The sequence below is a fragment of the Candidatus Bathyarchaeota archaeon genome (assembly GCA_026014725.1).
Classification (GTDB): domain Archaea; phylum Thermoproteota; class Bathyarchaeia; order Bathyarchaeales; family Bathycorpusculaceae; genus Bathycorpusculum.
Genome location: JAOZHV010000026.1, coordinates 1 through 115,343, shown reverse-complemented (window position 1 = coordinate 115,343; position 115,343 = coordinate 1). Strand labels below are relative to the sequence as shown.

Sequence of the window (115,343 nt, the reverse complement as noted above, 5' to 3'; positions counted from 1 at the left end):
GCCGATGAGCTCCTTGCCCTTAAATGAACGTTTTATCTCAATTTTTCGCTCTTGCTCTTTAAGTTTTTCAGCGGCTTCTTGACTAACTATCCATTTCTCACCGTTCACAGACGCTTCAACATAAGTGGCGTCAGGGTTAATCCACATGTTAGTTATTCCATAGATTGTTTCAGGACGGAAAGTTGCCGCCGGCAAAAATGTTTTCTCATCAAGCTTATACTTGATTAGCGTATACTCTTCAGGCGTTACGCCTTCACCGACTTGACGGTCATGGTCGCCAGTTGGGCTTTGGTCTTTGGGGCACCAAACCACAGGATGCGTTCCACGAGTCACATAGCCTTTTTCTTTGAGGTTCTTGTACTGCCACTCAATAAACTTCTGATAAGTCGGCATTACCGTGGTGAATTCACGCCGCCAATCCACTGAGAAACCGATGCTTTTTGCTACTAATCTGCCCTCGTTAGTGTAATACTGAGCCATATACAATGGATCAACAAACTTTTCAAGCTCCGCCTCTGGCACGCCGTCAACCTCTCGAAGCACTTTGATGTAGGCTTCGTCGCCTCTGGCAACACGTTGACTGGCACCCAACAATGGCTGTCCTGTCCAATGCCAACCCCACGGCCAAAGAACATTGTAACCCTGCATTCGCTTGAACCGCGCATAAGCGTCTACACGGGAAGCAGTGAACGCATGTCCAACGTGCAAAGGCCCGTTCATGTAGGGATAAGGAAAAGTCACCATTATTTTCTGTCTTTTTGGGTCTGGGTCAGCTTCGAAAATGTGTGCGGCTTCCCATTTGGCTTGCCATTTTTGCTCCATTTGATTGGTTTGGCTCATGAAACCTTTTGATTAAAGCCTAAGCTATTAAGAGTTTTGCTTTTCACTTAAGAGGCGGAATTACGAAATGATTGGTTTTTTAAGCAATAACCATCATAAAAGTAATCATGACATCAAATACATTAATGATTATATCTGAGCTTCAGCGAAGAAGCAAAAAAGGACTTGATTATGCCAAACAAACGATGCGGCAAGAAAGTATACGAGACCAAACTATACATGATGCCCTCGAACACTATCTTGAGAATTGGAATGACTATACCCATTCAGGCTTGTTTTCATTGGCATGCGAAGCGGTTGGAGGCAACTTGGATGCTGCTGTACCTGTTCAAGCAAGCCTTTCTATGATTGCTGCCGCCTTTGATCTCCATGACGACATAATTGACAAGTCCAGTACAAAAAACGGGAAAACCACAGTCTATGGCAAATTTGGTGCCGAAACAACGCTTCTTTTGGGCAACGCTTTCATTTTAGAAGGCTTTGCTCTTCTTGGAAACGCAATGCTGAACCTTAAAACAGAAAAATTAGGTGAATTATTTCGCATCGTTAAAAACAGCTTGTTTGACATTGGTAACGCGCATGCCTTGGAGTTGAGCCTTCGTGGAAACGCTGAGGTGGATGCTGACCAATACTGGAATATTATTAACGATAAAGCGGCTAGCATAGATGCGGATATGCGTATCGGCGCAATTATCGGCGGCGGAACAGAAAAAGAAGTGCAAGCACTAGCGAGATACGGTCGTATTATTGGAATACTGACTATCTTAAGAGAAGAATTCATTGACATCTTCGAAATAGACGAATTAACCCAACGAAGCAACGTGAAAAGCTTACCCATACCAATCTTGTTAGCTCTAAATGACCCGGCCACAAAAATCCAGATAAACCAACTTCTTTCCAAAAATGTGCTGACAAGTGAGGATGTAGACAACCTTTTAGATCTGCTTTACTCAACCAAAGAAATCACTCAAACAAAGATCAAAATGAGTAGCTTGCTCACCGAAGCAATTGCTATAGCATCACAGCTACAAAATCAAAAGAATATAATAATAACTATACAACTAAATGAACTAGCCAATTCTCTACTTGAAGACCTTTAAGGTTTTTATGGTGGAAGGGCACGGATTGGAGTGTTTCTCTTCATTTTCCTCTCTCCTCTTGTATCTTTGTTCTACTGTTCTACACAACTACTATTTAAGTTTTTGCAGGTTTTCAATTTTGAAGCTTTTTAACTTTTCGTTAAACAATAATGCTTTATTCTAGAAGCGCTGAAATATCGAATATGAAAGTGCAATCGCCTGTCAATTTCAGCTGGAAGAAAGCTTGGAAAGAGTTCGCTCCAGCTTTTGTTGTGGTTGTTAATACGCTTGTATGGTATATTATTAGTTATGTTATTCTCAACAGTATTATTGGAGAAAGCGCGCCGGAGTTACAGGGACTATTTTTCTTAGTTTACTACATTGCCATTGCTCTTTCAGCCATAATTGGGGCTTATATTTTGCCCCGTGCAGAACGGCTCGGGCTAGCTTTATGGATGTTATTTGGGGCTCTTGTGTCTTCATTAATGATTTTTATTCAATCAAGTAATGAATTAGTTACTTTGATAATCTTAGTGTTGTTAGGCGTATCGGTAGGAAGCGGGCTTCCATCAGCTTTGGCCTATTTTGCCAATAGAACTGCCATAGAGAAACGGGGTCTTTTGGGCGGCATAATATGGAGCGCAATTGGCTTCATTATTTTGCTGCTACTTGTCGTGGTAGGTATCTTCGGGGTCACTCTTGGTTTGTTAACGCTTGTTGCTTGGCGATTATCAGGATTTGTTTTGTTTTTACTCCTTGACAGAAAACAGGCTATTTCAAGTGGTCACGCTACCCCGAGTTACCGCAATATCTTAAAGAGGAGAGATGTTTTACTGTATTTATTACCTTGGTTAATGTTTTCTATTGTAAATTTCATTGAAACACCACTTTTGGATAATATTATGGGACAAGAATTGACCACAACCCTTGGTCTAATTGAGTTTGTAATCTTGGGAATTTTTGCTATTATCGGTGGCTTTATGGCGGATGCTTTTGGAAGGAAAAGGGTCGTTATTACTGGTTTTGTTTTACTGGGGATTAATTATGCTTTGCTCTCTGTATTCTCTGGGAACCCAATATCTTGGTATGTATATACCTTTCTTGATGGTGTGACATGGGGTATGTTCGCTGTTGTATTTTTCATGGCTGTGTGGGGTGACTTGGCTATGGATTCAAGAAAAGAGAAGTACTATGTCTTGGGTGGTCTGCCTTATCTTTTGTCAGGCTTACTGCCCATATTAGTCCAGCCTTATGTGGTGTCAGTAGAGCCGAGTATGGCATTTTCACTGGCTAGTTTCTTTTTGTTCATTGCAGTTTTGCCCCTAATTTATGCTCCTGAAACTTTACCTGAAAAACATGTGAAAGAGCGAGATTTGAAAAACTATATCGAGAAAGCAAAGAAGATGGTTGAAAAAAACAAAAAAACAAGTGAAAATGAAGATAGTTCGGAATCAAAATCAGATGATCAAACAGAGAATAATAGTGAAGAATATGATAAAGCTAAGAAGTTGGCAGAACAATACTATTAAACAAGGGTACATTTGATTTAGATTCATGTTCTTCCACGTGATAGTGACAAGTGAATGCAATCTGCAGTGCCGCTACTGCTTTGGCGAGAGCCTCGACGATTTCGACGAGAACTTTGGTGAAGATATAGAAGTCGATTATGACTTGCCCCGCAAAATCGCCTATAAACTTGAGGAGTTAGATAGCTTTTGTCGCCAGGATGCAGACTGCGTTTTAACGTTTTATGGTGGAGAACCTTTGCTTGAGGCTGATAAACTCAGGCAAATTATGGACAAAATTACGCCTAAGCATTTTATGATTCAGACAAACGGTTTGCTCCTTGACAAGTTAGAGCCAAAATACACTAATAGTTTCCACACAATACTGGTTTCTATCGACGGTGAAGAAGACTTAACAGACTACTACCGTGGAAAGGGCACTTTTCGCAAAGTTATAAACAACCTAAAACTAATCAAGGAGAATGGTTTTAATGGTGAATTGATTGCTCGCATGACCGCGATGGAGCAAACTGACATCGAAAAGCAAGTCAAGTGGCTACTGAATAATGACGAGTTTTCCTTTTCTTCAGTGCATTGGCAGCTTAACGCGGGATTCTGGGGCAACGATTTTCCGAGACGCAATTTTGAAGAATGGACAAAAACCAGTTACGTTCCTGGAGTTAAACGGCTTACGAAATTTTGGGTTGATAAAATGGAGGAGGGTGTAGTTTTAAAGCTCTACCCATTGCTTGGTATTGCGGAGTCACTTTTGCATGAAGAGAAAAATTGTCTAATGCGGTGCGGCGCAGGCTGGATAAATTATGCAATCCAAACGGATGGTAACATTATTCCATGTCCAACCATGTGGGGGATGAAGAAATACTATTTAGGACACATAAGTAGCCAACATCCGCTTAAGCTTAAGCAACTTTTTGTTAGTCAAAAACCGTGCATCCAATGCCAATCTCTCAGCGTTTGCGGCGGCAGATGCCTATATACAAACATAACAAAACGGTGGAGTGACGATGCCTACCGCAATGTTTGTTATACAGTAGAACAGCTTATTGTGGCGGTAAGAGCCAAGATTCCAAAAATCCAACAGCTAATTAAAAATGGAAAACTAAACATTAAAAATTTTGATTATTTGAAATACAACGGCTGCGAAATCATACCATAAAAGCATCAGATTTTTTTGTAAACAACATCCTTTTCTCTAACCGGCTGCGTTACTTTCAAGCCTATGCTTTGCCCACCTTGAGCTCTTTGAATGGCTTTGCGGTCAATCTGCATTGAATCAACAGTTTGCTCAAAATCGGTCATTGGCCCCTTAATCAGAATGTGGTCGCCGACTGAAAGGGGCAATGTTAGTTCTACCACTGCGACATTTATTTTTGAGAAGAAATGTGTGATTAATCCTATCTCGATTATGTCCTCTTCAGTCAACATATACACGCTCAATTCAATTAACGAATATTAAGATTAATAAAATTTTTGTTTTACAATGTAACGTAACTTTTATCCATCGTCTCTTTTTTTAATGTTCAAAACGTTTTCATCTAAGTAGTGCGTAACGGTCACCAGCCAGAAGTTGCGTCGTCACCCGTTTGGTCTAGCGCCTTCTTCTCTTGCTCACCAACATCAGGCGGAATATTTACTCGCTTATCTTGTTCCTCAATAATCTCCCGCTTCTTTCGTCTCTGTTCAATCGTAAATTGTCCTCTCTCCTTTTCTTTTGAAAAAGCATTCACCCCCAAAATCATTTTAAAAAGAAGTCATCTAAAAATGGGAGTTATTTTTTCAGCCTAACTTTAACGGACCACTCAAGTTTATCAGTCAGAGCGGATGCATCCTCGTTAATGTTATTGCTTTTCAGGTAGTCAGAAAGCATTTGCTCAACCTTATCCCACACTTCTTCAGTGTCGAGTTCATCAACAAGCAACCTCCCAACATTCTCGCAGATTTCCATTCCCTGCTTGTCACTTATACTTACTGTTTCCATACTTTCACCCTACTACATAAGTAGAAATTTTCCGTATTAACATAAGTGACTGCGTGCATGCAACAACAAAACGGACAAACCAACCGACGAACTTTTCAACACAGTGCTTGCCTTTGAAGTCCCACCAATGCAAAAAATTTCTTTAAAAAATGTAAGGTGGACTTATTTGTTTGCAGTTCTAACTTGAGCCAGACTCTTTATCTGGTGGGACAAATACTGCTGCTGCAACTGTCGTTGTCCACAAACCGTTCTTCTCTCCTGCCGCTGACTGTGTTATGTTAGCTGTTTTGATGATTAAGCCTGTAGTTTTGAAGAGCTGTTTACGCTCATCCCATGCAGTTTCTGGGTCAAATTGTATACCCATGGTTGTAGCAAGCATAGTTGCCGCCAAATCCTCAGCGTAGTCACCTGCTGTTTCATCTGTCTGTCCATAAGAGTGATGCTCGCTTAGGTATCCGTATTGGTTTTTGCCCGACGGAATCGCCACGCCGATGGATGACGCGACAAGACGATGCGGTTCATTGGTTGCATTGCGCGCGATGACGACGAAGGTAATTTCTCCAGGTCTTACCATCTTTAAGCCCTTTTCACGTGTAATTTGTTCGCATCCAGGTGGTACGATGCTGGATACGCTGACGAGGTTACAATGTTGGATGCCTGCATCTCTGAGGGCTAATTCGAAAGATTGAAGCTGCTCTTTGTGTTTTCCCACGCCTTTTGTTAGAAAAAAGTATTTCGGTATCATTTCATTTCGGAAAATATGGATTACAGAATGCATTTATTAGGCTTTTGTTTTAAGAATTAGTATTATCCAACAGTAAAGCTACACTTGAGGCAGTTTGCTATGGCTCCGCGTCAGAGCGTGTTTAAAGATGAGTCGAAGCTTGACATCAACTACATTCCACAGAAGCTGCCTCACCGAGAAAGAGAACATCGCTTACTAACCGAATTCTTCAGCTTCATTTTGCGTTGCCCAGAGCGGATGGCTCAACGTGTCATCATAACTGGTGATGTGGGCACAGGAAAAACAGCCCTAGCACAACATTTCGGCGCAACGCTCACTTCCGAAGCCAACAAGCGAAGCATAAAATTCCATTATCTTCACGTTAACTGCAGAGAATACCGGGGAAGCCTTGGCCAAATTCTGTACCAAGCAGTTGCACTTTTTCAGCCGAATTATCCAGCGCGCGGTTTTTCTCCTGAAGAAATTCAGTCCTCACTTCTGAAGGTTTTAGATGAAGAGGGTGTTCAAATGATTTTGGCGCTTGACGAATTTGACAGTGTTATTGAGAAGGAGGGTTCGGATGCTGTCTATAAGTTGACGAGGTTGCAGGAGATGCGCGTGGGAAAGCCTCAGCGGTTGTCGTTTATTTTTATTATGCGTGACCTCAAAGCTTTAGAGCAACTGGATGAAAGCGCTAAGAGCACTCTGCAACGTAGCATCATACAGCTTGAGCGTTATGTCAAAGGTGAGCTTGTTGATATCCTCAGTGACCGTGCGGGGATGGCTTTTGAGTTGGGCGCAGTGTCTGAGGACGTGGTTTTATTGATTGCAGAATTAGCTTTTACAGAAACAGGTAATGCACGTTTTGGGATTGAACTTTTGTGGCGCGCTGGAAAATATGCTGATGCACAAGATGCGGGAATAGTAGAGCCTGAATGCGTACGGATGGCTGTTTCGAATATTATTCCAGGATTACGGCGTAGCGAGTTGGCATCGCTTGGGTTACATGAGAAGCTGTTTTTGCTTGCGGTTGCACGTTATTTTAAGGAAAATGAAGAGGCATATGTTTCACTCTCTGAGGTTGAGCGGGATTACGCGGTTGTTTGTGAAGAGTTTAATGAGACCCCGAATAGTCATACGCAACTTTGGAAGTATATTCAGTACCTTTCGTCGCTTGGTATTATAAAAACTGAGGTGGCAAGTAGTGATATGCGTGGGCGGTCTACACGTCTTTTTCTCCCAAGAATTCCTGCTGCGGAGTTGGAAAGGGAGTTGTGCGCGAGTTTAGAGGTTGAAAAGGGAGGAGGGTTATTGCGTGGAGCTTGAGGAGGTTTTTTCTTCCAAATCGCGTGTGAAGATTCTGAAGTTAATATATGGTTTGGGTTCGTTAAATGTTTCGGATGTTGCGCGGCGGCTTGGGTTGAATTATGCTTCGACTGCTGAACACCTTCGGGTTTTAGAGGCTGAGGGAATTTTGCAGGTACGTACATACGGACGTGTTAGAATGTATCGTTTTTCTGAGGGTTCGCTTAAGGGGCGGGCGGTTGCGGATTTGATCGAGGCTTGGGAAGCGCAATAGATATTGTTTGTTTGGTTTCCTTGCTGTTTGTGGTTGTGCCACAAGCGTTAAGATGTGAGTCATTAACAAGATGCCACTTCCAAACATTTTATGCTTGAGAAACAGTCAATAGCATCCTACTCTCTATAGGATTCAACATAGAACCACTAATAGCATCCAAATATGCTTGGGGTTAGTGTGTGATTTGGTAGTTTGGTTCTTTTTGGTTGTTTTTGGGTATGGTGATTTCGAATCTTGCGCCTTGTGTGTAGGTTCCTGTTTCTTTGATTTGCCAGCCGTAGGTGTCGAGGGTTTTCTTGGTGAGGTAGAGTCCTAGTCCTGTGCCTTGTCCTGTTCCTTTTTTGAAGAGGGTTTGTTTTATTTCGGGTGTGATGCCTTTGCCGTCGTCTTGGTAGATAAGTGTTAGTTGATCTGGTTGTACTGCATAGGTTAGGGTGATTTGTGTGGTTTTTTTGCCGTATTTTAGCGTGTTATCGATTAGATTGTAGAATAGTTCTTTTAACAGTGAGTCAGCGTAGACCTTGAGGTTTTGGCAGTGGTTTGTTATTTTTAGGTTACTTGCGTTTGGGAAGAGTTCGAGTACTTCATTGAATATGTCTGCTACATTGAGGTAGTCTGGTTCTTGCTGGTGAAATAGTTCATAGTCTTTTGAAAATTGCAGCATCCTTTTGATTTCGTTGCATGCATGTTCTGCTTGTGTTAAGTGTTCAATTTTTCCGCTTTTTTTTGCCATGTAGATGCAGCTGTTTATGGTTGTTAGTTTGTTTGCGATGTCGTGTCTGACTAGTCCGCTTACAACCAGCAGTTTTTCGTTTGAGATTTTGAGTCTTTTTTGGGCTTCTTGAAGTTTTTCTTCACTTTTGATGCGTTGAGTTATGTCACGGATGATGTCGATGAAACCTATGGCTTTGGCGTTGTGGAATATTGGTGTGCATGTTACTTCTACTGGGAATGTTGAGCCTGCTTTGTTGAAGATTGTGAATGTGTCGCTCCAGCCTTCGCCTGTTTTTAAGCCGTTCAAAGATTTTTCAGTGACGCGTTCTCTATCGCTGGGAGCGATGAATTCTATAACGTGTCTTCCGATTATTTCGTTTTTGTTTGTGCTCCCCCACATTTTTAAGATGGCTTGGTTAATGTATAAGATTTTGCCATCAACGTTTCCGATGACGATGCCATCTATGGACATTTCTGTGGCGAGGGCAAAAAGGTTTTGGTCTTCGATAGGCACCTGTAGCATTTATGTTCACTTCATCTGAAAACTTCTTTTTTCTATTCACTTTCTTTCTTTTATATCTTTTTTTGATAAGCAATCGATAGAACATGTTGGGGCTTGGATTTAACTTGCCTGATGTTGAATCATTTGCGTATTGCTGGGGGCAGTTGAGCGCTGAATCCTAAAAAGCAATAAATTTTTCGTTCTGCCTTATTTTTGTTGGTAGCGTTGAAATGTCAGATCCTCACCAAGAGGCGCTCAAACGCCAAGAACATCGGCAAAGGCAACTTGAAGAATTAATGCAACGCCAAGAAAGTCAGAGCCGACGTGACGAGCACTTAAAAGTTCAGCAGGAATGGTTAAGCAAGCAGTAAGTCAAAGAAACGCTTCTCGTTACTCGTTAACGGTGAATACGTGAGTTGTTAGGCTATTTTTTAGTGTGTAGTGTTTGGGAAAGCAATTTAGGTCTTTTTTTGACTTTTAGGTCTGGGGCTTTGGAATTAAGCTGTGTTTTTTCTATAGCCCCCTATTATATAGGCGCCATGTTGCAGAAGGTTTGTTGCTCTGCCATAGAGCCTATCCCCCCTATAAAAAACATTTGAATGCGGTGTACAGTGCGGTTTTACTACGACCATCAAGGCGCTGGCTGATGTATTCTTGGCAGTTTTTACCACGACCAACCCCTAAAAGGCAATGGCTTTCCGTAATGGTCGTAGTAGCGTATGGTCGCAGTAAACCGACATGCTAATGGCTTGGAAAAGCGCCAATAGAGCCTACCCCTCTATGGTTTCAACATAGAGTTTCTAATAGGCTCCAAATATGCCCGACTGCATTTAAAGAAACTGCTTGCGCCAAAACAACTCCAGCCCCAAAGCCACCGAAAGCTCTAAATCCTCTCACAGCGGTGTTTTTCCCTCAGCAAACCACCATCGTGGGCCGGTAGATCAGTCGGGTATGATCGCCGCGTTCGCAACGCGGAAGCCGCGGGTTCAAATCCCGCTCGGTCCACTTTTACGTCCGCTCGCCCCCTTTTTGAATCACCTAACCATACGATTTAAGGCACTATTATGCAACCATGCTTTATGCCAAAACAAAAGACATTCTCTTAGTCAAACACCAACTTGGGCATAAACACATTGAACATACGCTAATCTATACTCATCTTATAAATTTTGCAAGGGATGATTTTATTTGTCGATGCTTTTCAAGCGCTGCTTCGCTTTCTCCGAAAGAATGCCCAAGCCAAAGACCGAGCAAAAATCAATGCCCCAAAAACGATTCAGCCTTTCCTCATCGGTCAAAGAAGCCTCTTCCTCAGCCTCTATTAGGCAAAAAAGTAATTGACAGGGAGTCGGTTAGGGGGAGGCGGTGCTGGTGTAGGTTGTGTTGTCAGGAATCAGATAGTTGCCTTCCTGTTCATGTTGACTAAAATATTTAGTTACGCGTTCGCCTCTTGGGGTGTTTTTGTAAACGATTCTGTTATCTACGTTTAATTTTTTGACAAAATTTTGCTTTTCAAGAAAAGTCAAAGCGTGCCTTAACGCCTGATTGCCCACATTAATTTTCTGTTCAATGTCAGCTAGTCTTGTTAACTCTTGTTTTTCTAGCGACCGCAGGATTTCCACGTACAGTTCTAACTTTGTTTTGGGGTTCTTCACCTGTCCTCCCTACAGCATAAAACCATTTTTGACTCTAAATGATTGTGTGTGTGATATTACCAAAATACACAATCCGCCGCGGCATTGAAATATGCAGCGTGGAAGCACTCAGTTTAGTTCACTGCACTTAAATTAGCTTCGAAACGCCCATTTTTCCCCTTCAGTGTATTTCTGTTGCTCTCATTAACACTGAAATTCAAAGTCTGGACCCACGCTGTCTTCTCAGAGAGAGGAAGAAAAAATAAATGCAAACAAAAATCCCTGCAATAACCGTATTAGCAATTATTTTAATCAGTTTGGCACTGACACTAACAGCATACTCAGCAACAAATGTAAGTATAAACATAAACTCATCAGGACTAATCACAACAACATCTACCCCTTCCTCAAGCTTAGGCGTGTACTCTGACAGCGCATGCACAGTTCCCTTAACAGCACTAGATTGGGGCTCACTATCACCAGGCGGAACCGTAACAAAAAATGTATACCTCAAAAACACGCAAGGCACAGCAACATTAACACTTGGCATGACAACAAGCAACTGGAACCCAACAAGCGCCAATGGCCCTATAACAGTAACATGGAACAAACAAGGAACCACACTAGCACCCGGGCAATCCACAGCAGCAACACTTACATTAACGGTATCCTCAAGCATCAGCGGAATAACATCATTCAACGTCCAAATAGCCATCACAGGAACAGCATAAAAACAACACCAATCCATTTTCCCGCAAAAAGAAAAAGCACATTTTTTAATATTAGCGCTTGCAAGCTTAACTTCTCAAAACAAGCAAAATCGGCTTCACCAAAAGCAAAACCCGATTCACAAACCACTAAAACTACATTCTCAAAAACCGTTAAATCACTTTTCTATCTTACGTGCGCTCACTCGATAAAAACAAGGGGCGCATCAAACTGGTCAGAAGATCAATACTTGAACAAATCTTCAAAGAAATGATGAACATGAGAAAGCGACTTGACGATATAGAAAAAAGCTTTTCAAACCTAAACCCGCCACAAATCCAAATTCCCGAAAGCGAACTCATAAGCCTGCCAGACCACCTAAGAAAAACCTACGTTGTGGTGGCAGCAAAGGGAGAATGCGATGCTGTGCAAGTGTCAAACTTGACGGGAAGGTGCAGAGCAATAGAGAGCAACTATTTAAATCAACTGTCGCGAATGGGATGGCTGAAAAAACGTCGCATCTCAAAAGCAGTACATTTCCGCCCAAAAATAATTAAAACAAACAATTAACCCTGTAAAACGCTAAAATAAAATAGCGACCGCTACACTTTGAAAGAAAACATAAAAAACAAATTAAAAAAAAGCAAACTTTCAAAAAAAAGCATATAAGGAACGATTATAAAAAATGATCGAGTCAAGCTACCATTTGTGACAACTGTTCCTTAAAAATTGCCCGGACTTCTCCAACAACACCTTCAACATCAACCCCAACATCAAGGCGACCAACACAAGCATTGAGCTCTTCAAAATTAACTTTAAAGTTTGTTTCATCACCTAACTTTTGCAGTAAGCCCTCAAGAAAACCACATTCTTTCACAACATTTTTGTCGCCCACAATTTTTCCCAAGAAAACATCATTAAGAGCAAAATAAGCATCAACCAAAGCCATTGCATCCTTAAAGTTCGGATGAACATCTGAAAAATCATCCGCTACCTTCAAACCATCAAAGTACCCACGAATCAACTTTAAAACAACAAAACCTTCCTTAGCAACCTTCTTAGACGACTGCAAAGCTATTGAATCAGACATCAAAGATAAATCTAAGGAAAGCGGATGTAAATTTTGGGTCTCGAAATTCCAACTTTTACCCACAGGGCTCCATTGAGCCTCAATTGGAGACCAATCAATCTTTTTCACATGCAATCCCCTCAAAACATCAAAAACCGCATCAACAACAGGCAAGACAGCGCCAACCATCATCGCAAGTTCAACACCCCTAAGACGAGAAGCTTCTTTTTCCTGCAATACTTTCTGATTCTCGTCGATGAGCAACCGAACTTTATCACGGAGCTCACTGAAAGATTCAAAGCTATTCTTCTTGAAAAAAATGTTTGTAACCCCATTCCAAGTTATGCTTAGCTCATTCCAATAACTCTCCACACTGCCTATCTCATCAATCGGTATCTCTCTTACCACAATCACCTTCTTCTTGAACAAACCCTTGACGTTGAAGAACTTTAAAACGCCGTTGGAAATCTCAAAATCAGAAACAGCAAAGACTCTTCTAGGCAGAAGCGACTCTGGGTTATCTTTACTTTGTTCCATCAACTATCATATCCCGCATTTTATCACGTAAACTGCTACATGATTTAGCGTTACTCATTAAAAAAATGTTGGTAACACCATTATGTGTAACACTTAATTCATTATCATGACTATCTATGGCGGTTATCCCAGCAACAAGTATCTCCTTAACTATAACTCGCCGTTTTTTCACAAATCCCTGAGTAGCAAAGAACCTAAGAATGTTATCAGCAAGCTCGTATTCAGTTACAGCTATAACCCTTTTCAAAAACAAGGCTTTCCTTGCTTGATATTCACGCAAAACCCCTAACGTAGCAAAAACAGCAATTACAAAAAGAAGACTCAATGTAATGGGCGTAAGGCCTAGACCCCAAGGTGTATAGTAAAGCATCAAACCCACTATTGGAGTAACTGCTAAACTTAAGCCTAAACTTAATACTATACGTTCAATTGAGTCTAAAGTTAAGGAGCTCGTTTTTAAAGGCACACTTATCGGATAAAGAGTCTTGATTAACGAATACCCAGGTAAATACAAAACAAAGAGAAGCCCAAAAAAGTTACGTATATAACTTAAAGGGAAAAAGTTTTCAGGAATCATAAAAATTGAAAAGGTTGCAACTATTAAAAGACTAATCGTCAACCAAAACCATGTTCCTCTAAAGGAGAAAACGTATTCATTGAGAGCCTGCGGAAATAATAATTCAGCAAATTCAATTTTTTTCTCATCTTCCAATTTTTGGATTACAGTAACAATCTTTTCTTCTGCAACACCAGTCTCTTTGGAGACAAGATATACTAGTTGCCTCATCGTATCTGGTTTCTGATCATTAACAATCCTTAAGATTGCTTTACTAAGTCTGTCAGCATCATTTTTTTCGGTTTCAGTCAAGTCAACCAAGCTTACCTAAATCAGCGCTTTTAATTTTACTTGATATCTTATCAATCGGTAAGTGTCAATAGCTCGCTTTTGACATTTAAATCTCTTAATAGCTTTGCAATTTCTTCTTTGTAAACCGAGTTTGCAATAAAAACATAATCAGGTTTATAGGTTACCAAGAAATCAGGCGCCATTATTTTTTGTGCTGTACCTGGAAGGAACTTCCCTTGTTTGCTTGGGTTTATATCAATTACGTACTTGATTCTATCATCCTTGAATATGTTTAGAAGTGTGACCCCCCTTGCTCCTGCACCCCACATAACTATTCGCTTACCTTGATCTAGCAGATGCTTGATATTGCGAGTAGCGTTTGTCATCAGCATTTTTGTTTTAATACCAAATTCTGATGTTGCTTTTTCTATAGGTTCTAACTCATGATTTTTATCAAATTTTGGAAACAAGTCTTTATTCAACGAAGCAACGACGCTTAATGAACTAGAGAAAACACCTGTTTCCTCTCGAATATCTATTATATTATAGCCACAAGAGGTAAAGAGAAGTAATAGAGCTGAACTGGTAAAATAAGACGGATGTTCATATATTACGTCGGTGAAATCACCCTCATGAAATGCTTTAATAATATGTGGTACAGAAATATAGAAAATGGTCTCAGAGTTCTTCCCTATCCTTTCTTTTAATATATTTAGAAAGTGCCTTGGTGAATTTGCGTGTTCAAGTTCATGGTAGGAGAAAACAAAGTCTACTGGCTCATTGTTAGCTCTGCCTGAATCGCTATCCTCAGTTAAACTATTATAATCAACAGGTATGATATCTTTTTTAGAGCCTTCTAAAGAATTGATGAAAGAAGTATCGAATTTTATCCCCTTATTTGAACCCAAAGAACAGAAAAAGGATAAAAAATCAACCTTACCAACTGTCGCTTCCATAACAGTTTTACCATGCAAATTATACTTATCAATTAAACTTTGAACTTTATTTTTCGCAAAATACTGAAACAAATGGGAGTGATAAAGTGAATTGTCATATTGGCCTATATACTGATTTTTTTCAGGTTGTAAGGTGTAGTTGGCAATAAACGTACAAGAAGGGCAATATCCTAATGTTAAATCGCCCTTGGGGCAATTGATGGCTTCCTCTCTGGTTTGCCAAAGGAGATTGCAATTACAAGGGATATTGTGCATTTCAAAAAAGATTATCGATTTGTCTTCTCCGCATAATGGACAAGGTTTGGATGCTTTTGTGCCAATAGAAACCATTTTTTCGCTTCCATTTAACTTTAAAATGGTGAAACGAGTATATAGCTCTCAGTGAGTCTTTCAAAGGCAAGTGAACTAAGTCGTCAACCGAGACCGCTTTTGGTATGGCAATAATATTATCCTGAGCAATTAACCAGTTAAGGGCTATTTGAGCTTTAGTTTTTCCATATTCTTTGCTAGTTAATTTCAAAATATTATTTATTAAGTACGTATCGATTAAAAAGCTCATAATCTTGAAAGAAACATTCCAAAAACTCGCCGTTTGATAAATCGCCTAACGTTTGCCAACGTGGATGAGGAAAAAGACGGGTAATTTGAGACCTATGCTCTTGCAACGCCAACCGTTTGAGGCTAATCACATCACCAACATAGACCGAAAAGCGGAAATCCACTATTAAATGAAAACTTGAAAAAAACATATGCTTTAGACAGCCTAAAGCGTCTTTGGCTTGAAATTGAACCCAAGGAAAATGATAATAAAGCCAGACAGGATATTCTGATACAATCACTCTTTTTTTATAGTTTTTCAAAGCTAATGAAACTATTCTATGAGTGGCAAAATGATCATTTGTTATTGGTTCTTTCTCATGAGGGATAAAGATTTCATCAGGTTGTGACTCTTTAAGAATCAATTGAACTTTTTTAACAGCGTCATTAATATCTCGACATAAATCACTATCTCGGTAACCGAGAAAAATAAGGTTACTTTCACTCACCTCAAGTTTCTTACCTGCAGCGATTGCCTCCTGAGCACGGATAAGCCCAAGCTTTTCAGAAGAAATTATGTGTGAGTGAGAATTTGCTCCATCAGTCATAAAAACTATCTTAACTTGGGAACCTGCTCTAATTTGCTTTAAAATAGTTCCACCACAACCAAGCGTCTCATCATCAGGATGAGGAGCAAAGACTACTATACATTTTTTGATAGACTCTATATTATTATTTCTCGTACGGTTGCTTAGTATAAGCTTGTATAACTTTAGTAGTCTAAATCGAAGAATATTCATATACAACATCCAAGTTAACAAACTTATAATATACAAATAGTCTATAACGTTTAATTATCAAACTTTGTTAAAGACTCGTAAATTTGAGAGACATCATTTGCAATCTTTTCCCAAGAAAATAGCTTTACAGCACGCTTTCGTGCTGCTTCACTCATCCTAATTCTCATTTTACCGTCTGAAAAAATATCTAAAATAGCTTTAGCAAGAGCGCCCGAATCACCGGATTCAACCAATAATCCAGTTTTTCCTTGCTCAACTACTTCTGGAATTCCACCAACGTCGGTAGCTACCACAGGCAATCCGCAGGCCATAGCTTCAATTAAGCCCATACCAAACGCTTCACTAAAGGAAGGAAGAACGAACAGGTCAGAATTCTGATAATATGAAATTAAATTCTCATGAGGAATAACACCGTGGAAAGTAACATTATTTGTAAGATTAAGCTCCAAAATTCTTTCTTGCAGGTAATCTAGATAACCTGACCGTCCCTTAGCATGAAACGATAGTAGCTCTTTTACTTTTGGTTCCTCACTCAGATTAATAAAATATTCAGGTAACCACATTACTTTTGAACCAATAACATTTAGATGTGTTTCGGGAAATATCTCAACCACTCGAGCTAAAGCTTCGATAAGAACATGCAAACCTTTTTCTGGTGTCACCCTGCTAACATACAAAATTCTTTTAGACGCAAGTTTATTTTCTAAAGGTTTGAAGAGTTTTATATTAACCCCATTATTAATCGTTTGACATTTGATACTAAACTGAGGAAAGCATTTAACGATTTTCTTAGTTACATGATCGCTACATCCAATTATAAAATCAACTTGCTTAAGCCTATTAGTCATTGTTTTTCTATCGAGTTGAGTCAACAATTCACTGTGCATTGATAAAACGATTTTAGTCTTAGGATTTATCATTTTTATAAAAGGTATCAGTTGGGTTTCTTCAGCAATTTGAACTATGTTGCATTTTTCAACTTTAATGCTTTTGGCCGTTCGGAGAGCATAAACAAAATCATTAAAAAGAGATAAATAAAATGGCTTTCTGGAAAAAACTTGTGTAAATTTTGTTATTTGTTTTGCAACTACTGAAATAAAATATCTTGTTAAATAATCAAACCTACTAGAAATATGATGATGCTTAACCAGTCCGTCTAAACTCATCTCAACCTGATTGCTTCCCCGTTGAGAGTAAACATGCACAATATATTTTTGAGATAACTGTTTTGATAAGTTACAATGGATAATAGCTACTGAAGCGGTTGGTGAAACAGTAGATGAAATAGTATCTGTGCCTACAATAGCAACTATATGTTTGTTGTCATTTCTTGAAATAGCAATCACTCACCTAATACAACATTTTTTGTTTAAAGGAAAAGTGTTATCAAACAGTGGCTTAACTACTTAGTACGCTTTAAAATTGGACTCCGATAAATGATTAAAAGACCAGCTTATGGCAATGGAACCCTTCTGCATATTGTCCGCGAGAATTACATTCAATTCCACGAACTCTTAGAAGCGCCTTAAACGAGTCGGCAGTAAACCAATTTTTTTCAGTTTGAGATTTAAAAAATTGGAGAATATGATTAATTTTCAGACTTGCTTGTGATTCATTAAGATGAACATACAGATTAGGGGTTCTTAAATCACCCTCATACTTGGGAACTTCATACTCTAGAATTAAATGATTACGAAAGGTGTTCCAAGTAAGCTCAGATATCAAGCGGTGATCTTGATGTGCATCTTTCTGGTAATGGGTAAATATCAAATCAGGAGAAAGCTCCTTTTTGAGGAGCTCAAAATCATCTTTAATTGAGGCACCAATATAAGGAAAATACGACTCACGAAAATTGCCTATAATAATTCTTTTTGACAAACCTTTCAATAAACATTCTGCGCTTGCATTGGCCTCTTTTTGTCTCTGTTTATTGCCGCTAAAAACAACCCAGTAAAAGTCAGAATCAGGTATTTCTTCGATTAACCTAAGAAGAGTACCTCCACAACCGATTTCAATATCGTCAGGATGGGCACCTAAGCAAAGGATTTTTGGTTTCTCTGGAAGATTAAAATTAATAGTCAACAAACACTTTTACCTAACCTTGGCTTTTTGTTAACCATACTTGCCATTTAGCATTACCATTTCCAGCCCACTCATCAAGTTGCTGTTTATCTTTATAATTATCCATATTTGCCCAAAAACCATCATAATTATATGCTACAAGTTCTTTTTTCGCTATGAGTCGTTTAAATGGTTCATCAACCAGATCCTCACCGTTGCCTATGTAATCGAATATTTGATTTTTAAAAATAAAATATCCACCGTTTATTCGTATATCAGAACTTACTAGAGGCGTTATGTTTGAAACTAAACCGTTTTTTCTTGATGTTATTGCATGATATGAATGAAAAGGCTTTACTGTTAAAAGGCAACCTATTTTATTTTTTTTGATGAAATATTCTATGTATTTTGGTAGATTTAGATCAGTTAACCCATCGCTATAATTAGCTAGAAACATATCCTGGCCATCAAGATGTTTTTGTACCGCTTTTAATCTTTGACCGATATTTGAATATAAACCAGTATCTACAAAAGTTATTCTCCAATTATCAGTATTCTTTTCAATTAACTTGCGATCTCTACCACCATTTGATAGAACAAAATCACTGGAAAGGCATTCATCATAATCTAGAAAATATCGTTTAATACGCTCCCCTTTGTAGCCTAAACAAAGAATAAAATCATTATGACCAAAGTGAGAATAATACTTCATCATATGCCAAAGTATAGGTTTCTCTCCAACTGGAACTAAAGGTTTAGGAACTAATTCTGTGGTTGGATGCAAACGCATGCCCAAACCACCGCAAAAAAGAACTACTTTCATCCACCAACCCTCTCAATTTGTAATATTTGTTTGTTACTACTCATAAACTTTGACTTCTGGAATGGGAACTATAAATTTAGCACCCCACGCCTTAACATAAGCTAACTGGTTAATTATTTCATCTTTAATATTCCAAGGTAAAATAAAGATGTAATCAGGTTTTGTCTTAGCGATCTTTTCAGGACTGTAAATTGGGATATGGGTTCCTGGCAAGAACTTACCTTGTTTGTAAGGGTTCCGGTCAACAGTATAATCCAAAAAATCTGAACGAATTCCGCAATAATTAAGAAGGGTATTACCTTTACCTGGTGCACCATAACCGGCAATTGTCTTTTTCTCACGCTTTAATCTAATTAGAAAATCTAAAAGATTCCTCTTCGTTGCCCTCACTCTTTCAGAAAACGTAAAATAAATATCCAAACTATCGTAACCTTGCTGTTGCTCTGTTTCTCTTAAATCCAATACCGATTTCTTAACAGGCTTTGAAGAATCTTCGCTATGGCAAGCATAAATACGCAAAGAGCCTCCATGTGTGCTTAGCCTGTCTACATCAAATATAGTTAAACCATGCGCAGCAAAAATTTTTTCGACCGTTAGCAATGAAAAATATGAAAAATGTTCGTGATAAATAGTGTCAAATTGATTTTCCGCAACAAGATTCATTAAGTGAGGAAACTCCATGGTTATCACACCCGACGATTTGAGCAATACCTTCATGCTCTCTACGAATCCGTTGAGGTCCGTTACTTGAGCAAGAACATTATTTCCGATAATCAAATCGGCACTTTGACCTTTCTTAAAAAGAGCATTAGCGATTTCTAAATTGAAGAAATCAACAACTGTAGGAATACCTTTCTTTATTGCTACTTCAGCTACGTTTGCCGCTGGTTCAATCCCTAAGACGGGGACACCATACTTTGCAAAATATTGAAGAAGATAACCATCGTTGCTAGCAACCTCGACAACAAGGCTATCTTTATTAAGAGACAACCTTTTAACAATCATATCAACGTAAGCTTGGGCATGATTTAACCATGCTTCTGAGTAGGATGAAAAATACGCATACTCACAAAAAATTTCTTTGGGAGAAACATATTCTTCCAGTTGGACTAAAAAACATTGATCGCAAACTCTTACATGCAACGGATAGAAAGGTTCCATATGATTTAGTTGCTCTGCTTTTACATAGCTTTCGCAGAGGGGTTGCATCCCCAAATCGACAAATGTATGTTTTAATGGAGCTCCACAGAACCTACAAGCAGGCGAACCAATTTTTTTGATACTTTCCCCTCCAAACGCTATCTGTGTAATTGATCGTTAATTTAATTAGGTAATTCATCCTCTGAAGATTAAGGTTGCGTTCAAGGTAAGTGATATGGAACTATCCCTTAAATGCCCCTTTTTAAGAGAGAGCCATATGTACTGAAAATGTATTACATTTGATTTTTTTTAAAAAAAAAAATGGTCATCCTCTTCAATTTACACATAATTTTCTGGGACATTAAGTAATATGAATTTTTTCATTAACTCCTCAACTTTCTGGGCATCAAAAGAACATAGCTGTCTATTGTCTTTTACGCATATTCCGTCGAGTTCAATCTTTTTTGGCAAATATTCTTCAGAAAATGGATAATGATCACCTAAACAGCATGCTGAGACCGGGCGTTCCAACAAGAATTTGTCATCTTTCTTTTCTACACGATAAATTGGATTTATGATCAGGTTGCTTTTAATGCTCAAGAAATCTTTATCAACATTATCATGGACCTTAAAAAGCGATCCATCATCGGTTGCCATAAGAATTAATCCGTTAGAAGAATTAAGTTCATCTTCGGTATAGTCTTCCAAGAGGTCAAGTTTATTTTTTATTATAAAGTCATGTATTATTTTTCTTTCCGGCATAACTTTGACTTTAATTCCTACATCATTGAAAAGTCGCAAACACGATTTTGGAGTTAATGGATGTCCCTGTCCTAAATTAAAAGTGAGAGAATTATGTACATGCAACAGCAGAAGAAGCCCTTCGGGCACCAGACAACGTTTCATCTCTCGGGCTAATGAAACCCGTGAATCGACATACCCAAACGCATCCGACATTAATATTGAATTAAATATTCCATTATCAAACGGAAGAGGCAAACCAGCATCAAGACAAATAAACTGCGCTTTTGGGGCGAAATATTTTTTTGCATAAAATAGATGTTTAAAAGAGATATCGACCGAACATAATTGTTGAAGATTAATATAATTAGACAACACGAACGAAGCGTGTCCACCACCGCATGCAATATCTAAAACTTTTTCATTCTTTCTCTTAAGTAATGGTAGAAAAGGATAGAGAGACCAAAATGTTTCAGTTGAGAAACGATGTTTCATATAAGCAGGGTATAAATCACCTTTTTTCGTCTCGGTCTCCAAAAGATCAATGAAAGAAATTTGCTGCTTTGAAAAACGTTCATATTTCTTTTTCAAGCGACCCTCTGAAAACTTCTCGGCTAAACTTGAAAGCGCCTTTCCAAAAGAAACGAGTGATTGAGGGGGGAATCGAAGCGAGAGTTTATCTAATCTTTTCAGATAATTACCGATAATAAATCGTTCAGACCATATATATCGTACTGTTGCTTCATTTATTCTTCGTTCTTTGATAAGTTTAATGCAATCATCCAATGAAAACTCTTTAATAAGCAAAATACCCTCAAGAATAGGAAATTTATTGCAATCACATTTTACACACCCATTTATCAGTTCGCTTTCTACCTCAGTAACGGCTTCCTCAATCTCGAAACGGGAACCACAAAAAGGACATTTTAAAAAATTTAAGAAGTCAAATTTCAATGAATCACAGTCCAGCACTATTCAAATCCGTTCTACGCAGTGTATGATCAAGAAGCCCAGACTTTATACTGTTCTCAAGATGCGTTATACGTCGATATCGTGGACCCTCGAATTCTTCAAGAGTTATGCCGACTTTTTTATAAGCCTCATAAAGCTGTTTTGCACCTAAGCGTGCATTCCATTTAGGTTTGAAGCCCTTCAAAGTTTGAGAGATTTTACTAAAATCAACACGATAAGAGCGCTTATCAGGCTCAGCGCTATTAGCAAATTCAACTTTGGAGCCAGGCACGGTATCCTTCACTATTTCTGCAAGTTCTCTAACCCTAAAATTCTCAGCTGTTATCCCAACATTAAAGGCTTGATTATGAATTAAATCACGTGACGCTTCAAGAGTTGCTATAAACGCGCGTGACATATCTTCACAATGGATTATTGGGCGCCATGCCATTCCATCGCTCTTCAGCATTACAGAACCTGTTGTGTAAGCCCACGCAACAAGATTGTTAAGAACTAGATCAAAACGTAACATTGGGGACAAACCGTAAGCTGTTGCTGAACGAAGAAAAGTAGGGCTAAAAGTAGAATCAGCCAACTTTGAAATATCTTGCTCCGAGAGCATTTTAGAGACGCCATAAGGAGTTACAGGGTTAAGCTCGGATTCTTCGGTTACAATATCAGAGCCAGCAGCACCATAAATACTGCAAGATGAAGCAAACACAAAGCGTGAAACCCCAGCTTGCTTAGCAAGCCGAGCCAACCTAACAGAAGCTTGATGATTAATCTGATAAGTCAATTCAGGATTTAGGTTACTAAGAGGGTCATTTGAAAGGGCGGCGAGATTCACAATAGCATCAACTCCTTTCAAATCGGATAAAGTAACATCACGAATATCTTTTGTCATTTGTTTGACATCGCTAAGGATAGCTTGATCTGTTTCTTTACCGAAAATGCATCCCTCGAAGAGACCGCTATCAACTCCTAAAACGTCGAGCCCTGCCGATTTTAGAAGCGGCACCATTACCATACCGACATATCCTTTGTTTCCAGCAACCAAGACAAGCATTTTATAATCACTTTTTTATATTATTTTTGAACCGAAATTTAAGGAGTTATTTGATACCTGCTTTTTGGATGAATTTTTGGCTTACAGGGGCTAAGATTCTTAATATATGTTGATTGGTTATAAGGTTTAAACCTATATCCATCGTTACTAGAACCCAGCCCTCTCTTATCAACCATTTAATTATTTTGACATAACATGTTTGTTTCTCAGACCATTTCATGGGTGATCGTTTAACACTTTTGAAATATTCAGTAAAAACTTTCATATAAGGGAAAACTATCTTTGATCCTTTGTCTTCCAACCAACAGTTTTGTTTTTCTTGAAGGCTTTTATGAGATTTGTTAGTGTAAGCTTGAGGATGCTCTCGTCTAAAGAAAAGTATCTTTGGAATAATATTAAAAGATCCACGAAGACGAAGTTCTGCAAGAAGATTCCTATCTGCACTTATATAACTCCCAAGGAGATTTGTTTGTTTAAGAGCGGACGACCGAATTAATCCAAGGATCAGAAGCCAAGCATAATTTCTCATGCTAATAATGTCAGAAAAATCATTACTCTTTTTTGTTGTAAAGTGAACACCTAATTCGTATAAACCAATTAATTTACCAGTCGTATCAATACGACCAGTTTTAGAATGACATAAAACCATAGATTGATCTTTATCTAATGCTCTGACGCATTCCTCAATAAAGGTTGGAGATAAAACATCGTCATGTGATGCCCATTTGAAATATTCTCCCAATGATAACTGAAAAACTAAGTTATGATTTTTGGCTATCCCCAGATTTTTTTTATTTCGAAAATAACGGATTCTATGATCTCTTAATTGGTATTCTTGGCATATCAATTGAGTTTCATCAGTCGAAGCATTATCTGAAATAATAAGTTCAAAATCCCCGTAAGTCTGGGAAAGAATAGAATCTAAAGCGAACCTAAGGTATTTTCCCCCATTGAAAACTGGCAACCCTATAGTTACTCTAGGTCTATGCTGTGGCAGTACCATCTCTACACATTCCATTAATTGTAAAAATATTTCACTCATTAAAGCAAGAACTTTTGTTATCCATATACAGTTATATACCAAGGAATCAGTTAAATTAAGTTCTTTAAAAAATTATCCAATTGGCTAAAATTATTTTCAAGTGAGAACACACTGCGATTGTTAATAGCGTTGATTTGATATTCACTTAACAAGTTTCTATTAAATAATTTGTTTTTTAAATCAGAGTAATTTCTATATGTAAAACCTATTCTATGTTCTTTTATTATATCCTCGCATCCTTTCAAGTAGCCGCCTGGGATAATAATTGGAATTCCGGCAAGGAGCGCAATCGAAAAACGGCTGGGTATACTATTAGAGAATCTGTTTAAGCTGGAACCACGCCAAAAATCGTATGTAACTAAGCAGGCATCAAATTGTGTTAAGAAAGTTGCAAAAGTTCCATCCGATATTTCGTCATTGGAAAATCTGTTAAAAGTATGAACGTAATTTTTGTTTAAAGAACCATTTACATAAAGAGAAGAGTTATACGCCCTTTCTGATTTGCCTTGAGGCCAACCAGCTTGTTTTAGATCGCAAAAATGAACATGAATTTTATTTTTAGAAACCCTTTCAATTTCGGGCAGGATATCGTCAACATCCATTCCTATAAAAACTATATGCGGTTGACCATCAATCTCTGAGAGAAGTGGTAATCTCTTTTGATAATAGTATTTTTTAGGATAGCATTCCATGAAAACCAAGTTTTTACCATTATTTAAACCGAATTTATTGCTGAAGTAGGCAGCCATTCTTTTAGTAGAAAAAATTCGCCCATCTAGACTATTTATTATGTGCCTGCTGAAAAAATTCTCAGTTTTCTCAGCCCAACCAGTCCTAACTGTGGGGTATGTTAGAAATTCGTACACTATTGGAGTCTGATATCTTTGCAGTAATCCAACCTCAGGAAGACTAAGAGACCCCCAACTTGCATAGACAAGATCTGCCTTTGCGGCGTTAACAAAACTACCAGATAAATCATTTTTAAGATTTAGATTCTTAACAAATTTATAAAAAGCTATTTTTCTATAACTTTCAGGTTTACCTAAAAGAATTTTACCTATACTGTTGCTGTATAAGTTAAATACAGAAATATTACTGTCGGCAATTTTTTCAGGAGATGCCCATTTTGAAGTGTTAATTGCGGTAACTTGATAACCATGTCTAGATAAATAAGGCAGTAAAGCATTGGCTTGTATAGTTAGTTGACCCAGAAATAACAAAGAGACCAATATATTATCACTTACAGATTAAAACGTTTTTCAATGACAAGGTTTTTAGTTTTTTGATAGATCGAGTTTTGCGAAGAATAAACTTTAACACAGTCCTAAAATCATCAGTAAATTCTTGAACAGGTAAAAAGTTGGCATCGCGCAACATTGGAACCAGTACATTATCGGAAATTTTTCGATGAGCTTGGATTTTTTGCCGTTTAGTTAAAATCGATGGCAACGTTCTCAAAAAAGAAATCACTCCAATAATTCCCGTAATTCCACCACCATGTAAAAAGGCTTGAAATGGATAAAAAAATGAGAAAGGTAAAACATGCTTTACCAGTGTCCTTCCTTCTAGGTCTTTTGCCCAAATGGACAACATGTTTCTTCCACCGTAGAAATGAAAAATTGGAGCAACACCCTTGCTGGATCTGAGATTACCTCCATCATGGTAAACTATTCCTTCTGAAGTACATACAACAGCATAACCTCTTAACCATAGTCTAATTCCAAAATCTATATCATCATGTCCTACGAAAAACGCAGAGTCAAAACCTGAAACAATATCCCAAATATCTCGGCGGGTAATTATACATGCACCAACAGGGAACAAAATTAATTCGAAATTGAGCTTTTTTTCAGGCGATTTAAACCAGCTTATGCCATTCACCAAAGTCCCAGCGATTGAAAGCAGATTCGGAGTTTTTATACTCAACATTTTGCACTGAACGGCGCCAATCGTTTGGTAGTTTTCAAGAAGTGAACATGGTGTCCCTAACCAATCAGGATCTACAATAGAGTCGGCGTCAGTAAAGGCGAGGTATTCACAATTTGTTTTAGTTACTGCTAGATTTCTTGCCCCAGCCAAGCCAATATTGCTTTTCAAAGGAATAATCTTCAAGCGCTCATCAGTTGTGTAATCTTGTATCAGTTCAAGACTACGATCAGTAGAAGCATTATCAACTAATACTAATTCTCCGACATTTTTGGAGAGAAGAATACTGTGGATACAAGCTTTTAAGGTTGTATGACAATTGTAGTTAACCACAATAACGGAAACTTGAGGCAAGCTTTTTAGCACCTGTTGAAGCTTGAAATTATAGTTTTTTAAAAATTCTGAAATAGAATAATAAATATTAGACCATCATTACTGACAACATATGAACACTAAATCAGGAATGAGTGATTAGTTCTTACATTTAAACCTATTCTGAGTTTATAGCGAGTATAACCCATGAATGAGTATTGTGAAGAAGCGTCGTATCAATACAGTAAGAGGCAAAACGCAACAATCCCACATCAATGCCTTTCTTGATTTCAGGGTTTACACCTTCGGGTAAAACAGTTTCTGCTAATGAAATATTTTCAGAGACTATCACACCTGTTTTTCCTTTAGACAACCTATATTCCCACAAAGATTTAGCATTACCGAAAGGGACGAGAGCGTTTTCAAAGATACAAAATTGAGAAAAGTGTTTTTTAAACAACACGTTAATCTCTTCAAAAGAAAAACCGTGAGAATTAAGCATCTCATTGTTTGGTGTACCGATAATCATCAAACCGTCCTTACGCGTAATTCTTTTCAATTCACATATTGCTTGTTCTTCCATACCATATTCTTTAATGTGTTCAAGAACCTCATTTGAAATAGAAACATCAAAAAAACCATTCGGAAAGTCTTTTATGTTTGTAATTTCCTGAATTCTGAAATCAGCAAACTCGCCGTAAACCGATTTGGCAAATTTCAGAGCATGCTCAGAAGGGTCTAATCCATAAACAAACTTTGCGCCGCTTTGTTTCAGTATTTTACAACCATAGCCGCTACCACAACCTACGTCGACAACCACTTTATTATTAACGAATTGAGCGGCAAATTTGTAGAACTTGCAATGATTTAAGAAATTATTAATGTCATTTCTTGTCGATTTAATTTTATTTCCATTATTATCAAATGAGAGTCCATCTGGATAAACTCTGACGTAATCTTCTTTGTAATAATGTCGTGTTAACTTTCCAATCGAACGAAAAAATATAATTAAAAGTCTTCGTGTAGCATTCTTCAGATACCGCTTAATTCTCAAGAAGTATTTCCTCCGAAATCTGTTTACTCAATTTGAATTTTTTCGTGTAATTTTCTCTTTATTATTTCTTAAATCAAATATTTGATTATCTATCTACCCACATTTTAGAAAAGCTAATATCTACTTTTAGCCAATTTTAAACATTCTGTCTCTGCATATTTGATTTAAATGCATATAATGTACGAGGAAATTTTCGGTTAATCCAAAAAGATAACGTTTGGTAATGTTTACGTTTAAAATAATCCTTGTCCCAGCTTGATTGCTCTAACACTAGACCGCCTTCGAAATAAACACACATAAAATTTTTAGAGGAAGTATTACAGTAAACCCTTACTAAACTCATTTTTGCAATTTTCTCAGAGGCACTAAGTGTAAGCTCAGCTTTTTCTTTTGAAAGATATTCCAGTAAACCTGAAAAAAAAGCAATATCAAAACTTTCAGTTCTAAAAGGGAGTTTTTCTGGATCGACAACTACGTAGTCATCATGAATACCCAATTTCTTACTAATAACTAAGTAACGTTTTTTTTGTGAAACACCAACACTAAATAATTTTCTTTCCAAACGTCTCTTCATCGAAATTTGCTCAATAGGCAAACAACCTATGTCTATGATTGTTTTTTTATCCATTGAAACTTTTAAGAGTTTTAAAAAAGCTTCAATCACTACCAAATAAAAGTCTGAGCTTAATGTAAAAAACCTTTTTATTGCAACTCTCTTTCCTCCAAGATGCCCTGTTGTTTTATGTATAGTTTTGAATTTGCCCTTATGTTTCTTAATAAGTATTTTTTCTTGTTGTTGAATACTTGACGCTTTTAAGGTTCCGATAGATAAGGAATTGTGTTCAACAAAAAGTGGAAGGACATATACTTTTAGTCCAAGGCTTTGGACCGAAAGACAGTAATCTGCCCCATACAAGTGATAGTTAAAATTTTCATCAAATTGTATTTTTTCAAATACAATTCGTGGAATGATTATTAGTTGCTCATCCAATGTTTGAACTGGCATCGGCATACTTAAAGGTCTACCCCAATACCTTCCCCGATCCAGAATAAAACCAGTCTCCATTCCTGTTGAATCAAGCCCAGCTACACCCGCGGCGCCTAACGCCGGCAGTGCACTCAAAAGACTAAATGCTGTATTTAGCCAATTTTCGCCACAAAGGAAAATATCCTGGTGTACAAACATTATATAATCTCCAGTTGCTTTGTGTCCACCGTAGTTCAAAGCAGAAGGAATCGAGGAAAATTTTTTCTCAGTGTTGTCCACTGCTATTAGTTCGAAGTTTATATTATGCTGTTGCTCGAGACTCTTTATCAAATTTTCCCGCAGAATTTCGTGATTATTGAAACAAATCACGATCGATATTTTTGGTTTTCCCGATGAGATAATTTTCAATTGCCCATTTAACATTGAGTTCCAACCTCACATAAGCTCCTCAATCACGATCTCTAATCTTCAAGCTATTTTGAACTCTTTATTGCTATTTCAGACAAGCCGTTAGTGTACAAAACACTTAGTTGCCCTTCAGAGACAAGTTCATCTAATGTATAGTTATAAATTAAAAAGTCATTTCCAAGACCAACAGTGTAAAATATACCATTATATTCTTTTGGCTCAGGAAAAAGAACGGAGGAAATATCCTCTGGAAACGTTGTTTTAACCTGTGTTGGATCTAAAACTGATGATAAATAAACTCTAATAGGAGCATGTACAAGCATTAGACCTGGAGTCGTCCAGTTATAGTGATTTACAAGGAAGTTTTCAGCATTAGAAACCTCATAAGTTTGGAATGGGATAAACTCACCAATATACGAATTATACGAGGTATGAATAGGCACAAAAACCCAAAGAACCAATAAAACTAAAAATATGCCTTTTATGTAAATCCGGAATTTAGTTTCAAATAAAAAAGCAACTCCCAAACATATAGGTATGAAAAATATAGTGAGAGCTCGCGAGCCCAAGGTATAAAAAATAAAACCCAGAGCCAAATAAGCTAAACCAGAAAGAAGAATAGCTGTGTCAACGACCCTGAACTTCCGCTTAATTACGAGAAAAACGTAACTAAATAAACAAATTGCAATAGTCACAATTGTAACTGTTCTTGAAATATTCTGAGCCAATATATCAAACGGGATTATAATCGGTTTTAAAGTTGTTTCAACAATTACACCGTATTCTGGAGACGAGTTTACCAAAAGCCCAAGATTAAATTTAATCCAATTCCAAGAAGTAAACGAGAGCTGTGTTACCAAATAAATGGTTAGGGTCATTAAGGAGAGCTTTGCATATTGTTTGCTTCTACCGATGATGCTCCGAAGAATCAGATAAAAAATGAAAAATAAACTCACAAAAAAATGGGTAAATGATATACAAAAAAATAGTACAAGTATTATTAATAAAGCAGGAGCACTCTTTTTTTGGAGTTCAAACATAAACAAAAGAAAAGTTAACGCGAGAGCAAATGAAAAAGGAACACTCTGATAATTCAGGAACCAATACATTGAAATAAAAAAGGAAATTACGGCAAAAAACGCACCATTTTTAAAGTATTTGGAAGCATAAATATACAAAGTCATTGATAGCAAAACACCGATTATAGCGTAGAACAAAAATTCGAAGCCAATAACATTTAATCCACTTAAAGAAGTTACAGTGCCAGCCAGAAGAAAATAAGATGGCCATTGATAATAATAATGAGATATGTAAGAAGCATCCAATTTGTTTGTATTTAAAAAATATTCAGTTAGCCCTCTGAAAAATTGTGAATCGGCGGTAGGCATCGAGGAGTAAAAGAAAGAGATTGAATATATTGTCAGGATTACTGCAATTGACACAAGGCATTTGAAAGAGTGATTTTTCGAAAATACTCCTAGTACGTACAGAGATCCTAATATTAATGGAAGACTAAGCCAATAAAAAAAGGATATGTGATTAAAAACAAAATCTCCAGGATAATCAATTGATAACGGATAGCTTTCAAACCATGAATAAATCAAAAAAGCTATGCCGACTAAAAGTGGTAAAACTGCTAGTTTGTTTTTTTTCAACAGCGCCACCTTATGAGAAACTGCAAAGGAAAAAAGAATACTATGAGTATTTAATATAAAAACGCAAAAACACTAAGGATTAATGTATAGTTCTGCATCAGCGAACCAAACGGCGCTAGCCGTACTGTGTTGTATCCAAGGGGCACCTTGAAGCCACAGCACAAACATAGTAACTATGCCAACATTGCCGGCTGAATCAGTTGCAGTCGCAGGAACAATAATATCTATTGTTTTTTGCTGCCACGCTCCACCATTGCTATCACAAACGTACATTTTTGAAAAATCTCCGCCATAATAATTATACCAGAAAGCATCGGCAGGCAACATCGTAAATACGCCATTAACATAACCATAAAAATCTATGCCGATTCGCGCTCCACACTGAGGATAACCCAGAGTAGACGAATTAGTCAGGACTCTCATCCAACACTTTGCGACAATATGGTCCCCAGGATTTACAGTGTACCATTTACCATCAACTTCCCTTGCCACGTTTACATCAAGAGAAGTGTGAGGTTCAAGGCGTATGCTTGGCTTTCCAGCCGTTCTAACGACATTATAATCGAGAAATATGATTTGTGGACCATTTCCATATGTTAATTCAAAATCGTTGGGAATGCGTGCCAAGTTAGTTGCGGAAGGAGTGGGTGTTGGAGTAGGGGTTGGAGTTGGAATAACGATAGTGCCGGTAGAATTTATTTGAACTTGGGCAGAGAACTGGGCATTCGCAGGTGAGAGGAAAATCGGGTAATTTGCTAGCATCATAAGTAAGAGAACAACATATGCCTTTTTATGGCGCCCCGCTATCGCAATCCTTATGATACCATACAACCCCCTTTTACAAATGGGTGTTGATATATATAAATCTTCAGTGAATTACATGTTGAAATACTTAACATTCACACAAAGGTGTATCATAAAGTGCATAAATATCTTTCTAAATCTTCCGAAACCTTAGCCCACGTGTATTTCTGCTTTACTAAATTTCTTCCAATTTGCCCAGAGATTTTCAGCACTTCCTTGTTTAAATAAGCTTTTTCTATGCCCTCTGCCAAGTCTTTTGGATGGACAGATGAAACATATATTCCGCAGTTAGCTGTACCAATCACGGTCCGATGAGCAGGAATATCCGTCAGAACAACCACTTTTTCCATAGCCAAATACTCAAAGAGTTTAAGCGGACTTTGGAAACGCCAATATGGATGATTGGGTAAAGGAATAATACCGACATCACACATGCTAATGAACTCGGGAACTTTGGATGGAGCAACCGGTTTCGAAATAATAACATGCTTTTCAAGGTGCTCGTTTTGAACAGCCAATTCTAAGCTACCTAACGAAGGCCCAGAACCCAAAAGAAACAAAAGAATGTCAGGATATTTTGGAATTAATAATTTCAGGGATTGTATTGTCTCTATTAATGCCCTAGTAGGAGTGAATACTCCATGGTACAAAATAATAAATCTATTTTTAAGACCTAACTTTCTTCTCAGGGCATCGCCTTTAAATGCAAGTGGATCAAAAAGAGACTCAGATACTCCCGACGTCCAAACACCAATCTTGTCAGGATCAAGACCATAATCATTGCAGATTTCATGCTTCATTAACGGAGTGATAATTGTAATTCCATCAAACAAACGTTTAGCAATCAGAATCGAACAAGAAAACCAAAACTTTTTGAGATAGCCACGGACTCCATGAGTCTCTACCGGAGTACTTCGCACATCCAAAACTAGTTTTGTTTTGGTAAATTTACAAAGACCAAGAACTACAAAACTGCTCAAAATATGCATATCAGGGTCATAGATAACGAATTTTATCTTTTTTGCAAGCAGATAAAAAGGAAGCAAGATAGATTGTAATACTGTGAAAATTGCTATAGAAATAAGCGGAAAATATCTTATAGGTATAACTGTGATCCTTATAGACGGTTTTTTATTCCCATATTTATTCTTATAGGGTAATCTTGTTCGAATCGCCATCAGCGAGACTTTATTTCCTAATTTCACGAGATTTTCAAGAATATTTTCAAAAGCTGTTTTATGAAGATCTGAATCCATCATTGTAAAGCTTAACCATAGTACTGAAAGCTTATAAGAGATATTTTCTTTGCTCACAGTAAAAAATCACTACTTTATTTTCTAACAGTTAACATTTTTATTGCTTTCAAATATCTCTCGATATATGCTTCAGGCGAGTAGTTCTTTTTGTAAACAGACTTAATTTTTTCAACAGGGTAAGCTTGCCTTGAGAAAGACAATAAAATTGTTTTAAGTTGATCGTTATCATTAAAGATCAATATCTTGTCAACTTTCCTCACAATCTCGGGTAACCCTCCTTTGTTAGAAGCTATCACAGGAGTACCAACAGAAAGTGCTTCCAACGCTACTAGCGGAGCATTCTCAGGCCAAATTGACGGAACTATCAACGCCAAAGCATTCGAATATAAAGAATAAAGCTGATGATAGTTAACAAAACCTAAGAAATGTACTCTATCACCAAGGGAGTTCTTTTCAATGTAATTCCGAACAATTGTTTCAAGGCTCCCGCCTCCAACGATTAACAAACTTGCCTTTAAATCATTTTTAATCGTTTTGAAAACATCCAGAAGCGATAGAATCCCTTTGTGTTCTTCAAGCATTCCAACAAAAAGAAAGTAGTTTGAAAAGTCTGTTTTAGGAATATTCTCCGGCGGTTTTGGGGCAAAATTAGGAAGAGTACAACTATTGAGATGAACTTCCTGCAAAAGCCTTTTCCGAACGTAATCACTGGGGGATATTAAGAGATCTATGTTGAAAATAATCTGCTTAAAATCGTTAGTTCGACGCCAAAATTGAGGAAAACGTTTCCAAGACAAAGCACATGAATAACATTGTTTTCGAACGCAGTGAGTCAGATTATTTCTAACAAGGTTGTTCATCTGGCAAATAAGCCAATAATCATGTGCAGTATAAAGGGAGAGATAATTTCCTTTTTTTTTCATTATAGAATAACCTAAAAGCGAGATATTATGATAATGGACAATTTCTGGGCGCTCTCTCAGGATTACCTGGTCAAACTTTCTTTCAACCGAAAAACAATGCCCAAATACATAAGCAAGAGCAGGATCTTTTTGGTGCGGTATTGATTCAACTCTATGTACGTGAAGATTATTATTTTCAAGTGGTTCCTTTACATGAAATGAATTGCTTCGCTTAACTCGATAAGCGTCTATACTATGTATAACATGAATTTCATGACCTATTCTAGCAAGCTCTTCAGCAAGATATTTGACATGAGTAGCATCTCCACCCAAGTGATATGGTGGATAAAAACTTGTACATAAAAGAAACTTTAAGGTTTCTATATTATGATTTCTCCTGCGCCATTAGATACTGAAACTGTTCACTTGAATTGGATTTATAATCGTCAATCTTGTCCGAGATATTCAAACGTAAATTAGATGAATATATCCTCCTAATCTGGTCGGTAATTAAATCCCAGTTATAATAGGCATTAATGCGGTTTATTGCTTTCCGGCCCGCAAGATCAACTAAAGTAGGAGTAGCCAGAAGTAACTGTAGTTTTTGCCTTAAGTCTTCAATATTTCCATGCCTAAAAAAGAACCCAGAGTCACCTATGGTTTCCATGTTTTCAGGGATATTACTAACTAAGGTACACTTTCCAAAGGACATTGCAGTAAGTAAGGCAGGAGACGTGCCTTCAAGGTCTGAAGGCGTAACGTAAAGGTAAGCGCCAGCATAGAGATTCTCACATTCTCTTCCATACACATTGCCTAGAAACACAGTATTTTTGCCCGAAATTTTTTTGAGGTACAATTCATATTCTTTACCATATGGGTCAGCTCCAACGATGACTAAAGTATAGTCGGTTTTAATTTTTTTAAAAGCCTCAACCAAGTAATGAACCCCTTTCTCTTTCACCAACCTACCGACAAAAAGTACATACTTTCTTTCTACCAATCCTCTTTTAATAAGGTTGGCAATATCAGGTTTCCTTAGATTAACGTTTGCCCCATAAGGAACATATGTTGGTCTTTCACCGAGATTTCGTTGATACCAATGTTGAACGACCTTTGAGTCAACTATTGTTGTATTAGGGAAATAACAAGCAAACCTAGCTGTTATGAGTAAAATCTTTCGAATCACCCAAGGATAGCTTGATCTTTTCCAAACCATTCCGTCCAAGGTCAGGACAGTTTTAATTGACATCATTCTAGTTGCTATAGTAAAGGGCCATGCATCAGAGCCAAAAAAATGAGCAATATGTACCTTTCTTCGCATTAAATCTATCGTAGAAATTAGCGAACGGAATGGAAAGTCTAGAAATTTATTGTTAAGACAAGGAACAAAGATAAGTTTAACTCCTTTGTAAACTTTAGCTCTCGGTTTCGAGCCTCTATAACCACAATACACTATTATTTCATGCCCTTGTTTAGCTAGCCTAGTAGCAACTTCTTCTACGCAGGTTTCAAACCCACCGTAGCGCGCAGGGATTCCCATGGTTCCTAAGAAGGCTATTCGCAAAATATCACGACATATTGTTTGAGTAAAATCAATGCTTGGTGCCTTTATCTGGGTAAAGCCTAAATCATTATTAGCAAATAGATGAACCCTCGGATTATTTCCAAGAGCTATTTATGTAATCTTTGAGGGCGTCATCCCATTTTCTAGTTGAATCCATACCAAGAAGCTGAAGCTTATAATTTCTAGACATCTCGGATCTCGCTCGTGCAGCTGGCAAGGGAAAATATGCAGAACTTACTGCCTCAACAGTAACGTCCGTCCGCCCAAAAATTTCAACTATTTTTTTAGCTACATCGAACCTTGAACAATACCCTTTATTTGTGCAGTGATAAAGACCAAAGTAATCGGTTTCAATAAGGTCTGCTAGGCATTTGGAAAAATCTACGGTGTAAGTGGGGCTGCCAATCTTATCATTCACAGCTTTCAGAGTTTTGCCATTATCCATTTGCCGAATCATTTTGCCTATGAATTTTTTGTCCCTTTCAGGACCACCCCCAACCATCCAGCCTGCTCGAACGATATAATATCGGTTTAATAGGCTCTGGACAATCTTCTCACCCTCAAGTTTGCTCTGACCATAAATGTTTATTGGGTTAGGAGTATCAAATTCGGTATATGGCTCTATCTTATCCCCGTAAAACACCCCTATAGTGCTAATATAAACCATTATGACATTATATTTTTGGCAAACAATACTTACATTTTGAGTCCCGATGGTATTAGTTAGAAAAGCATGGTCGGGCTCAATTTCGCATTTATCAACATCTGTTTCTGCTGCGAGGTGCATAACAATATCAGGTTTGACGGATCTGACCATTTCTTCTACTTGTTTAAAACTTCGGACATCAAGGAATTTCGTTTCATTCGTTGGCGCAAGATCTGTCGCAAACACTTCATGCTTTCTCTTCATCAAGGTTGGGCATAAAGCACTCCCGAGCATTCCAGCGGCTCCAGATAATAATATTTTCGTTTAATTTTCCTCCAGTTCAGTCTTCACTTAATTTTTCATTATTTACGATTTCATAAAATATTAATTAAGAATCAATGAGGTATTTCGGTCCATAGGTTGTTGCTTTTCAAAGTTTCAGAAATAATTCTCTTTAAGATTAAGAGCCCATGTTTCATTTTGAGCTTCTTTTCGCCTAAGCGTGGACGGTAAGCTATTGGAATTTCAATAGTTTCGAATCCTGTTTTTTCAATATAATTATTTAGTTCTACTTCGATGTCAAAATCCTTTGACAGTGGATTCCAGTTTCGTAGAAGATCTGCTCTAATAACCCTTAAGCCAGTTAACGGGTCGTTTAAAGACATGCCTGTTAGTATCGTGTGAGCGGTCGCTATTAACTTGTTACCGATATGAAATATTCCTTTCATACCTGTCAGTGGGAATTCAGAGTTGAATCTGTTACCACAAACCATGCCAATTCTGGGATTTTTCTCCAGTATTTTTATCATTTGAGGGATGTGCTTGGCAGGATAAGTATAATCGGCATCGCTCAACACTATATACTCTACATTAGTGTCCATGCATTTAAGCCCTAAACCTATAGCATCTCCTTTTCCGGTTCCTTCCTGAAAAACCACATCCGCACCTAAATTCTTGGCAACATGAACGGTGTTGTCTCGGCTGTTGCCATCAACCACTAAGATTCGAGGATTATTCAAGTATGCCTTAAGCTCGGTTATGGTGTAAGCTATGCCTTGCTCTTCATTCAACGCCGCGAGAATAATTTGCATAGGTTGTGATGACTTATACAGTGCATCATGATATAGTTCTACTGGGCACCATTCTTTTTCTTGCATGCTTTCCTTTTCCTTTCTCCTTTAACTCAATTAAAGAATCGTTATATATAAGAAACCGCAGAAGTTAATTCTATGTCGATTTTAGAAATAAGCCTACTGTGTCATATTTAGAATTAAATTAACGTACCTATTATGAAATTGAGAAGCATTAGATGTAGAATTATATATCCAGAGTTCCACAAAAAGGCTGTAGTAATAGCCTGTTTTGTTTGTATTCCATGCAGAGATTGTGCTAACTTGAAAATCTTGTTCATTAATAGTAATACCAGACAAGTAAGAGACACCATTGGCGAACACTAAATGATTAACTTTGAATGTTAGAGGTGATTCCCAATATTCATCATTTTTAATAAAAGATTTGAACTCATACAAAACAGGCAGGGAACTTGGCGTTCCAGACTTGGTGTTGGGAAGAGGTTCAGTCTCATTGCGCAACTTGACAAAGCATGTGTAGTAACAAGATGACCCCATATGGTTACCTACACCCAAGTAAATCGAGTAGGTTACACCAGCTTTGACGTTAAACGGAATATCATCAAACATGTGATTAGATCCAAGGATGTAGAGTTCAGAAAACACTTCGCCTTCAGGCGGTTTTACTACTAAACCAATTGTGGGCCAAGAAAACAACAATACACCAATCAAGCCGACGGCAATAAAGATAATGCGGTAATTGTCAAGGTGTATCTTCTGCCACCTCAGGCCTCATATCAAGCAGTTTGCTCATGTAGGAACGTTTGAAGCGTCTCCAAACAAATGCCAGCACTAATGAAAAAACAATGGCACCGACTACGGAAAAGGTCAAAGTTACCCAGAAATTTTCTTGGGATTTAATGAGACTAGTCTCACGCAAAGCAAGCGCACCACTATTAACTTGGTTGGCAATTATGATCGCGCTGTCTACGTTAGGATTAACATTTGCTAAATTGCCACTTCTGTAGTTGTTTTCAGCCGCCGCCAAGTATTCTGCCGCAGTGTTCAACGCAAGCAATAGGTCAGTAACATTTCCCCCTGCTTTTTCTGCAGCCAACACGCTAGCGAAGGCTTGGTTAATATGAACATTAGCGGTTTCAATGTTTGAGAGCTCATCTTTTGCTTGCACGGTTGAGACATAGATGCTTACAATGACGATTAACATGAAGACCATAATAATTGTTCGCAAGCTTTTTTTAATCACCAATTGTGCCGCAACCAAACTTATGTTAAAGCGTTATTGGGAGATAACTTTGTCAGTTCTTTACTCGGGGTATTTAATTGTCCTCATTATTAACAGGGCGACATAATTCGTCTAAAGTTCTTTTGGTGCGCATTATATGACTTAAGCGTTTCTCGAGGTACTTGTTGGTTTTGTAGTAAATCTTATAGTTTGCTAAGAAATCATGCCCTTTACTAGTAAGCATGTAACATTGCCTTTCTTCCTCAAAAGTTATCAATGACGCATCAAGGATTTCTGTAAGGTATTTGGTTAAAACTTTGTAGCTCAAGTTTGCTTTGAACATTATTTGTGTTTTTTTGGCATCTGAGCTAACGACCCCAAGTATGTCAGCTATAATGTCAACTCTTCGCCTATAATTTCCCATAAAAAATCCCTTAATGAAAAGTTAATTCTTTGGTTTATTCACTATTAGGCTATTTATGCAGCCAGCCTCTGCCACCCTTCTTGGGCTGCTGCTTGATAGGTACATCTTTTTGATAGAGGCGCGCGCGTTTCTTTACGACGGGTTTTTGGCGTATTGCGTCTTTGATAAATTTGTTCCATCCGCCAATTTCAGGTAAAGGGGGAATGAATCTTTCGGCGTTTTCTATTTTGTGGCGTTCTAGAATCTCTTTAAAGTTTAAGGCTTTGTAATCTCTTGTTGCATGGATGATTGTTCCTCGGTCAACGTTAAGCATCGAGTAATCATTAACAGCTATGCCTTCGGCCCGAATTTTGTCGTCAACTCTTTCCGCCCAGAGTCTTTTCCATTCTGTTTTGAGCTCGTCAACCAGGGTTTTTTGGTCGATAGTCACGTTTATCATCTCCCCCCCTGGCAGGAGCGGATAAGAACATAAGTAGGAAACACTCTGCACTCCCTTCTCCATTGAACTCCTCAATCGACTCCTCTATCGAATTAGCGCTTATTAAAGAATAGCAGATTAAACAACTATATAAATAATCTAGAAGAAATCCTCTATTTTTCTAACTCATTACGGACAATGTTTTAGATAAATTGCAAAACAAACAAGCTCTATAATAATAAAAAAAGGGTTCTTAAGCGGTGCCAGTTATGGATATTTGAACGCTAAAACTTGTTATGCCAGATATGCTTTGTGAAGTGGTCAGCGTTATCACAGCCGCAGTTGATTGTCCAGGCGTCAGTATAGTGCCCTCTTTGTTCCAAGTAATTGTTATAGGACCATTTGCGCTTGTCGGGTTCCAGTTACTCGTGGTCATACTTAATGTTAAGGAAGTCCCCGTGCCTGTGTTCTTAACGTAGATGGTTCTAGTTATATTGCTACCCGGAGATATTGTGCCCCAATCTATAGCTGACAGGGTAGTTGTGCATCCGCTATCAGAGTATACGCCAAGGTTTGGTGTTACATTTATTGAACCTGTAGACGATAAATTCTTGCTTACCGTGATTGCTCCATAGGTTGTAAGCGTTAAGGCTATTGCCACCAAAACTAGTGCCACTATCGTTGCAGGTAATGTTGGTTTAATCAATCCTTCGCCCCCATGGTATATATGCGTTGTTTGTCTTGACGTATAAGGTGTCGCATGTCTTAATAAACATTTTCCCAAGTACATGGTTAAAATGGAACTGCACAACACTCACATACAAGTGCCTTGTTAACCTTTTAGTGTTTGCATGGCTTTTTGCGCCCATTCACAATCATGCCAAAGCGCTCTACCCACTGCTACCAAATCCACTTCACCAGCCCTCACCAGTTCATCAGCAAACTTTGCATCGGTTATTCCGCCGACCCCAATAACAGGAGCGCTGACAGTCTTCTTGATTCGTACTGCTTGTGGCACAAAATAGCCTTTGATTTGCCGCAACTGCTTAGGTTCACTTCCGCACATGCCGCCTGACACATCAAGGATATCAACTCCTGCTGCTTCCAACTTCACCGCAAACGTGACGACATCTTCGATATGAGTACCCATCGGTGCTAAATCATCAGAACCCAACCTGTAGAGCAAAAGCTTATCATTCAAGCACCTGCGAACTTTCTCAACAACCAGCAACGGAAAACGCATCCTGTTCTCAAGCGAACCACCAAACTCATCGTCACGCTTGTTTATCAAAGGCGAAAAGAACTGATTCAGCAAGTAACCATGCGCACCATGAAGCTCAACCCCGTCAAAACCTGCCTTTACTGCGCGCTCAGCCGCCAAAGCATACTCATCAGCAATACTGTACAATTCAGCTTTTTCCAACGCTCGGGTTTTCCCCGTCTCCGATGGACCTGTAGGCACTGCACCGATGACTTTTTTGTTTGCTACTCCGCCAGCATGGTTAATCTGCACTACAGTGGGAGCACCCACTGCATGGATAGCCGATGCAAGTTTCTCAAACCCTGCTAGGAGCGTGTCGTCGTATATTCCCAACTGTTTTGGACCAATCTTCCCCATTGGTGAAACATACGCATGTTCAACAATGGGCAACCCGAGTGCAGTTGAGCGGCGGACATAGAAGTTGATGAGCCTGTTAGTTACAGCGCCTTCAAAGGAGGCTCTGCCTGACTGCATTGGAGGCATAACTATGCGGTTTCTAAGGGTTATGCCCTTGATAGTTAGGGGGTCGAGGAGTCCTACCAAGAGTGGCACCATTGCCATAAAGGGCTCGGCTGGGCAATATAAGAACTTGCACTACAAAAACTAATAAATTGGGGCTTTTCAGCGTTTTTTAGTTGTTTTTTGGATTATTGCTTGGTTTACTATTGTTTCTTCGCTGATTGCTTTCTGCATTAGGCTCTTCACTGCTTCGTTCATGTTGCCTTTGAAGTAGGGTTTAACGATTTTTTGGATGAATTCTTCGATCAAGAGGGCTGAGAAGTCGTGGATAATCAAGTCTATTTGCATGTCTTCTTCGGTTGCTATTTGGGCTTGTGCCATGTTGATTCACAGTCGAGGTTACGCTATTTTTGTTTAAAATATGGGTGCTCAAGCGACATTGTGAGTTGGGGGAGGGGTGAGTTAAAGTGAGTGCTAATGCTTGCCAGCTAAAACCCATTTAAGTATGTTTAATCTTGATTTCTTACGGATAATATGGAAACTATGCATTTTTTGGGTTGCTCAGGCTTTTATTATGATCATTGGAAGGGGATTTTCTATCCTCAAGCCTTACCTAAAACCAAATGGCTTCAATATTACACCCAGATTTTCAATACGTTAGAAGTCAACAATACTTTCTATCGGTTCCCAAGCGAGAGGTTGCTCTTGGGATGGTACCAGAAAACCCCTGCTGACTTCAGATTCACGCTTAAAGCAAACAGGGCAATAACGCATACGCACAAATTCCACAATACCCAACAACTCACAGCAAACTTTTACCAATTAGCTCACCTTTTAAGAGAAAAACTGCTGTGCGTGCTCTTTCAGCTTCCTCCTTTCGTCCACAAAAGCATGGAGTTGCTCCAACAAATTGCTGAACAAGTAGACCCCAACGTTATCAACGTCGTAGAGTTTAGACATGAGAGCTGGTGGGACAGGGAAGTCTACGACTTCATGGTGGAGAAAGGACTGGTGTTTTGTGCTGTGTCAGCCTCGGGGCTACCTCAAACGCTTGTAAAAACCGCCTCCCAGATTTATGTTCGGTTTCATGGTAAGAATAGTTGGTACAAGCACTTTTACCCTGATGAAGAACTCAAAGAGTGGGCAGAAAAGATAAAGCATCAAAACGCACGGCAAGTATTCTGCTATTTCAACAACGACTTTAACGCTAACGCCCCAAAAAACTGCCTAACCCTAAAAAAACTGTTGAACGAATGAAAAAGGGAACTATGGTCCAGATAAAGCGGCGGAGAGAGCTTCGGAAATCTTTTGCATTTCTTTTGTAACGCTTGACAGTAACTTGATACGATTCTCTAACTTGCGTTTCTGTGCGCTTGTCAAGTTCTTGAATTTTGGCAAGATGTCACTGATAACCGCAACCATGAGTTCGCGATTTTTCTTCTCAATCAAGTTTACTAGTTCAACGTGCCCATCATTATACTGCAATATTAAATGCCCCGTGGGGTCAACATCAGCTTGCACGGCATCACCAACTTCGGCGGGAAGCACTAATTGGTTCACAGGTATGGATGGAGCAAGGGGTTGCATTAATTTTAAGAGAGAAATAAAAAATTGATCAACTATTAGGTTTTCTTCCGAGGTAAGTTCACTTATTTGACCAATGTCGTCTCCTGTACTCTTTAGAGCTGCAACAAGCTCCTCAGCCGACACAGGTTTCTTTTTCTCAGGTTGCCCTGTCGCTTGAGAGCCAGCGGACTTTTGAACCTCTTGTTTTACAACTTCTTGATCCAATGTTGATCAAACTCACGTAGCGTTTGCAACGTAAAAAAACACTTGTATGTCACAGAACTTATGCACAAAGAAGATGTAAAGAAAACAAGCTGTGGAATTATTTTTAAAGAGAAAAAGGAAAGTTTAGTTGCTTGCAGTCTTTTCAAGATAACTATTGAGTAGTTTAGTCCTGCTCTCGATAAGTTCTCTAAGGTCGTTTTGCATCTGCTCTGTCACTTCTGCCATCGTCGTAGCTTCAGTCACCACTGTATTCGAGTTTTTACCCACAGTCTCAGCTTCCGATAGGATTTGTTTAGCTGAATCTTCAACTTTCGTTGCATCGGTAACTACATTCCAAGCAAGTTGCGCCATTTCTTTTGCTTCACTGACAACACCCGCCGTTACCTTTGCCACTTCTTCAGCTGTCGCAGAAACATCTTTAGCTATCGCCGCCATCTCTTCCGAAGCAGCAGTTTGTTCTTCAACTGCTGAAGAGGCCTCTTCTGATGCAGATGAGCTTTCCTCAGCGATGCTGGCTACTTCTTCAATAGTCTTCACAACTACATTTAATGCATCTAGTCCTCGTTCGACTCCATTAGTGAGTTTATTGACTTTACTCGTCATGTCATCCATGATTCTTGTGATAGCTTCAGATTCTTTTATGGCACCTAAGACTACGTTTGCGCCTTCGGCTGCGCCCGCTTGTGACTGCTGAGTAATATTGCTTGTTTGAATGCCTGCTTCTTTAATACCTTTGACCAAATTGATGGCTGATCCAGCTGCTTCCTTAGACTCGCCAGCTAAACCTTTAACAGCATCAGCTACAACAGCAAAACCTCTGCCAGCTTCTCCAGCCCGCGCAGCTTCAATGGCAGCGTTCAATGCCAACATATTAGTTTGACCAGCAATGTCTGAAACAGAGTTAGCCATCTGACCAACCTGCTCAACCGAGTTAACCATTGATGTGACAGCATCAGAAACCCGCGTTATGTTTTCTTTTATATTCTCTATTGCTACGAGTCCCTGTTGGCCTTTCTCGTTTGCTTCTTTTGCCTTCTTCAATGCGTCTTCAGTCACTGCAGAAGCTTCCCTAGCAATCAATCCTGCCTCATCCATAACTTTTTTCAATGCTTCAGTACTTCTCGCAGCGTTTTGAGATAAATCAGCTAGCTTCTGAGCACCTGTTGATACTTGCTGAGAAGCACTGCTAACTTGTTGCATGCCAATTGCCATCTGGTTTGAAACGTTCGCCGCTTCCTTACCCATCTCAACTACTTTAGATGTTGATTGTGTAGCGCCATCTGCACTAGAGGCAACTTTATTGGCGACTTCTTCAACACTCTTTGCACAAGCAGTAACTTTACTTACAATATCGCTGGCTCCTGTTGCTAACTCGGCGACTTTCACAGCGGATTGCTCAGCCTGATAAGCAAGTTCAGCAGCTTTTGCAGCATTCTGGATAATCTCGTCAGCCTTCAGATTAATTTTTTCGGCACCAGCTATCGCATCTCTGAGAATTTCAATGACTTGATTTTTTAACTCCTTGTTTTCTTCTTGTAGCCGTTTATTTTCTTTTTCCAGCCTTTCTATTTCCTTATCCTGATTTACAGTGCGTTTTTCACGTAATTCATCAGTCATTTCGCCAACGTTCCATTAGTGCTATTAACGAATCAATTCCTCGGTTTCTTTATAAGTAAATTATGAAGAGCCTATATGGATTCAAAATTATGGATTTAAAATTAGTTGCATGCCTTCATTATCTCACGGGGTATAAAATCTAAGGGAGCAACCTTATCAACAAAACCCATTTGTGCTGCAACTTTTGGCATACCAAAAACAACACTAGTTTGCTCGTCTTGGGCAATCGTGAACCCGCCATTTTCTTTAATAGCTTTAATTCCCCTAGCACCATCTGATCCCATTCCGGTTAAAACCACGCCGATGCTTTTTGAACCATAAACTTTCGCCATAGACATCATCGTAACATCAGCGGAAGGCCGCACGTAATTAACTGGAGGATCTTCAGTTAAGCGGACCTTTCTTTCTCTAGTAACCACCATATGGAAACCGCCTGGAGCAAGCAACACTCTTTCCGCCACAATGTTGTCGCCGTCTTCAGCTTCCTTTACCCTAAATTTGCAAACATTTTGTAATCGTTCAGCGAAAAGTTTGGTAATACCCCTTGGCATATGTTGTACTATTAACATAGGCGGTATATCCGGCGGAAAAGCTTTTAGAATCTCGGTAACCGCAGGGGGGCCCCCAGTTGAAGCAGCAATCGAAATAATCTTGTCATTATTTTTAGTCGGGAGTAAATCTTCATGAATGACCTGTTTAAGGGGAGATAGGTTAGCTAAAGCAGCAGTTTTGATTTTTGAAATAAGCTCGTCCCTGAGAGCATGCATATTAAGTGATTGCGCAGACGGTTTAGGTACATAATCCACTGCACCAAATTCCAGTGCTGTCAACGTTAGTTGTGCTTCACGTTGTGTTAAAGTACTAATCATTACCACGGGCAATGGATTTGTTTTCATGATTTTTCTAAGGGCGGTTAAACCGCTCATTTTGGGCATTTCAATATCCATGGTAACGACATCAGGATGCAAGCTGGCAATTTTCGAAAGAGCTTCTTCTCCATCACGAGCTGTACCAACAACCGATATCTCGGGGTCAGTTCGAAAGATATCCTCAAGTAGCCTCAACATAAACAAAGAATCATCAACTACAAGCAACCTGATTTGCGCCAAAGTGCATCACATAAAATGTGGAGCGCAGAAAAGAAGAGGGCGCTCTATTGTTTGTTTTGATCCTGAATCTGTATCTTGAAACCTCTACCATTCTCTTTCATGTTTAGGGCGTCTTTGGATATTACCTTGAGGAGGTCAAGCAGGATAATTAAGTCTTTTTCATGCTTGGCAACGCCCGTGACAGCCTCCGATCTATCAATTATCAAACTGTCTGGGTTTGCTTCTATGTCACTTTTCGGCAGTGTTAAAACTTCCATAACTGAGTCAACCATTATTCCTACCGGATGCTTATCTTGAACGATAATCATTATATTTGTGCCCTGACCGTTATCCTCAGCTATACCAAAGCGCTTTCGCAAATCAATAACGGGTATCACTTCTCCTCGAAGATTAGTAACTCCCTTAACGTAAATAGGCGCATAAGGAACAGGAGTTACTCCCTCAAAATTCTTCACTTCACGAACCTGATTAACGTTCACTCCATACATAACATTATCAAGCGTGAAGGTTAGCATCTGAATTTCTTCCCGTGAACCTGCTTGATTGTTAATACTTGCCATCCAGACATTCACCAACGACTCTAATTTGTTATTGCCTATCGCAAAAGGAGTTATAAGTTGATTATGAAAAGGAAGTATGAATTTTAAATCAATGTATTTAAAGTAAGAGGCGTAGAAAAAGTGTTAGACAATGTATCCAGCGCTCTTGGAACTACATGACTGGTTTTTAATCCAATCTTCACTCATAAGGCACCATTTCGCACGGCTACCGTCTATCTGCAACACCATGATTAAATCAAGTTTATCCAGTTTTGCGTACTCCATTAGTATGTTGTAGGTTCCTTGACTTATTTCAATGTCTAAATCCTCAAACTTATTATCAGTCACTCGTTTGGCATGGAATACCGCTTTGATTCTGTCGGCGCCTTCCTGAATTTTAACGTTTACACCGTTAACATAGTAAATTTTATCATTATAACTTAGGATAACATTTCTAGCGTTCTCACTTCTAACTTCTGTATGCTCCACTTCTCCCATTCTCCCCAGAATAATTAACAGATTAGTGAGCAATAAAGATAAGCTTTCGAACTCGTAATATTACAAAATCCGAACATACCAGTATTGGTTTTCACAAATTTTAATTGCAACTAGTCTGGCAAGCTGTTTTTGGTTATGTTTCAAGCGCTTTCTCCGAAGCGTTAACATATACTGCCCCAAATTTGTTGATTAGGTCTTTTTTAGTGTAAACTGAAGCATGTAACCTAAAGAAGTTCCCCATACGCTCAGTTTCAACGCCAATCCCGATGACTATAACACCTTTCCTTAGCAAATCATCAACACATTCTTTCAGCGCCAAGGGCATGTTAGGATAACCATAAGGCCAACCATCAGAAATAACAACCAAAACTCTTTGCTCCTCATACCTCTTTGCCAACATCTTACCCGCAATCTGAACAGCATCAGGAATGAAAGTCAACCCCTCAAACCTCAGTCCGCCAATTCTTGCCCTAACTCGTTTAGAAAAAGCTTCGGTGCTATCTTTTAGAATATAGAGTTTATCACTAAAGCCAAAGAACGTCCAAGAAGTCGGGTCAGTCATCAACTCCCTAGCCGCCTCAGCAACGGCAATCGCTAGGGCACGACCGTACTCACCCTTTACCTGCATACTATTGCTAACATCAAAAAGTAAAGACCAAGCAAAGCTTGGTTTCAAATACTCATCCAAAGTAAAAACGTCAGTCGCAGGCTTATTACTAGCCAACGTTTGAATAACAGCAGCCAAATCAAGTTGACCCATCTCCTGACGCGGGTCCTCATCAAGGTAATTGAATGCTGACCGCATTATGTCAAGAAGTCTTCGATTTGCGCCCTGCACAAAACTCCTAGCCCTAAGGTACTGCGTATAATCTTCAGGCGGAATTGTAACGCCTTTAAACCTAGTCCATTCGACATACGGTTTAATCTTTGCTAGTATTTTTTCTTCCCGTTGCTTTTGGTAATGTTCAGAATTAAATGCCTGTAAAGCCTCAGCATCCTGTTCAGGTCGCCAACACTGGTCTATGCTATCGAATGTTGGTACATTTCCTCCCAACGCCATCAAAGACTGCACAAACAGTCCCTCAAAATCATCGTTTGAGGTTTCGATTTCGCTGTAAATGCTGCAACGTCCGATGCTTTCAGTATGCCTAAAGGATGGTGCTTCAAGAAATGGGCCATAAGGCTCAAGCAAATCCTTGATTTCCTCAACCTTTTGATCAAAGACTTCATTTACGTTTATTGATTCACCAGCTATTGAAGACAAGAACGTATCCTTGAGTGCCGTCAAGGCGTTAAATATTTGGTTTACCGTTTTTTCTTCTTCTGAGCCTGGAGAATCCTTGATTAATCCAACGTTAAATTGAGTAAGTAGAGCAGTCATAACTTTGGTTGCTGTGGTGAAGATTCTCTGTGAAGACTTTATTTTTTGGTAGGCTAACGCGTTTGCATAGGCAATATCAAAGAACCGGTCAGGATACCATGCTTGAATATAAGCTGTGATGTAAGTGTCATTGATTAATGATTTTGCATATGCTTCTATGATAGAGTCCTTTTTGTTTGGAACAATTCGTTCTACGGAAAACGGCGCTAAAGTATGCGTTGTTAAATGCATGACTGAAGCTCTGAATACTCTGCAAGCCTTAGACTTTCCCAGATTATTGTCTGGAAACTTGTAAGCTAAAAAAGAAATATTCCCATCATCTAAAACATGAAAGGCTGGAAGCTTAATCGTGAAACCAAAATTATCACTCTCTAATACAGGCTGAGACAGCGCTGGGTCTTGGAGAATCTTTACTTTGGTATTATCTTTCTGCAGAGAAGATGCCCAAGCATAATCAATAAAACCCAAGGCTTATCCCCAGATACTACTTGTTGAAAACCGCCTCGAGGATTCTGCGTACATCAGCTTGGACTTCCACGTTATCGCTTGTTAAGCCAATTATGGTTTCTTCAGCTGCACCCATCGGTGTATTTCCGTCATAAATCAGAGTTGCCCAGTTAATCAAGTCACCCAAGGAGGGCCCATACGGCAAATCGCCTGCTTTGTACTGCCTTCGCAACTCTGCGCCAGCCTGAATAATCTTATAGGCGGTATCCTGATCAATTTTTGTTCTTTTCTGAAGCATTTCAACTTCATGCGGAGAGATTTTTTCTCCGACGCTAAGAAAATCAAAGTTAATCCACACTGCCATACGACGACGCATGGCAGCGTTCAACGGCTTGGTGCCTGAGAACTCAGCCGTGGCTGGGTTCATGCTGATAATCATGTAGCCATATTTGTGGCGTTCGATAACTTCGCTGTCCTTCTCGTTTAGAACGAGGTGTCCTCTTGTGTCCAAGACAGGGTTAAGCCTAGTGGCAACGTCCTGCTTCATCATGTTGGCTTCGTCAAGGTACATTATGCCGCCTTTTCTTAGCCACTGAGTTAGCAAGCCGTCAACCCAGTTTTCTTTACCCAAACCGATAAATCGTCCTATAAGGTCAAAGCTGCTGGTGCTCAAGCCGCAGTTGACCTCCCAAATCGGCAAGCCTGTCAATTCTGCAACAAGGTAGACGATGTGAGTTTTTCCTGTACCTGAGGGACCGATGAGGCTGCACTGTTTAAAATAGTAAAGGGCACGCACGATACGCTCAACATAATTTAATCCATGATCGAGATATTCAGGCGTATTTTTTGGAATCATGTTGTCGAGGTGGGCGAAGCTATAGTTAGGATGCAAATCGTAGCGTTGAATGTTATATTTGTGGTACAAAGGTGATGTGGACATAGGGCGCTCTTTATCAAGTGAAACTGTTACTTTGAATCTGTCCCGTTTGAGTGACGAAACCTCTTGTATCCTGCTTGCTTGCGCTTTTTCTTTTAGGCCTTGGTGCCCATAGCTCATGTAGTCGTCACCTCAACGGATTATGAATCGTCTCGATTAAATAAATATATCTTATTCATTACTACTCAATATACGATATACATACAGGGACTCAAAAACGCGAGTGATGCCAAAAACAGCCACCTTTGGTCAAATATTTAAAAGGAAAGACCAATTATTTCGAATATTATGTATTGCTACACAATACTTTAATATACAGATGAGGAAATTATCTAAAAAATACAGAGGTAAAAAAGTACTATGGGCGCAGTCATGATAGTTGATGATGCTTCATTCATGCGAGCAGTACTAAAAAAAATAGTCCTACAAGCTGGTCACGAAGTTATAGCTGAGGCTGGCAATGGTGACGACGCAATAAGTCAGTATCAACAGGTGAAGCCTGATCTTGTATTAATGGATATAATTATGCCTCCTGGACCAAAGGCAAAAGATGGCATAGAAGCGCTGAAGCAGATTGTCGCATGCGACCCAGCGGCAAAGGTGATAATGTGCAGTTCGATGGGGCAACAGGCGTTAATAACTGAAGCAATCAAGTCAGGTGCAAAAGATTTCGTGATTAAGCCTTTCCAACCGCAAAAAGTGATTGAAGTACTCACAAAATACTGCTGAGGCAAAATCGTTGCTAACAGACCCAGCAGGCCAAAACGCAAAAGCATCAGACAACATCAAAAATAAAGTGCCCGTCTATCAGTTAGAGCCTATAATAATCGAAGCTAACGAAGCTCTCAAGGTGGAAGAGGTTCGAGTGGACATGGCAGACATGAGGGTTGAAAGCAAACCAGTTGAGCTATTAACGAGTGTGGGGTCATGCGTAGCAATCTGTATGCATGATTCAATACATAAATGTGGGGGGTTAGCTCACATTATGCTTCCAAGTTCTGCCCTAGGGGTACACGAACCTCTTCCATCCAAATTTGCCGATACAGCCGTTCCAGCCCTTGCCGCTCAGATACGACGACTTACAGGCAAGGAGACGCGTCTAACAGCCAAGATAGCTGGAGGCGCTAACATGTTTGCTAATTTAACCGTTAACGAGCTAGACATAGGTAAGAAGAACGTGATAGCCGTGAAGGATGCGTTAGCTAAGCATAGAATAAAGCTAGTGGGCGAAGATGTGGGCGGTTCGCATGGGCGCAGAATCAAGTTCAATGTTGCCTCAGGTGTTACAATAGTCCGACGACATGACGGAGTGGTGAAAAAACTATGAACGAACAGATAAACTTGCCAAAAACAAAAAGTAGTGAAGTTTTCAAGCTTTCCGAAGATAAAGAGCTTGATCTAGCCATTATGTTAGAGTTGGGAAGTATAGGTGCAGGTCATGCTGCTACATCGTTGTCCGATGTTCTTCAGCAACCAATATCTATAGATGTACCAAAAATTCACCTCGTTAAGCCTCATTTGATTCCAAGGTTTTACAATTTGCATGATGTACCAACAACCGCAATCTATCTTCAATTGGTGGATACTTACGGTTGTGATATTTTGTTGATGTTTGAATCAACAGAAGCAAAGAAAATTGCCGCGATGATGACGATGGCGTCTTCAATTGAAGAAGTTGATAAAACAATGGAAATATCAGCTCTACAAGAACTTGCAAATATTCTAATTGGCTCTTTCCTAACAGCCATATCAGATTTCATTGGGGTAGGGCTACTTCCGACAACACCTGAAACGGTGGTGGATGTTTTTGACGCTATTATAGATGGCTTTCTTGTGAAACAGTCTATGTTTTCAGAGAATGCCATGGTTTTTGAGACTCGTTTCAGACGGGAAGGTCAGGATGCTAAGTCGATACTGATGATTTTTCCGAGCCAAGAACTAAAAAATATGCTGGCTGAGAAATCAAAGAAACTCATCTAAGAGGTTATTTGAGGCAGAAAAACGCTTGTTAGAGCAGGCAAAGGCAGAACCGCTTGATGAATTCTGGGAGAAAACAGCTTTCCAGAGAATCAAAACAATGCTTCATGAGAAAGCAGGGTTAGATTGCTCTGGGTATCGAGATGAATATTTGAGAAGACGTTTTGAAATTAGGTTACGTGCTACTGGCGCTAATTCATATGGGAAGTATCTTATTTATTTAAGAAAGAACCCTGATGAGTTAAATAACCTGCTTAATGATTTAACAATCAATTTTACGATGTTTTTTAGAGACATGGATGTTTACAATTATCTAGAACACGTGCTACTTCCAAAACTTTTCCAAACATCTCATAACATCAAAATCTGGAGCGCTGGTTGCGCTACGGGAGAAGAACCTTATTCCTTGGCTATATTGGTTCATAAAGTTCTCAAGCACAGGATACATAATTATTGGGTCACAATTATTGCCTCAGATATTGATAGAGACGCATTAGCTAAAGCTGGAAAGGGCGAATTCCATGAAAAACAACTAAGCAACCTTGACAGTTCTACGCTTAATGAATTCTTCACTAAAAACCAAGATAATTACCTAATAAAGGCTAATCTCAAAAAATTGATTCATTTTGAACAAGTTGATTTAATGACTCCGTCGCTTCACACTAATGTTGACTTAATTTTATGCCGGAATGTTATGATTTATTTTTCAAGGGAGAGCCAACAGAAAATACATATGAACTTTTATAATTCACTAAGAAATGGCGGATACCTAATTACAGGTAAATCGGAAATTCTAACGGGTGAACCAGCGACTAAATTTATATCCGTTGATAATTTGGCGCGCGTTTATCAAAAGGGGTCTGAATTAAAGAATAAAAGTAATATTCTGTTGGTATAGCGAAGCCAGCGTGTGAGTATGCCGAAAGACACACGATGACAAATAACTCTTTTTCTCATCAATAACTAACCATCAGGACTTAAACTGAGATATAGCAGACGCTGAAGTGAAAACCATTGTCGTTTGATAACGAACAATACAGGCAACTATTCATCGATGAAGCAAAAGAGCATATTGAAACGCTCACAAAGTCATTGTTAATTCTGGAAAAAGAGCCTGAAAATCAAGATGTTCTTAACATGCTTTTCAGGTCAGCGCATACGCTCAAGGGCTCGTCAGGCATGATGGGCTTTAAAGATTTTCAAGAACTTACCCATGCCATGGAAGATATCTTCGATGACATGAGAAAGGGCAACCGCCCATCAAGTGAACTCATCAGTGCACTATTGGAGTGTGTAGATGCACTTTCTGACAGGCTAGATAAAATACAAAACCAAGTTGATGGCGAGATTAACGCTAAGGAATTCAAAGCGAAACTGCAATCGATAAAATCTCAATTATGCACCAGCGAATCCAATAATGAAAAAGCTGTTATGCCTCCAGCAATTGAGAAGCAGACCCCCGTGTTGAATGCAAGCGACAAAGAGAAAGAGCAACTAAAAACAACCGACCTGCCAGGTGAGCAGTCTTTTGTAGTTGATTTACGTTTTAGCGATGATTGTGTCTTTAAGACTGTTAGGGCAGGTATGGTTCTAGACAAGATTGCCGAGGTTGCGCAGGTAGTGAAATCTATTCCTGCCAGCGGAGAATTGGATGAGCAAAAGCTTAGTGATGGTTTCCAGATAGTTGTAACAGGCAAGTGTGATGAGAAGTCGCTCAAAGATTGTGCTAAGCAGGTTCTTGAAGTTGAGCAGGTAATCGTTACTCCCTTTAATGGTTCCGCTCCGCCAATAAAAGAAGCGGCTGTCACTTTGCCGCCTGAAAACAATTATATGGTAACAATTGAAAACAAGAGCATAAGCCGAGTAGTCGCTGATACACATTCCGCTCAGACCGTTCGTGTCAAGTTTGACCAGCTTGATAAGCTCATGAATTTGGTCGGCGAGTTGGTTATAAACAAAATAGCCTTACTTCAGGTAACCAGCGATGCTCATGGCGAAGGCTTGAAACGTGTCACTGAGAACATTGACCGCTTGACCGCTGATTTGCAGGACCTTGTGATGCAAGTTCGCATGGTTCCAGTCAGCCAAGTTTTTGATAGATTCCCACGTTTAGTCAGGGATTTGTCTTTGAAAAAGGGTAAGAAAATCGACATAGCTCTTGAGGGCAGGGAAATTGAGATTGACAGAACAGTGCTCGATGAAATTGGTGAGCCCCTAATCCATTTGTTAAGAAACAGCGTTGATCATGGCATAGAAACACCTGAAGAGCGAAAAAGCGCGGGTAAAGTTGAAACAGGTAAAATCTTACTCTCAGCGCAGAGAAATGGTAACCAAGTGATAATTAGTGTTGAAGATGATGGCGCAGGTATAGATCCTGAAAAAATAAAAGCTTCGGCGGTGAAAAAGGGCTTTGCGACTCAAGCCGAACTAGATAAGATGACCAGAGAACAATTGATTAATCTCATATTTTTACCTGGCTTCTCCACGGCAAAAGAAGTAACTGAAACTAGCGGCAGAGGCGTTGGCATGGATGTTGTCAAAACGAAGATTTCTGCGTTAGGAGGCAATGTTCACATTGATAGCCAAATTGGCAAGGGAACAAAAACCACAATTAAGCTGCCTATAACGCTGGCGATTATCCAAGCCATACTAGTTAAAGATACATCACAAACGTTTGCTATTCCCACAAGTCAGGTTTCAGAGATTGTTCGAGTTAAAAATGCAGATGTTAGGTCGCTTGGAAAAAGCAAAGCCATTCTTGTCAGAGATCACGTTATCCCGATGGTGCATCTGCACGAGCTTCTCGGTCTTCCAGGCTCAAACGAAGAGGAACTTGAACTACTCATAACATACCTTGGGGACGAGAATACGAAGATGGGGCTTGTGGTTGATTCAGTCTTGCGGCAACAAGATATACTAGTTAAAACGTTAAATGAATCATTAGCTGGAATCAAAGGCATAAGCGGAGCCACAATACTCGGAGACGGCCAAGTGGTTCTTGTTTTGGATGTGGGGCAATTCTTCAAATTTACAAGAAACAAGTAAAAGCTACTGCAAATGAGGCGAATTTGGAATTTCACCTCTTTTTTTAAGTCTCCACTAGAGAGTAGCCTTACATTAAGGTCAAAAAAGGTTGTTGCTCTGCCATAGACCTATCCCCCTATAAAAAGCTAAAAATCTAGCCGCACTGCTTGTGGCAACCTGCACAACCAGCAAGCAACAGAAAACAAAAGCAAAAACCAAAACACAACCCTCTGCACCAAGCACTGCTTGTTGTTGTAAGAGGGGAGGGGTGTTTACACAACTAAAAAAACAAAATTGATCTGCCGCTACAAGAAACATGAACATTTCAAAATGTGAATTCTGAATTCAGATTTTCAAGTCGTAATCATATTATATATAAATCGTAAGAATTGGCTAACAATACCAAAACTAAAGGAAAAGGTTGAAACCCCCAAATGGAACTCGCACTTGAAAAACGTGAAATATTCAAAGTATATGACGAACACACAGAAGCATGGAAGCTTGTAAAAAAAGACCAATCATATAACAAGCAACTCACAACCATCGAAGAAACACTGTCAAAGTTCGGACTACTCAAAAACGAAATAAAAGTCTACGTCTACCTAGCACGCGCAGGCGAAAAGAAAGCGGGAGAAATCGCGGAAGCAATTTCCCTACACCGCACAGAAACCTACCGCATCCTGAGAGACCTAGAGAAAAGAGGCATAGTATTCTCAATTTTTGAGAAACCACTCAAATTCACCGCTGTCCCATTAGATAAGGCAATTGATTTGCTTGTTGATGCACAAAAAATAAAGATCAAGCTCTTAGAACAAGAAAAAGCAAGCTTAGTAGAACTATGGATGTCCATGCCACAGCCCAAAATTGCAAGCGCAAAGAAAGAACTCTTTCAGATGCTTGAGGGCGAACAGCAAGTTCTCATGAAAGCCAACGAACTGTTAGAAAGAACGCAAGAAGAGTTCCAAATATTCGCTTCAGCTGATTACCTATCACAGCTATATTACAGTGATTTTTCTGATAACCTGAAAAGGCGAGGCAATAAAATCCACGTGGCCCTAATTACCGACAACTCACTTAAAAGTACCTATTTCTTGGGTCAACTGCCATGGCTGAGCGAATCCAACAAAATAATCGACAACCAAAACTTGCCGTGCTTTATGATTTCAGACAACAAAGAAGTACTGATTACTTTCCACGAAAAAGATGCATCAAATGATGACGTAAAGAAGAAGGTTAGAACCGCCGCCATATGGACAAACTACAGCGCCCTAGTAAATACGCTAAAAATGTTGTTCTCTAAACTGACGCAAAAATAAGTCAGCGAACATTTTGTAGCGCCTTGGCAACTGCCTCTTTCCTTTTCTTTTAGCTTAATTGCCTTTTTGACGTAAATTGAAACCAATCACTATTGCTGCAACTAAAAGCAAAAACACCGCACCTACGTAAACGTGAGGCGAAAGCGCCAAGGCATCACTACTTTGAGTAACACTCAAACACACAATATAGAAGTCATAAGTTGCCTTACCAACTAGTTCAGGTTGGTTCTCTGGATTAGCCCATCCGACCATAATGTACTTGTTATCGTCTGCCTCAATGACGCAATACGCTTCTTGAAATGCCGCGTTACCATGAGTGCAACTAAAAATAAGCTGCCCATCATCAGTGATTTTGAAGAGCCAAAAATCCCTCTGGCCTTCACCGAAAGAAAAAGTGAAACCTGCCACCAAATAGTTACCATCCCGTGCGGGTGTAATATAAGCTGGTGAATCAGCGTCCGCACCACTTATCGTTTTATCCCATAGAAGATTGCCGTCCACATCAACTTTGATCAACCATGCATCACTACTGGTTATCAAGCACTGCTTTTCACCGACCACCACATAACCATCAAATACTTTTGCCATTGAATAGCCTTTTTCGCTATCTACACCACCATAAGTTTTATTCCAAACCTCATCACCGTCGGAATTAACTTTTAATAGGTAAAAATCATAATCCCCTGACCCCTCAGTATCTATGTACCCCGTTGCAACATAACCTCCGTCATGCGCTAAAACACCCGCTCTCAAAGAGCTATCTGTAGATTGCCCAAAAGTTTTATTCCAAACAACATCTCCATCAAAATCAAGTTGTACAATCCAAGCAGCTGATCCACTACCCCCATACGAGTATGTTAACCCGAATAATGCAAAACCGTTCTCACCAGCTACACCTGAAAAGAGTTTATCGATTTTTTTTCCACCAAGGGTTTTCTCCCACAACAGATTGCCTTCATCATCGATTCTTGCAACATACCCATTAACGTCTCCTGATAGGAACTGGTTGCCCACCAGCAGAAAACCATTCGTCAAGTTGATAGCACATCTAACTTCAGTTCCGTCACCATTAAGGAACGTTTGGTTCCACAGAACGTTGCCCTCGCCATTGAGCCTCAAAATCCAACCTACTGTACTGTTCGCCATAACAGACATAGAAGAACCCACGACTAAAGAGCCATCCTGAACTGGTAAGGCATAAAAAGCCCGGTCATCAGCTGGTCCTCCGTAAGTTTTTGCCCAAATAACATTTGTAGACGAGACGTTCGAAGCATCATCCAGATGTATTGTACCAGATGTTTGTGCAAAGCTTATACCTACAGCCGATATAATTAGAATCGCCAGCAAAGCAATGGATATTTTCATCATCCTTCTTTGTTTCAATGCACCAAACCTCGATATTTGTTTAAACAACATTATCCTATCCTCACACAGGTGACATTAGCGCTGACCAAAATTCCCCGTTGGTCGTGACAGTATGTAGAAACAAACACATCGTCATTTTCTTGAGCGGTGTCACAAACAAAAGATACAGCATATGTTCCATTACCAAAATTATTAATTGCAGGCGAAGCAACCTCAATCCAATCCACGGTTGATAGTGACCCGTCGTAATCATAAAAAAAGGTAAAGTTTTGAGCGAGCGCAGGTTTGGCTTCGTTGAGTACCTTGACTGTAAGGTTGACTTGTTTTGAATTACCCGTTAGTTGCATATATGTTCCGCTGAAGTTAATCTCTGAGGTTATATTCACAGCATACGCTGAACTTGAAGTCGCTAAGGGGTTAGAAGAGTTGAAAAGAAAAGTTGAATACGCACTTGAGACACCTTGACCGTTTGTTCCCCAAGAAATCCATATACCATTCTGGTATGGTGAGGTGGTTCTAACTTCATAATCCATTGTTAACATGGTTTTATGAGAGTGGGAAGTTACAACTGATTTCAACTCAGCTAAGTCCATAGATAAAACGCTTGAGTCTCCGCCGTTAGTAGCGTTTGCCAAAGCACTAATTAAAGTATTTATTATGCTTTGTTTGTAGGCAGAAAATTGGTTCTCTTCTGCTTGCACGACAGGCGTGTTCTTTTCCGTTTCTATAACATAGAGTGCAGTAGATAGCAAGAGCAACGCTACCAACAAAGCAGTAACAACTAGCACCTGACCAAAATTGTTATGTCTAAAACTACGTTTCCCCATGCCTAATCCACTACCGCTAACTGCAACTGTAAGATGTAGATTTTGTAGTTGCTGTTTTGACTTGCGCAAACATATTGGACTGAAACGATTTGTTCGCTAACTGCGCCGCCGTTACAAATAGGAAATTCGTTCAAAACAGTCATGTCTTTGTCAAACACGGTAAGGTTAAACCATACTGTAAGTGGAAGAGCCGATTCAACGTAGTTCTTAAGTCCACTCCAATCTGTGCTGTCAACCATCAATCCCAATTTTCCGTTACTGTCCAAACTGAGCAGAACATTTTCCGCCGTTGACGATAAATTATCGCTTGACCCTTTCGGGTTTACTTGAGCAGGAACCAACGTTAAACAGGACAATAACAAAATCGATGCGAAGAAGGCTTCTATTACTCGCACTTGTCCCTTCTTATCGTTAATCAGCCTCAATGGATTACATCTCCTAAACTGATGTTAAGTCTATAGAGGACGCCGTTGATGGTTACGACATAACTGAAGATGTTTTGTTCTGAACCTTCAAAGTTAGAGCCAGTGGTAAGAGGAATTTGCGGATAAGCAGTCCATTCTTGGAAATATTCGTCGTCAACGCCGTATACTAAAATTATTAGAGGGCTTTTTTCGATAAGTTTTGGCACTGTAAACTGAGTGCTAGATATGGGAGCCAAGTTTGATTCGGTATTGTAAGACAAGACATAGCCATTTTGAACAGTCACGTTGGGAGATTTCAGCAAACAAGTAACCGTATAATCGCTCATGCTTAAAGTCACAGACGTGTTGTTTGGCGTTGATTGTTTAGTTCCCGTAGCAAAGTTATAGATTGAATAAGCTGTTATCCTATCATCTAAAGGATTTCTCGCAAACAGCACCAAAAGAGCGTGATCAATAGATGCAATGGGAGCCTGAACCGTAATCTCTCCATACCCATTTGAAGCTACACCAGTGGCACTAGTCAAATAGTTGTTTGCAACTACGTAGTATTGAAGACTAGCATCTGTGGGTTTTGAGTTAATATTTGTTGTTATTTGAAAAGTGAACGTAATATCGCTGCCTACGGTATGGTTCTCTATCTGCTCAATACCTATTGAGATGATTTGTGTAACCCCCAAACCGAAGGCGATACTGTTTAGTTTTGCAGAGTTCACCATTTCAGCATAATTAAAAGAGGCATTGTTTTGAGAGTTTAAGCGACTTATTTTATCGATATCCAATTCATAGGGAATTGAGGATTGACTCTGGGCTAAGCCGAAATCTTGAGGAACGGAAGTCCCCGTTCCCCAATCGACTGGCGTGCCAGGATTTGTTGCAATGCGGTCGGCTATGGCTCTTAGATAGCTATCTTTGTTGATGTCTTGTGTACTCGTTATACGAGCGTGCAAGGTTGAGCCAAGGAAAGCCGTTGCAATCAGTGCCGCAGCTACTATGATAGTGCAGGCGAAAAAGGTGTCAAAAGAATCAGAGGGCATCTATAACGTCCCTCCAGAAGGCGGGACTATTGTGAATGCACCCGTTAGAAGACTTTGCGAGATAACCAGCGATAGATAAGCTGTTGTCGCAAGCATGGCTGAGTGTTTGAACCCAGCGCCGAAGTTGCCTTCGCTAATTTTTCCTATGAAAAACCCTGAAATCCAGCATTGTATGATGATGCCTACTGAAAATACTCTTAACTGGTCTTGCATTGCTATTGTGGCAACAGAAGAAAGGTCAGTACTGACAACACCAGTCATCATAGTAGTGGTCAAAGCAACAATCGTGGTCGTAACGGCAATCAATGCACTCCACATGAAAGCCAAAATAATATATGGTTTCAAGAGTGCCCTCCGATTAACCTGCAATTCCCTTTCTTTTTCACTATATTCTGAAAGAATTTCTAATGATTGAATTGAGTTGCCACCAATCTCAAGAGTTTCAACCATCATAGCAAAGTTCACTACCACAAACCAGCTTCGAATTTCCCGACGAATATTTTCAAAAGTTTTCCTTAAGGGTACACCCCACTCGATTTGGCTACGGATTAAATCCAAATATTTAGAGAAAGGCCCGTAATCTTTGCGTTTTGTCGCCTGCACTATACTTTTTTCGGGTGAAAGCCCACTTTTCTGTGACTCAGTAATTTCTCTGATGAAGCTGGGTATAGATTCCTCTGCATTGTAGTTAATTTTTGAAATACGGTAATATTGAATAGCGAGTGGAAGCGAGCCAATCACTAAGCATATCGTTGTGATTTCTGCCAGTCCTATCGGTTTAATCGCCTCCTGTAATGGAGCAACCATCGCAAAAACACCAATTACTACAAATACGGGAACTATGAACACTAATGCTTTCTTGTACAGATCTTTTAGGTCAGGAAAAGGGCTTGACTGCATGTTATGAGCTATTAAAATAAAGAAACCCGACAGTACTGGCATAAAAACAAAGGCAATTATGTAAGACATAACTGGCGAGATAGATATGGATGTGCTCGACAGCAAATCCATAACGCTAGACGAGGAGAAAACCACGAAAAGTATGTAGGTGCACAAAACAACGATAAGCATAACGGAGTAAGCTTCAACCAAAGCAGCAATTCTCTCTATCGAACGGTTCAAAGTAATGTATCTCAATTCAAAAATAGATTTAAGCTGGCTTCTCATGTAATCAACCAGTTTTCCACCGCTTCTTACTGAAGAAACGAAACCGCCTAGAAAATTTCGATAAAGCTTAGAGGGAGTTTTTTCCGAACGCTGATGCATAACTGTTAAGGGATCTTTCCCCAAGACCTCAACTTGCCGCACAATCTCATCTGCTTCTTTTTTGAACATCGGAAGGAAACTGAGTTTGCGCATTTTTTTCCAGCTATCATAAGGTGAAATCCCGCTGGCTGCCATAAGCGTAAAAATCATTACAGCAAAGGGTAATTCGCGTTCAGTTTTCTCTTTCTCTTCGCTTGATGCTCTATGGAGTAAACCGAATATTTTCCCAAGGAACCCACTAGGCTGCTGCTTCACTTGTTAATGCGCCTCGTTTAATTCCTGATTAGTTATTTCGTTTGCTATGTTTAGAGAAGCATTCAACGCTTTGTGAACACTTCTGAAATCGCGCAGGTTTTTTGCCACCATACTCATCAAGATTTGTTTTCTTCTTTCAAACTCTTGATGGACAACACTTATCGGAACATCAAGGTTTTGTGCTATTTTAGAAAACAAATAACTTTGATCTAGGTTTGCTTGAAAAGTGTCTGAGGATAAATTCCAAGTGAACACTTCATGCGCTGCACCAGAACTATCAATCTCTGCAATTTTAACGAATTTTCGGCTTGAAACTTTCTTGTCCAGTGGATTAAAGCTCATATTTCTTACTTGTTTAACGACTATAACGCAGTTCATCAAGGACAAAATGGTTTGCGGAATGTTCATCGGAGGCTGAGTGAGCCTTTTTACTACTGTTTCCACGTCGTCTGCGTGCATAGTGCATAATCCACCGTGACCTGTAGCTAAGGCTTGGAACAGAACGTACGCTTCTTCACCCCTAATTTCGCCTACAAGAATCAACGCGGGTCTATGCCTCACTGCAGACTTGATTAGGTCATAGAGTGTAACTTCTCCTTCACTGTCACCTCCAAAACCTGTCCGCGCAATGGTTGAAACCCAGTTTTCTTGGGGCAGATTTATTTCTTGAACTTCTTCAACGGAAATCATCTTAAAGTCAGGGCGAACAAGACAAGCAATCGCGTTGAGGGCAGTAGTTTTCCCTGCACCTGTAGGACCTACAACCATTACGGACATCTTGTTTTCCATAAGCATCCAAAGGTAAGCTGCGATGGATTCGTCGATTGTTTCATTCATTATCAGGTCGACGATGGTTAAGGGGTCTTCTTTGAATTTTCTAATCGTAAAGCTTGTGCCTGCGGGAGTTGTTTCTTTTCCGAAGGATACTGCAAGCCTGTGTTTTGCCGGAAGAGTCAAGTCAACAATGGGGTGCGCTATGCTTACGTGCTTACCTTGTCTGTGAACAATCCTTGTTATGAAATCGTCTAATTCCTCTTCATCTGAGAATATAATATTGGTTCGTGCGTTAGCATATTTTCTATGATAAATGTAGACTGGCTTGTTTATCCCCAAACAACTAACGTCTTCAATCAAAGGGTCGCATATCAAACCATCGATTCGCCCATACCCGATTAAGTCCTTCTCAAGATAGTACATGATTTTCCGCAAACCCACTTGGCTTGTTCCTTGAAGGGCTTCTTTATGCTCGTCTAGTATGGCTGGAAGTTGCCTGTGAAATGAGGCAACAAGTGTTTCATCGAGCCTTGGAGCTTTGAGCTCGTACTCAAGAATGCTCTTGAGGCGCTTGTAAGCATCTCTTTCGTCCCGTGACATAGGCAACTCATCGACAACATAGAAGTAGCTTCCTTCCGCGTCATCTTGAAAAATCCAAGCGTAAGAGAAAGGAGGATTGAGCGGATAACTTTCAATTTGCGTGTAACCTTCAGGAACCTGATAGCCCTGAATGCCCAAGTACGCTACCAATTCTTCATCTGAAGTTTGCTCTTTTTCTTGAATTTCTTCCTGTTTCTTCTTTCCAAGTTTCACCATATTCATTCACTACTTAAAGTTAAAATTGCAATTTGATTCTCAAAATGGCAACTAAGCAATGCACGACCAGAATTACTGATAAATGTGCCTGACGCTACAACGCTGGCAGGTATGTAAACACATAGCTGGCTTGTTGTAGCATTTGTTCCAAAGCCTGATTCAACCCATGCCCTAGACGAATCGTTTGCTATTCTTATCCAGAATATCTGGTTGCCAATATGCGAAGGGATTTCAAGGTATTGTTTAGCGCTGTAGTTGTTTCCGCTCGTCTGCGAGAGCAGAGTTAAGCTTTGAACTGCTACATACTCATCGATATTAGTTAACTGTTGATTTAGCGCATCATTTTTAATGCCCAACGTTTGAGCACTACACGCAGCTACAATAATTGTACCAACAACAAGTGCAGCAAACAACGAATAAACATAACCTGGAATTATCGATGGCAAGCTAGCGAATCCACCTCGTGATTGAAATGTTGGAGATGACCATCTCTATGTTAATTATTGCGCCTTCTGTATTACTGGAAATAGGGATTGAAACGCTTCCGCTGTCAACATCCAGCGTTGAAGTTATCACCAAGTTTTCAGGCTGATAGTCAACTTGATAGGATTTTGTTGTTAACAGAGTGTTTGTGCACGAAATTTTTAGTGGAAGTCGACCGTGCAAAGCAATAGGGGACGAAGAATTCAGATTAACGATGTATACGCGGATGTTATTGATGGGTCTGCCTTCTTCTAATCCCATCGTTGCATACGTCACTGTTGGACGGAAACGCAGTTGGATTTCAGGGTGCTCAGCGCCGTTTACTATGCACATCTGACTTATCGATGAGCCGCTTTGGTTGGTTATGGTTCGGCTATCGCCTTTCAGGTATAACCCTGTTGCTGCTGAATCAGAATATGGAAATTCATAGGTGACTTTTCCTATTGTCGTGTTAAAGATTGTTTCCGCTATTCCAGAACCGTCATTGACGGTAAGGGTTAGAATGTTACTGGCGGATTGAATGTTTAATAAGCCACCTGAATCTTCCAAGTCAAAAGTGGCTGAGGAACCAGGTTGCCATAAAGTTGAGATAACAGCCTCGTTGAGTGATATTAGGTTTTGTTTGGCGGTAGAAACTTTAAGGGTTTGTCCTTGTGAACTTATTTTCTCAACTGAAAAGTAGTATGTGAACCCAACGATGCCTAATGTAGAAACAAACAGTATTAAAAACGTGAGCGGCAGAGCTAAGGCAGCCCTAGAACGAGCAAGTTTTCTAAAGTGGAAACTATGAGATTTTAGTTTCAATTACATCCGCTCACAGGTAAGCTTAAACAATATAGAAGACTGAAAAATGGATTAAGCCGTTTGTGCGTAAAACAATTTACAGATACCTCGAATCCGAATAAAGGAAAAATTCAATGCCAAATTCGTAAGTACTAAATACTAAAGAAAAAAAGAATTAAAGAAAAGAAGTGGGGGGGTAGTTTTGGGGGATTTCTTTTTAATTTAAGAGCTACCTGAGGGGCTGACTGCTTGTACGTTTGTCTCTTTGTAGTACATTGCTTGCGATGTGAAGATTGTTAGGGCAACGGTCAGTCCGATGTCGTTGATGGTTATGCTGTCTGGTTCATCTATGTAGATGATCATAGTCTCACCTGATTTGAGTGTCAAGTCAGTTGTGGCAGCTGCGAGTGTTTTTCCGGCAACAGTTTGACCACTGATAGTGCCTGTAAGATAGGATAGGTCTTGTGAGACTGAAGAAGTGGTTGTAGCGAAATAGACTCCGTCAGTCCAAGTTTTTTCTTGACCTCGGCATGTGATCTTGTCAAGAACAACATCTCTACCGCCAGTGTTGATTATCATTATAGCTGCTTGAGATGTTGCGCCTGTTGCATCATACCATACGTGTTGTTTGGTTAGGTGTAGGCTTTCTTCTTGAACGCGAGTGCTGGTGACGTTGATGGCAAAGTATGTGACGACTCCTGCGAGTAGCACTGAAACAACGAGAATAATCAGCGTGGTAACGACTGTGCTTAGAGCCAAACGATTTCTTAGTATGTTTCTCATTTTATTTTCACTGAAAAGCAAGTTACCACTTTTGTGGATATGTAAATGTGTGTGTCAAAAAAAAATCCGACAATCAACCAAGAACCATCTCAGTCACAGAACATACGCTTAAAATAACTAATTTACCGCACATCTAAAGGTGCCGCAGGAGATAAAAATGTACAGTTCCAGTCAAAAATCGCCCCATAGGTAACTTCAGGTTTGAGAAAGGCATCAAAAACGTTTAAGGAGATAACGTAAATCCAGATAAATTCAACCAAAGTAGCTAAATAGCAAATATTCACAACATTCTGTATAGTAAAGTCAAAAATGGGACAGTATAGTCTAATTGGTTATCAAGTTCTTAGATACACCAATGAGACTAGAAAAATTGCACAAGGCATTGGTATAGTAAGCATTTGCTAAAGGACAAGCACAGTTTCTGTCTTTAATGTGCTTTCTAATTTCATTAGCTCTTTGTGAGTACCAAATCTTCTTGAAGTCATATTGAGTTTCACGAAGGTTCCCCATTGGTTGGGCGTATCCCAAGATACAGCAAGGCCAGACATCACCAAATGGCGTGATCTGACAAGATGCATATCCTGCATAGCAAGGTATAACTTGCCTGTTTTCCTTTAGCATTTGAGCAGCAAATTGATAATATTCAAGCCGGAAGCTTTGCGTTAACTTAGAAACGTTTTTTTTAGAATTCAAATAATCGGTTCGAATACTTTTTGACAATGCATTTGCAAATCTCGCATAGGTCTTGGCGTCTGGTGTTATGTCATCTTCTATGTTAAAAAGTTCGGTTCTGTGTTCAGCGACTTCGGTTATGTAAGAGTCAGGAGCAAGCCCCTTGGCAAACTCGTATACATCAACCGCGTCAGCGATGTTATGTTTAGAAATAACTGTATGTATGCCTATCTGGAAACGTGGAAACTCTTCTTTGAGACGCCTTACTCGCTCATACGTATCTAAAACTTTTTCAAAGTTTCCAGGGATTCCACGAATTTTCTCATGCTTCTCACCCACTCCATCAAGCGATAGGTTAAGGGTTAGATTTGTATCATAGTTTTTTTCAAGCATTTTTCTAACATTACTTTCAATAACCGATGAGAGCAGACCATTTGACGGAATATTTACGACAGCTGGATGACAGTTTTCGCATAGGAACGCGAATATTTCGACAATATCACGCCGCATAAATGGCTCGCCACCGCTAAGCGTAGCCCAAAAAATTTTTCCTTCAAATTTTTCGAAGGCTTTCTTGAATTCTTCAGCTTTAAATTCTGTAGCCCTTAATTGTTGGTGGTCACTATACTGTCTCCAGATTGCGCATGTCTTGCATTTTGAGTTGCATTGGTTTGTAACGCTGATTGTTAAGTTGATCGGCAGTGGTGGTTTAGTGCCAAAAAGTCTCGATGACTTGTAATTGATAATCCTTGGGGCAAGCGCAAGAGCACTTTGAATCATTAATTCTCCTTTCCTGACACTCCTTTCACTGTCTTACTTTAATTGGTTCAATTTCAGGTATCAACATGACTTCTGGCATATTTTGAAGATTCTTGGTTGATTTAACCATCTGCCATTTAAACGGTAATTTGTGTCTTGCAAAATCCCATTTAGCTGAGATGAAAGCTATTCCCTGAAGCAATATGAAACTTACTGCATATGCTCTGCCTTTTAAACCTCTAAAGGGGCATGCCTCTAAGATATCTTTCCATTTTGGTATTTTCATAGTTGAAATTTTCCTACCAATCAAGAACTCGAGTTGTTTATGACCAATGAAAACCCGTTTCCGCTGGCATATGAAATCGTGCACCGTAGAAGGACCTTTTAAAAGCACTCCCGCTTCGGGGCAATAGGCAACTTTGCATTTCTTCAATTCGGCAAGAGACTGAATATAGGCGTCATCATTTATTATTGCTGGAGGAAGCTCACGAACGATTTTACTCCTGAAAACCATCAATTCTCCACTTATCTTTGGCGTTTCCAAGGAACTTTTATGATGAAGATTCCAGAGTAGGTGAGTGCAAAAGCCCATGAAAGTATTCGGATCATCAACAGGAATAGGTCTGGCGCCCACGATATCGGCATTTTGAGATCTTAGAGTAGATAGTAAACGTTCTAAAGCTCCAGAGCACGGCAGGTTATCGCCACCAGTATAGATCATGTAGTCGTATTTCTCTGATTGTTCAAGGAGTAAGTTTAGCGCTGATGCTTTTCCGTTTCTTTCTTTTTCAGTGATTAGTTGGATTCTTGCGTCTTTCTGAGCATAGTGCTCAATTATTTCGTTGGTCTTATCAATTGAGCCAGAAGAAATTATGCATATGGATTCAATTTCTGGCTGTGAACAATTAACCAAGTTATCTAGTAAGAAGCCTATGTTCTGCTCCTCATTAGAAGCAGCTATTCCGACCATCATGCTAGAAGTAGAAAAAGCGCGCTTAGGTGCCTTTATTTGCAGAAAAGGAAGCTCCTCTTCAGAATTAGCTAGTATAGTTGCCATTTACTTCACCTTGAGAAAATGCCCATCCCTTTTTAGAACTGCAAGATTCTGTTCATTAGATGAAGGTCTCGCATTAGCCTGTTTTATTGCTACACGCAGAGGTTTTATACCGATCCAAAGTGCGTTGGCAATTGCGATTGAGGAAGACAGAAAAGCAGTTTGAAATGTTGAAAATATTCTTACAAAGAAAGCATTCTCTAAAGTTCGTATGAATTCAAGTATCGATTGCCTCGCAAGCTTTGATTTTCCATGTTTTCGCTCGTAAAAAATGATGGGAGCTTCTGCTATTTCGCAACCAACTTTTCTGCACTGCGCGAGCATATCTATTTGAAAAGCATAACCATTGGTTCGAACCTTTGACAAATCGATAGTTCTCAACGCATACGACTCGTAAGCACGAAATCCGCTCGTCGCATCTTTGACGTTTAAGCCCAAGAACATGACTGTTAGGAAGTTTGCCGATTTGCTTATGAGGCGTCTCATGGCGGTCCATTCTTTATCAATTCCGCCGCCGTTTATGTACCGCGACCCAATTGCTACATCATAGCCTTCTTCGATTTTAGAGAGGAGACTCGGTATGTACTCAGGCTTATGGGAGAGATCAGCGTCCATTTCCATTATTACACCTATTGCTGAGTCGTCAAGCAGAAACTTGAAGGCGTCTTTGTAGGCACTTCCTAAGCCAAGTTTTCTAGATCTATGTATAACTGAAATATTCCGATTCTTTTCTGCTAGATTATCAGCTAATTTGCCTGTACCATCGGTGCTGTTATCGTCAACAATTACAAGCCTGAAAGGAACCCTAGCGCTATCAAAAACACTAAATAACCTTTCAACTAGATGCGCAAGAGTTTCTTTTTCGTTAAAAGTTGGAATTGCAACTCCTACTTTCATTGCCGAACACTCAACATTACCAACTGAACAATCAGAGTTCGTAAGACTGCTTTGCGTCATTGATGTCAACTACAGTCTGAATTATTATTAAAAGCCAATAAATGAAATTGCGTGTTATTACTATGACATACAAAGTACGCCGTTCTGTCAGATTTCATCATGTTGTTTCGAGTCGCAGTTTCTCACTGGCTATTTTTTTTAGGGTCTCAAAAGATACATGTTCGATTTTGAGCTCTTGTTCGCTTATAGAGTTTAGGAAGGCTGAAACTTTTTGAGAATACGAGATTCCAATAAAAGGTGTATTAGTGGAATGGGCGAAAATAAAAGAGTGAAAGCGCATTCCGACCAAAAGGTCCAAGCGATTAATTATGCTTTTTACTTGGCTAGGGGTTAAATCGTTCGTGATTACTTTCAAGTCCTTTTTATGTTTAATTCTGGCGATGATTTCTTGTGCAAATAAAAGGTCATTTTCTTCTTTCTTATGGCTAGCTTTAGCCATGGGGATAAAAACAACCTCCATATTCTGTTCTATTAACCAATCAATAAACTTTGAAATTGAGCTAAGAACGATTTTTTCATTTGGTCCACCGATATATCTTAGCGTAAACCCAACAAGTTTCTTGTCAAGGTTAACGTTATGTTCTTGCAGAATTACATTTGAGATATCGCGTGATTCAATCGGCAAATCTGCGGCAGGGTCCATTACAACTTTGATGTTTTTATTAACACCAACTGATTTTAGTTGTCCTTTGGAATCGCTGTCTCTAACAGATATGGTAACATTTGGTCTGTTCATTACAAAAAACAGTGCTAGTTTTACAAAGCGATTAAAAAGTGAGTTAGCCCCAATTGCGTAGAATTGGATATTTTTCTTCATTAAGATACCTATTGCAGACACGGCTAGCGAGTAATAACTAGTCAGGTTTATTGATCCACCAACGTAAGTATCGAAAATTCCGCCTCCTCCCAGCACGATTTTATTTGACATTATTAATGATATGAAGGCTTTGAGTCCTAAAGCGTTTAATGCTTCTACGCGGTGCAATTTTTTTGTTTCAGCTGGATTAAAGGAGAGAACAGTTATGTGGGCATTTGGGGTTTCCTGTCTGAATCGGTGCAACATCACGGAAAGAAATGCTTCGTCGCCAAGGTTTTTCAGCCCATATCCAGCACCGGTAATTACTAAACGTGTAACCGACCCCGTTCAAACCACCAACTGTTGACTAAGTGTTCTTTTGAAAAACATAATAGGTAAGATGGGCCCAATACTTTTTTACAAAATTTGGCAACATTTCTAAAAGCATTAGATTTTTCATTTTGTTTTTAGCATTCGTATCCAGATATTTAATATACTCAGGTATTTTCATTTCATCCATTCTTTTTATGTTAATAATTCGGCGGTGGTTTTCAGAGTTGGAGCCGCCGAAAATTTGTTCTTTTTTGATTATTAGACCTGGCCAAGGTGTCGTTACAAAATAGCCTTTCTCAGAAAACTCGGCACCTTTGAGTTTTCTTTTAAATAAGTTAGTCAGATATTCCTCTTTGCAAAATTGCTCATTTATTATTTCAAAGAAACCTGAGTCTATTTTCTTGTATACTGGGTATACTAATTGTTTGGCATTGTGAATACTTATAAACAAAACATTACTGTAGACCCGCCCAAGTTCACTCACTAGTCCAGGGACCTGATCTTCTCTTATATGCCATAACGAAGAAAGATTCCAAACCAAGTCAAAGCTGTTGTCTTTAAATGGCAGGTTTGACCAATCATCTATTTGTACAAAAGTGGCTGCCTTGCCCATGCCAATTTTTTCCCAAAGTTTTCTTGTCCAAAGTAATCTTTCTGCATCATCATCAGCTACGGTTACGTTTATGCCTTTTTTTGCAAGGTAAACACTGTTTATACCTGAAAAGCCTGTCATTCCAAAAGATGGGCAATCCAAGGCGCTTTGTATCTTGTTATTTTCAATGAATCTATCAAAAAAAGAATGAAGAATTAAACGGTCGTAAAGCGTACCTTGCCCTTCATTGCTATTAAAAAAAAATTGTTTCCAATTTTCTGAGGTGATTCCCATGATTATGCATATCCGTTGTACCAAGTTAGATATTTGCTTTCTAAATTGCTGATTGTATTTTTTGGCTCAAAACGGAGAGTTTGGTATAGGCGGTTAACATTGTAGAACCAACTCTCGTTGATTAGTTTAAAGGTTATTGACCGCTGGGCGTTCAGTTTAGACATCGCTTTTAAAAAAGAGAAAAAAGATGAGGGAATAGTCAAATAGCTAGACTGCGTCGAGGTTTTTATGAAGTTTAGTAAAGTTTTTGCCGCTATTGGTTCCTTATCGCATACGTTAAGAACCCAGTAGGCAAGGTTTTCCTGTTCCACAAGTCTAGCATAAACTTCGGCAAGGGTTTCAACATCAAGCATGTGGAATTGAGGATTGTTGCTTGAAAGTGGATATATTTTTTTCTTTGAAAGATTAAATATTTTGTATAGAAAACCAAAATCGTTGACGCCATACATTATTGAAGGACGAACTATCACAAGAGGCAAATTTGCTTCAGATTTCAGTTTCAGCAGTTCTTGTTCGGCTAACATTTTAGATTTATGATATTTTCCATCGGGGTTGTAAGGTGTTTCCTCATTGGCCGGAGTATTCAGCGGTATTGTTCCATAAACTCCAACTGTGCTTGTGAAGACGAATTTGTTATGGTTTACATTCGCTTTCAGAAAAGCAGACGCCAAGTTTTTAGTCCATCTAACGTTGGTTTCAAAGTAGTCATTCCAAGGAATGCTAGAGTACTCTCTCGCAAGAGCGCCAACATGCACTATTGTCGTAATCCGGCGTTCTTCAATTAACTTTGTTAAATCGCTAACGCTGGATTTCTCTGGATATCCATTTTCCACAACGTTTAAGCGACTTTGTCCAACAAAATCTTGACCTAAAACGTTTGCGAGTTTTTCACTACTTCGCACAAAAGCAAAAACATTGTATCCTTCAGCAATCAATTTTTTTATTGCATAACTACCAGCAAAGCCTGTGCCACCAGTAACGAGAATATTTTGATTATCCAGCCTATGCACTGCAACTACCTCGACTTTGTATATTCAAGGTAATGAATCAGGATGTTTATTTTAAATAAGTGTGTAATACGGTACACAGACAAAGCCATACGGTGTCATGGTGGTATCATACAGAAAAAGGCTGGACTTCCAAGGTCTAAGTTGGACATTTATCTACAGCATCGAATCCCCCCACTTGACCAGCTATTGAACCGCTAATACTGATTTGTACTTCATAATCTCTATATTAATTAAAAAGCAAGAATGAACTCCATTCAAGGAGAAGCTATGATGGAAGAATCTGCATTCACCAATAATCAGCGAGAATGCAATTCACTAAGTTCGAAAGTTGAACTTACAGTAGCTTCCAGCAAGAGAATGTCTGCTTCGAAAAAACTTTGGGAAAACAAGCAGGTTTTACTTTTTGCTTTTTTGTCTTTGGTGTTTACTTTATGGTATGCTGGGCGGTTTATTTTTTCTCCAAGCACCTTCATGATAGGTGTTGGAACCAGCGATGGGTTTCAATCTCTGTCGATTGTTGTTAATAACCTTGGGATTATTAATTCAGGTCATTTACCTTTTGGTACCTTTTGGTTGTTTAATTTTTATGGTGGATCAGTAGCCACTTTTTACAACGTTAGTAATATCCCAAATATTCCGCACACCTCATTTCTCATTTTAAACCTCATTTTAAACGACCCGATTTTTTGGCTGAAAGTTTTTGTTTTAGCTACTTTAGTCGTTTCTCAGGTTTTATCATTCAAATTAGCAGCCTATTATTTCAAAAAAACAGCAATCGCTTGGATATTCTCGGTAGGTTACTCGTTTTGCACGTTCTATTTTTCACATATAAACAATGGGCACATTGGTTTTATATTGGCTGCAGCCTTAATGCCAGGGGTTTTTCTTCTTTTTGAGAAAATGTTCTCTTTTCCCAACAGAAAAAATATGAGTTACGCAACAATTTCCTTAATTTCATTATTCCTCGGTGACTTGCAGGTTACAATCTTTGCCATTTTCTATATTCTGCTGAGAATTGTATACCAATTAATTATTAACCCTTCTTGGGTACAAAGGAACGCTATTTTAAAACGTATAGTGGAATGCGCTATTCTTTTTTCTCTATTCTGCGCACCCTTCTTGATTAGTTTCACCTTAATTCAAAATACTAACGCACTTTCCGTTATGAGCATCCCAGAAAAGTACAATTCACCGCCGTTCCTTTTTTTTATTAGAAATTCCGGTTCTATACCTGATGGATTCATATCACAAATAACATCACTCTACCTTGGGGTATCCCTCTTTGCAATCGCGCTTGTTCCCTTATTCTTACACAAAACCTTCAGGAAAACCCAGTTAAAGACGAATCTCCAAAACTATTTTTTCCACCTGCTTGTTCTAGTTTTTTTCTTTTTTATAGCCATAGGAACACCATTAGCAGAATTAGTAACAACATTATTTGTCAGAGTCCCTTCTAGAACTCAAATTATTGTAATTTTTTCAATCTGCATGTGCGCAGGGTACGGATTGCTCTGTCTATCTGAGTTTCTGCAAAATAAATTCTATTGGTTTAAGTCAACAGGGAAAAAAACAAAATTTTTCAATACTTTATTAATCATCGCGGTAGCCACCATCGTCTTTGCTGACATTACCGTTGGAGTTTCCCCGGGTATATCTCCTCTACCAGAATTAACAGGTGGCCATCAGTTTATTCAAAACCAGTCGGACGATTTTCGTATCCTGAAATACCCTGTGGTCTGGGGGTACACAAATTATGAATCTTCCCTAATCAACCATGAAATAGTAGGAGAATCAGTAATTGCATTAAGGTCTTATCCACCAGCAAGCGAGCTTTATTCGACATTAAACAAAAAGTTTGATACATTAAAGGCAGAACAAGATCCTGGCAATTTCACTTTGCTCGCAACAATTTGCGGCGTCAAATATATTCTGATTGAAACTAATTTCACCAAATCTTCCGAATATATCAGCTATTTTGATAATGCATCCCAATTTTTTGCCACAGTTCATGAAGATGAACATTCAATAGTATATGAAAACCTCTATTTCAAAGGCAACGTTTTCGCACTTAAAGATAATAACCAAAACCTGAGCATAGCAAACCTTACGTTAGAAAATTTTTCTGACCTGCTCCTTGAAGAAAGAATCGATTACAAACAAGACTTTAACAGCATATCCGTATCCGGCAACTTTTCAGAACCTGCATATGTCGTCTTTAGTCAATCTTATAGTCCATTCTGGGTTCGCTCAGATGATAGTTCAACCGCGTTTATGAAGTTTTTAAACGTGACAGCTTTTCGTGTAGAGCGTGGCCCATTTAATGTAAACGCTGTTTTCTCAGTTGCTACTCAAACATTGAATTTATACATCGTTTTTTTTGTGGCACTTATCCTTTTGTGTATGGCAGTGTATGCTGGTTCTAAAGGCAAGAAAAACTTGGTCAGCTATACATTATGTTCATTGACCGTTTTTGGAGTAATAATCACAGTATTGGCATTAATAGGGATTAACGTGGTTCCGAAGAGTTTGAGTCCTTACGGTGTATTTTCAGGAATATTTAACACGGCGATACTTCTATTTGGAGTAAGCATCACTATAGCATCACTTACTTGTTTGCTCTGGGGAAAAATTCTCGGATTCATTGGATTCTTGTTTACTAAAATTGTCGGTAACCTAAACTCACTGCCACCAAAGAGCCGAAAAATACTATTTTTATTAATCGCATGTGGACTGTTAACCATAGTTATTTTTGCATTTTTCTTCTCTGCCTCCCAGACAACCGTTTTTCAGCACCAACCAATCTTTACTGACGATGGGAATTACATGGAAAATCAAGTATTAACTGGCACCCAGTTCTCGCTTAACTATAACAGTACAATATTACTATTATTTGTACTATGCTCGTTTATAGCGCTTGGAATATTCGTTGGTAAACAATTCTACTCTGAACTAAAAAATGGGATGTTGACCACCACATTAATTGAACTACTTGGATTAAGTGGGCTTTCCTTGATTTTGATTTATGCTATCTATAGTGGAGGCTTGTTCTGTGCGTTAGCATTGATGAATAACCAGTTTCTCTGGTTTATGTCATTGATGTTTTCGTTATTGATTATTGTAAATTTGCTTGTTTTGTTCGGTCCAGTAGTTCTAGCACCAGTTTATGTCATTCGTGGCAAGCTTATCACAGCCGAGAAAGTTGCTAGTTTATTTATGAAGGCTTTGTTGATTGTTTCTTTAACATTGATTATTTTATTCAATTTAACTTCGTTTTTGAATGGTGAAGTTTGGTTAAATGATAATATTGCCGGCATATTGTTGATTACATTGTCGCTTTACACCATTACTGTTTTTTCAATAACGAGTGGTAAAAAACTCGATATCTCTACAGAGACCACACAACTGCAAAACTTCTGTGACTCAAAACAAGAAGGAATAAAACATATACATTCAGGGTTCTTGGGCGGCATAATTGGAATCTTCATCGCTGGCCTAATGATGTGGGCAATAACAACAGTAGCACAGAACTACTTCGGCTTGGCTCTCATATTCTGTGGGGCTCTGGGGGGATTAGGGTTTGGCGGAATGACTATTGGCAACAGAAAACTAAGGGGAATAATTGGGTGCTGTTTTGGATTTTTCGCAATCCTTTTTGGATTGATTATGGTATACAATGCACAGATAATTACTGGCTATATGATAACTGCATCAAATGTTTTGATGCCTACATATTTGTGGAATTCTTTTGGTAGTTTCATGGAGAGTCAGTTCTTGAATATAAGTGGTCTGTTCCAATTGTCTTTTGGACTATTTGCAGCGTATTTACTTGCATCGAATGTGTCATTGAGCTTCAAAAAGTAACAATAAAGAAATAACAGAGTTGTGAAGAGGCGCACTCCTTACTTCTTCGCATCAAGTCTACCATGAAGATTGCCAAACTAAGTTTACTGATTAACACTTGCGCTAGCATATCGAAAGTTAATTAAAAAATAAATTAGAATAAAGAAGGGTATTTGACTGGTTTAACTGGAACCAGTGCCCGTAGCGTATGCTTGCACGTTAGCTTCTCTGTAGTACATTGCCTGTGCTGTATATAGTGTAATGCTAACAGTTAGACCAATGTCGTTAATGGTAATGCTGTCTGGGTTAACGATGTATATTAGCATGGTACATCCTGATGGAAGCACCAGATCGTTTTCAGCAACTTCTAGCTTGTAAGAGTCACCACCCATTGTTATCACGTTGTCGTCTGGATTTATTGGGGTTCTTGTAAATGTGCTTATGAATTGGAAGTCAGATGATATCGGGTCTGTAGTAATCTTGTATAGGACGAATTTGCCAGTAACTGCGTCGTTCCATGGAGCTTCCTGTCCTCTAACAGCTAACTTGTCTATTACGATGTCTCTGCCACCAGTGTTAATGACCATGAGTGATCCTATAGTGTAATCTGCAGATCCTGCAGTTGCTGTAGGGTTGTGCCATATGTGTTGCTTTGTTAAGTGCAGACTTTCTTCTTGGACACGAGTGCTGACGACGTTTATTGCGAAGTATGTGACTACGCTAGCCAGCAAAACTGAGATGACGAGGATGATGAGAGTGGTTACGACTGTGCTGAGGGCATACTTGTTTTTCATCAATCTGCGGTAAGAATTATAGTTCATTGTTTCCGTTCACCTCCCCTTTTTAAGGCTCTTTTTTTAGTTTGAGGTTTTTTGTTTGTCATGTGACCTCATCTTTGAAATAGCCATTGGTGTTTTACTTATAAATGTCTTCTGTAGCGAGATTTAATACACGATATACTTCTTTTAACTATTTACAATAAAGTAAGCTCAAAAATCTGAATCAACAATAAACCACTAAAGTTAAACATGCCTGTAACTGTATTGTAAGAACCATGATTCTATGAAGCGCGACTAAAACCAATTTTCAAGTTATAATAAACTCAAAAAACAAGAACCATTTATTTTGAATCAGTTTAGAAAATAAAGATTTACTCTTCATAACTATTATTGTTAACCATGGCGCACTATACAGAGTGATTGTAGGCTGGTAGCCTTGCGCCTAAAAAAGAAGAATCTCCCCCCTAAAAAACTATCAATAATACTTTTAGTAGTCGTCATTAGCCCCCTCTTTTTGGCGCAAGGTTATAGCCTACAATTAACCAATACTTCAGAATACATTAATCATGTACATACCTATGTTGATCCTGAAACCTTGGCAAAGTATGTAATGGTTGATAAACCAATTTTTCCAGTGCTAATAAATGAAAACTCGATACCAATCGGTCAAAATCTAACAGTCACTTGTCCCTTGCAGGAAGGGCACACTTACCATATTTACTGTTATGGAGCATGGGTAGATACCTCTGCGACGGCGAAAACGGATTATGATATCTACGTTTTTAATCCGCAGGGAACGTTAGAGAGCTCTCACACCGAAGCGGCAGGCTTTCCAGAGCATTTACGTACAGCAAACGATGATTTATTTTTCATACCTAAGCAGTCGGGCAACTACTCGTTTGTTATAAAAAATGATCCACGGGAAAGTCAAGGTTCTCAGCAAGCCACTTTTATGATAATTGAAAACTTGGAGTGCAACCAGTGGTTCACTACGTCTATTGAAGGCAAGGATTCCAATAGTTTACCTAGACTTCGTACTGCTTGGGCTTACGAGTTTCTAACTAACAGTTCAAAAGTAGAAGTATACATCAAGGTTCCCCAAACATTAGATATGTATGAGGCTAGGCTCTACCTGATGAATGACGCTAAATCGTTACGCGTGAACTCCTATCCGTTGCCGTGGGAGCCAGGATTATATGGAAACGTTAGCGGTCGCATGGGCGGCTATAACTTTGAGACTGAAGGCTACCGTGGCGTCGTCTATGCCAGCTGTGAATACATGGGGCAGTCAATGTTTCTAAATTATACGTCTAATGTCGCTGGGGCAAAGCTCTATCAGTTGGTGCTTATCGGGGAAGAAGGTGCAGGTGAAGTAGAGTTTATGTTTAAAACCAGTTTTGATGACGCAACCTTGTCACCGCTTGGTTTTCAGTCTAGAGTCACCACTGGTAAACCAACCAATATTGCCTACGTTTATGGCGCTAACGTTTCATTAGAGAAAGCGCAACTATCGTACACCACAAACAAGTCGAACAAAACTGATGTCCTTGAAATGACAATCAGCAATCAAACTTGTAACGCCACGATTCCAGGTCAACTTGCGGGTACGCTGGTGCAGTATCAGATAGTTGCAAATGACGTGTTGATGAATAATCTTACAGCATCAGGTAAGTATTCCGTGAAGGAACAGCCTATTTTGAAAATTGCTTTAGAGAAAGAGAAGATATTTTTGGGAGAAAACATAACGGTTGCAGGAACTCTATTGCCTAACGATAACAAGTCATCAGTTGCAATACAGTTTTTTGCCAGTAATAGTACTCAAAAAGTAGATTGTCCTGTTAGTCGGAACGGGACGTTTACGGGGAGTTTTTGTCCTGATTCTGCAGGTCCTTGGAGTGTTGTCGCAAGTTTTGTTGAGACCCAAACGTTTTGGGGGTCTGATAGTGAACAATTACTGGTGATGGTGGAGGAGCCGCCGATTTACGTGAAGTATCAACTCTATATTATTATTGGGTTGGTTGGTGCGTTGGCGGCTGGTGGAGCGGTTTACTACCTTAAGTTTAGGCACTGATTGTTTGTCTTGTTTGTTTTGGTTGCTTGTTGGTTGTTGGGGTTGTTGCGAGCAGTTGCAGCTATGTGATTGTACGCAAGGTTTGCTTGCTTTGCCGCAGACCCCTATCCCTATAGGGGTAGGTTGCGAGTGCTGATGAAGAAGGGTTAGATTCTTAGGATGGTGTGTTCTGTGTATTTGCCTATTATTTGTGCGAATTGGGTGATTGTTTCTGGCGCGTAGGGCTTGAGTGTTTCAAACCCTTTGTCGAGTGTGTCTTGGGGAACGAATTGTTGAAGTGCATGTATTTTTGAGCCTTTCACCATTTCGCCTATGGAGTTAGCGTCTTGTGCAGTAACAAGGGTTGGAACGACAGTTGTGCGGAATTCGTAAGGCACTTTTCCCATTTTCAAAATTTCCATAGAGCGCATAAGCCCCGTTGTGTCACTTGCTCCTAAGAGCTTGTATTTTTCTCGGCAGGTCTTAACGTCCATTGCCACGTAATCCACGTTTGCTAGGCATTCTTCGAGTATGTCGGGGAAGAAGCCGTTTGTGTCCAACTTGACCATGAAACCTCGTTCCTTGAGCTTTGCTAAGAATTTGGGCAGTTCTTTGTGCATGCATGGTTCGCCGCCTGTTACAACCACGGCATCAACGTATTTTTTGCGTTCCTCAAGAATTTTCAATGCGGCAGCTTCTTGGAGAAATGGGGGTTGGGGGTCAACTGCGATGCGCCAGTTGTGGCAGAATGGGCAACGCAGGTTACAGCCTGGCGTGAATAGCACGGAGGCTACTTTATCGGGGTAATCCACGAGACTTGTTTTTTGTAGTCCACTAAACTTCATCTTTTCGTTTTCACCCTAAACTATAATGGGGGCTGAGGCGACTACGGCTGATTTGTCAAAGGTTTTACGCATGGCAAACTCTGCTTGCTTTCCATCATTCCATTGGTCCACGGGACGCAGATAACCGACTACGCGAGAGTAGACTTCACAGTTGGCTCCGCAAACTGGGCAAGTTTTGTGTTCACCGCTAGTGTAGCCATGATTTGGGCAAATACTGAAAGTCGGCGTCAAAGTAAAGTAGGGCAAGCGCGAGTTCCAGGAAACTTTCTTTATCAGTTCAGCAGCGGATTTCCAAGAGTGTAAGCGTTCGCCTAGGAAAATATGAAACACTGTGCCTCCAGTGTAGAGTGACTGCAAGGTTTCCTGATGCTCTAACGCTTCGAATAAATCACCTGCAAAATCCACCGGCAACTGTGAAGAGTTAGTGTAGAATGGTTCAGCGTGCTCGGAAACAACGCGTTTTTGGTTGGCGAATATGATATCTCTGTAGCGTTTTTTATCTATGCGCGCAAGACGGTAAGATGTGCCTTCGGCTGGAGTGGCTTCAAGGTTGTAGATGCTACCTGTCTCCTCTTGATAATCGGCTAGGCGGTTACGCATGAAAGTTAGGATTTTGACTGCGAAAGCTTGACCGTCACGTGACGCGATGTTTTGGCCAAGAAGGTTTAAGATGGCTTCGTTAACTCCGACTATGCCTATGGTTGAGAAGTGGTTCTTCCAATACTTGCCATAACCTTCTTTAACGTGCCGTAGGTAACGTCTGGAATACGGGTATAGGCCGTTTTCAGTGAATGTTTCGAGCACTTTGCGCTTGATCTCTAAGCTGGATTTTGCAATATCCATTAACGTGCCTAAGCGTTCAAAGAATTCATCCTCGTTCTTGGATAAGTAGCCGATTCTTGGAATGTTGAGTGTTACCACGCCTATGCTGCCTGTCAGTGGGTTGGCACCGAAGAAACCGCCTCCGCGTTTGCGTAGTTCACGGTTGTCTATTCGGAGACGGCAACACATACTGCGTACATCTTCGGGTTTCATGTCGCTGTTGACAAAGTTTGAGAAGTATGGTACACCATACTTTGCGGTAACTTCGAATATTGCTTGCGAAACAGGGGAATCCCAGTTGAAGTCTTTGGTTATGTTGTATGTGGGTATTGGGAAAGTGAAGACTCTGCCCTTTGAGTCGCCTTGTTGCATGACTTCAGCGAAGGCCAAGTTGAACATCTCCATCTCCTTAGTCATGCTGCCGTAGGTGTCTCCTGTGACTTTGCCGTTGTATAGTACAGCTTCGTCTTTCATGAATTCTGGCACGGTTAAGTCAAGGGTAAGATTTGTGAAGGGTGTTTGGAAGCCTACACGAGTGGGTACGTTCATGTTGAAAAAGAATTCCTGTAGCGCCTGTTCGACATCTTTCTGTGACAAGTTGTCGTAGCGTATGAACGGTGCTAGATAAGTGTCAAAATTGCTGAACGCTTGAGCGCCAGCTGCCTCACCTTGCAGAGTGTAGAAGAAGTTTACCACTTGCCCAAGTGCTGTGCGGAAATGTTTTGCTGGCTTGCTCTCAATTTTGCCAGCTACACCGCCGAATCCTGAAAGCAACAGGTCACTGACGTCCCAGCCGACACAGTAAGGTCCGAGCACGCCTAAATCGTGGATGTGCATGTCGCCTGAGAAGTGTGCTTCAGCAATGTTTTGTGGGTAAATCCGTGATATCCAGTATTTCGCTATAACTGTGGATGAGAGGTAATTGTTTAAGCCTTGCAATGAGTAACTCATGTTACTATTTTCTTTTACTCTCCAGTCCTCAACCTCAAGGTACTGGTCTACCATGTCTGAAGAACTCAACAGCGCAGCTAACTCGCGCATGTCATTGTGCTGTTTACGGTAGAGGATGTATGCTTTAGCAGTTTGGGCATGACCGTTTTCGATTAAGCGTTTTTCTACTATGTCTTGGATTTCCTCAACCGTGGGCACGCCATCGTCGCCATATAACCTCTGTAACTCAGCGACGACTTCATCGCTGATGCGTTTGGCTTGTTCCTTATCTTTTCCGCCCACTGCTTTTGCGGCTTTCCAGATTGCGGTTGTTATTCTTTCTTGATCGAAGGGTTCTAATTTAGAGTCACGTTTTAATACAAACTTCATGATTTTTTCACTTCCGAAATTACTCGCCTGAAATCTTCAGGCTCTTCAAACTGCTTGTAAACTGAAGCAAACCGAATGTACGCGATGCGGTCAACTTTCTTTAGGTGTTGCATTATTAAATCGCCGATCTCTCTGGATGCGATTTCCTCGGTGCCTTTGAGCATGAGGTCTTGGCGTACTTGTTCTGCTAATTCGTTGATTTGGCTCATAGTTACTGGACGTTTCTCGCATGCTTTCTGCAAGCCGCGGATTATCTTGTTAACATCAAAGCGTTCTAGTTCGCCGTCTTTCTTTCTAACCATGAGTTCAACTGTTTCTAGATATTCGTAGGTTGTGTAGCGTTTGCCGCAGTTGATGCATTCTTTTCGTCGGCGTGTGGTGTTCTCTGGAGACTCGCGTGTTTCTAATGTTTTGGAATTTTCCGAGTTGCAGTAGGGACATCTCATACTTTATACATACTCATGCCGCGATATAACTGTAGTGTCAACAAGCTTAATCCAAACACTACAGTTAGTGTACTATATAAGCTATTTTCACATCAAACCTGCAATATAACCCATTAACTTAAAACCAACACCATGAAAAATAAACAAAAAAACAAAAATAAAAAAATGCAAAACAGCGCTTGTTTCGTAAAAAGAAACCAATTTAACGCAAATACCACTCATGTTAAAGTTTGCGTAAACGATATAATTAAAATTGAGCATACATCCTTAGTTACCTTCTAATATCACGCACCAAGCACCAAAGTGAAGAAAATGGAGCCGAAAATTGTAAAAGCCAAGTCCTTAAATGAGCACTTCACGCCCGAACGCTGTTTCATAGCTGAAAACTACAGCACCAAAAAAGTGTCAGTTGCACGAGCAAGAGTCAAGGCAGGTGTCACAACCGTAGCGCACCATCTAAGAGATGTTGACGAAATCTATCTTGTTACTAGCGGAAAGGGCAAAGTGATCGTTGGGAACTTGCCATCAGCCGATGTTGAGGCTGGCGATGTTATTGTTATTCCTGCAGGCACTTCTCAAAAGATAACTAACACGGGCAGGACAGACTTGGTGTTTTATTGTATTTGCACTCCGCGTTTTACTGAAGACTGCTATTGTGATGAGGAAGCAGAGAAGCTGTGAAGAGAGCTTTTTTTCGTGATATATCGATAGTGGAAATAGTGATTTATAAGCTGAATTAACATAATAGTACTTGTGAGAAGAAAGGAGAAGGCTTCTTCACAATTACTTTTTTCAAATTTTAGCTTGTTTTTAGGTCATCCATAAACTCGCTTAAATCAACCGTTGATGTGCCGTTCTCGTCTTTGAGCTGTTGCTTAGCAGGCGGATTCTCCACATAGAAAGGTATGCGCTGAGTGAAGCGGTCTTGGAAGGTGGGTTCGAGCGGGTTTTGGTAGAAGACGCCGATTGGGATTTTGTCGCCCCATTCCTGAGCCTTTTCCATACCTGCAACTTTCTTCTTGAAAACTTCACTTTCATCTTTGACGAGTGGGTCAAAGCCTGCTTCTTGTAACTTATATAGTCTTGACTGTGGCTTGCTTGTGGTTGGGTCTGGGCGGTCTTCGCCAGCATACCAAGCTTTCGTGTTAATGTCGTTGTAGACGGGGCAGGGTTGCAAGCAGTCGATGAACGCTAAACCTTTATGCTGTATGGCTTGTTTTATCGTATCTTTCAGGTGCATGACATCAAAAGCGTACGAGCGCGCAACGAAAGTGTAGCCTGCAGTGATTGCAAGCGAAATTGCGTTTAAGCCTTGGTTGATGTTTGGTTTTGGAAGCGACTTTGTCTTCATCCCAAGCTTAAGCGTCGGGGAAGCTTGGCCTTTCGTTAAGCCATAAACCCCATTGTTATAGATTATGTAGGTCATGTCAATGTTTCTTCGTCCTGCACTCACAAAGTGCCCAGCCCCAATTCCAAGACCGTCGCCGTCACCGCCCACACCGATAACTTCCAAGTTCGGATTAGCCACTTTGATGCCCATGGCGAAAGGCAAAAGCCTGCCGTGAAGCGTGTGCACACCGTTAGCTTTAACAAAGTGCGGCGTTTTTCCAGAGTTTCCTATTCCTGAAACAACCACTACGTTGTGTGGTTCAAGGTTTAGTTCTGCCAGCGCCATCTGTAGCGCGCTCAAAATTCCGTAGTCGCCGCAGCCTGGGCACCAGTCAACGTAGACATCGGTTTTGTAATCTGAAGGTTTACGCTCCATTCATCAACACCTGCCTTGATGGCGCTTGGTCAGTTAGGATTAATTTAATGGCGTTGTAGACTTCGGTGGTCATCATAGGTCTGCCTGTGTATTTAAGCACGTAGTAGTTGGGTTTCACGAGTGCTTTTTCAGTGATTATGCTTGCAAGTTGTGCAGTGTAGTTGTCTTCTATGTCTATGACTCTTTTTTTGTTCTGCAACATCTCGCGGATTTGGGCAGAGGGAAGCGGATGAATCATGCGCACTTGAATAAAGCCTAAGCTGTAGCCTTCCTCTTTGAGTTGGTTTAGGGCTTCAATTATTGCGCCTTTAGGTGAACCCCAACTAATCACTGTGTTTTCTGAGTCTTTATCGCCAAAAAAGTTAAGCTTCATCTCCAACGGCACTTCCGCATCTACCAAATCGAGTTTTTTCATGCGTTTCTCCATCATGCGTCGCCTTATGATTGGTTCCTCGTTTATGTTGCCAAACTCGTTGTGTTCGTCGCCTGTGTACCAGTGGACGGCGTTTTTTGTTCCTAAGAAGGCTCTTGGAGAGATGCCTGTTTCTGTGAATTGGAAACGCTTGTATTCTTTGCCTTCGTAATCTTGCTCAGAAACAATCTGCCCTCTATCAATTTTCGTATTGCCATAGTTAAAGACTGGATATGTTTGGGACGAGTTAGCTGAGCCTTTATCTATCAAGTGAATAACTGGCATCTGATACTTTTCCGCTAAATTAAAAACTTCAGCCGCGTCAAAGAAGCATTCCTCTATGTCGCCTGAAGCAAGGATGATTCTTGCGAATTCGCCGTGAGCCGCATGCATTGCAAAGCGCAAGTCCTGTTGGCTGTGCCTTGTAGGCTGCCCAGTTGATGGTCCACCTCGCTGATAAAGCGTGATAACAAGCGGGACTTCGTTGTTGCCTGCCCAGCCTAAGCCTTCAGCCATAAGTGAAAAGCCTGGTCCTGAAGTGCTTGTTGCTGCTCGTGCGCCTGCTAGGCATGCTCCTGAAGCTGAGTTTACTGCGGCGATTTCGTCTTCGGTTTGGAGGACGATTACTGCTTCTTGTCCCTGTTTGGTTTTTATGATTTCGTGGGCTTCTATGTATTCGCTCTCGTCTGCTGCGGGGGTGATGGGGTAGTATGTTTGGACTCTGCATCCGCCAAGGATTTTGCCCATGGCGACAGCTTGGTTTCCAGTTAAGAAAATTCTCGGCTCGTTGGTTTCTTGTTTTTCGAGTTTATGCTTGAAATTGTTAACTTCAAAGTTTTGTTCTGCATAATCATAGGCTGTGTTTACGGCTGTGAGGTTCATGTTGACGATTTTCTCGTGGAAGGTAGCTTTAATGGCGTCTTCAACGAGTTTTCGGTCGTACTTTAGAAGCGCAAAAGATACACCGATAGTTAAGACATTAATCATTTTTGAAAGCGTGCTGATTTTGTCTACGTTGATTTTTTCGCCGACTTGCTTGAGCAAATCAAGGTATGGAACAGTGAAAACCTGAATTTTTCTTTCTTTGGCGTAGTTTAAGAAGTCCCTGATGGTTTCGCCAACCCCATTGTTCTGCATGAATTCTTGGACTTGAGTTTTGTATTCTTGTGAGAAAGTCTTGATGTCCTTTAGAACATTGATGCCCAGCTCGCGTGAATCAACGATTATGCCACCTTCACTCACGACTTCGCCAACATGACGCACAACCGTTTCTGCATCAAAAGCTGCCAGCAAGTTCACATCACTAATATTTGCTAGCGTTGGCTGTTTTGAAACACGCTGGTGAAAGTAGCTGTGCATGGTTTTAATGTTTGAATGGTACTCTCTTCTGCCGAAGACCCACAAGCCGCCGTAACCGCAGGCTCTGCCGAATATGGTGGATGCTGTGTCAACGCCGCTTCCTTGCGGTCCACCTGCCATCCAGTTTAAACTTTCAATTACCATTTTGCCTTCCCATCGCGAAAATTTTTTGTTTGAGTGGCTATCCGCCGCCAGTTGCTTTATCGGTGCCTATGCAACACGTGCATTTCGCTGTTTCGCCGCAGTAAGGGCAAACACATTCACAATCGTCGATAAAGTTTCCGCAGTTTATGCAACGAGGCTGATAGTCTTCTTCGCTCATCCTCTTCGCCTCTGCCACATGTACTTCTTGTTGCTTTGGAGATTTAAGTTTTCGGGAAAACCAAACTTTAAAGAAATTAAAAAGAGATTGAAAGGAAGCGGTTATCTTACGAAGTCGTCGAAGTCCCAGAAGTGCCCTTCCTCTTGCTGCACAATCTCTTCAAACATGCGTCTTGTGGTCGTGTCGCCCCGCTTTAGAGCTTCAGCGATAATCTCTCGGTAAAGTGAGATTGCCTTGCTTTCAAGTGCGTGGTCAAGGAGTAACATGTCGTTTACTGTTTCGCCGACTACTGGAAGTGGGTCTGGGTTTACTGTGGCTTCGCCGTCAACTAGGTATATGCGTTCGCTGATTTTTTCGAGGTGCTGCATTTCTACTAGAAAAATTTCTTTGAGGAGTTTGCTTACAACGTCGGCTTTGTTGGTGTCAGCGATGGCTTCCAGCGGGGTTTTTTTCATTCTTAGTGCTAGCAGGGCAGCTTTTTCATGCTGGTTAGTGTACTGGATGATTCCTGTGATTTCTGCCGCTACAGCCTTGTTTAGCAACGTATAATAGTCGTCGGTGAAGATTTTGCGCCACTCAGGCAAGGGAACCTTGCTTGGTTCTTCTACTTCGTCTTGGAAAGCGGTGTATTCTTGGAATTTGAAGAGATGTTCTTCTTCTTCGCGGTAGATTTTCTCAAACATTTCTCGGGTTTGCCAATCGCCCATTTGCCCCGATGTTTCTATTATTTTTCTGTACAGGTTTAGTGCTTCTTCTTCAGCTTTCATGTCGAGTTTTGCGAATTCGCTTATGCTGTTGCCGATTTCGGGTTTACTGGACTTTGTGGTTGCTTCTCCGCCGAGATAGTATATGCGTTCCATGATGGCTGCGGCATGCTTCATTTCTGTTATCGAAATATCGTGCAATAACTTGCCGATTGCGTCATAGGTTGTTTTGTCTAATAGGATGTTTTCTGGGAGGGTTCGCCGTATGAGTTTTTCCATTTTTGCGTGTTGGAGGAAGTATTGGATTGAAACTTTGAACTCGCGTTCAACCGCTTGGTTTAAGAGGTCAATATATTCTGGTGTTATTTTTACAGCCATAAAAGTTACCTTCTACAGAAAGGAGCAATCCCTAAGATATAAAAGTTTTTTATTGAAAAAAATAGCTTGAGTTTGGAGGCATTATAGTCTATATAGTTTTGTTAGGCAACTGTTAATATTAAAATAGTCTATATTGCAATTAGGTGATAAAGTGGGTGAAACAGCAATGATAGCTGCGACTACGGCATCAACGACAAGTGAATCAAGTTCTTATCGAGTAAAGTTTGATAGAAAAAACTTTCTGGAGCTTGTGCGCATCGCTAAGCCGAAAATTATCTATCGACGGAAAAACATGTACTTCTTTGCCTTCGATGGCTTTGTTATGTACTCCGACCAGTGTGAAAGCAAAGACTTCTCCCAGTACATCATAGATGCTATAGAATTTTCTAATTATCAATGGTCAAAATAGACGCCCATTTTTCTATTTCCTGATTTTAGAATTTTGAGCCTGAAGCCCATTTATTAAAAGCGGTGGGTGTAATTTTGATTATGGGTATCTCGCCTTCTTTCCAGCCGCCTTCCTCAGTTTGATACTCTGGATACTTTTCCTTGAGAAGGTCATGTGCATATCGGTATTCTTCACCATTCCAGAGAATTTCTGCTTCGCCTTGGATGCGGATGCCTTTAAAGTTTGACCAGTTCTTTCGGTCGTAATCGTCAAAAACTAAGGAGACTTGCGGGTTTGCCTCTATCTGTTCTATTTTAGGTGTGTCAGGGTCAGAAGCTATGTAAACGTACACGCCGTCGAAAACAGGCCAGACTGGACGCACTACTGGCTCGCAGTCTTCGGTTGCTGTGGCAAGGCGACCCACGGGTAATTGTTTTATGAATGCTATGTCGGATTTTGACAGTTTTTCTACCATGCTAACAGCCCAACTAAAATGCCTTTGTTCTTTTTGCCTTTAAAGTATTTCTATTCAAGCCTTTACAAGTGATGAAAGCAACTTTTTAGGCGCTCTCTACAACGTTATTTTTAACAGCGTGAACAGAAGTAAACTTGCCCGCCGCCTAAACTTAGCTTTTCAACCATTGTACCGCATACCGTGCAGGCTCTCCCTTTCATGTTTGGTCCCATTGCTGGCGCATAGGTGCCTTGTTTTCCGTAGAGGCCGATGAACTGGTTTTTTCCGCCCAGCTTGATTCTCTGCTCAACCACCAGCTACACCGCATCGTAGAGCGCACGTTTTTCCTTTTCGTTTAAGTCGGAAGCTTTTCGTTTAGGGTGAATTTTGGCTCTGTAAATTATATCTTGGAATGCACTGTTACCCAAACCCACTACGATGGCATCTTTGCCAACAAGCACTGTTTTGATGTTCACGTTTCTGCCTGCAAGGTCTTTTGTGAAGCGTTCAAAAGTGAATTCAGCATCCAGCGGCGAGGCGGTGGCTGAGAAGTCGCGTTTGTAGACGTAGCTGTCTTTGAGTTCCTCATCGGTGAGCGCTTTGATCATGCCCATACCAGTCAACGTGACCGTTAATGCTCAGTCGTCTTTGAAGGAGACTTTTAGGTGAAACTTTGAGGGCGCGCTGTTGCTGTTTGGGTGATAGAGTATTACTCCACCGTATTCAGGAGCCAAAAGCAGGTTAGTGCCGTTATCAAGCTTTACCCTTATGACGTTGCCCCTTGAAACTACCGATTCGATTTTGCCCCCGCGCAATCGGTTAAAGTCTGATGCGTAAATGTTTATGAAGCCTAAATCCTGAAACTTCAAAACATTCCGTAGCTTGCAGTCCGCCACTTCCTTACCTAATAGCTCTTTACTCATCTGCCCAGAAAGAATGTGGGCTTCTGGGAGCTCAATGCTCACGGCTTTTACCCGCGGTTTTTTGATAGGTACTTTTCTATTTCTTTTTCAGCGTTGTCGGCTTTTATGAATATCGGCACGTTCTCCATGCCTGTTGCAATGTAGCTACTCAGTAACCATTCACCGGGCGCGAACTCTAACGTTTTTTCCAGAATGCCTTTGTCAATCATGAAGGTGTCGCTGACCAGCATCCTGTCGTATGGTCGTGGTAGCGTGCCCACAAAATACGTGTGCAACTGCTGGAGCGCGTTAGTGTTTAAGTAAGCGATTCGCTGGGTGGCTATGCAGACGCCGAGCCCATACTTGCGTCCTTGGCGGAGCAGTGTCTCCACGTGACTTGAGCATTTGCCCTCTATGCCGCCTTCTTTGTTGCTGATGAATTCCTGCGCCTCATCAAAAACGACTAAGATGTAGGGTTTCACTGTAAAACGTCTTTTTCGCCTTACAAGTAAGTCTCGGGTTAGGTCAATTGCGAGTTCTTTGATTGTATAAGGGTCTGAGATGGAAATAACCACTAGATTTGTGGTTTTGTCTTCAAGTAACTCGCGGATGCCTTCAACGGTTAATCCCTCACTGGTTTTATCTGAAGCGTTTTCTCGTTTTTTAAATAAGTCCAAAATTTTGTTTCTTGTTGTTGCCCACGCATACAAACCTGCTTTTTCATTGATTTTGTAGCTTTCCATGGCTTCTCGAGCAAGAACATCCAAGTGGGTGACAAATTCCTCTGTGACCTCTTGGTTCTCGCTGAGACCGTTAGCCTCAACGAACTGGCGAATATCGTCGTGAATGGCGTCAATAGCGTTTATGTAGACGGGCTTAGCAGTGGATTCTTTGCGTATATTCTCAAGCTCCTCCATTACTTGGGAATAGGTCGGGATCACCTGCTTGGGCTTAGCATAGTAAGACAGTTTACGCTGAGCCATAATCGCCTGCAAGCCGTCTCTAGTACGTTCGTCTGTCTCATATTCCCGTGGTTTGACGACAGAGTTGTAAAACTGTTCAATCGAATCAATGCGATGCTCCATAATTAGTTTGGCATTCACGTTAGAATCAGCAAGAACATCAAGTAATAGAAACGCATATTCACAGCTTATATCAAAAATAACTGTTTTAGTATTATCAGTGTGAAGCATAATTCGGCGCAACACGTTGGACATGAGGTTGCTTTTTCCGCCGCCTGTAAAAGCGAACACGCCAAAGTGGTAGCGAATCAACTTTTCAAAGTCAACGTAAATGGGAATTTTGGTTTGGCTTGCCTCAAACATCTTTATCGTGCCCAGCCGTGGGTCTAACCGTGCGTCTTCGCAGGATTTTGCTGTGTCTACACCGAGTTGTGCGGCGATTTTTTGGTTGTACATGCGGTTAATCATTTCACTGTTTAAGACAAAGATGGGACTGCCGACCACTGGATAAGAGAAGCCTTTGACGAACTCGAACGTGCAGCCGTTCTTGATGATGAGGTCGTAGTTTATGGGGATGGCGTCGATTTGAATCATCATCGTAGACTTGTCGTCGGTTTGCCAATCCTCCGCAGACTGCTCGATGATTTCAAACTGCATCGGATAGTAGCCATGGTTGCTCAAACCGCTCAAACCGAAGTGTTCAGGCCAGACGCGGCTGATTTCCATGAGCGTGTAGCGTTCAGCGCCCTCGCAGGAAGGCTTAAAGTTCTTAACCGCAAGCAACATGCCCTCTTCGAGGAGCCCCATGAGGTCTTTTTGGTATTCGATTTTGACTCGGCACTGGTAGCGTGCGCTGGTGCCCGTGACTTTTGAGTCTCCGCCGTCGCCGCCAGCGTAACGGGGCATAACCGCAGCTAAGCGTGCGTGAAATTTTCCTTCAAAATCTGTGAAGCATTGGGGGTTAACTGGTTTGTCTTCTGGTTTGTTCAATGTTTGCTCGCCTCTCTCTGAAAGTACTCATGTAAAATATGAACTTACGCAATTTATGATTATTCAAAATCCAGCCAGCCGTCGAATCTGCGATGGCTTTGAACTGGCTATAGTTCCACTTGGCAATCTTGTCAGCCGCAAACAAGGGTTTATTGTGCCCGAAAGCCTCAGGAATATTAGTTGGCGCCATAGCAACGAGCAGGGTCATGACAAGGTTCTGTATCTTGTTGGACACGGACTTGTCTTTGTAGAGCAAAACCTCCACAGGTTCTTTGACGCCATCGCTCTTTTCGTTTAGAAGCGACAGGCAACATGCTTGTTTTTGGTCAAACTCTGCGTAGGCTAGGCGGTCAATCAACAGGACGTTGCTTCGCAGTAACAGGTCAGACTTGGCTTGGCTGAGTTGCACGTAGGTTTTCAAGAAAGCCTTCTCTAAACCAATCTTGTTCTTGATAACACCCAAAACGTAACCTTGCCCCCTGTCCCCGTCGGGCTTCATTGTTCGAAAAGCTGAATCGTACTCTATCATGCTCCACGGCGGCACCATCTCTTGAGGGTTGAAGACGCTTGCTGACTGGAGAATCATGCGGTCAGTGTTCGGAAGCGCTGAGAGAGCCTCTTTCGTTGCTGACGTTTTAAGTAAGCCTTCGTTCTGCATGATGGGAACAAGTTGGCGTTTGAAGTCTCTTGCGGACGTGTCCTTTGTGATGCCGACTAAGAGTATGTGTTTTTTCCAGCATTCTTCCATTAGCATATGCATGGTGAACAATGTTAGAAATGTGATGTCGATGGTTGTTAACCAATGCTCTTTTCCATCTTTGACTATCTTCATGGAGCCAGCGTTTTGTGCTGTGTCTCTTAAGGCGAAGAGTTGGTCGCCGATTTCGACTGTTAACTGTTTGGTTCGGTTCCAGCTGTCAGCATACAAGGGGTTTAACGTGTAATTGCCGTCAGCACATGTGAGAATGCCTTTTTTGACCAAGTTAGTCAGGGTTTTTTGGACCCGTTTAATACGTTTCTCTTCAGTTATTGCCAGTGCTTGGCAGATTTGTGCTTCCGTCAAAGTCTGATGTTGCTCAGCTAGAAATGTGATAGCGTGAAATAGAAAATCCGCGCGTGGAGCAGGTAAACCCAGAGCCTTGTTGTAAACGTGGTGTCTTGCCATGGCTAAATCGTTCGCATCAACCTTCTGGTCGTTGACGCAGTAGCCCACTAGCGCGCTTTTCTCCACCCAAAAACTTGTTTTTCTGCTCTCGTAAAGAAGGCTGGCGCGCTCCGTTGACAAACTCCTATCCAGCAGGAGTACCTGAAAGTTTTGCGTTGGGTCAACGGCAAGTTTGTAGGCTAAGTAGAATTCTGCAAAAGTCATAACTACATTCGCAATCAAAGAATTATTTGCAATTTCTTCATCCGTTGCGGGTTTTGCAGGGTTGTTCTCGCTAGGCTGCTCAGGAGCCGAAAACGAGTGGTCCACATCCAAGATTTCGTTAACGTAAATCGGGATAACGCTGGACATGCCTACGTTCTGCTCAAGCGTCTTAGCGTCATATTCAACCTGCGGTTTAGCCGAGTTGCAGAATTTTACGGTGCCAGTTGCAGCGTAAGCCCCCCCGAAGAACACAACCATATCAAACAGTGGGCGTGAGTACATTGTGCCGTCGATGCCTGCAAAGCGCACCGTGTCTTTGCCGAAGAATTCCTTGGCTGTTTCGCAGGCTTCTTTCGGGTCAAACCCCGTTCTGATGAGCGACGCGAGTAGGTCGTCGCAAGCGCCTTTTAGAACTGAGAAGCGCGCCTCATAATCCGAGACCTGTCTGGTTGCACCTTGCCTTAGGTTGTCGCATGTGCGTTTCATTGCATCGCTAAGTGTCGGCGCAGAAGCCACGGTTATCTCTCCCACAAAGGCAAATGATTGCGCTTGGCGTTAAAAGCATTGTTGACATTAAGCACTAAAAATACAAGTAAAACTTTTGGTTATCGCACTATTGTTTCCCATACTGCGTGGTCGTAGAGTTGGTTAACAAACTTACAGCCCCTATTATTCGGCGGTTGGTAGAAGCACATCTTCTTTGAATCACCGTTGGAGAACCTGAGGCAGCCCCAGCATTGACTAAACATGCGTACCTTGTGCTTTTCTCTAAACAACTTGCACAATTCAACTGCCTTATCAAAGGGAACAGTGATTTCATGCATTTTGCATCAGCAATCAATCAATAGCTGACTTGTTATGGAATTTAAGACTTCTGTATCTCAACTCCATAGCGCTTGTTTTTTGTTTTTGAGCTAGAGCAGGCTTTGTTTTGTTTGAGAATAGCTTTTTTTGATAAGTCTAAAGTATAGGACGATAAGTAATGATGCAACAGTCATTATGGTGACAAATATGATTGATTGTGTGAACGAGTCCAATCTGAAGTTGGATTCTTTTGGGTTTATGCTTGCGGTTTGGGTTGGTGTTGCTGAGGGTGTGCTTGGTGAATTATCAGGTGCCGGCGTAATGTTTGGTGGGAGACTAGGAGGGGTAATGCCGTTGCCAGATTTGGTGTTTATCGTGAAATAGATTATTTGTAGGGAGTCAGCGTATGTAGTGAGTTCTTGAGAACTGGTTGTTACTTGTATTTTTAGGCGGTGAGTGCCTTCGGAGAGTTCTGGCAGCGTTATATTGCCCGTAAAACCTTTCCATTCACTTTCAAAAGGCTTAGAAGAGTATTCGGAGGCGTCTAGGGAGTAGTAGCTCCAGAGGACTTGTGAGTTTATTGTGTAGATTAGTGGCACTTGTTTGCTGTTGTAGGTTGTGTGGTTTAGAGGGGAAATGAGAATCGGTATTGGAGGGATAAAGTTTGTATCTACTATAAAATCAGCGTTATAGATTTGCGTTGTTGTACCGTTAAGGTAATATGCAAATATTGTTAAGGTGTGGTTGTCGTTTGTCAAGTTGTCCAAAGTTTTGAAAAATGAGTAAGTGCAGTAATAAGTGCTGTACTTCTTTGAGCTATTTAGTGTGGCATTGGTTTTGCCGTCAAGGCTATAGGAGAAATTGTTAACTTGCGTGAGGTTTCTTGGCACATTATAGTCAAATTCAAGGGTAACTGTTGGGTTCACATAGACATAGGGCGCAGCATGAACGGGGCTTCCAACAATATGCGGGTAGTCTCTTTCGATAAAGAAATTTGCTTGTACAAACTTGATTGGAGCTAAATATTGCATCAGTAAGAAGAACACTGCCAGAAACACGGTTATCTTTTTCAAAGCCGTTATAGCTCTAATTTCCTCCTTATTTTAGTAAAATAGACACGCAAACCGATGCTTACTGTGGCAACAGTGGCTATGGAAACAATTGCAACTATGGGAAACAAATCAGCACTATCGACAGTATCATGCTGGATTACTTCAGGTTCATCTACCGTGAAAGTTAGTGTATCTGAAGCTCCAAGGTTTCCCACAGTATCGTTAGCATACACCGTTACGTTGTGGACACCAAAAGATAAGTCTCTTAGGACAGCATCGCCATTGATTGTGATGTTTGCTTGGTTGTCTAAACTGTAACCAACCCAGCTTGCGTTTTCATCAATCGTAAAATTGAGTAGCCAATCACCTGTGCCCGTGCTGTTAATTGAGAGGTTGCTAATCTTTGGAGCTGTAGTGTCTATGTAGAAAGTGATTGTTTGACCACTATTAAGAATATATTCGTGATAAAACCAGATGTCATGGTAAAGAATTAGGGTATGTTTGCCTTCAGCTAGGCCATTTAATACTTTTTTGAATTCGAACAAATTAGGATCTGGCTTTAAATCACCGTCGCGTACTCGAATGGGAATCTCGGGGCTGCCGTCAATGCTGTAATAGTAATTATTGTTGTTTTCAGATATTACTCTCAAATCAAGGTTTACATACGTTCGGTTGTATGTTGCATTATTTTGCGGGGAACTGACTCTCCATTCGGGAGAAGCAGTCCAAGGATTGCCTTCTGCTTGTTCAATCAGTAGAAGGGGATATGCAGTTAAAATTGCGAAACAAAAAGCAAGTAATATTTTCATTAAGCTCATAGCTTACCGTTAATTGATAAAAAATTTAATTGATAAAAGCTTTTTCGTAAAGGTTTCTTGACCAGAGAAAGTAAAAGTTTCTTTACTACAATATCTCGATTTTTTAATAAAGTTTTTCAACCCCTATTCAATCTTAATGTTTGATTGATATGCCGACTTTTCAATGCAAAATATGTAAGAAAAAAATAGAAGCTGAGTACGAAACCTGTGACTGCGAGCATTCCCATGGCTGCCACACAGTGAAAAATCCAGAGTGCTGCGGTCAACCCATGCTAGAAATCATAGATGACTAAAACTGTTAGTTGCACTGCATATTTAGTGCATACTCATTTTTTATTCAAGTTCTCTTTGACCCTAAAACTTACCATTTCCTTAATCAAATCAATCGGAAGAGGCTTATCTATCGGAAATTGAACCGCGCCCTTACTTGTTTTAAAAGAGCCTAGTTTATCCTTAAAGGCTATAATGGCGGAAGGAGCGGGATAAAATCCAATATGATTTGCATGCGCTGCGAAATGTACCAAGTTACCATTTAATTTGTAAGTAGGCATCTGATAGCTAATTGCCTCTTTAGCTTGAGGCGCAACTTCTCTTATTGCTTCCCTCAAATCTTCTAAAATTGCTTGAATATTCATGGGAAAAGTGGCTATGTATTCATCTATTGTTTTATAGTCTCGTTTCAACGGTGCTTCCCCAATTTTCTTTATTTAAACTTTCTAATTTAGTTTTATGGGGTTTCCAAGTTGACCAGCCGTGGCTCAAACCAAAAAGACCCTCAGAAAACTTTAATTAAATTACCTCACACTCCAATTGCTGAGACTGCCCCCTTTGGTGTTCAAATTGAACACCCCCAACGAAACATTGTCCTGCGGGATTCCCCAAGCCTGGTATGGGGCAGGCCTGCTAAGTCTGTGGTCGAAAGGCCGCGGGGGTTCAAATCCCCCATCCCGCGCCACATTTTTCGCTTAACTGAGACGTTTTCTACTCGTTGCTATGCACACACAGGCATATTTGTATCCCATTAGGATATTTATGCACAAACCTATAGGAGGAGGGGGTTTGGGCGGGCATATTTGGAGCCTATTAGTGGTTCTATGTTGGAATCTATAGGGGGAGGTGCTAGTGGCGGTTTCTCAAGCCAAAAGCATGTTGAAAGCGGGGTCGAAATCGGTCCCCTATATAGTGGATAGGGGGGTCACGGCAAAGCAACAGAACTTTCGCAACATAGCGCCTATTTGTAGTCTTTATAAGGGGGGCTATAGTTTCCTGCGATTATCCTTATTCTCAAAGTCCTGTACTACCTGCGGCAACCATTCAATAGTCAATGAACTAATAGTGAAACTATGCCTCAGTTAAAAAGCCAACAACCTTCATCCTTTCCATGACTTCTTCGCTGTGAGGAGCAATTTCCATCTGCTCGGTCAGGTCCTGCCCAGCCACATGCCCCAAGTGGTCACCGTCAATCCATTGATAAGAATCCGTCACATCGTACACTTTTCCTTTATAGGCAACGTATGCTGGTTTGCCATCTTTTCCGTTAAAATTCTCCAACTCTTTTTTGGTGAATGTCTTATTCTCCATTTTTTCAAACGCTCCTAATAGTATTGTTTAGCTTGTTGCTTTTAATATATGACTTTGTTTGCGTGAAAGACAAGCTAACCAATAAAATGCGTAACACCATCAAGAATGTACTGAATCGCAATAGCCGCAATAAATAACGCCATAACACGCGCAATAACCAATGAACCAGTTTTACCTAAAAAGCGGTAAATCTTGTTTATGAAACGAAGAATAACCCATGTAATCGATAAGACAATCAGAACTGAGAGAATAGCAATTATTGAACCGTAAGCCTGAAGGTTAAAAATCGTCGTCGTAATAGCGCCTGGACCAACAAGCAATGGTATGGCAATAGGAACCGCGCCTAAACTCTCAGGGGACTCAACCTCCTCCTGTTTAGTCCCTGAAATCAGAATTCTAATTGCAATAATGAGTAACAAAATGCCACCAGCAACCTCAAAACTAAAAATTGACAAACCGAAAAGCGTCAAAATCTCCTGTCCAGTAAATGCAAAAACCAAAAGCAAAACAAAACCGATAAGCGTGGCAGTGTTGAAAACTTTCTTTTTCTGGTCAACATCAATTTTTTCAGTTAACCCAACAAAAATTGGGATATTACCAAACGGGTCTACGATTATGAAAAGAGCTATAGCAGCTTTGGCTAACTCGGCAAAATCCATGCGCTATCCCACCCCAACTACTCAGGGTTGAATGACATAAAAATATAACGGCAAACAAAAAATTGAAATTTAATTATTCAAGGCTTTTTCGCCAGCTAGCAACCCAGCCAAGAAATTCCCCAACTGGTTGCCCACCGTAAGTGCGAAGTCTTTGCCGCAGCTCTGCATTTGCAAGGGCTGCCTTTTGGAAATTTAGCATTTGTTTCTCTCCATCAGTCAAATACAGAAAGCCGTCCACGCCGACTCTTGCACAACGCGTACTGACGGTTAGCAACTCTGCAGGTGTGGGGACATCTTCAGGGTTATCGCCTGGACCGTAAACATAGAAGCTAATGTAGAAAGGCTTTTTGAGCAGTTTTTTGAACGCACGTGCCAGCATTTCCCAATACCAAGGTGTCGCATAGTTCTTGCTGAACATCACAACATTAAACGCGTCAGCATACTTTGCTAAGTCGTCAAAGTCCACGCCGTAACGCTCATAGGAGCTTACGGGGTCAGGTTGGAGACATAAAAATAACTCTTTTTTGACGACATCTCGAATTTGGGCTATGTAATCGTTGACTTCTTTTTTGCGCCACTCCAGCCAGCCTAAGCCGCTTTTTTTCCAGAGTTCTTGGCATCTTGGGCATGTGCAGTGGTCGTGGTCCGCGAAGTATTGGCTGTTTAGCCATATTCCTTGTGATTGCCTGCTCACTTCTTGTATGTATTCTAGCTGTTCTTCGCGGTGTTGCGGTTGTGTGGCACATACGACGTCCCAGTAAATGTTAAAATTGTTGTTTCCAAATTGCGCTGGTCCCAGTGGGGATTGGGAGATCCAGTCGGGGTGGTCTTTTACTGTTTGTTTGTCTGCGAAGACGGCGATGTTGCTGTGCATGTCTGGTCTCGGGGGGATTCTTTCTCCTATTTCGGGTTTGACTCGTAGGACGTGGAAGTCGAAGCCTTTTGGTTTTTGTGGTTGGTATGTGTATGAGCCGAACTTCATGGTTGTGCGCCTTTTAGGGCAAAGAAGTTGATGTTGGGTTATAAGGTTTTGTGCGAAGCGGTTGAATGCACTTGTTTGGTTGTTTGGACCTGTTTTTTTTGTTTATTGTTGTTGAAAGTGAGTCCTTAGTACAACATCAATCGGTGGGTTGTCTGAATCTTTTTTTGGGTCAGGCTTGTTTTTTGTTGTTTGTTGGTTGTGGGGTTGCTACAAGCAGTTGTTTTTGAATTGTTGCTTTAAATTTGTGTATTTGGCGAAAAAGTGTTTTTTCATAGTTTACTGGTCTCTTGGCAAGTGTTGTTTTTTGGACGATTTTTTATTTGTTGGCATCTTTTCGGGGCTTTTTTGGATGATTGTTAGGGCCAATAATTCATTATTGGATTTTTATCCAATTTATTACAAATATATGATTCACATGAGTACATTTTATATATAAGGCTGTAATAATGTGCAGACAAAAATATAATAAGTAAACAAGTGTCAAAGAGGAAAAAAGAAATGGCTTCAGGAGACATAGCTTGGTTAATCACGTCAACAGCACTAGTCATGCTGATGACCCCCGCATTAGGCTTCTTCTACGGCGGTCTAGTCAGAAAGAAAAACTTGGTATCAACAATCGTACAGTGCTTCGTAATCTTCGCAGTAATAAGCCTCGTTTGGACGCTCTGGGGCTACAGCCTAGTCTTTGGAAACAGCATAGGCGGTTTCATAGGCTTCAGCCCAAGCTTACTAGGCATGGGAACGCTGGGAATACACGATGTAAACTCTGCTCTTGCGCCAGCAATCCCTGAACTGCTGTTCTTTGCCTTCCAGCTAAAGTTCGCCGCAATTACGCCAGCACTAATTATCGGTGCGTGCGCAGAAAGAATCCGCTTCAAATCGCTACTCATTTTCATGGTCTTGTGGTCTACGCTAATCTATGTGCCAATTGCTCACTGGGTATGGAACCCTGATGGCTGGCTCAAAGGCTTAGGCTCCATCGACTTCGCAGGAGGCATCGTTGTCCACATATCGGCAGGCATATCTGCCCTCGCCGCAGCACTCGTAGTCGGCAGACGCAAAGATGCAACATGCGCAACCACACAGGACGGCTCGGTTCCATGGAAAGACCACATGAAAAAACTAGACGCACCGCCCCCCTCTTTCAAGCCAACAAACATTCCTTACGTCCTGTTAGGCGCAGCGCTATTGTGGTTTGGCTGGTTTGGATTCAACGCTGGCAGTGCACTAGAAGCAAGCGACCTGGCAGTTTCAGCACTGGTCACAACGAACTTGTCAGCAGCCGCAGCAGCAGTAAGCTGGATGATATCAGACTGGATAATAAAAGGCAAACCATCAGCAGTCGGTGTCGCAGTCGGTGCAGTAGTAGGCTTAGTTGCCATTACGCCTGGGTCAGGTTTCGTTAGCATACCCGCCGCGATAATCATCGGTCTCGCCGCAGGTGTAATCTCAAACTTAGTTGCCAACTGGAGAGCAGGAAGATCGAGAATCGACGACTCACTAGACGTCTTCGCATGCCACGGCGTTGGAGGAATATGGGGGTCAATCGCTACAGGCATATTCGCATCAGCAGCAGTAGGCGGCGCAACAGGGCTAATCTTTGGAAACGTAGACCAGTTCGTCGCTCAGTTGCTGGCAGTTGCAGTGGTGGCACCGTTTTCGTTTGCGGGCTCGTATGTGTTGCTTAAGGCGGTGAACTTGTTCTCTCCGCTCAGAGTTTGCGAGAAAGACGAAGATGCAGGTTTAGACCTAAGTGAACATGGTGAAGAAGCCTATCAGCTAGATTAGACGCTGTTGGCATTCACAATTCCCCTTTTTTGTTTAGCAATCGACAGTTAAATAGCCCAGTAAACCCCATAAGGTTGATTGGGTAGAAAGTTGGCTCTTAAAATGAAACTGTTAGCGCTCGCAATAGTTGTCTTGTTGATTGTAATCAGTTTGGAAACCTTTATGCTTGCTACACAAGAAAGGAGTCCTGTACGGGTTGCATGCGTCGGGGACAGCATAACTCAGGGCACAGGATACCCTGTTGAGTTATGGGGGTTGCTTGGTTCAAATTATGTTGTAGGCGACTTTGGGGTTGGCGGTGCCACGGTTGCTCTCAACTCAGGCAACTCATATTTGGATAGCACGGCATTTCAAGTCGCTAAGGATTTCCAGCCCCACATCGTAATCGTAATGTTAGGAACAAACGATGCCCAACTAAACCTAAACCAAACAAATCAAACATTCATTTCCGACTATACCACGCTAGTCGCAGAAATTAAATCGTTTACAAGCAAACCTGAAGTGTGGATTGTAAAGCCGCCACCTGTGTTCCCAAACGATTCTGACCTTGACCCAGAATCTTTCCGACAAAACATCATTCCAAGCATTAGTCAAGTTGCGAACCAGATGAACTTGCGGCTTATTGATGTTTACACTCCTCTAAGTAGCCATCAGGAGTATTTTTTGGAGGATGGGGTTCATCCGAACGTGGAGGGTGCGCAGGCTATCGCGAACATAATCTTCAACGCGTTGTCTTCGTAATTGGCGCGTGTTTTTTGTTAAATCTTATTAGTGTAAGTGTACCCTTTTTACGGTATGCAGTTGCTAGCAAGGGGAAAGTGTTGAATCAGGAGAGAGGGTGCAATGTTCCTGTTGATGCTATACGAACAACAGCCATCATCCTAGTACTTCTGCTCCACGCTGCCAATGACTTAACGATTCAGCAACTAAATCTGCTGGAAATTTTCCGCTGGTGCACAGTTGACGTTTATCAAAGCGTGGGGCGTCTTGGGGTTCCCCTGTTTTTAATGTTAACTGGTGCGCTTCTGCTTCAACCAAGCAAAGTAAATGAGCCTCTTAGCGTGTTCTTTAAGAAGCGGTTGGCTCGAATCGGTTTGCCTTTCATTTTTTGGGGCGCTGTTTTCTTTGCTTGGGATTTTCTTGTTGAGGGGCAAGCGTTTACTTCAACTGCTGTCATCAATGGAGTGCTTACTGGTCCTTACTACCATTTTTGGTACTTGTATCTGCTTCTTGGGCTTTATCTCGTAACGCCTGCTTTGCGAGTGCTGATGGCTCATGCAAGTGCCAACCTGATAAAATACCTAATAATACTGTGGCTAGTGGGCGCATCTATCCTTCCAGTTAGCCGTTTATTCACATCGTTCTATCTGGCCAATAATGTTTTTACCTTCACGGGTTACGCTGGGTACCTTTTACTTGGCGCATACCTTGTAAATGTAAAACTGAAGCGCTCAACTATCTTGTTTTTCATGGCTCTTGGCGTTGCCTTAACCGCTATTGGCACGTACGTGATAGCAGCCACTATAGGCGGCGTAACAATGTTTTTCTTCCAAGAATACTTCAGCCCAACGCTAATTCTAGCTGCATCAATGCTGTTTCTCTGGTTGAATACAACTCAAACGCCCCAGACTCAAGAGAAAACAGGCGCGGCAGAGCCAGCAAAGAGCGGCCACCCAAAACTCAGAGGGCTACTTTGCCTAATCAGCCAAAACACTCTGCCCATCTTTCTCTTTCACGTAATTATTCTTGAATCGCTCCAAAAAGGCTACTTAGGCATAACCATAAACGGAAACACAATCAACTCCATCGTCGGTGTTCCATTGATGACTGTGATTGTGCTTTTCCTCTCCCTTGCCGTTATTGTTCCGCTCAAAAAAATACCCATCTTAAAGGACTTAATCGGTTAAAAGGGTAATCGTAACCTGCACTCATATGTTGATTATTTCTGTCGAATAATGCCCAAAGGTTTAATCATGTAAACCATTATTTATGTGACGGAAAACATGAATACCAAGACTGTGCTATTAGCACTCGGAATTACTCTCATGATAATTGCAGGTGCCCTCTTTATTCAAGCAGTCGGTATTGGAGAAAAACTCCCAGACTTGCCTATCCGCGTTGCCTGCATAGGTGACAGCATCACCGAAAGCAGCGGCTACTCAAACGAGCTTTGGAGAATGCTTGGCGCAAACTACACAGTCAGCAACTTTGGAGTTGGCGGAACAACAGTTTCGCTTGATAACGATTTTCCATACATGTACCAAACTGCTTTTCAAGAGGCAAAAAAGTTCCAGCCCCACATGGTAATCATAATGCTTGGAACCAACGACGCTAACCCATACGTTCAGCAGTTCAACTCAAGCTTCGTAAACGACTACATTCACCTCATAAGCGCATTTGAGGCACTGGCAAGCAAACCAAAAATATTTCTTGTGAAACCGCCGCCAATCTTTGACAACGGCACAGGCTTGAGCACCCCATACTTCACCTCGCAGGTGCTTCCCCGTATCGAGGAAGTTGCAACCAAAACAAAATTGCCCCTCATCGATGTGTACTCCGCTTTGTTAAATCACCCAGAACGTTTCGGCGACGGCGTGCATCCTGACGAAGAAGGCGGAAGACTAATCGCTGAAGCAATTTTTAAAGGCTTATCTTCCACCATTAGCCATTAACTTGCTATTCAAGCTCATTCTGCCACTGTTCAACTAGAACAAGTGCTTTTCTAGCTTATATCGTAAATTTTATTAGAAAATCAAGCCGATAAACAACTACAAGGTAAAGGTTAAAGGGACCAAAAGTTGCACCCGAAAAGTGGGGATGTAAACCTTCCCGTTGATCTGATCCGAACAGTAGCCATAGTTTTGGTTGTTTTGTTTCATGCCTCAATCGAAGCGACTCCAACTATTGACATAATGTCTCCTCAAGGCGTCCAGATTTGGTGGGCCTCCAACATTTACAACACAATAGCATGCTCAGCTGTATCGTTATTCGTTATTCTAACTGGAGCGCTACTGTTGCAACCAAGTAAATTTGATGAACCACTCAGAGTCTTTTTCAAAAAAAGACTAAACCGAATTGGGTTGCCGGTGATATTTTGGGGCATAATATATTTTGCATGGCGGCACTTCGTTAACGGCGAAACACTGACAGCAAACTCGGTTCTGCGGGGCGTGTTCGCAGGTCCATATTACCACTTTTGGTTTATCTATCTTTTATTAGGCTTGTACCTTCTCACTCCGCTGATACGAATAGTAGTAGCCTGTGCAGAGTGGAAACTAATCAGGTACTTTCTGCTCATCTGGTTTTTAGGCACCGCCATAGTTCCCCTACTTGCTTTGTATGTGCAGATTAGCCCCCAAGTAGTGTGGTTTAAACAAACGGTTTTCGTCTTAACTGGAATGGTTGGCTATTTTGTTTTAGGGGCTTACGTTACGAAGTTGCGGTTGCGTTCTTCAATATTAACGGTAGCTTTGGCTTTAAGCCTCATTTGGACAATGATTGGCACTTACCTTTTGGTCGGCACCATGGGTGAGCAGTACAGCCAATTCTTCTATGACGCCTCAAGCTTTAGCGTCATCATCGCTTCAGTCGCCTTGTTTCTCCTTTTAGCCGCTGTGCCCAACCAAACAATCCAAACCAAGCATCCTCACGCCAGCAGAGTGCTGGAACTAATTAGCCAAAACACCCTCCCGATTTACCTGTTCCACGTTATAGTCCTTGAAACTCTTCAAAAGGGCTTGCTTGGCTTTAGACTAAGCGTAACCACCATAAACCCATTTATAGCAATTCCACTAATCACAGGCGTCACGCTTCTGATTTGTCTGGCAATTATTGCTCCCCTAAAAAGGATTCCTTACGTAAAGAAAATAATCGGTTAAAGACAGCCTTTAGGTGCTGATAGTGTAAAATTATATTACATAAAAAAGACAAAATAGAGTTGAACTGATTTCACGGGCAGGAAGTCAGCTTTGAAAATAGTCAAAGCGCCAATTGACCGCATTCTGCAAACACAAATTAGCAGTCAATTCTCTTTTGGTAAAGACAGCCTCAAAAGATTGCTCAGCGAGAACTATCCGCTTTTGAGCATCCTAATCGGGTTTATGCTGGTTGCCCTCTCCATTGGACCTTACTACAACGGGGACACCGCATGGGAATACGACGCTGTGCTGGGCGTAATCAACTACGGCTTGCCCTACACGAACGGTTTTTACTTAATGGACCAGCCGCCGTTGGGCTTTTACACGCAAGCCGCCTTCATGAAAGCTTTCGGAGTATCAATCAGCAATGGCGTATTCTTGGTAACGTTGTTTGGGCTTGGATGCGTCGCCTTAGTGTACGGCATCGGCAAAGTCATGTACAATAAAACAACAGGGCTTTTTGCGGCTGCATTGTTCGCTTTCAGCCCATGGCACATTATCCTCTCCAGAAGCTTCCTAATCGATGTGCAGTGCCTATTCTTCAGCCTATTTTCCCTATTTGTTGGGATACTTGCTATTCGCAGAAGTTCACTTGGGCTATTTTTTGTTTCAGGAATACTCTTCACGGTAGCCTTCAACACAAAACTCTACGCAGTCTTCACACTTATCCCGTTAATCGTACTGTTTTTGTATAATCGACCAAGCCTAAAGCGCACCCTAAGTTGGCTGGCAGTGTTCTCTGCGCCTGTCTTGTTATTTTATTATTTGTGGTACCAAACAATCTCAGGGCTGGGCGTAACATCTATCTTTGGTCACACAGACTTTATGGTGCATAACGTAAGCACAGTGGTTCCGAGTTTTTGGTTTATCGGCAATTTTCTGACGGCTTATGCGTTGGGCTGGTTTTTCGTAGACGCCGCGATTGTATCAGTGCTTGTTTGTTTATTGCAGAGACGCTTATTTCACAGGTTTCTTGCTTTTGACTTAACATGCGTAGCAGTCATCGTACTTGTTTTAAGTATTGACCTCTATTTGGGTGCTGTATTGAACCTGAAAGCGCCATTTCTTAACGCTATAAAATACAATTATCACACGTTATCCTTTTTTAGCTTCTTGGCAGCCTCACTGGTGACCAAGAGCCTCTCCCTGCTCAAACTAACTAACCCAAAGAGAAAACTGGTCATATCTTTTGTTGCCGCGGCGGGACTTGTGTTAGTGGCGGCGGCGCTCCTCTACAACATGCGTTTTGTCAACCTGTTTTCCACATGGGATTACTTGATTTTCAGGGTTGAACCAACCGTTGACGTAGGCTACTCCCTCTTCACATATACTTTACCTATTCAAGATAACTTTTTGATTGGCATTCAATATGCTGGATTTACGATTGCCCTATCTGGGCTTGCTTGGGCAAGCAGACACAAGATTACACGGGCTCTAAAACGCTTTTCAGGAAACCCGTCAGCGATTAATTAAAAAACTCTTATGTACTTGGTTTAGACATACAACAACGTGATTAACATGCAAAACAGCACAGAAGAAAAAATCAAGCAAGACTTGCTTGTGGAAATTCAAAATTTAGAGCAAAATTACCAAGTCATCCAAGGATTTATCGCAGGAAAAGATTATGATGTGGCGGCTGTCGGCAACAGTGTGCAATCATTCAAAGACAGCCTCAGCCGTGCAAGCGCTTTTGTCTTGGCACTCTACAACCTCAAGGGCAAGCGAGTTAATATTCCGTGGGAAGCACTCTTCACCAGCTTAGACTACGCACTAGCCACCCTGACAACGACGCCAAAGAAAGCCGCCGTACAAGCAATCCTATCAATGGCTAAGCCCCAGATAGAACAGGTGCTGGCGTACTTTTCAGCGCTAAAAGAAGCCCTAAAATAACCGCTCTTATTTCTCCTTTAAATAAGGGGGGCTATAGAAAAAAATAGCATTAGTTAGAATTACCATTCTTTAAATAGAATTAGCGTTTTAAGCCCCGCTATGTTTAAACCATGGTGTTTTCCGTTAATTATAGATAGTGTATGGAAAGAGCAAAAAGGTACACTCCTCAAATCATCTTTGTTTTCTTCATCGCCATGCTCATAGGAATCATGTCTTTAGCGAGCTTTCTGCAGAACTTCCAGCCCAAAGTCTTGTACCCCGAAGAAATCCGAGAGTACCAAGGCGAAAACCTCTCCTCAATCAGCGGTTTCCGAGAAAACTCCATAAAAGGACCACAAAATGTTAGCAAAACAACGTACCGTTTAACCATAACGGGCTTAGTGAACAAAACAGTTGAATACACCTACAGCGAGGTTTTGGGCAAATTCCAGAGATACCAAAAAGTAGTAACCCTGCATTGCGTGGAAGGCTGGTCAGTTAAAATCCTCTGGGAAGGCTTTCTAGTAAAAGACTTGCTGCAGGATGCAGGAGTCGACCCTGACGCGGTGGCAGTAATCTTTCACGCTTACGACGGCTACACAACCGCGCTGCCGCTTGATTACATAACAAACAAAAACATCATCATAGCCTACAAAATGAACGGCATAACACTGCCGCCAGAACGCGGGTTTCCCTTCCAGCTTGTTGCGGAGAGCCAGTATGGCTACAAATGGATAAAATGGATAACACAAATCGAACTAACCGACAACTCAGACTATCTTGGTTACTGGGAAAGCAGAGGATACCCCAACAACGCAACACTCCGATAAACTATAAAATGCTCTTCTTTTTTGTGTGAGCAATTGCTTTTCTTATCAATCGATTAACTTTATATTAAAAAATCACCAACAGCATTTGAGAGCGCGATTGCCATGGAGTACGCCATCGAAACCAGCAACCTAACAAAACGGTACAATTCCTTAACAGCCGTTAACAACCTCAACCTAAAAGTTAAGCGCAACACAATCCATGGCTTTTTAGGCCCAAACGGAGCAGGAAAAACCACCACCATAAAAATTTTGGTGGGCTTGCTTAACGCTACTGAAGGCACAGCGAAGGTTCTGGGGCAAGAAGTACATGTAGACCAAGCAGATACAAAGTTATCAATAGGCTACATGCCGGAACTGCCAAAATTTCCAAAACACCTCAAAGGCGCTGAACTGCTTGATGTTTATGGGCGCATGTACGGGATGAGCCAGCAGGAGCGCAAAGAGCAAATTCCCAAGCTAATCGACATTGTTGGGTTAAAAGGCAGAGAAAACGACCTCATCGGCAAATACAGCAAAGGCATGCAGCAACGCATCGGCATCGCCCAAGCACTCCTTAACAATCCTGAACTGGTCATTTTGGATGAGCCAAGCATTGGTTTAGACCCCGTGGGCATGGTTGAAGTTCGAGAGCTCGTTAAATCGATTTCAAAAGAAGGCATGACCGTTTTTCTTTCCTCGCATTTGCTCTTTGAGGTTGAACAAATCTGCGACCACGTAACCATAATCAACAAAGGTTCAATGCTTGCCTCTGATACGATTCAAAACATTTCAAGCGCCATTTCTGAACCTGCCATGATTCATATCGAATTGGCGGATGTGACCAACGAGGTTATCGCGGCTGTAAAGAAGTTGCCCTTTGTTTCTGGCGTGTGGAAAACTGGAAACACACTTTACATTCAGATAACATCGCATAACGATGTTCGGGCTGAGGTTTCCAAGGAAGTCACAGGTGCTGGCGGAGTAATCGTTGGGATGAGTCAGAAAATCTCTAACTTAGAAGATGTGTTTATTCAGCTTGTAACTAAAGACAAAGGAGGACAAACCCAATGACGACTAAGTCTCAATCCAACAGGGCGCGCCCAAGTTGGTTTAGCCGTTTCTGGGCAATAGTGCGGTATGAAATGCTCTGGAACATCCGTAAAAAACGTTTCATAGGCGCATTGATATTTGCGTTTATTTTTGCAACGTTAGGATTCGCAATCCCATCGTTCTTTGATATTTCCGAAAATCCATACTTCGCCATTACCTTCAGCGCTGGCAATTTAACCTTCGTTCTCTTTGCTGTCGTAACTGCCATGAACAGCATTTCAGGCGAATACGAAAGCGGAACAATAGTTCCCCTGCTAACAAAGCCCGTGTCAAGAACAATGGTTTTTCTTGGCAAACTATTCGCCATCTTCGTAATCATTATCTCTGCTTACGTCGTCATTTACGTCTACTCGATAATAGGCGGCTTAATCGTTTATGGACCACAAAACAATCTGCACCTTGTGCCCTTAGCGTTGATAGGCGACCTGATAGCCACATTCATCTGGGTTTCAATAGTTCTAGCTGCTGGTGCCATTTCAAAGAACTCTTTGCTCGCTTTCTTAATGTCTTTCGGCTTGTTTGTTGCCTTGGCAATCGGTGGAGGACTTGTCTCCCAATTCGCAGGCAATCCTCCAGCATTAAATTACTTCCCGGGAACTGGCGCTTCAGGAACCATGAATATTTCAGGCGGACAGAATGTCACAATCCAAAACGTCACCGTTAACACCTTGGCGTCTGTTTCAACGGGAACCGACAGCATCGGCACAAACATGATAAAATCAGTTTTGTATCCTGATGCAAACGTAAGCTTCTATTCCAGAGATGTCTTTAACTTGACCTCGGTGCCGCAACTGCTTTATACGGAACCGATTTCGCTGATTGCTCTGCGCTCGATTGGAGTTGCTTTTGTTTACATCGCAGTCTTTCTGTTCATCGCGTGGTTTGCGTTTAAGCGCTCGCAGGTACTTGAGTAGCCCTCAAGAACGTTTTCTCTTTTCCATTTCTTTAGCTAACATGATAACGAAGGCTTCAACGCGGTCTTTTGTTCTGCCAAAATCAGCCATCGACGTAATTGTTGTCACAGGCGTTTCAGCGTTTATAGTCATGCGCGTTGTTTTCTCATCCACCGCTTTAGCCTCAACATAGAGAATAGAGCTATAAGACATGAAGCCTGCTTTGGTTTTCAGTTTAGCTCTGTGCGCCTCGTCATCTTTTTCTTCTATTGTCCACTGTAGGGTTTTGACTGCTTTGGGGATTGCCTCCCAAATGCTGTCCAGTGAATAGGATATTTCGAGGTCTTCTTTTTCGCTACGCAGATAAGCCAACGTTCTTACCTTATTGCTAAAGTATGTTTCAATTTTTATTTAAATGTGCAGTTTTATCCGCTAATTCCATACTGCCCTGTGAGCGTATCGCGGAAAATCGTTAACTGCGGTGGGAAGAAAGTGAAGGCAACAAATGCTCCAGCTAAAGCTAACAGAAACGCAAGGGCAATCCAGCCTGACCAGCGCTGCATTTTTCTGTATGTTAAGAGTTTGTAGCTCACCAGTTGCCCTACAATAACAGCAATCACAAAGGAAGCTATGTCAATTGCAAAAAGGCTCTCGCCAGTAAACGCTGTGTAAGAGTAAAATATCGCAGGAATAATCGCAACCATAAGATAAACCCCCACCGTTTTGGCAAGAACAAAATTGTTCACCACCCGCTTCAAAAGCACGAACTCTATTAGCGCAAACAGCACTGTTGGCCAAAATGCCAGCTTAAGATGCTCCCACACGCTTTCATTTACCGCTGAAAATGCTCCAACGACTGGATTGTTTCCTGACAACTCAAAGGTGAAATGAAAAAGACTTCCAAGGATTAGAATAAAAACTATTCCGATTAACTCGTAAGTAAGCACTTTGCCCTTCAGGTCGCCGCTCACCTGTTTGCCAGCCTAACGTCTTAATTTATACATAAACAGCCTAACCGCTAAAACCACCACAATAACTACAATGACTATCTGTGCGGTAAGAACAATATCTGGATAGAGGCTTTGTTTTACTGCTATCCCTGCAAGCGCCCAAATCAACACTAAACTGTAAGCAACATCCTTCCGCGTTACGATAACAGCCACCGCGATTACGGCTGCCACTGCCAAAACAAGTATTGCCCACGTTTGAGGACCCAAGCCAAAACCATCCCAGCTCACGGACACCAGCGCCGCTGAAACGTTGGCGATGGTTGCTATGGTTATCCATCCGAGATATACACTAAACGGCAAACGAACAAGTAAATTCTCTTTTAAGGAAGCCTTTGTTTTTCCAATACCCAAACGCATGTAAATCGTAATCAAGGTTGCCAGAAGCGCAAACATCACAATAACTGACAGAGTAATGTAGTCATACTGCCAGAGGAAGAGCCAAACAACATTAAACAGACTGCTTAAGATGAAAAGAGCACCGATTTGTTTTTGGTACGGCTGGTATTTTTGGCTTGGCAAAACTTGGTAGATAACAAAAGCTCCGAGCAGCAGGTAAATGACTCCCCAAATTGAGAAAACATACCCTGCAGGCGTAACTAGCGTCGGATAAGCGTCTGAGACCACAGCAGTTGTTCTGCCGTTAAGCAGCGCTGTGCTGCCTGCCAAACTATTAACTATAATAGTAATTACATACGCAATGATGTTTCCGAATCGAAGCAAATTAGCCTTCACCAAAAATCCCCAAGATAACTAGAAGCACTTCACAAATAAAAACGTAGATGCCACTCAACCGCGCACTATTAAGTAACCTTGCGCTGAGCCGAACTCAGGTAGGAAGGCAAGCTTTCGATGCACTGAATGTCTCTGCTAATTAAACCCTTCAATTCACTCCAAAACCTAAGATTCACCTTAACTTTCGCCCTTTCCAAATTCTGTTGCAAGCGTTTCGTGCCTTCTCTGCCTCGCCTGTCAAAGTCCAAAAGAAGAATAACTTCTTTTGCTCCAAGCATCTCTATCTCCCGTGTTGCTTCCAAAAAGGATTTTCCGCCGCTCTTCACCGTCAAGATTACGCCGTTAACGCCTAGTTCTTTTAGGGCTTGATTGTCTTTTTTGCCCTCAACAATAACGGGTTTGCCTTTCTCTGAGGCTTCAATTAACTTGTCTATGATTTTTTGGATTCTCTCTTGCTTCTCTTTTTGGTGAGTTGACACGTTAGCTACCTTGTAATCTTTGCCTCACGCACAGTCTCCAAGCAGTCCTTGGCTTCCTTGTTGTTGGCAAAGTAGCGCCTAACAGGCTCCAAAATCTCCGCCAGCCCAACCGCAACGCCGTTTTTGAGGTCCATTGGGTGCAGTTTACCCTCAGCGTAGGTTGATTCAAGCTCTTGGAAACTGCCAAATTCCACATTGCCGCCGAATTTCGCTGGACGCTCGATTCTGAAAGCGTTTTTCTCTCGGAAAATTATGTACTTGCAAGTGTCGAGCACTGGGTTGAATTTGACGGTTTTTTCTGGGCAGAAAGCTTTTCCCATCTTCTGCTTGATTTCCTCTGGTGAATCATAAATGAAAATGCAAGTCTGCGGCTTACTCTTAGACATCTTCGCAGAGGCAACAGCTTCTTTCTCCTGCCCCTCAGGAATCGGCCAAACTTTTGGTTTTTCTAAACCCTGCAACAGGTGGTGATGAACACAAATTGGTTTCCAGCAGCCGATTTTTTCGCCGATTTCTCGGGCAACCATGTTGGCTTTGCGCTGGTCCATGCCTAACTGGCAAATTTTCACTTTCATGTGGAAAATGTCCGCTACTTGCATTGGTGTGTATAGGTAATCTGAGACGTAGTGTGCTTCGCCTTCTTTTCTTCCCGCAATTTCCAAGGTGCGTGTGGTTCGTGCTAAGGTTAGGTTTTTGGCAATTATCACTGTTTTTGCCCAGTAATCAATGTCCTTGTAGAGTTCATCTGAGTAAATGAATTCCACCTTATCCCCTGGAACGCCGAGCGCAAGCCAAGAGTGCCGAAATAGGTCTGCGGCTTTGCGTATGAGCGCTAAATCTCCGCCCAGCTTATTGTTGAGCCAAGCGTGCCAAGTTGCCAAAAAAGCTTTGAAGTGTATGCCTGCCTCGGCGAAGTCTTTCATTTTGTAAGCGCAGATAACGCCTGTTCCCAAATGTGCAAGACCAGAGGGTTCCCAGCCGTTGTAGGCGATTGGGTGTTCTTCCTTTTCTAAGAGGCTTCTTAAGTCCTCTAGTGTAACGACTTCTTCGGTCGGCGGTCTACAGATGAGTTCGATTCTTTTTTCTAAATCCATGTTAACTCAGCTTGTGATTCTCTTTAATGTGTAATGAACTTAAAAATAAATAGGTTAAAGTATTCCCCAACGCTTGTCAGCTTCACTGAATTAAGTTTTTACACTTGAGTGCGCTTGCCTTTTCAGGCGCTCTGCGGTCTCTATATAACTCTTCAGCTCACGATTTTTAAGCACTGACAAAGGTAAAGTTTCAGGCGCATAAGCCAGTGGCAAAACAGCCAAAAAAAGGAACAAACTGGTGAAAGAAAAAATCGCCAAGGTATTTACAGTGAAAGAAATTGCATTACCCAAAGACAGCTCCGTGAAAATTGACAAAAGAAAAGGCAAATAACCAATGGCATAATATTTCTCACTGTTTTTTCCACCTGCAAGGTCGCCCCAAATTGTCATGAGAAAAATAGTGTAAAAAATACCCCAAGCGACTCCATCAACTGCAGTATAGAACCACCAGCCGATAATGTTTTGAGGAAACAACCCAAGACTTGCGTAACCAAGACCTAAAAGAATAAACCCTGCGACAACAAGACGTTTTCGACCGATATAGTCGCCGAAAAAACCGCTAATAACAGCAAATGCGCCCGCTAGAATATTTTCAACAAGCATAGAATAGTCGAACAGGTTTGGAGAAATATCTTTCACTATTGGGAGAGTCAAGTAGTTTACTATAGAAAACATCATCCAAGGCACAAAATATAAAATAAATGTAACGTTTCCAAAGATGCCCCTGTAAGTGATATTCTCCTTCTGCGGTATGCCCTTTTCAACGGGTTTGACCACACAACAAACTATTAACCCAAAAAGTTTGCATACTGCTAAAACAACAGCGTTAAGGGCAATATCGGTTACGCCGAAGGCGCCGAGGAGAATCACGCTGGCAAAAATTGTCAGAAAAGTTACCCCTCCCAAACGTGCTCGGTTTGTTTCATTTGTAACCATGGCAAAGTATGCTAATGTAACAGGCATGCCTAAGCCAAAATAGACGCCCCCAAGAGTAAAGAAAAACAACATGCAGTATAGCCCTGTGATATCTATAACTAGAGGTACCAGCGATAACGGTATGCCCAGTAGTAGCCAAATACGCAGAAAAGAAATGCGATTCTTAAACTTACTTGACACCAGAAAGCCGAAAATAGCCGCAGTTACCGTTCCAAGAATGTACATGCCCCAAACTAGAAGTGCCTGATAGTCTGAGAAACCTGAATTAAGAGTTATTTTAGATAAAAGACGGCCACTATAGAGATACCAGATGAAACTGTTAGCTACAAGAATAACACCTAAAAAGATACCTTTGAATTCTTTTACTGTAACTGAATAGGTCTTGCTTAATTTTGGTTGCATTCAGCTTCCTTGCTACTTAGCTATAATGAAAACTAAGGTCAAAAAGGGAGCTCCTTTCTAAGCTCTTCACTCAAAGAGAGTGGTGAGACGTATGACTTTACCACCACATGCCAACTGAAGTTGGAACAGGCTTGGCTCTAATATTGCGTTTATTACTCAATTAGGCTCACCTCCGCTATCCAATCTAAAACTTCGGTTACATCAAGCCGAGCGTGATATGTTACTCCGCCGCAGTTCTGATTGGTCGCGTATGAATGTATTGCAATAACAATGTTTGTGTCGCCTACTAGGACAGGCCCGCCTGAGTCTCCGTAGGTTATTCCTCCTCTGGCTTTGCCTGGGTTTGCTGAGCATCTGACGAATTCATCACTCCATGCAAAGTTGCCTGAGATTATTTGTGCATAAGCATAATTGCGCGTGATTGATGTTGCAGAAGCGCTTTGCAAGCCGTAGCCTACAAGAGTTACATCACTCTTCTTTGGCAAAGTATCCACGAGTCCTGCAGTTGGCAGTTGAGCATAAGTGCTAACGACACTGGAAGGTACAGGTTTATCAAGAACGATTAACGCTACGTCACGGTGAATAAATCCTGAAAGGCTTCCTTTTTCTGCTATTGAGAAATCAGGGTTAACGTAAGCGGTTCCCTCGTATGATGATGTTACGCCTTCGATTTGGAGTTGACCGTCATTTATACTCCAAGTTATTGGACCTTGGTCAAAGCAGACTATGGCTGAATTCGTTATGCAACTGTGTGCGGTTGTTAGTACGATTGTGGGGGATAGAAGAATGCCGCTGCTGATTGATACAGGGATTTTGTTGCCGTTTGCGTCTATGTTATAGAAGACGACTAAGCCGACGAATGAATGTGTGTTGTCTGGGTGGATGTTTCCTGATAATGCGTAGACTGGAGTAGTTGAAAGTGTTATTGATGCTGTGAGGAAAAGAATCACCATAATCTTTGTTTTTGCTTGCATGGTGCTACCCCTGTATCTTAACGTAATCAATCTCGCAAGATATAAGTATTGCGAATACATATTTGAACTACATATTCTACGTGACAAAAATGACGCCGCCATCCAATATAAACCAAAAAGTTCAAGGAATCCTCTTAAAATATGGCAAAAAAGGGCTCGAAACTGCGAAAAAAACCCTAAATGACACAAAATTTCCCCCGCCAATTCAGGAAATACTATCCTACTTCATAGAAGAAACTTGGCCAAACACGCATCACCCAGCGTTAATTGCCTTATGTTGTCAAGCAGTAAACGGAAACCCCGAACTAACCCATAATTTAAGCGCTACAATAGTTTTGCTTACTGGAGCCGCAGACATGCATGACGACATAATAGACGGGTCAAAGTACAAAAGCCAAAAACAAACAGCTCTCGGCAGATACAACAAAGATTTGGTTCTACTGGCAGGAGACGCGTTACTCTTCAGAGGAATGCTTCTTCTCCATCAGGCATGTGAGGAGTTTTCGCCAAAAAAACAGAAAGCAGTATTTGATTGTGTGGAGCAATCCTTCTTCAAGATAGGTAACGCTATTTCCAGTGAAAGATCTCTAAGGGAAAAACCGCCTGTAGATATAGTCGCCTACCGTAAGGTTATTGAATCTAAAGGTGGAGTAGCTCAAGCCTGTGCTGAAATCGGTGCCATAATAGGCGGCGCAAATCCGCAAGAACTGAATATTTTAAGGCACTATGGGAAAACTTTGGGGGTTCTTATGTCGCTGAAAAATGAATTCATTGACTTGCAGGACCACAACGAATTAGAAAACAGGCTAAAAAACGAGATTTTGCCTTTGCCCCTATTGTATGCGTTTGAAGATGCACCAGCAATGAAGCGGATTATGGCTTTACTGCAAGGGAAATTGACAGAGCAAAAAGCCATGAAAGTAACAGAACTTGTTATGAGAACAGAGCAGGTTCAGAAACTAAAAAAAGAAATGCGTAATATGGCTCTAGCTGAAGAGAAAAATTTGGAGCCTATTAAAATTAATGTTGATGCTTTCAAGTTGCTACTCCAATCATCACTGGAAGGTATCAACTAAAGAAGCGGAAACGTTTTTCGCGGGCTGTTGTCTCCCAACGTAACCTAACACTTAACCTCACAGCTAAGCGTCGCTTTAAGCTTGGTTAAGCTCTCTCGGCGTGGGAAGTTGCGCCCGTGCCCACCGTGTCCCATGTTTGGGTGAACCCGCCATCACAGCTAAGCAAGTTTTCAGACTTGCAGCATCCGTTGGGTCCGTCGTCATGGATTTATCCAGTGGGATAAGAGTATATGATGAAACAGCAAAATTAAGCATTCCCCTCCAAGCTACTTAATAAGGCAATTCCGTACACTTTGTGTCATGGATGTTAGCAGAACCGTTTACTTCGCTGAAAGAGAAGGCTGGCGAAGGTGGTTGGCAGAAAATTACAACAAGGAGAAAGAGATTTGGTTAGTTTTTCCCAAAAAAGCAAGTGGCAAACCCCGCATCCTATACAACGACGCAGTTGAAGAAGCGTTATGTTTTGGATGGATAGACAGCACGGCTAAACGGATTGACGATAGCAGTTACGCTCAAAGGTTTTCTCCCAGAAACCCAAAAACCCCCTATTCTGAAGCTAATAAGCAGCGTTTGCGAAAACTCGTCGGCGAAGGCAAAGTTATGCCCTCAATAGCAACATCCGTAAAAGGCATCCTCAACGAGCAGTTTATCCTCCCAGTTGATATTTTAGAAGCAATAAAAAGCGACAAGAATGCATGGACTAATTTCCAAAAATACTCCCTTGAATACAAAAGAATCCGCATAGGCTACATTGAAGAAGCAAGAAATCGGCCAGACGAATTCAAGAAACGCTTAAACAATTTCATCAGGATGACAGCGAAAAACAAACAGTTTGGCTTTGGAGGCATAGAAAAACACTATTAACAACATACAAGCAATAATAAGAAATAATGACAACGCTCAAAAGACCCGCGAAGCTTGTAGTTGTTATCGCCATATTCGTTATTGTCTTAGCAGTTTTTGCAAGCTTAAACTCTGTTCCCCAAAATCCTCAGGCACCGCCAACAAGAGAAAGCGCCATTCCTGTTGGAGCCATCAAAGTCACCGTGGAAAACGATTTGCACCCACCTATTCTGCATTCTACAGATTGGAACCAGCCAGTACCCTTATCAGAAGCAATCAACACTGCAGGCGCCGAAGATTCAGCCTTCATAATGCCTGATGGCAAAACAATATATTTCTTCTTCACTCCAAACCCAAACATTCCTCCTGAAAAACAGTTGCTCGATGGAGTAACAGGTATTTATGTGGCAAAAAAGCAAGATGGAGTTTGGCTTAACGCTGAAAGAATCATCCTGCAAGATTCTGGAAAGCTGGCTCTTGACGGCGCCGAATTTGTACAAGGAAACATAATGTGGTTTGCTTCTGCCCGCGAAGGCTTTGACGGCATGAATCTTTTTACTGCTGAGTTTAAAGATGGGAAATGGACAAACTGGCAGTACGCAGGCGACAAACTAAACAAGCAATACCAAGTCGGCGAGATGCATATAACCGCCGACGGCAAACAGCTGTACTTTCACTCGGCAAGAGCAGGCGGAAAAGGGCAGTATGATATTTGGGTTACAGAGCTACTGAATGGGGAGTGGCAAGAACCAAAAAACATAGCTGCTGTTAATACGGCTGAACAGGAAGGCTGGCCTTTCATTACGCAAGATGAAAATGAGTTATGGTTTACAAGAACATACATGGGAACTCCAGCGATTTACCGTTCCGTAAAAGTTGATGGGGCGTGGTCTGAGCCGCAACTTATTGTTTCACAATTCGCAGGTGAACCGTCATTGGACAATGCGGGCAACCTGTATTTCACCCACCACTTCTACAACAGTACCTCACAGATGGTTGAAGCAGACATTTACGTTGCCACTAAAAAATAGAACCGTTAGGTGGGGCCGGGGTAGGGATTTGAACCCTAGCGAAAGGCTCCACAGGCCTCTATGCTGCCAAGCTACATCACCCCGGCCGCTTTGTTCGCGGTTTTTTGCTTGGGTGTGTTAGTGTTGTTTGGTTTGTCCTTATTTTTGTTTTCGTTGCTTTTGGGTTTTTTTGTGGTTTGGGCTGGTTATGTTTAATTGTGAGTTTTGGTGTTTGTGTTT

118 protein-coding genes and 3 tRNA genes (1 of these 121 running past the window's edge) are annotated in these 115,343 nt (G+C 40.9%); 34 read left to right on the top strand and 87 right to left on the bottom strand.

Annotated features, from left to right (window positions below; translation table 11 throughout):
- On the bottom strand, nucleotides 1-840 hold the 5' end (the start) of the coding sequence (leuS, locus tag NWE95_04635) for a leucine--tRNA ligase (protein MCW4003183.1). 2,043 nt of this gene lie to the left of the window's left edge; only the first 840 of its 2,883 coding nucleotides appear in the window; the start codon lies at nucleotides 838-840; the stop codon falls past the left edge of the window.
- Nucleotides 841-947: 107 nt separating this feature from the next.
- On the opposite strand from leuS, the gene NWE95_04630 reads away from it, so the two are divergent.
- From NWE95_04630 to NWE95_04620, 3 genes are all read left to right on the top strand, one after another.
- A complete protein-coding gene (locus NWE95_04630) occupies nucleotides 948-1,940 on the top strand; it encodes a polyprenyl synthetase family protein (protein MCW4003182.1) in 993 nt (330 codons plus the stop codon).
- 182 nt (nucleotides 1,941-2,122) lie between these two features.
- On the top strand, nucleotides 2,123-3,448 hold the full coding sequence (locus NWE95_04625; GenBank protein ID MCW4003181.1) for an MFS transporter: 1,326 nt from the start codon (nucleotides 2,123-2,125) through the stop codon (nucleotides 3,446-3,448).
- Nucleotides 3,449-3,485: 37 nt separating this feature from the next.
- Nucleotides 3,486-4,601 (top strand): TIGR04084 family radical SAM/SPASM domain-containing protein, encoded by a 1,116-nt coding sequence (locus tag NWE95_04620; protein ID MCW4003180.1) that lies wholly within the window; start codon nucleotides 3,486-3,488, stop codon nucleotides 4,599-4,601.
- Between the two features lie 5 nt (nucleotides 4,602-4,606).
- Here the strand turns inward: NWE95_04620 and NWE95_04615 are convergent, their stop codons facing one another.
- The 4 genes from NWE95_04615 to NWE95_04600 form a co-directional block, all read right to left on the bottom strand.
- On the bottom strand, nucleotides 4,607-4,870 hold the full coding sequence (locus NWE95_04615; GenBank protein MCW4003179.1) for a translation elongation factor-like protein: 264 nt from the start codon (nucleotides 4,868-4,870) through the stop codon (nucleotides 4,607-4,609).
- A 128-nt stretch (nucleotides 4,871-4,998) separates the two neighbouring features.
- Entirely contained in the window at nucleotides 4,999-5,172 is a 174-nt protein-coding gene (locus NWE95_04610) for a hypothetical protein (GenBank protein MCW4003178.1), read from the bottom strand.
- Between the two features lie 41 nt (nucleotides 5,173-5,213).
- Nucleotides 5,214-5,423, bottom strand: coding sequence for a hypothetical protein (locus tag NWE95_04605; protein ID MCW4003177.1), 210 nt, complete (start codon nucleotides 5,421-5,423; stop codon nucleotides 5,214-5,216).
- A gap of 178 nt (nucleotides 5,424-5,601) precedes the next feature.
- A complete protein-coding gene (locus NWE95_04600; GenBank protein MCW4003176.1) occupies nucleotides 5,602-6,168 on the bottom strand; it encodes an arginine decarboxylase, pyruvoyl-dependent in 567 nt (188 codons plus the stop codon).
- Between the two features lie 99 nt (nucleotides 6,169-6,267).
- On the opposite strand from NWE95_04600, the gene NWE95_04595 reads away from it, so the two are divergent.
- A complete protein-coding gene (locus NWE95_04595; GenBank protein ID MCW4003175.1) occupies nucleotides 6,268-7,473 on the top strand; it encodes an ORC1-type DNA replication protein in 1,206 nt (401 codons plus the stop codon).
- Between the two features lie 25 nt (nucleotides 7,474-7,498).
- Complete coding sequence (locus NWE95_04590) at nucleotides 7,499-7,726, top strand: helix-turn-helix domain-containing protein (GenBank protein ID MCW4003174.1); 228 nt, start codon at nucleotides 7,499-7,501, stop codon at nucleotides 7,724-7,726.
- Between the two features lie 172 nt (nucleotides 7,727-7,898).
- On the opposite strand, the gene NWE95_04585 is transcribed toward NWE95_04590, so the two are convergent.
- Entirely contained in the window at nucleotides 7,899-8,963 is a 1,065-nt protein-coding gene (locus NWE95_04585) for a PAS domain-containing sensor histidine kinase (protein ID MCW4003173.1), read from the bottom strand.
- 209 nt (nucleotides 8,964-9,172) lie between these two features.
- On the opposite strand from NWE95_04585, the gene NWE95_04580 reads away from it, so the two are divergent.
- Together NWE95_04580 and NWE95_04575 are read left to right on the top strand one after the other, a co-directional pair.
- Entirely contained in the window at nucleotides 9,173-9,313 is a 141-nt protein-coding gene (locus NWE95_04580) for a hypothetical protein (protein ID MCW4003172.1), read from the top strand.
- A 559-nt stretch (nucleotides 9,314-9,872) separates the two neighbouring features.
- A tRNA-Ala gene (locus NWE95_04575) sits at nucleotides 9,873-9,947 on the top strand.
- Nucleotides 9,948-10,294: 347 nt separating this feature from the next.
- On the opposite strand, the gene NWE95_04570 is transcribed toward NWE95_04575, so the two are convergent.
- Nucleotides 10,295-10,597 (bottom strand): hypothetical protein, encoded by a 303-nt coding sequence (locus NWE95_04570; protein MCW4003171.1) that lies wholly within the window; start codon nucleotides 10,595-10,597, stop codon nucleotides 10,295-10,297.
- 245 nt (nucleotides 10,598-10,842) lie between these two features.
- On the opposite strand from NWE95_04570, the gene NWE95_04565 reads away from it, so the two are divergent.
- Together NWE95_04565 and NWE95_04560 are read left to right on the top strand one after the other, a co-directional pair.
- Complete coding sequence (locus NWE95_04565; protein ID MCW4003170.1) at nucleotides 10,843-11,307, top strand: hypothetical protein; 465 nt, start codon at nucleotides 10,843-10,845, stop codon at nucleotides 11,305-11,307.
- Nucleotides 11,308-11,563: 256 nt separating this feature from the next.
- Nucleotides 11,564-11,854: a hypothetical protein gene (locus NWE95_04560; GenBank protein MCW4003169.1), complete on the top strand. Its 291-nt coding sequence runs from the start codon at nucleotides 11,564-11,566 to the stop codon at nucleotides 11,852-11,854.
- Between the two features lie 124 nt (nucleotides 11,855-11,978).
- Here the strand turns inward: NWE95_04560 and NWE95_04555 are convergent, their stop codons facing one another.
- The 29 genes from NWE95_04555 to NWE95_04415 all read right to left on the bottom strand — a co-directional run bounded on the left by NWE95_04555 (nucleotide 11,979) and on the right by NWE95_04415 (nucleotide 40,625).
- Complete coding sequence (locus tag NWE95_04555; protein ID MCW4003168.1) at nucleotides 11,979-12,761, bottom strand: hypothetical protein; 783 nt, start codon at nucleotides 12,759-12,761, stop codon at nucleotides 11,979-11,981.
- A 115-nt stretch (nucleotides 12,762-12,876) separates the two neighbouring features.
- Entirely contained in the window at nucleotides 12,877-13,758 is an 882-nt protein-coding gene (locus NWE95_04550) for a DUF1616 domain-containing protein (protein MCW4003167.1), read from the bottom strand.
- A gap of 50 nt (nucleotides 13,759-13,808) precedes the next feature.
- Nucleotides 13,809-15,023 (bottom strand): class I SAM-dependent methyltransferase, encoded by a 1,215-nt coding sequence (locus NWE95_04545; GenBank protein MCW4003166.1) that lies wholly within the window; start codon nucleotides 15,021-15,023, stop codon nucleotides 13,809-13,811.
- Nucleotides 15,024-15,217: 194 nt separating this feature from the next.
- The gene (locus NWE95_04540; GenBank protein MCW4003165.1) at nucleotides 15,218-16,030 is read right to left on the bottom strand and encodes a PIG-L family deacetylase; all 813 of its coding nucleotides are present in this window, start codon (nucleotides 16,028-16,030) and stop codon (nucleotides 15,218-15,220) included.
- A gap of 50 nt (nucleotides 16,031-16,080) precedes the next feature.
- Entirely contained in the window at nucleotides 16,081-17,376 is a 1,296-nt protein-coding gene (locus NWE95_04535) for a glycosyltransferase family 4 protein (GenBank protein ID MCW4003164.1), read from the bottom strand.
- A 94-nt stretch (nucleotides 17,377-17,470) separates the two neighbouring features.
- Nucleotides 17,471-18,115 (bottom strand): PIG-L family deacetylase, encoded by a 645-nt coding sequence (locus NWE95_04530; GenBank protein MCW4003163.1) that lies wholly within the window; start codon nucleotides 18,113-18,115, stop codon nucleotides 17,471-17,473.
- Between the two features lie 10 nt (nucleotides 18,116-18,125).
- The gene (locus tag NWE95_04525) at nucleotides 18,126-18,914 is read right to left on the bottom strand and encodes a sugar phosphate nucleotidyltransferase (GenBank protein ID MCW4003162.1); all 789 of its coding nucleotides are present in this window, start codon (nucleotides 18,912-18,914) and stop codon (nucleotides 18,126-18,128) included.
- A gap of 36 nt (nucleotides 18,915-18,950) precedes the next feature.
- Nucleotides 18,951-20,186, bottom strand: a complete 1,236-nt coding sequence (locus NWE95_04520; protein MCW4003161.1) for a class I SAM-dependent methyltransferase — start codon at nucleotides 20,184-20,186, stop codon at nucleotides 18,951-18,953.
- A 207-nt stretch (nucleotides 20,187-20,393) separates the two neighbouring features.
- Nucleotides 20,394-21,749 (bottom strand): methyltransferase domain-containing protein, encoded by a 1,356-nt coding sequence (locus tag NWE95_04515; GenBank protein ID MCW4003160.1) that lies wholly within the window; start codon nucleotides 21,747-21,749, stop codon nucleotides 20,394-20,396.
- A 4-nt stretch (nucleotides 21,750-21,753) separates the two neighbouring features.
- Nucleotides 21,754-22,812, bottom strand: coding sequence for an SDR family oxidoreductase (locus NWE95_04510; GenBank protein ID MCW4003159.1), 1,059 nt, complete (start codon nucleotides 22,810-22,812; stop codon nucleotides 21,754-21,756).
- A 46-nt stretch (nucleotides 22,813-22,858) separates the two neighbouring features.
- On the bottom strand, nucleotides 22,859-23,854 hold the full coding sequence (locus tag NWE95_04505) for a glycosyltransferase (protein ID MCW4003158.1): 996 nt from the start codon (nucleotides 23,852-23,854) through the stop codon (nucleotides 22,859-22,861).
- Nucleotides 23,855-23,904: 50 nt separating this feature from the next.
- Entirely contained in the window at nucleotides 23,905-25,083 is a 1,179-nt protein-coding gene (locus NWE95_04500; GenBank protein MCW4003157.1) for a hypothetical protein, read from the bottom strand.
- Nucleotides 25,084-25,090: 7 nt separating this feature from the next.
- Nucleotides 25,091-26,134, bottom strand: a complete 1,044-nt coding sequence (locus NWE95_04495) for a glycosyltransferase family 2 protein (protein MCW4003156.1) — start codon at nucleotides 26,132-26,134, stop codon at nucleotides 25,091-25,093.
- 136 nt (nucleotides 26,135-26,270) lie between these two features.
- A complete protein-coding gene (locus NWE95_04490) occupies nucleotides 26,271-27,146 on the bottom strand; it encodes a class I SAM-dependent methyltransferase (GenBank protein ID MCW4003155.1) in 876 nt (291 codons plus the stop codon).
- 136 nt (nucleotides 27,147-27,282) lie between these two features.
- On the bottom strand, nucleotides 27,283-28,557 hold the full coding sequence (locus tag NWE95_04485; protein ID MCW4003154.1) for a glycosyltransferase: 1,275 nt from the start codon (nucleotides 28,555-28,557) through the stop codon (nucleotides 27,283-27,285).
- Between the two features lie 50 nt (nucleotides 28,558-28,607).
- Nucleotides 28,608-30,197: a hypothetical protein gene (locus NWE95_04480; GenBank protein ID MCW4003153.1), complete on the bottom strand. Its 1,590-nt coding sequence runs from the start codon at nucleotides 30,195-30,197 to the stop codon at nucleotides 28,608-28,610.
- Nucleotides 30,198-30,269: 72 nt separating this feature from the next.
- Entirely contained in the window at nucleotides 30,270-30,962 is a 693-nt protein-coding gene (locus NWE95_04475; GenBank protein MCW4003152.1) for a hypothetical protein, read from the bottom strand.
- A gap of 149 nt (nucleotides 30,963-31,111) precedes the next feature.
- Complete coding sequence (locus NWE95_04470) at nucleotides 31,112-32,314, bottom strand: glycosyltransferase family 4 protein (protein MCW4003151.1); 1,203 nt, start codon at nucleotides 32,312-32,314, stop codon at nucleotides 31,112-31,114.
- Between the two features lie 17 nt (nucleotides 32,315-32,331).
- The gene (locus NWE95_04465) at nucleotides 32,332-33,492 is read right to left on the bottom strand and encodes a glycosyltransferase (protein ID MCW4003150.1); all 1,161 of its coding nucleotides are present in this window, start codon (nucleotides 33,490-33,492) and stop codon (nucleotides 32,332-32,334) included.
- Nucleotides 33,493-33,544: 52 nt separating this feature from the next.
- The gene (locus tag NWE95_04460; protein ID MCW4003149.1) at nucleotides 33,545-34,699 is read right to left on the bottom strand and encodes a glycosyltransferase family 4 protein; all 1,155 of its coding nucleotides are present in this window, start codon (nucleotides 34,697-34,699) and stop codon (nucleotides 33,545-33,547) included.
- 118 nt (nucleotides 34,700-34,817) lie between these two features.
- Complete coding sequence (gene rfbD, locus NWE95_04455; GenBank protein ID MCW4003148.1) at nucleotides 34,818-35,687, bottom strand: dTDP-4-dehydrorhamnose reductase; 870 nt, start codon at nucleotides 35,685-35,687, stop codon at nucleotides 34,818-34,820.
- 77 nt (nucleotides 35,688-35,764) lie between these two features.
- A complete protein-coding gene (locus NWE95_04450) occupies nucleotides 35,765-36,526 on the bottom strand; it encodes a glycosyltransferase family 2 protein (protein ID MCW4003147.1) in 762 nt (253 codons plus the stop codon).
- 93 nt (nucleotides 36,527-36,619) lie between these two features.
- Nucleotides 36,620-37,171 carry a DUF1616 domain-containing protein gene (locus tag NWE95_04445; GenBank protein MCW4003146.1) on the bottom strand — a complete coding sequence of 184 codons (552 nt, stop codon included), beginning with the start codon at nucleotides 37,169-37,171 and terminating at the stop codon, nucleotides 36,620-36,622.
- Between the two features lie 31 nt (nucleotides 37,172-37,202).
- Entirely contained in the window at nucleotides 37,203-37,706 is a 504-nt protein-coding gene (locus tag NWE95_04440) for a hypothetical protein (protein ID MCW4003145.1), read from the bottom strand.
- Nucleotides 37,707-37,776: 70 nt separating this feature from the next.
- A complete protein-coding gene (locus NWE95_04435) occupies nucleotides 37,777-38,106 on the bottom strand; it encodes a winged helix-turn-helix domain-containing protein (protein ID MCW4003144.1) in 330 nt (109 codons plus the stop codon).
- Nucleotides 38,107-38,155: 49 nt separating this feature from the next.
- Nucleotides 38,156-38,545, bottom strand: coding sequence for a hypothetical protein (locus NWE95_04430; GenBank protein ID MCW4003143.1), 390 nt, complete (start codon nucleotides 38,543-38,545; stop codon nucleotides 38,156-38,158).
- 232 nt (nucleotides 38,546-38,777) lie between these two features.
- Nucleotides 38,778-39,230 (bottom strand): hypothetical protein, encoded by a 453-nt coding sequence (locus NWE95_04425; GenBank protein ID MCW4003142.1) that lies wholly within the window; start codon nucleotides 39,228-39,230, stop codon nucleotides 38,778-38,780.
- A 126-nt stretch (nucleotides 39,231-39,356) separates the two neighbouring features.
- On the bottom strand, nucleotides 39,357-40,328 hold the full coding sequence (locus NWE95_04420) for an NADH:flavin oxidoreductase (GenBank protein ID MCW4003141.1): 972 nt from the start codon (nucleotides 40,326-40,328) through the stop codon (nucleotides 39,357-39,359).
- 78 nt (nucleotides 40,329-40,406) lie between these two features.
- Entirely contained in the window at nucleotides 40,407-40,625 is a 219-nt protein-coding gene (locus NWE95_04415) for a hypothetical protein (GenBank protein MCW4003140.1), read from the bottom strand.
- A gap of 153 nt (nucleotides 40,626-40,778) precedes the next feature.
- Between NWE95_04415 and NWE95_04410 the strand changes: the two genes are divergently transcribed.
- Nucleotides 40,779-41,501, top strand: a complete 723-nt coding sequence (locus NWE95_04410) for a DUF72 domain-containing protein (GenBank protein ID MCW4003139.1) — start codon at nucleotides 40,779-40,781, stop codon at nucleotides 41,499-41,501.
- 9 nt (nucleotides 41,502-41,510) lie between these two features.
- On the opposite strand, the gene NWE95_04405 is transcribed toward NWE95_04410, so the two are convergent.
- The 7 genes from NWE95_04405 to NWE95_04375 all read right to left on the bottom strand — a co-directional run bounded on the left by NWE95_04405 (nucleotide 41,511) and on the right by NWE95_04375 (nucleotide 48,683).
- Nucleotides 41,511-42,035 carry a hypothetical protein gene (locus NWE95_04405; protein MCW4003138.1) on the bottom strand — a complete coding sequence of 175 codons (525 nt, stop codon included), beginning with the start codon at nucleotides 42,033-42,035 and terminating at the stop codon, nucleotides 41,511-41,513.
- 123 nt (nucleotides 42,036-42,158) lie between these two features.
- Entirely contained in the window at nucleotides 42,159-43,652 is a 1,494-nt protein-coding gene (locus NWE95_04400) for a methyl-accepting chemotaxis protein (GenBank protein MCW4003137.1), read from the bottom strand.
- Nucleotides 43,653-43,753: 101 nt separating this feature from the next.
- Nucleotides 43,754-44,761: a chemotaxis response regulator protein-glutamate methylesterase gene (locus NWE95_04395; GenBank protein ID MCW4003136.1), complete on the bottom strand. Its 1,008-nt coding sequence runs from the start codon at nucleotides 44,759-44,761 to the stop codon at nucleotides 43,754-43,756.
- A 44-nt stretch (nucleotides 44,762-44,805) separates the two neighbouring features.
- Nucleotides 44,806-45,321 carry a chemotaxis protein CheW gene (locus NWE95_04390; protein MCW4003135.1) on the bottom strand — a complete coding sequence of 172 codons (516 nt, stop codon included), beginning with the start codon at nucleotides 45,319-45,321 and terminating at the stop codon, nucleotides 44,806-44,808.
- A 123-nt stretch (nucleotides 45,322-45,444) separates the two neighbouring features.
- Nucleotides 45,445-45,798: a hypothetical protein gene (locus tag NWE95_04385; protein ID MCW4003134.1), complete on the bottom strand. Its 354-nt coding sequence runs from the start codon at nucleotides 45,796-45,798 to the stop codon at nucleotides 45,445-45,447.
- A 133-nt stretch (nucleotides 45,799-45,931) separates the two neighbouring features.
- Complete coding sequence (locus NWE95_04380) at nucleotides 45,932-47,647, bottom strand: hypothetical protein (GenBank protein MCW4003133.1); 1,716 nt, start codon at nucleotides 47,645-47,647, stop codon at nucleotides 45,932-45,934.
- Nucleotides 47,648-47,663: 16 nt separating this feature from the next.
- A complete protein-coding gene (locus tag NWE95_04375) occupies nucleotides 47,664-48,683 on the bottom strand; it encodes a CbbQ/NirQ/NorQ/GpvN family protein (protein MCW4003132.1) in 1,020 nt (339 codons plus the stop codon).
- A gap of 240 nt (nucleotides 48,684-48,923) precedes the next feature.
- Between NWE95_04375 and NWE95_04370 the strand changes: the two genes are divergently transcribed.
- The 6 genes from NWE95_04370 to NWE95_04345 all read left to right on the top strand — a co-directional run bounded on the left by NWE95_04370 (nucleotide 48,924) and on the right by NWE95_04345 (nucleotide 54,880).
- Nucleotides 48,924-49,292: a response regulator gene (locus NWE95_04370; GenBank protein ID MCW4003131.1), complete on the top strand. Its 369-nt coding sequence runs from the start codon at nucleotides 48,924-48,926 to the stop codon at nucleotides 49,290-49,292.
- Nucleotides 49,267-49,890 carry a chemotaxis protein CheD gene (locus tag NWE95_04365; protein ID MCW4003130.1) on the top strand — a complete coding sequence of 208 codons (624 nt, stop codon included), beginning with the start codon at nucleotides 49,267-49,269 and terminating at the stop codon, nucleotides 49,888-49,890. The genes NWE95_04370 and NWE95_04365 overlap by 26 nt, the downstream gene beginning before the upstream one ends.
- Nucleotides 49,887-50,543 carry a chemotaxis protein CheC gene (locus NWE95_04360; protein ID MCW4003129.1) on the top strand — a complete coding sequence of 219 codons (657 nt, stop codon included), beginning with the start codon at nucleotides 49,887-49,889 and terminating at the stop codon, nucleotides 50,541-50,543. The genes NWE95_04365 and NWE95_04360 overlap by 4 nt, the downstream gene beginning before the upstream one ends.
- A gap of 25 nt (nucleotides 50,544-50,568) precedes the next feature.
- Nucleotides 50,569-51,438, top strand: a complete 870-nt coding sequence (locus NWE95_04355) for a protein-glutamate O-methyltransferase CheR (GenBank protein ID MCW4003128.1) — start codon at nucleotides 50,569-50,571, stop codon at nucleotides 51,436-51,438.
- A 116-nt stretch (nucleotides 51,439-51,554) separates the two neighbouring features.
- Nucleotides 51,555-53,585, top strand: a complete 2,031-nt coding sequence (locus tag NWE95_04350; GenBank protein MCW4003127.1) for a chemotaxis protein CheA — start codon at nucleotides 51,555-51,557, stop codon at nucleotides 53,583-53,585.
- A 413-nt stretch (nucleotides 53,586-53,998) separates the two neighbouring features.
- Nucleotides 53,999-54,880: a helix-turn-helix domain-containing protein gene (locus NWE95_04345; GenBank protein ID MCW4003126.1), complete on the top strand. Its 882-nt coding sequence runs from the start codon at nucleotides 53,999-54,001 to the stop codon at nucleotides 54,878-54,880.
- A gap of 54 nt (nucleotides 54,881-54,934) precedes the next feature.
- Here the strand turns inward: NWE95_04345 and NWE95_04340 are convergent, their stop codons facing one another.
- From NWE95_04340 to NWE95_04270, 15 genes are all read right to left on the bottom strand, one after another.
- Entirely contained in the window at nucleotides 54,935-56,263 is a 1,329-nt protein-coding gene (locus NWE95_04340; protein ID MCW4003125.1) for a PQQ-binding-like beta-propeller repeat protein, read from the bottom strand.
- 32 nt (nucleotides 56,264-56,295) lie between these two features.
- On the bottom strand, nucleotides 56,296-57,072 hold the full coding sequence (locus NWE95_04335; protein MCW4003124.1) for a hypothetical protein: 777 nt from the start codon (nucleotides 57,070-57,072) through the stop codon (nucleotides 56,296-56,298).
- 2 nt (nucleotides 57,073-57,074) lie between these two features.
- Nucleotides 57,075-57,497, bottom strand: coding sequence for a hypothetical protein (locus NWE95_04330; protein ID MCW4003123.1), 423 nt, complete (start codon nucleotides 57,495-57,497; stop codon nucleotides 57,075-57,077).
- Nucleotides 57,494-58,531, bottom strand: a complete 1,038-nt coding sequence (locus tag NWE95_04325; GenBank protein MCW4003122.1) for a hypothetical protein — start codon at nucleotides 58,529-58,531, stop codon at nucleotides 57,494-57,496. Before NWE95_04325 ends, NWE95_04330 begins: the two co-directional genes overlap by 4 nt.
- A complete protein-coding gene (locus NWE95_04320) occupies nucleotides 58,532-60,052 on the bottom strand; it encodes a type II secretion system F family protein (GenBank protein MCW4003121.1) in 1,521 nt (506 codons plus the stop codon).
- A 3-nt stretch (nucleotides 60,053-60,055) separates the two neighbouring features.
- Nucleotides 60,056-61,642 carry a type II/IV secretion system ATPase subunit gene (locus NWE95_04315; GenBank protein ID MCW4003120.1) on the bottom strand — a complete coding sequence of 529 codons (1,587 nt, stop codon included), beginning with the start codon at nucleotides 61,640-61,642 and terminating at the stop codon, nucleotides 60,056-60,058.
- A gap of 2 nt (nucleotides 61,643-61,644) precedes the next feature.
- Nucleotides 61,645-62,088 carry a hypothetical protein gene (locus NWE95_04310; GenBank protein MCW4003119.1) on the bottom strand — a complete coding sequence of 148 codons (444 nt, stop codon included), beginning with the start codon at nucleotides 62,086-62,088 and terminating at the stop codon, nucleotides 61,645-61,647.
- Nucleotide 62,089: 1 nt separating this feature from the next.
- Complete coding sequence (locus NWE95_04305) at nucleotides 62,090-62,929, bottom strand: hypothetical protein (GenBank protein MCW4003118.1); 840 nt, start codon at nucleotides 62,927-62,929, stop codon at nucleotides 62,090-62,092.
- Nucleotides 62,930-63,130: 201 nt separating this feature from the next.
- Nucleotides 63,131-63,691: a type IV pilin gene (locus NWE95_04300; protein ID MCW4003117.1), complete on the bottom strand. Its 561-nt coding sequence runs from the start codon at nucleotides 63,689-63,691 to the stop codon at nucleotides 63,131-63,133.
- 324 nt (nucleotides 63,692-64,015) lie between these two features.
- On the bottom strand, nucleotides 64,016-65,143 hold the full coding sequence (locus NWE95_04295) for a radical SAM protein (GenBank protein ID MCW4003116.1): 1,128 nt from the start codon (nucleotides 65,141-65,143) through the stop codon (nucleotides 64,016-64,018).
- Nucleotides 65,144-65,168: 25 nt separating this feature from the next.
- Nucleotides 65,169-66,179 (bottom strand): glycosyltransferase, encoded by a 1,011-nt coding sequence (locus tag NWE95_04290; GenBank protein ID MCW4003115.1) that lies wholly within the window; start codon nucleotides 66,177-66,179, stop codon nucleotides 65,169-65,171.
- Nucleotides 66,180-67,073 carry a polyprenol monophosphomannose synthase gene (locus NWE95_04285; protein ID MCW4003114.1) on the bottom strand — a complete coding sequence of 298 codons (894 nt, stop codon included), beginning with the start codon at nucleotides 67,071-67,073 and terminating at the stop codon, nucleotides 66,180-66,182. It abuts the gene before it with no gap.
- Between the two features lie 157 nt (nucleotides 67,074-67,230).
- On the bottom strand, nucleotides 67,231-68,232 hold the full coding sequence (locus tag NWE95_04280) for a polysaccharide pyruvyl transferase family protein (protein MCW4003113.1): 1,002 nt from the start codon (nucleotides 68,230-68,232) through the stop codon (nucleotides 67,231-67,233).
- A gap of 64 nt (nucleotides 68,233-68,296) precedes the next feature.
- Nucleotides 68,297-69,148, bottom strand: a complete 852-nt coding sequence (locus NWE95_04275) for a class I SAM-dependent methyltransferase (GenBank protein MCW4003112.1) — start codon at nucleotides 69,146-69,148, stop codon at nucleotides 68,297-68,299.
- Nucleotides 69,149-69,150: 2 nt separating this feature from the next.
- On the bottom strand, nucleotides 69,151-70,158 hold the full coding sequence (locus NWE95_04270) for an NAD(P)-dependent oxidoreductase (GenBank protein ID MCW4003111.1): 1,008 nt from the start codon (nucleotides 70,156-70,158) through the stop codon (nucleotides 69,151-69,153).
- A 267-nt stretch (nucleotides 70,159-70,425) separates the two neighbouring features.
- Between NWE95_04270 and NWE95_04265 the strand changes: the two genes are divergently transcribed.
- The gene (locus NWE95_04265) at nucleotides 70,426-74,019 is read left to right on the top strand and encodes a hypothetical protein (protein ID MCW4003110.1); all 3,594 of its coding nucleotides are present in this window, start codon (nucleotides 70,426-70,428) and stop codon (nucleotides 74,017-74,019) included.
- 161 nt (nucleotides 74,020-74,180) lie between these two features.
- Here the strand turns inward: NWE95_04265 and NWE95_04260 are convergent, their stop codons facing one another.
- Entirely contained in the window at nucleotides 74,181-74,819 is a 639-nt protein-coding gene (locus NWE95_04260) for a hypothetical protein (protein MCW4003109.1), read from the bottom strand.
- A 394-nt stretch (nucleotides 74,820-75,213) separates the two neighbouring features.
- On the opposite strand from NWE95_04260, the gene NWE95_04255 reads away from it, so the two are divergent.
- Nucleotides 75,214-76,848, top strand: a complete 1,635-nt coding sequence (locus NWE95_04255) for a hypothetical protein (protein ID MCW4003108.1) — start codon at nucleotides 75,214-75,216, stop codon at nucleotides 76,846-76,848.
- Nucleotides 76,849-76,994: 146 nt separating this feature from the next.
- Here NWE95_04255 and NWE95_04250 read toward each other — a convergent pair whose 3' ends face one another.
- From NWE95_04250 to nrdR, 3 genes are read right to left on the bottom strand one after another with little or no spacing between them, the layout of a single operon-like run.
- Nucleotides 76,995-77,672, bottom strand: coding sequence for an anaerobic ribonucleoside-triphosphate reductase activating protein (locus NWE95_04250; GenBank protein MCW4003107.1), 678 nt, complete (start codon nucleotides 77,670-77,672; stop codon nucleotides 76,995-76,997).
- A gap of 15 nt (nucleotides 77,673-77,687) precedes the next feature.
- Nucleotides 77,688-79,814 carry a ribonucleoside triphosphate reductase gene (locus NWE95_04245; protein ID MCW4003106.1) on the bottom strand — a complete coding sequence of 709 codons (2,127 nt, stop codon included), beginning with the start codon at nucleotides 79,812-79,814 and terminating at the stop codon, nucleotides 77,688-77,690.
- Nucleotides 79,811-80,260, bottom strand: a complete 450-nt coding sequence (nrdR, locus tag NWE95_04240) for a transcriptional regulator NrdR (protein ID MCW4003105.1) — start codon at nucleotides 80,258-80,260, stop codon at nucleotides 79,811-79,813. The genes NWE95_04245 and nrdR overlap by 4 nt, the downstream gene beginning before the upstream one ends.
- A 312-nt stretch (nucleotides 80,261-80,572) precedes the next feature.
- Between nrdR and NWE95_04235 the strand changes: the two genes are divergently transcribed.
- Nucleotides 80,573-80,941 carry a cupin domain-containing protein gene (locus NWE95_04235; GenBank protein ID MCW4003104.1) on the top strand — a complete coding sequence of 123 codons (369 nt, stop codon included), beginning with the start codon at nucleotides 80,573-80,575 and terminating at the stop codon, nucleotides 80,939-80,941.
- A 118-nt stretch (nucleotides 80,942-81,059) separates the two neighbouring features.
- Here the strand turns inward: NWE95_04235 and NWE95_04230 are convergent, their stop codons facing one another.
- The 4 genes from NWE95_04230 to NWE95_04215 all read right to left on the bottom strand — a co-directional run bounded on the left by NWE95_04230 (nucleotide 81,060) and on the right by NWE95_04215 (nucleotide 85,200).
- Nucleotides 81,060-82,025 carry a 2-oxoacid:ferredoxin oxidoreductase subunit beta gene (locus NWE95_04230; protein ID MCW4003103.1) on the bottom strand — a complete coding sequence of 322 codons (966 nt, stop codon included), beginning with the start codon at nucleotides 82,023-82,025 and terminating at the stop codon, nucleotides 81,060-81,062.
- Nucleotides 82,015-83,940, bottom strand: coding sequence for a 2-oxoacid:ferredoxin oxidoreductase subunit alpha (locus NWE95_04225; GenBank protein ID MCW4003102.1), 1,926 nt, complete (start codon nucleotides 83,938-83,940; stop codon nucleotides 82,015-82,017). The genes NWE95_04230 and NWE95_04225 overlap by 11 nt, the downstream gene beginning before the upstream one ends.
- A 37-nt stretch (nucleotides 83,941-83,977) precedes the next feature.
- Entirely contained in the window at nucleotides 83,978-84,118 is a 141-nt protein-coding gene (locus NWE95_04220) for a hypothetical protein (protein ID MCW4003101.1), read from the bottom strand.
- A gap of 101 nt (nucleotides 84,119-84,219) precedes the next feature.
- On the bottom strand, nucleotides 84,220-85,200 hold the full coding sequence (locus tag NWE95_04215) for a ferritin-like domain-containing protein (GenBank protein MCW4003100.1): 981 nt from the start codon (nucleotides 85,198-85,200) through the stop codon (nucleotides 84,220-84,222).
- A gap of 151 nt (nucleotides 85,201-85,351) precedes the next feature.
- On the opposite strand from NWE95_04215, the gene NWE95_04210 reads away from it, so the two are divergent.
- Complete coding sequence (locus tag NWE95_04210) at nucleotides 85,352-85,609, top strand: hypothetical protein (GenBank protein ID MCW4003099.1); 258 nt, start codon at nucleotides 85,352-85,354, stop codon at nucleotides 85,607-85,609.
- Nucleotides 85,610-85,634: 25 nt separating this feature from the next.
- Here the strand turns inward: NWE95_04210 and NWE95_04205 are convergent, their stop codons facing one another.
- The 10 genes from NWE95_04205 to NWE95_04160 all read right to left on the bottom strand — a co-directional run bounded on the left by NWE95_04205 (nucleotide 85,635) and on the right by NWE95_04160 (nucleotide 93,574).
- A complete protein-coding gene (locus NWE95_04205) occupies nucleotides 85,635-86,063 on the bottom strand; it encodes a pyridoxamine 5'-phosphate oxidase family protein (GenBank protein ID MCW4003098.1) in 429 nt (142 codons plus the stop codon).
- Nucleotides 86,064-86,173: 110 nt separating this feature from the next.
- On the bottom strand, nucleotides 86,174-86,356 hold the full coding sequence (locus tag NWE95_04200; GenBank protein ID MCW4003097.1) for a hypothetical protein: 183 nt from the start codon (nucleotides 86,354-86,356) through the stop codon (nucleotides 86,174-86,176).
- Nucleotides 86,357-86,359: 3 nt separating this feature from the next.
- Nucleotides 86,360-86,650: a hypothetical protein gene (locus tag NWE95_04195; GenBank protein ID MCW4003096.1), complete on the bottom strand. Its 291-nt coding sequence runs from the start codon at nucleotides 86,648-86,650 to the stop codon at nucleotides 86,360-86,362.
- 30 nt (nucleotides 86,651-86,680) lie between these two features.
- The gene (locus NWE95_04190) at nucleotides 86,681-87,007 is read right to left on the bottom strand and encodes a hypothetical protein (GenBank protein MCW4003095.1); all 327 of its coding nucleotides are present in this window, start codon (nucleotides 87,005-87,007) and stop codon (nucleotides 86,681-86,683) included.
- A 5-nt stretch (nucleotides 87,008-87,012) separates the two neighbouring features.
- Nucleotides 87,013-88,896, bottom strand: coding sequence for an ATP-binding protein (locus NWE95_04185; protein MCW4003094.1), 1,884 nt, complete (start codon nucleotides 88,894-88,896; stop codon nucleotides 87,013-87,015).
- Nucleotides 88,868-90,781 carry a hypothetical protein gene (locus NWE95_04180; protein ID MCW4003093.1) on the bottom strand — a complete coding sequence of 638 codons (1,914 nt, stop codon included), beginning with the start codon at nucleotides 90,779-90,781 and terminating at the stop codon, nucleotides 88,868-88,870. The genes NWE95_04185 and NWE95_04180 overlap by 29 nt, the downstream gene beginning before the upstream one ends.
- An 89-nt stretch (nucleotides 90,782-90,870) precedes the next feature.
- A complete protein-coding gene (locus NWE95_04175) occupies nucleotides 90,871-91,089 on the bottom strand; it encodes a hypothetical protein (protein ID MCW4003092.1) in 219 nt (72 codons plus the stop codon).
- A 90-nt stretch (nucleotides 91,090-91,179) separates the two neighbouring features.
- Complete coding sequence (locus tag NWE95_04170; protein ID MCW4003091.1) at nucleotides 91,180-92,142, bottom strand: hypothetical protein; 963 nt, start codon at nucleotides 92,140-92,142, stop codon at nucleotides 91,180-91,182.
- Nucleotides 92,143-92,147: 5 nt separating this feature from the next.
- The gene (locus tag NWE95_04165; protein MCW4003090.1) at nucleotides 92,148-92,930 is read right to left on the bottom strand and encodes a hypothetical protein; all 783 of its coding nucleotides are present in this window, start codon (nucleotides 92,928-92,930) and stop codon (nucleotides 92,148-92,150) included.
- 335 nt (nucleotides 92,931-93,265) lie between these two features.
- Nucleotides 93,266-93,574: a DUF1801 domain-containing protein gene (locus tag NWE95_04160; protein MCW4003089.1), complete on the bottom strand. Its 309-nt coding sequence runs from the start codon at nucleotides 93,572-93,574 to the stop codon at nucleotides 93,266-93,268.
- A gap of 233 nt (nucleotides 93,575-93,807) precedes the next feature.
- On the opposite strand from NWE95_04160, the gene NWE95_04155 reads away from it, so the two are divergent.
- Nucleotides 93,808-93,894, top strand: a tRNA-Ser gene (locus NWE95_04155).
- Between the two features lie 386 nt (nucleotides 93,895-94,280).
- Here NWE95_04155 and NWE95_04150 read toward each other — a convergent pair.
- The 3 genes from NWE95_04150 to NWE95_04140 form a co-directional block, all read right to left on the bottom strand.
- Nucleotides 94,281-94,520, bottom strand: coding sequence for a cytochrome B5 (locus NWE95_04150; GenBank protein MCW4003088.1), 240 nt, complete (start codon nucleotides 94,518-94,520; stop codon nucleotides 94,281-94,283).
- A 74-nt stretch (nucleotides 94,521-94,594) separates the two neighbouring features.
- A complete protein-coding gene (locus NWE95_04145) occupies nucleotides 94,595-95,179 on the bottom strand; it encodes a MarC family protein (GenBank protein ID MCW4003087.1) in 585 nt (194 codons plus the stop codon).
- 73 nt (nucleotides 95,180-95,252) lie between these two features.
- The gene (locus NWE95_04140) at nucleotides 95,253-96,161 is read right to left on the bottom strand and encodes a hypothetical protein (GenBank protein MCW4003086.1); all 909 of its coding nucleotides are present in this window, start codon (nucleotides 96,159-96,161) and stop codon (nucleotides 95,253-95,255) included.
- A 477-nt stretch (nucleotides 96,162-96,638) separates the two neighbouring features.
- Between NWE95_04140 and NWE95_04135 the strand changes: the two genes are divergently transcribed.
- The 10 genes from NWE95_04135 to NWE95_04090 all read left to right on the top strand — a co-directional run bounded on the left by NWE95_04135 (nucleotide 96,639) and on the right by NWE95_04090 (nucleotide 106,568).
- Nucleotides 96,639-97,949, top strand: coding sequence for an ammonium transporter (locus tag NWE95_04135; protein MCW4003085.1), 1,311 nt, complete (start codon nucleotides 96,639-96,641; stop codon nucleotides 97,947-97,949).
- Between the two features lie 102 nt (nucleotides 97,950-98,051).
- Nucleotides 98,052-98,690, top strand: a complete 639-nt coding sequence (locus tag NWE95_04130) for a GDSL-type esterase/lipase family protein (protein MCW4003084.1) — start codon at nucleotides 98,052-98,054, stop codon at nucleotides 98,688-98,690.
- A gap of 80 nt (nucleotides 98,691-98,770) precedes the next feature.
- Nucleotides 98,771-99,856 carry an acyltransferase family protein gene (locus NWE95_04125; GenBank protein ID MCW4003083.1) on the top strand — a complete coding sequence of 362 codons (1,086 nt, stop codon included), beginning with the start codon at nucleotides 98,771-98,773 and terminating at the stop codon, nucleotides 99,854-99,856.
- A 96-nt stretch (nucleotides 99,857-99,952) separates the two neighbouring features.
- On the top strand, nucleotides 99,953-100,621 hold the full coding sequence (locus NWE95_04120) for a GDSL-type esterase/lipase family protein (GenBank protein MCW4003082.1): 669 nt from the start codon (nucleotides 99,953-99,955) through the stop codon (nucleotides 100,619-100,621).
- Between the two features lie 126 nt (nucleotides 100,622-100,747).
- Nucleotides 100,748-101,827 carry an acyltransferase family protein gene (locus NWE95_04115; protein ID MCW4003081.1) on the top strand — a complete coding sequence of 360 codons (1,080 nt, stop codon included), beginning with the start codon at nucleotides 100,748-100,750 and terminating at the stop codon, nucleotides 101,825-101,827.
- Between the two features lie 90 nt (nucleotides 101,828-101,917).
- A complete protein-coding gene (locus tag NWE95_04110) occupies nucleotides 101,918-103,339 on the top strand; it encodes a glycosyltransferase family 39 protein (GenBank protein ID MCW4003080.1) in 1,422 nt (473 codons plus the stop codon).
- Nucleotides 103,340-103,384: 45 nt separating this feature from the next.
- Nucleotides 103,385-103,756, top strand: a complete 372-nt coding sequence (locus NWE95_04105) for a hypothetical protein (GenBank protein ID MCW4003079.1) — start codon at nucleotides 103,385-103,387, stop codon at nucleotides 103,754-103,756.
- Nucleotides 103,757-103,896: 140 nt separating this feature from the next.
- Nucleotides 103,897-104,565, top strand: a complete 669-nt coding sequence (locus tag NWE95_04100; GenBank protein ID MCW4003078.1) for a molybdopterin-dependent oxidoreductase — start codon at nucleotides 103,897-103,899, stop codon at nucleotides 104,563-104,565.
- A 102-nt stretch (nucleotides 104,566-104,667) separates the two neighbouring features.
- Nucleotides 104,668-105,615: an ABC transporter ATP-binding protein gene (locus NWE95_04095; GenBank protein ID MCW4003077.1), complete on the top strand. Its 948-nt coding sequence runs from the start codon at nucleotides 104,668-104,670 to the stop codon at nucleotides 105,613-105,615.
- A complete protein-coding gene (locus NWE95_04090) occupies nucleotides 105,612-106,568 on the top strand; it encodes an ABC transporter permease (protein MCW4003076.1) in 957 nt (318 codons plus the stop codon). The genes NWE95_04095 and NWE95_04090 overlap by 4 nt, the downstream gene beginning before the upstream one ends.
- 3 nt (nucleotides 106,569-106,571) lie before the next feature.
- On the opposite strand, the gene NWE95_04085 is transcribed toward NWE95_04090, so the two are convergent.
- The 7 genes from NWE95_04085 to NWE95_04055 all read right to left on the bottom strand — a co-directional run bounded on the left by NWE95_04085 (nucleotide 106,572) and on the right by NWE95_04055 (nucleotide 112,174).
- A complete protein-coding gene (locus tag NWE95_04085; protein ID MCW4003075.1) occupies nucleotides 106,572-106,919 on the bottom strand; it encodes a hypothetical protein in 348 nt (115 codons plus the stop codon).
- Nucleotides 106,920-106,972: 53 nt separating this feature from the next.
- Nucleotides 106,973-107,518, bottom strand: coding sequence for a DUF6512 family protein (locus tag NWE95_04080; protein MCW4003074.1), 546 nt, complete (start codon nucleotides 107,516-107,518; stop codon nucleotides 106,973-106,975).
- 12 nt (nucleotides 107,519-107,530) lie between these two features.
- The gene (locus NWE95_04075) at nucleotides 107,531-108,289 is read right to left on the bottom strand and encodes a tryptophan-rich sensory protein (protein ID MCW4003073.1); all 759 of its coding nucleotides are present in this window, start codon (nucleotides 108,287-108,289) and stop codon (nucleotides 107,531-107,533) included.
- A 68-nt stretch (nucleotides 108,290-108,357) separates the two neighbouring features.
- Nucleotides 108,358-108,768, bottom strand: coding sequence for a toprim domain-containing protein (locus tag NWE95_04070; protein ID MCW4003072.1), 411 nt, complete (start codon nucleotides 108,766-108,768; stop codon nucleotides 108,358-108,360).
- A 5-nt stretch (nucleotides 108,769-108,773) separates the two neighbouring features.
- Complete coding sequence (locus NWE95_04065; protein ID MCW4003071.1) at nucleotides 108,774-109,862, bottom strand: tyrosine--tRNA ligase; 1,089 nt, start codon at nucleotides 109,860-109,862, stop codon at nucleotides 108,774-108,776.
- 90 nt (nucleotides 109,863-109,952) lie between these two features.
- A complete protein-coding gene (locus tag NWE95_04060; GenBank protein ID MCW4003070.1) occupies nucleotides 109,953-111,200 on the bottom strand; it encodes a hypothetical protein in 1,248 nt (415 codons plus the stop codon).
- A gap of 152 nt (nucleotides 111,201-111,352) precedes the next feature.
- Nucleotides 111,353-112,174 carry a S1 family peptidase gene (locus tag NWE95_04055; GenBank protein ID MCW4003069.1) on the bottom strand — a complete coding sequence of 274 codons (822 nt, stop codon included), beginning with the start codon at nucleotides 112,172-112,174 and terminating at the stop codon, nucleotides 111,353-111,355.
- Nucleotides 112,175-112,236: 62 nt separating this feature from the next.
- On the opposite strand from NWE95_04055, the gene NWE95_04050 reads away from it, so the two are divergent.
- From NWE95_04050 to NWE95_04040, 3 genes are all read left to right on the top strand, one after another.
- Nucleotides 112,237-113,250, top strand: a complete 1,014-nt coding sequence (locus NWE95_04050; GenBank protein ID MCW4003068.1) for a polyprenyl synthetase family protein — start codon at nucleotides 112,237-112,239, stop codon at nucleotides 113,248-113,250.
- 300 nt (nucleotides 113,251-113,550) lie between these two features.
- Nucleotides 113,551-114,114, top strand: a complete 564-nt coding sequence (locus tag NWE95_04045; protein MCW4003067.1) for a YdeI/OmpD-associated family protein — start codon at nucleotides 113,551-113,553, stop codon at nucleotides 114,112-114,114.
- A 26-nt stretch (nucleotides 114,115-114,140) separates the two neighbouring features.
- Nucleotides 114,141-115,124 (top strand): hypothetical protein, encoded by a 984-nt coding sequence (locus NWE95_04040; GenBank protein ID MCW4003066.1) that lies wholly within the window; start codon nucleotides 114,141-114,143, stop codon nucleotides 115,122-115,124.
- A 10-nt stretch (nucleotides 115,125-115,134) separates the two neighbouring features.
- On the opposite strand, the gene NWE95_04035 is transcribed toward NWE95_04040, so the two are convergent.
- Nucleotides 115,135-115,210, bottom strand: a tRNA-His gene (locus NWE95_04035).
- Between the last annotated feature and the right edge of the window lie 133 nt (nucleotides 115,211-115,343).

What these genes read in the sequence shown, in the direction of transcription:
- NWE95_04630 (MCW4003182.1), top strand. Translation starts at nt 948, where the DNA reads ATGACATCAAATACATTAATGATTATATCTGAGCTTCAGCGAAGAAGC.
- NWE95_04625 (MCW4003181.1), top strand. Translation starts at nt 2,123, where the DNA reads ATGAAAGTGCAATCGCCTGTCAATTTCAGCTGGAAGAAAGCTTGGAAA.
- NWE95_04615 (MCW4003179.1), bottom strand. Translation starts at nt 4,870, where the DNA reads ATGTTGACTGAAGAGGACATAATCGAGATAGGATTAATCACACATTTC.
- NWE95_04605 (MCW4003177.1), bottom strand. Translation starts at nt 5,423, where the DNA reads ATGGAAACAGTAAGTATAAGTGACAAGCAGGGAATGGAAATCTGCGAG.
- NWE95_04600 (MCW4003176.1), bottom strand. Translation starts at nt 6,168, where the DNA reads ATGATACCGAAATACTTTTTTCTAACAAAAGGCGTGGGAAAACACAAA.
- NWE95_04595 (MCW4003175.1), top strand. Translation starts at nt 6,268, where the DNA reads ATGGCTCCGCGTCAGAGCGTGTTTAAAGATGAGTCGAAGCTTGACATC.
- NWE95_04585 (MCW4003173.1), bottom strand. Translation starts at nt 8,963, where the DNA reads ATGCTACAGGTGCCTATCGAAGACCAAAACCTTTTTGCCCTCGCCACA.
- NWE95_04580 (MCW4003172.1), top strand. Translation starts at nt 9,173, where the DNA reads ATGTCAGATCCTCACCAAGAGGCGCTCAAACGCCAAGAACATCGGCAA.
- NWE95_04565 (MCW4003170.1), top strand. Translation starts at nt 10,843, where the DNA reads ATGCAAACAAAAATCCCTGCAATAACCGTATTAGCAATTATTTTAATC.
- NWE95_04560 (MCW4003169.1), top strand. Translation starts at nt 11,564, where the DNA reads ATGAGAAAGCGACTTGACGATATAGAAAAAAGCTTTTCAAACCTAAAC.
- NWE95_04545 (MCW4003166.1), bottom strand. Translation starts at nt 15,023, where the DNA reads ATGGTTTCTATTGGCACAAAAGCATCCAAACCTTGTCCATTATGCGGA.
- NWE95_04540 (MCW4003165.1), bottom strand. Translation starts at nt 16,030, where the DNA reads ATGAATATTCTTCGATTTAGACTACTAAAGTTATACAAGCTTATACTA.
- NWE95_04525 (MCW4003162.1), bottom strand. Translation starts at nt 18,914, where the DNA reads ATGAAAGTAGTTCTTTTTTGCGGTGGTTTGGGCATGCGTTTGCATCCA.
- NWE95_04510 (MCW4003159.1), bottom strand. Translation starts at nt 22,812, where the DNA reads ATGCTTGTCTTGGTTGCTGGAAACAAAGGATATGTCGGTATGGTAATG.
- NWE95_04505 (MCW4003158.1), bottom strand. Translation starts at nt 23,854, where the DNA reads ATGAGTGAAATATTTTTACAATTAATGGAATGTGTAGAGATGGTACTG.
- NWE95_04485 (MCW4003154.1), bottom strand. Translation starts at nt 28,557, where the DNA reads ATGTTAAATGGGCAATTGAAAATTATCTCATCGGGAAAACCAAAAATA.
- NWE95_04475 (MCW4003152.1), bottom strand. Translation starts at nt 30,962, where the DNA reads ATGATGCTAGCAAATTACCCGATTTTCCTCTCACCTGCGAATGCCCAG.
- NWE95_04460 (MCW4003149.1), bottom strand. Translation starts at nt 34,699, where the DNA reads ATGGGAATCCCTGCGCGCTACGGTGGGTTTGAAACCTGCGTAGAAGAA.
- NWE95_04450 (MCW4003147.1), bottom strand. Translation starts at nt 36,526, where the DNA reads ATGCAAGAAAAAGAATGGTGCCCAGTAGAACTATATCATGATGCACTG.
- NWE95_04435 (MCW4003144.1), bottom strand. Translation starts at nt 38,106, where the DNA reads ATGGGAAATTATAGGCGAAGAGTTGACATTATAGCTGACATACTTGGG.
- NWE95_04430 (MCW4003143.1), bottom strand. Translation starts at nt 38,545, where the DNA reads ATGATAAACGTGACTATCGACCAAAAAACCCTGGTTGACGAGCTCAAA.
- NWE95_04415 (MCW4003140.1), bottom strand. Translation starts at nt 40,625, where the DNA reads ATGGCACAAGCCCAAATAGCAACCGAAGAAGACATGCAAATAGACTTG.
- NWE95_04410 (MCW4003139.1), top strand. Translation starts at nt 40,779, where the DNA reads ATGGAAACTATGCATTTTTTGGGTTGCTCAGGCTTTTATTATGATCAT.
- NWE95_04400 (MCW4003137.1), bottom strand. Translation starts at nt 43,652, where the DNA reads ATGACTGATGAATTACGTGAAAAACGCACTGTAAATCAGGATAAGGAA.
- NWE95_04390 (MCW4003135.1), bottom strand. Translation starts at nt 45,321, where the DNA reads ATGGCAAGTATTAACAATCAAGCAGGTTCACGGGAAGAAATTCAGATG.
- NWE95_04385 (MCW4003134.1), bottom strand. Translation starts at nt 45,798, where the DNA reads ATGGGAGAAGTGGAGCATACAGAAGTTAGAAGTGAGAACGCTAGAAAT.
- NWE95_04375 (MCW4003132.1), bottom strand. Translation starts at nt 48,683, where the DNA reads ATGAGCTATGGGCACCAAGGCCTAAAAGAAAAAGCGCAAGCAAGCAGG.
- NWE95_04370 (MCW4003131.1), top strand. Translation starts at nt 48,924, where the DNA reads ATGGGCGCAGTCATGATAGTTGATGATGCTTCATTCATGCGAGCAGTA.
- NWE95_04360 (MCW4003129.1), top strand. Translation starts at nt 49,887, where the DNA reads ATGAACGAACAGATAAACTTGCCAAAAACAAAAAGTAGTGAAGTTTTC.
- NWE95_04345 (MCW4003126.1), top strand. Translation starts at nt 53,999, where the DNA reads ATGGAACTCGCACTTGAAAAACGTGAAATATTCAAAGTATATGACGAA.
- NWE95_04335 (MCW4003124.1), bottom strand. Translation starts at nt 57,072, where the DNA reads ATGGGGAAACGTAGTTTTAGACATAACAATTTTGGTCAGGTGCTAGTT.
- NWE95_04325 (MCW4003122.1), bottom strand. Translation starts at nt 58,531, where the DNA reads ATGCCCTCTGATTCTTTTGACACCTTTTTCGCCTGCACTATCATAGTA.
- NWE95_04315 (MCW4003120.1), bottom strand. Translation starts at nt 61,642, where the DNA reads ATGGTGAAACTTGGAAAGAAGAAACAGGAAGAAATTCAAGAAAAAGAG.
- NWE95_04300 (MCW4003117.1), bottom strand. Translation starts at nt 63,691, where the DNA reads ATGAGAAACATACTAAGAAATCGTTTGGCTCTAAGCACAGTCGTTACC.
- NWE95_04295 (MCW4003116.1), bottom strand. Translation starts at nt 65,143, where the DNA reads ATGATTCAAAGTGCTCTTGCGCTTGCCCCAAGGATTATCAATTACAAG.
- NWE95_04290 (MCW4003115.1), bottom strand. Translation starts at nt 66,179, where the DNA reads ATGGCAACTATACTAGCTAATTCTGAAGAGGAGCTTCCTTTTCTGCAA.
- NWE95_04285 (MCW4003114.1), bottom strand. Translation starts at nt 67,073, where the DNA reads ATGAAAGTAGGAGTTGCAATTCCAACTTTTAACGAAAAAGAAACTCTT.
- NWE95_04275 (MCW4003112.1), bottom strand. Translation starts at nt 69,148, where the DNA reads ATGGGAATCACCTCAGAAAATTGGAAACAATTTTTTTTTAATAGCAAT.
- NWE95_04265 (MCW4003110.1), top strand. Translation starts at nt 70,426, where the DNA reads ATGATGGAAGAATCTGCATTCACCAATAATCAGCGAGAATGCAATTCA.
- NWE95_04260 (MCW4003109.1), bottom strand. Translation starts at nt 74,819, where the DNA reads ATGAACTATAATTCTTACCGCAGATTGATGAAAAACAAGTATGCCCTC.
- NWE95_04250 (MCW4003107.1), bottom strand. Translation starts at nt 77,672, where the DNA reads ATGAAGTTTAGTGGACTACAAAAAACAAGTCTCGTGGATTACCCCGAT.
- NWE95_04245 (MCW4003106.1), bottom strand. Translation starts at nt 79,814, where the DNA reads ATGAAGTTTGTATTAAAACGTGACTCTAAATTAGAACCCTTCGATCAA.
- nrdR (MCW4003105.1), bottom strand. Translation starts at nt 80,260, where the DNA reads ATGAGATGTCCCTACTGCAACTCGGAAAATTCCAAAACATTAGAAACA.
- NWE95_04235 (MCW4003104.1), top strand. Translation starts at nt 80,573, where the DNA reads ATGGAGCCGAAAATTGTAAAAGCCAAGTCCTTAAATGAGCACTTCACG.
- NWE95_04230 (MCW4003103.1), bottom strand. Translation starts at nt 82,025, where the DNA reads ATGGAGCGTAAACCTTCAGATTACAAAACCGATGTCTACGTTGACTGG.
- NWE95_04225 (MCW4003102.1), bottom strand. Translation starts at nt 83,940, where the DNA reads ATGGTAATTGAAAGTTTAAACTGGATGGCAGGTGGACCGCAAGGAAGC.
- NWE95_04220 (MCW4003101.1), bottom strand. Translation starts at nt 84,118, where the DNA reads ATGAGCGAAGAAGACTATCAGCCTCGTTGCATAAACTGCGGAAACTTT.
- NWE95_04215 (MCW4003100.1), bottom strand. Translation starts at nt 85,200, where the DNA reads ATGGCTGTAAAAATAACACCAGAATATATTGACCTCTTAAACCAAGCG.
- NWE95_04205 (MCW4003098.1), bottom strand. Translation starts at nt 86,063, where the DNA reads ATGGTAGAAAAACTGTCAAAATCCGACATAGCATTCATAAAACAATTA.
- NWE95_04195 (MCW4003096.1), bottom strand. Translation starts at nt 86,650, where the DNA reads ATGATCAAAGCGCTCACCGATGAGGAACTCAAAGACAGCTACGTCTAC.
- NWE95_04175 (MCW4003092.1), bottom strand. Translation starts at nt 91,089, where the DNA reads ATGCATGAAATCACTGTTCCCTTTGATAAGGCAGTTGAATTGTGCAAG.
- NWE95_04165 (MCW4003090.1), bottom strand. Translation starts at nt 92,930, where the DNA reads ATGAAAATATTACTTGCTTTTTGTTTCGCAATTTTAACTGCATATCCC.
- NWE95_04160 (MCW4003089.1), bottom strand. Translation starts at nt 93,574, where the DNA reads ATGAATATTCAAGCAATTTTAGAAGATTTGAGGGAAGCAATAAGAGAA.
- NWE95_04150 (MCW4003088.1), bottom strand. Translation starts at nt 94,520, where the DNA reads ATGGAGAATAAGACATTCACCAAAAAAGAGTTGGAGAATTTTAACGGA.
- NWE95_04145 (MCW4003087.1), bottom strand. Translation starts at nt 95,179, where the DNA reads ATGGATTTTGCCGAGTTAGCCAAAGCTGCTATAGCTCTTTTCATAATC.
- NWE95_04140 (MCW4003086.1), bottom strand. Translation starts at nt 96,161, where the DNA reads ATGAAGTTCGGCTCATACACATACCAACCACAAAAACCAAAAGGCTTC.
- NWE95_04130 (MCW4003084.1), top strand. Translation starts at nt 98,052, where the DNA reads ATGAAACTGTTAGCGCTCGCAATAGTTGTCTTGTTGATTGTAATCAGT.
- NWE95_04120 (MCW4003082.1), top strand. Translation starts at nt 99,953, where the DNA reads ATGAATACCAAGACTGTGCTATTAGCACTCGGAATTACTCTCATGATA.
- NWE95_04105 (MCW4003079.1), top strand. Translation starts at nt 103,385, where the DNA reads ATGCAAAACAGCACAGAAGAAAAAATCAAGCAAGACTTGCTTGTGGAA.
- NWE95_04100 (MCW4003078.1), top strand. Translation starts at nt 103,897, where the DNA reads ATGGAAAGAGCAAAAAGGTACACTCCTCAAATCATCTTTGTTTTCTTC.
- NWE95_04095 (MCW4003077.1), top strand. Translation starts at nt 104,668, where the DNA reads ATGGAGTACGCCATCGAAACCAGCAACCTAACAAAACGGTACAATTCC.
- NWE95_04090 (MCW4003076.1), top strand. Translation starts at nt 105,612, where the DNA reads ATGACGACTAAGTCTCAATCCAACAGGGCGCGCCCAAGTTGGTTTAGC.
- NWE95_04065 (MCW4003071.1), bottom strand. Translation starts at nt 109,862, where the DNA reads ATGGATTTAGAAAAAAGAATCGAACTCATCTGTAGACCGCCGACCGAA.
- NWE95_04060 (MCW4003070.1), bottom strand. Translation starts at nt 111,200, where the DNA reads ATGCAACCAAAATTAAGCAAGACCTATTCAGTTACAGTAAAAGAATTC.
- NWE95_04055 (MCW4003069.1), bottom strand. Translation starts at nt 112,174, where the DNA reads ATGCAAGCAAAAACAAAGATTATGGTGATTCTTTTCCTCACAGCATCA.
- NWE95_04045 (MCW4003067.1), top strand. Translation starts at nt 113,551, where the DNA reads ATGGATGTTAGCAGAACCGTTTACTTCGCTGAAAGAGAAGGCTGGCGA.
- NWE95_04040 (MCW4003066.1), top strand. Translation starts at nt 114,141, where the DNA reads ATGACAACGCTCAAAAGACCCGCGAAGCTTGTAGTTGTTATCGCCATA.